Annotated in this window: 95 protein-coding genes, 2 other RNA genes and 3 pseudogenes; 33 read left to right on the top strand and 67 right to left on the bottom strand. The window is 58.8% G+C overall.

The genetic code is table 11. The annotated features are described in order from the left end of the window. The first annotated feature begins 357 nt into the window (after window positions 1–357). The gene (locus tag QDY28_RS01905; RefSeq protein WP_331380007.1) at window positions 358–1,494 is read left to right on the top strand and encodes a hypothetical protein; all 1,137 of its coding nucleotides are present in this window, start codon (window positions 358–360) and stop codon (window positions 1,492–1,494) included. Between the two features lie 134 nt (window positions 1,495–1,628). Here the strand turns inward: QDY28_RS01905 and QDY28_RS01900 are convergent, their stop codons facing one another. Beyond that, the gene (locus tag QDY28_RS01900; protein WP_331380006.1) at window positions 1,629–2,183 is read right to left on the bottom strand and encodes a hypothetical protein; all 555 of its coding nucleotides are present in this window, start codon (window positions 2,181–2,183) and stop codon (window positions 1,629–1,631) included. 202 nt (window positions 2,184–2,385) lie between these two features. Here QDY28_RS01900 and QDY28_RS01895 point away from each other — a divergent pair, with 202 nt between their 5' ends. Next, a complete protein-coding gene (locus QDY28_RS01895; protein WP_331380069.1) occupies window positions 2,386–2,910 on the top strand; it encodes a GNAT family N-acetyltransferase in 525 nt (174 codons plus the stop codon). Between the two features lie 81 nt (window positions 2,911–2,991). Here the strand turns inward: QDY28_RS01895 and QDY28_RS01890 are convergent, their stop codons facing one another. From QDY28_RS01890 to QDY28_RS01880, 3 genes are read right to left on the bottom strand one after another with little or no spacing between them, the layout of a single operon-like run. Next, window positions 2,992–6,255, bottom strand: a complete 3,264-nt coding sequence (locus tag QDY28_RS01890) for an error-prone DNA polymerase (protein ID WP_331380005.1) — start codon at window positions 6,253–6,255, stop codon at window positions 2,992–2,994. Next, window positions 6,252–7,766, bottom strand: a complete 1,515-nt coding sequence (locus QDY28_RS01885) for a Y-family DNA polymerase (RefSeq protein WP_331380004.1) — start codon at window positions 7,764–7,766, stop codon at window positions 6,252–6,254. The genes QDY28_RS01890 and QDY28_RS01885 overlap by 4 nt, the downstream gene beginning before the upstream one ends. Continuing rightward, the gene (locus tag QDY28_RS01880) at window positions 7,687–8,394 is read right to left on the bottom strand and encodes an ImuA family protein (RefSeq protein ID WP_331380068.1); all 708 of its coding nucleotides are present in this window, start codon (window positions 8,392–8,394) and stop codon (window positions 7,687–7,689) included. Before QDY28_RS01880 ends, QDY28_RS01885 begins: the two co-directional genes overlap by 80 nt. On the opposite strand from QDY28_RS01880, the gene QDY28_RS01875 reads away from it, so the two are divergent. Further along, window positions 8,284–9,009, top strand: a complete 726-nt coding sequence (locus tag QDY28_RS01875; RefSeq protein WP_331380072.1) for a hypothetical protein — start codon at window positions 8,284–8,286, stop codon at window positions 9,007–9,009. The genes QDY28_RS01880 and QDY28_RS01875 overlap by 111 nt on opposite strands. Before the next feature lie 121 nt (window positions 9,010–9,130). Continuing rightward, entirely contained in the window at window positions 9,131–9,487 is a 357-nt protein-coding gene (locus tag QDY28_RS01870; protein ID WP_331380003.1) for a hypothetical protein, read from the top strand. Window positions 9,488–9,663: 176 nt separating this feature from the next. On the opposite strand, the gene QDY28_RS01865 is transcribed toward QDY28_RS01870, so the two are convergent. After that, window positions 9,664–10,110: a hypothetical protein gene (locus QDY28_RS01865; protein WP_331380002.1), complete on the bottom strand. Its 447-nt coding sequence runs from the start codon at window positions 10,108–10,110 to the stop codon at window positions 9,664–9,666. A 91-nt stretch (window positions 10,111–10,201) separates the two neighbouring features. Between QDY28_RS01865 and QDY28_RS01860 the strand changes: the two are divergent. Both QDY28_RS01860 and QDY28_RS01855 read left to right on the top strand, forming a co-directional pair. Next, window positions 10,202–10,321, top strand: a pseudogene (locus QDY28_RS01860) (L,D-transpeptidase); the annotation flags it as partial. A 226-nt stretch (window positions 10,322–10,547) separates the two neighbouring features. Next, window positions 10,548–13,376: a TrlF family AAA-like ATPase gene (locus tag QDY28_RS01855; RefSeq protein ID WP_331380001.1), complete on the top strand. Its 2,829-nt coding sequence runs from the start codon at window positions 10,548–10,550 to the stop codon at window positions 13,374–13,376. 51 nt (window positions 13,377–13,427) lie between these two features. Here QDY28_RS01855 and QDY28_RS01850 read toward each other — a convergent pair whose 3' ends face one another. Next, window positions 13,428–14,051, bottom strand: a complete 624-nt coding sequence (locus QDY28_RS01850) for a hypothetical protein (RefSeq protein WP_331380000.1) — start codon at window positions 14,049–14,051, stop codon at window positions 13,428–13,430. Between the two features lie 541 nt (window positions 14,052–14,592). Between QDY28_RS01850 and QDY28_RS01845 the strand changes: the two genes are divergently transcribed. Beyond that, complete coding sequence (locus QDY28_RS01845) at window positions 14,593–15,864, top strand: metallo-hydrolase/oxidoreductase (protein ID WP_331379999.1); 1,272 nt, start codon at window positions 14,593–14,595, stop codon at window positions 15,862–15,864. A gap of 157 nt (window positions 15,865–16,021) precedes the next feature. Here the strand turns inward: QDY28_RS01845 and QDY28_RS01840 are convergent, their stop codons facing one another. The 3 genes from QDY28_RS01840 to QDY28_RS01830 form a co-directional block, all read right to left on the bottom strand. Beyond that, the gene (locus QDY28_RS01840) at window positions 16,022–17,515 is read right to left on the bottom strand and encodes a hypothetical protein (RefSeq protein ID WP_331379998.1); all 1,494 of its coding nucleotides are present in this window, start codon (window positions 17,513–17,515) and stop codon (window positions 16,022–16,024) included. A gap of 58 nt (window positions 17,516–17,573) precedes the next feature. Beyond that, a complete protein-coding gene (locus tag QDY28_RS01835; protein WP_331379997.1) occupies window positions 17,574–17,861 on the bottom strand; it encodes a hypothetical protein in 288 nt (95 codons plus the stop codon). A gap of 184 nt (window positions 17,862–18,045) precedes the next feature. Beyond that, window positions 18,046–18,789 carry a hypothetical protein gene (locus QDY28_RS01830; RefSeq protein WP_331379996.1) on the bottom strand — a complete coding sequence of 248 codons (744 nt, stop codon included), beginning with the start codon at window positions 18,787–18,789 and terminating at the stop codon, window positions 18,046–18,048. 217 nt (window positions 18,790–19,006) lie between these two features. Here QDY28_RS01830 and QDY28_RS01825 point away from each other — a divergent pair, with 217 nt between their 5' ends. Then, entirely contained in the window at window positions 19,007–19,195 is a 189-nt protein-coding gene (locus QDY28_RS01825) for a hypothetical protein (RefSeq protein ID WP_331379995.1), read from the top strand. Next, on the top strand, window positions 19,192–19,404 hold the full coding sequence (locus QDY28_RS01820; protein ID WP_331379994.1) for a ribbon-helix-helix protein, CopG family: 213 nt from the start codon (window positions 19,192–19,194) through the stop codon (window positions 19,402–19,404). Before QDY28_RS01825 ends, QDY28_RS01820 begins: the two co-directional genes overlap by 4 nt. A 283-nt stretch (window positions 19,405–19,687) precedes the next feature. On the opposite strand, the gene QDY28_RS01815 is transcribed toward QDY28_RS01820, so the two are convergent. The 7 genes and pseudogenes from QDY28_RS01815 to QDY28_RS01785 form a co-directional block, all read right to left on the bottom strand. Further along, the gene (locus tag QDY28_RS01815) at window positions 19,688–21,328 is read right to left on the bottom strand and encodes a tyrosine-type recombinase/integrase (protein WP_331379993.1); all 1,641 of its coding nucleotides are present in this window, start codon (window positions 21,326–21,328) and stop codon (window positions 19,688–19,690) included. A 4-nt stretch (window positions 21,329–21,332) separates the two neighbouring features. Continuing rightward, window positions 21,333–21,893, bottom strand: coding sequence for a hypothetical protein (locus QDY28_RS01810; RefSeq protein ID WP_331379992.1), 561 nt, complete (start codon window positions 21,891–21,893; stop codon window positions 21,333–21,335). A gap of 38 nt (window positions 21,894–21,931) precedes the next feature. After that, window positions 21,932–23,920 (bottom strand): hypothetical protein, encoded by a 1,989-nt coding sequence (locus QDY28_RS01805; protein ID WP_331379991.1) that lies wholly within the window; start codon window positions 23,918–23,920, stop codon window positions 21,932–21,934. Further along, window positions 23,920–25,161, bottom strand: a complete 1,242-nt coding sequence (locus QDY28_RS01800) for a hypothetical protein (protein ID WP_331379990.1) — start codon at window positions 25,159–25,161, stop codon at window positions 23,920–23,922. The genes QDY28_RS01805 and QDY28_RS01800 overlap by 1 nt, the downstream gene beginning before the upstream one ends. Window positions 25,162–25,197: 36 nt before the next feature. After that, complete coding sequence (locus tag QDY28_RS01795; RefSeq protein ID WP_331379989.1) at window positions 25,198–27,276, bottom strand: hypothetical protein; 2,079 nt, start codon at window positions 27,274–27,276, stop codon at window positions 25,198–25,200. Between the two features lie 119 nt (window positions 27,277–27,395). Then, on the bottom strand, window positions 27,396–28,328 hold the full coding sequence (thyA, locus tag QDY28_RS01790; protein ID WP_331379988.1) for a thymidylate synthase: 933 nt from the start codon (window positions 28,326–28,328) through the stop codon (window positions 27,396–27,398). A gap of 183 nt (window positions 28,329–28,511) precedes the next feature. Then, a pseudogene (locus QDY28_RS01785) lies at window positions 28,512–29,039 on the bottom strand (thymidylate synthase); the annotation flags it as partial. A gap of 147 nt (window positions 29,040–29,186) precedes the next feature. On the opposite strand from QDY28_RS01785, the gene ssrA reads away from it, so the two are divergent. From ssrA to QDY28_RS01765, 4 genes are all read left to right on the top strand, one after another. Beyond that, window positions 29,187–29,547: a transfer-messenger RNA gene (gene ssrA / locus QDY28_RS01780) on the top strand. 119 nt (window positions 29,548–29,666) lie between these two features. Further along, complete coding sequence (locus QDY28_RS01775; protein ID WP_331380067.1) at window positions 29,667–30,173, top strand: SspB family protein; 507 nt, start codon at window positions 29,667–29,669, stop codon at window positions 30,171–30,173. Window positions 30,174–30,225: 52 nt separating this feature from the next. Next, window positions 30,226–30,420, top strand: coding sequence for a DUF4169 family protein (locus tag QDY28_RS01770; protein ID WP_331379987.1), 195 nt, complete (start codon window positions 30,226–30,228; stop codon window positions 30,418–30,420). Window positions 30,421–30,529: 109 nt separating this feature from the next. Continuing rightward, a complete protein-coding gene (locus QDY28_RS01765; RefSeq protein ID WP_331379986.1) occupies window positions 30,530–30,742 on the top strand; it encodes a ribbon-helix-helix domain-containing protein in 213 nt (70 codons plus the stop codon). 91 nt (window positions 30,743–30,833) lie between these two features. On the opposite strand, the gene QDY28_RS01760 is transcribed toward QDY28_RS01765, so the two are convergent. The 4 genes from QDY28_RS01760 to QDY28_RS01745 all read right to left on the bottom strand — a co-directional run bounded on the left by QDY28_RS01760 (window position 30,834) and on the right by QDY28_RS01745 (window position 38,201). Beyond that, window positions 30,834–34,541: an AsmA family protein gene (locus QDY28_RS01760; RefSeq protein ID WP_331379985.1), complete on the bottom strand. Its 3,708-nt coding sequence runs from the start codon at window positions 34,539–34,541 to the stop codon at window positions 30,834–30,836. A 252-nt stretch (window positions 34,542–34,793) separates the two neighbouring features. Further along, window positions 34,794–36,206 carry an FAD-binding oxidoreductase gene (locus QDY28_RS01755; RefSeq protein ID WP_331379984.1) on the bottom strand — a complete coding sequence of 471 codons (1,413 nt, stop codon included), beginning with the start codon at window positions 36,204–36,206 and terminating at the stop codon, window positions 34,794–34,796. Window positions 36,207–36,350: 144 nt separating this feature from the next. Then, entirely contained in the window at window positions 36,351–37,130 is a 780-nt protein-coding gene (locus QDY28_RS01750) for a hypothetical protein (protein ID WP_331379983.1), read from the bottom strand. Between the two features lie 168 nt (window positions 37,131–37,298). Further along, window positions 37,299–38,201 carry an AraC family transcriptional regulator gene (locus tag QDY28_RS01745; protein ID WP_442967464.1) on the bottom strand — a complete coding sequence of 301 codons (903 nt, stop codon included), beginning with the start codon at window positions 38,199–38,201 and terminating at the stop codon, window positions 37,299–37,301. Window positions 38,202–38,215: 14 nt separating this feature from the next. Between QDY28_RS01745 and QDY28_RS01740 the strand changes: the two genes are divergently transcribed. Beyond that, window positions 38,216–38,623 carry a DUF2000 family protein gene (locus tag QDY28_RS01740; protein WP_331379982.1) on the top strand — a complete coding sequence of 136 codons (408 nt, stop codon included), beginning with the start codon at window positions 38,216–38,218 and terminating at the stop codon, window positions 38,621–38,623. Window positions 38,624–38,693: 70 nt separating this feature from the next. On the opposite strand, the gene QDY28_RS01735 is transcribed toward QDY28_RS01740, so the two are convergent. The 5 genes from QDY28_RS01735 to QDY28_RS01715 form a co-directional block, all read right to left on the bottom strand. Then, window positions 38,694–39,362, bottom strand: coding sequence for an OmpA family protein (locus tag QDY28_RS01735; protein WP_331379981.1), 669 nt, complete (start codon window positions 39,360–39,362; stop codon window positions 38,694–38,696). A 202-nt stretch (window positions 39,363–39,564) separates the two neighbouring features. Beyond that, window positions 39,565–40,578, bottom strand: a complete 1,014-nt coding sequence (locus QDY28_RS01730; protein ID WP_331379980.1) for a flagellin N-terminal helical domain-containing protein — start codon at window positions 40,576–40,578, stop codon at window positions 39,565–39,567. A gap of 246 nt (window positions 40,579–40,824) precedes the next feature. Beyond that, window positions 40,825–43,983 (bottom strand): efflux RND transporter permease subunit, encoded by a 3,159-nt coding sequence (locus QDY28_RS01725; protein ID WP_331379979.1) that lies wholly within the window; start codon window positions 43,981–43,983, stop codon window positions 40,825–40,827. Further along, window positions 43,980–45,146, bottom strand: coding sequence for an efflux RND transporter periplasmic adaptor subunit (locus QDY28_RS01720; protein ID WP_331379978.1), 1,167 nt, complete (start codon window positions 45,144–45,146; stop codon window positions 43,980–43,982). Before QDY28_RS01720 ends, QDY28_RS01725 begins: the two co-directional genes overlap by 4 nt. Further along, window positions 45,143–45,523: a hypothetical protein gene (locus tag QDY28_RS01715; protein ID WP_331379977.1), complete on the bottom strand. Its 381-nt coding sequence runs from the start codon at window positions 45,521–45,523 to the stop codon at window positions 45,143–45,145. Before QDY28_RS01715 ends, QDY28_RS01720 begins: the two co-directional genes overlap by 4 nt. On the opposite strand from QDY28_RS01715, the gene QDY28_RS01710 reads away from it, so the two are divergent. Next, on the top strand, window positions 45,509–47,971 hold the full coding sequence (locus tag QDY28_RS01710) for an ATP-dependent helicase (RefSeq protein ID WP_331379976.1): 2,463 nt from the start codon (window positions 45,509–45,511) through the stop codon (window positions 47,969–47,971). The two genes, QDY28_RS01715 and QDY28_RS01710, sit on opposite strands and share 15 nt — an antisense overlap. 66 nt (window positions 47,972–48,037) lie before the next feature. On the opposite strand, the gene QDY28_RS01705 is transcribed toward QDY28_RS01710, so the two are convergent. Further along, entirely contained in the window at window positions 48,038–48,907 is an 870-nt protein-coding gene (locus tag QDY28_RS01705) for an amino acid ABC transporter substrate-binding protein (protein WP_331379975.1), read from the bottom strand. Between the two features lie 334 nt (window positions 48,908–49,241). Here QDY28_RS01705 and pncA point away from each other — a divergent pair, with 334 nt between their 5' ends. Then, complete coding sequence (gene pncA / locus QDY28_RS01700) at window positions 49,242–49,865, top strand: bifunctional nicotinamidase/pyrazinamidase (protein ID WP_331379974.1); 624 nt, start codon at window positions 49,242–49,244, stop codon at window positions 49,863–49,865. An 81-nt stretch (window positions 49,866–49,946) separates the two neighbouring features. Continuing rightward, entirely contained in the window at window positions 49,947–51,032 is a 1,086-nt protein-coding gene (locus QDY28_RS01695; RefSeq protein ID WP_331379973.1) for a glycosyltransferase family 4 protein, read from the top strand. On the opposite strand, the gene QDY28_RS01690 is transcribed toward QDY28_RS01695, so the two are convergent. Beyond that, window positions 51,033–52,430 (bottom strand): hypothetical protein, encoded by a 1,398-nt coding sequence (locus tag QDY28_RS01690; protein WP_331379972.1) that lies wholly within the window; start codon window positions 52,428–52,430, stop codon window positions 51,033–51,035. It lies immediately after the preceding gene. A gap of 185 nt (window positions 52,431–52,615) precedes the next feature. Here QDY28_RS01690 and panC point away from each other — a divergent pair, with 185 nt between their 5' ends. The 3 genes from panC to QDY28_RS01675 are packed head-to-tail and all read left to right on the top strand — an operon-like array spanning window position 52,616 to window position 55,138. Beyond that, window positions 52,616–53,491: a pantoate--beta-alanine ligase gene (panC, locus tag QDY28_RS01685; RefSeq protein ID WP_331379971.1), complete on the top strand. Its 876-nt coding sequence runs from the start codon at window positions 52,616–52,618 to the stop codon at window positions 53,489–53,491. Window position 53,492: 1 nt separating this feature from the next. After that, window positions 53,493–54,314: a 3-methyl-2-oxobutanoate hydroxymethyltransferase gene (gene panB, locus QDY28_RS01680; RefSeq protein ID WP_331379970.1), complete on the top strand. Its 822-nt coding sequence runs from the start codon at window positions 53,493–53,495 to the stop codon at window positions 54,312–54,314. 56 nt (window positions 54,315–54,370) lie between these two features. Continuing rightward, the gene (locus QDY28_RS01675) at window positions 54,371–55,138 is read left to right on the top strand and encodes an aminoglycoside phosphotransferase family protein (RefSeq protein ID WP_331379969.1); all 768 of its coding nucleotides are present in this window, start codon (window positions 54,371–54,373) and stop codon (window positions 55,136–55,138) included. A gap of 138 nt (window positions 55,139–55,276) precedes the next feature. Here the strand turns inward: QDY28_RS01675 and QDY28_RS01670 are convergent, their stop codons facing one another. Both QDY28_RS01670 and QDY28_RS01665 read right to left on the bottom strand, forming a co-directional pair. Beyond that, complete coding sequence (locus QDY28_RS01670) at window positions 55,277–55,615, bottom strand: putative quinol monooxygenase (RefSeq protein WP_331379968.1); 339 nt, start codon at window positions 55,613–55,615, stop codon at window positions 55,277–55,279. A gap of 201 nt (window positions 55,616–55,816) precedes the next feature. Next, window positions 55,817–56,086 (bottom strand): DUF2164 domain-containing protein, encoded by a 270-nt coding sequence (locus tag QDY28_RS01665; protein WP_331379967.1) that lies wholly within the window; start codon window positions 56,084–56,086, stop codon window positions 55,817–55,819. A 140-nt stretch (window positions 56,087–56,226) separates the two neighbouring features. Here QDY28_RS01665 and QDY28_RS01660 point away from each other — a divergent pair, with 140 nt between their 5' ends. Continuing rightward, window positions 56,227–56,949: an AzlC family ABC transporter permease gene (locus QDY28_RS01660; protein ID WP_331379966.1), complete on the top strand. Its 723-nt coding sequence runs from the start codon at window positions 56,227–56,229 to the stop codon at window positions 56,947–56,949. Between the two features lie 2 nt (window positions 56,950–56,951). Next, window positions 56,952–57,263 (top strand): AzlD family protein, encoded by a 312-nt coding sequence (locus QDY28_RS01655; RefSeq protein ID WP_331379965.1) that lies wholly within the window; start codon window positions 56,952–56,954, stop codon window positions 57,261–57,263. 54 nt (window positions 57,264–57,317) lie between these two features. Here the strand turns inward: QDY28_RS01655 and QDY28_RS01650 are convergent, their stop codons facing one another. From QDY28_RS01650 to QDY28_RS01635, 4 genes are all read right to left on the bottom strand, one after another. Further along, window positions 57,318–59,153, bottom strand: coding sequence for an aminopeptidase P family protein (locus QDY28_RS01650; RefSeq protein WP_331379964.1), 1,836 nt, complete (start codon window positions 59,151–59,153; stop codon window positions 57,318–57,320). A 716-nt stretch (window positions 59,154–59,869) separates the two neighbouring features. Then, window positions 59,870–60,748, bottom strand: coding sequence for a 50S ribosomal protein L11 methyltransferase (locus QDY28_RS01645; protein ID WP_331379963.1), 879 nt, complete (start codon window positions 60,746–60,748; stop codon window positions 59,870–59,872). Between the two features lie 20 nt (window positions 60,749–60,768). Continuing rightward, window positions 60,769–61,917, bottom strand: a complete 1,149-nt coding sequence (locus QDY28_RS01640) for an FAD-dependent oxidoreductase (protein ID WP_331379962.1) — start codon at window positions 61,915–61,917, stop codon at window positions 60,769–60,771. A gap of 9 nt (window positions 61,918–61,926) precedes the next feature. Beyond that, complete coding sequence (locus QDY28_RS01635; RefSeq protein ID WP_331379961.1) at window positions 61,927–62,529, bottom strand: SCO family protein; 603 nt, start codon at window positions 62,527–62,529, stop codon at window positions 61,927–61,929. Window positions 62,530–62,957: 428 nt separating this feature from the next. Here QDY28_RS01635 and QDY28_RS01630 point away from each other — a divergent pair, with 428 nt between their 5' ends. Beyond that, on the top strand, window positions 62,958–63,422 hold the full coding sequence (locus QDY28_RS01630; RefSeq protein ID WP_028752375.1) for a chemotaxis protein CheW: 465 nt from the start codon (window positions 62,958–62,960) through the stop codon (window positions 63,420–63,422). 269 nt (window positions 63,423–63,691) lie between these two features. Here QDY28_RS01630 and QDY28_RS01625 read toward each other — a convergent pair whose 3' ends face one another. The 5 genes from QDY28_RS01625 to QDY28_RS01605 all read right to left on the bottom strand — a co-directional run bounded on the left by QDY28_RS01625 (window position 63,692) and on the right by QDY28_RS01605 (window position 67,452). Continuing rightward, entirely contained in the window at window positions 63,692–64,183 is a 492-nt protein-coding gene (locus tag QDY28_RS01625) for a CreA family protein (protein ID WP_331379960.1), read from the bottom strand. Window positions 64,184–64,291: 108 nt separating this feature from the next. Then, window positions 64,292–64,738: an SRPBCC family protein gene (locus QDY28_RS01620; RefSeq protein ID WP_331379959.1), complete on the bottom strand. Its 447-nt coding sequence runs from the start codon at window positions 64,736–64,738 to the stop codon at window positions 64,292–64,294. A 53-nt stretch (window positions 64,739–64,791) separates the two neighbouring features. After that, window positions 64,792–65,115 carry an ArsR/SmtB family transcription factor gene (locus QDY28_RS01615; RefSeq protein ID WP_331380065.1) on the bottom strand — a complete coding sequence of 108 codons (324 nt, stop codon included), beginning with the start codon at window positions 65,113–65,115 and terminating at the stop codon, window positions 64,792–64,794. 120 nt (window positions 65,116–65,235) lie between these two features. Further along, on the bottom strand, window positions 65,236–66,225 hold the full coding sequence (locus QDY28_RS01610; RefSeq protein ID WP_331379958.1) for an NAD-dependent epimerase/dehydratase family protein: 990 nt from the start codon (window positions 66,223–66,225) through the stop codon (window positions 65,236–65,238). A gap of 15 nt (window positions 66,226–66,240) precedes the next feature. Beyond that, on the bottom strand, window positions 66,241–67,452 hold the full coding sequence (locus QDY28_RS01605; protein ID WP_331379957.1) for a glycosyltransferase family 4 protein: 1,212 nt from the start codon (window positions 67,450–67,452) through the stop codon (window positions 66,241–66,243). A gap of 389 nt (window positions 67,453–67,841) precedes the next feature. On the opposite strand from QDY28_RS01605, the gene QDY28_RS01600 reads away from it, so the two are divergent. Next, the gene (locus QDY28_RS01600; RefSeq protein ID WP_331379956.1) at window positions 67,842–68,378 is read left to right on the top strand and encodes a GNAT family N-acetyltransferase; all 537 of its coding nucleotides are present in this window, start codon (window positions 67,842–67,844) and stop codon (window positions 68,376–68,378) included. Window positions 68,379–68,417: 39 nt separating this feature from the next. Here QDY28_RS01600 and ligA read toward each other — a convergent pair whose 3' ends face one another. The 8 genes from ligA to QDY28_RS01560 all read right to left on the bottom strand — a co-directional run bounded on the left by ligA (window position 68,418) and on the right by QDY28_RS01560 (window position 79,974). Further along, window positions 68,418–70,571, bottom strand: coding sequence for an NAD-dependent DNA ligase LigA (gene ligA, locus QDY28_RS01595; protein WP_331379955.1), 2,154 nt, complete (start codon window positions 70,569–70,571; stop codon window positions 68,418–68,420). Window positions 70,572–70,803: 232 nt separating this feature from the next. Further along, complete coding sequence (recN, locus tag QDY28_RS01590; protein WP_331379954.1) at window positions 70,804–72,477, bottom strand: DNA repair protein RecN; 1,674 nt, start codon at window positions 72,475–72,477, stop codon at window positions 70,804–70,806. A 12-nt stretch (window positions 72,478–72,489) separates the two neighbouring features. Next, window positions 72,490–73,359: an outer membrane protein assembly factor BamD gene (locus tag QDY28_RS01585; protein WP_331379953.1), complete on the bottom strand. Its 870-nt coding sequence runs from the start codon at window positions 73,357–73,359 to the stop codon at window positions 72,490–72,492. Window positions 73,360–73,647: 288 nt separating this feature from the next. After that, window positions 73,648–74,604, bottom strand: a complete 957-nt coding sequence (lpxC, locus tag QDY28_RS01580; RefSeq protein ID WP_331379952.1) for a UDP-3-O-acyl-N-acetylglucosamine deacetylase — start codon at window positions 74,602–74,604, stop codon at window positions 73,648–73,650. A 330-nt stretch (window positions 74,605–74,934) separates the two neighbouring features. Beyond that, window positions 74,935–76,689 (bottom strand): cell division protein FtsZ, encoded by a 1,755-nt coding sequence (gene ftsZ / locus QDY28_RS01575; RefSeq protein WP_331379951.1) that lies wholly within the window; start codon window positions 76,687–76,689, stop codon window positions 74,935–74,937. A 110-nt stretch (window positions 76,690–76,799) separates the two neighbouring features. Continuing rightward, complete coding sequence (ftsA, locus tag QDY28_RS01570; RefSeq protein WP_028752387.1) at window positions 76,800–78,131, bottom strand: cell division protein FtsA; 1,332 nt, start codon at window positions 78,129–78,131, stop codon at window positions 76,800–76,802. Continuing rightward, the gene (locus QDY28_RS01565; protein ID WP_442967463.1) at window positions 78,128–79,060 is read right to left on the bottom strand and encodes a cell division protein FtsQ/DivIB; all 933 of its coding nucleotides are present in this window, start codon (window positions 79,058–79,060) and stop codon (window positions 78,128–78,130) included. Before QDY28_RS01565 ends, ftsA begins: the two co-directional genes overlap by 4 nt. After that, window positions 79,048–79,974 carry a D-alanine--D-alanine ligase gene (locus QDY28_RS01560; RefSeq protein WP_331379950.1) on the bottom strand — a complete coding sequence of 309 codons (927 nt, stop codon included), beginning with the start codon at window positions 79,972–79,974 and terminating at the stop codon, window positions 79,048–79,050. Before QDY28_RS01560 ends, QDY28_RS01565 begins: the two co-directional genes overlap by 13 nt. Window positions 79,975–80,466: 492 nt before the next feature. Here QDY28_RS01560 and QDY28_RS01555 point away from each other — a divergent pair, with 492 nt between their 5' ends. Continuing rightward, on the top strand, window positions 80,467–81,798 hold the full coding sequence (locus QDY28_RS01555; RefSeq protein ID WP_331379949.1) for an MFS transporter: 1,332 nt from the start codon (window positions 80,467–80,469) through the stop codon (window positions 81,796–81,798). Between the two features lie 92 nt (window positions 81,799–81,890). On the opposite strand, the gene murB is transcribed toward QDY28_RS01555, so the two are convergent. From murB to QDY28_RS01470, 17 genes are all read right to left on the bottom strand, one after another. After that, window positions 81,891–82,865 (bottom strand): UDP-N-acetylmuramate dehydrogenase, encoded by a 975-nt coding sequence (gene murB, locus QDY28_RS01550; RefSeq protein WP_331379948.1) that lies wholly within the window; start codon window positions 82,863–82,865, stop codon window positions 81,891–81,893. After that, the gene (gene murC, locus QDY28_RS01545) at window positions 82,862–84,277 is read right to left on the bottom strand and encodes a UDP-N-acetylmuramate--L-alanine ligase (RefSeq protein ID WP_331379947.1); all 1,416 of its coding nucleotides are present in this window, start codon (window positions 84,275–84,277) and stop codon (window positions 82,862–82,864) included. The genes murB and murC overlap by 4 nt, the downstream gene beginning before the upstream one ends. After that, the gene (murG, locus tag QDY28_RS01540; protein ID WP_331379946.1) at window positions 84,274–85,395 is read right to left on the bottom strand and encodes an undecaprenyldiphospho-muramoylpentapeptide beta-N-acetylglucosaminyltransferase; all 1,122 of its coding nucleotides are present in this window, start codon (window positions 85,393–85,395) and stop codon (window positions 84,274–84,276) included. Before murG ends, murC begins: the two co-directional genes overlap by 4 nt. 177 nt (window positions 85,396–85,572) lie before the next feature. After that, entirely contained in the window at window positions 85,573–86,727 is a 1,155-nt protein-coding gene (gene ftsW, locus QDY28_RS01535; protein ID WP_331379945.1) for a putative lipid II flippase FtsW, read from the bottom strand. A 1-nt stretch (window position 86,728) separates the two neighbouring features. Then, window positions 86,729–88,141: a UDP-N-acetylmuramoyl-L-alanine--D-glutamate ligase gene (gene murD / locus QDY28_RS01530; RefSeq protein ID WP_331379944.1), complete on the bottom strand. Its 1,413-nt coding sequence runs from the start codon at window positions 88,139–88,141 to the stop codon at window positions 86,729–86,731. A 7-nt stretch (window positions 88,142–88,148) separates the two neighbouring features. Continuing rightward, window positions 88,149–89,270, bottom strand: coding sequence for a phospho-N-acetylmuramoyl-pentapeptide-transferase (gene mraY / locus QDY28_RS01525; protein ID WP_331379943.1), 1,122 nt, complete (start codon window positions 89,268–89,270; stop codon window positions 88,149–88,151). Between the two features lie 11 nt (window positions 89,271–89,281). Next, the gene (locus tag QDY28_RS01520; RefSeq protein ID WP_331379942.1) at window positions 89,282–90,742 is read right to left on the bottom strand and encodes a UDP-N-acetylmuramoylalanyl-D-glutamyl-2,6-diaminopimelate--D-alanyl-D-alanine ligase; all 1,461 of its coding nucleotides are present in this window, start codon (window positions 90,740–90,742) and stop codon (window positions 89,282–89,284) included. After that, entirely contained in the window at window positions 90,739–92,202 is a 1,464-nt protein-coding gene (locus tag QDY28_RS01515; protein WP_331379941.1) for a UDP-N-acetylmuramoyl-L-alanyl-D-glutamate--2,6-diaminopimelate ligase, read from the bottom strand. The genes QDY28_RS01520 and QDY28_RS01515 overlap by 4 nt, the downstream gene beginning before the upstream one ends. 64 nt (window positions 92,203–92,266) lie before the next feature. After that, window positions 92,267–94,015: a peptidoglycan D,D-transpeptidase FtsI family protein gene (locus QDY28_RS01510; RefSeq protein ID WP_331379940.1), complete on the bottom strand. Its 1,749-nt coding sequence runs from the start codon at window positions 94,013–94,015 to the stop codon at window positions 92,267–92,269. After that, on the bottom strand, window positions 94,015–94,551 hold the full coding sequence (gene ftsL, locus QDY28_RS01505; protein ID WP_331379939.1) for a cell division protein FtsL: 537 nt from the start codon (window positions 94,549–94,551) through the stop codon (window positions 94,015–94,017). Before ftsL ends, QDY28_RS01510 begins: the two co-directional genes overlap by 1 nt. A 1-nt stretch (window position 94,552) precedes the next feature. After that, window positions 94,553–95,578 carry a 16S rRNA (cytosine(1402)-N(4))-methyltransferase RsmH gene (gene rsmH, locus QDY28_RS01500; protein ID WP_331379938.1) on the bottom strand — a complete coding sequence of 342 codons (1,026 nt, stop codon included), beginning with the start codon at window positions 95,576–95,578 and terminating at the stop codon, window positions 94,553–94,555. 14 nt (window positions 95,579–95,592) lie between these two features. Next, a complete protein-coding gene (mraZ, locus tag QDY28_RS01495) occupies window positions 95,593–96,033 on the bottom strand; it encodes a division/cell wall cluster transcriptional repressor MraZ (RefSeq protein ID WP_331379937.1) in 441 nt (146 codons plus the stop codon). A 430-nt stretch (window positions 96,034–96,463) separates the two neighbouring features. Further along, window positions 96,464–96,863, bottom strand: an RNA gene (gene rnpB / locus QDY28_RS01490) — RNase P RNA component class A. A gap of 67 nt (window positions 96,864–96,930) precedes the next feature. Further along, a complete protein-coding gene (locus QDY28_RS01485) occupies window positions 96,931–98,124 on the bottom strand; it encodes an NAD(P)/FAD-dependent oxidoreductase (RefSeq protein WP_331379936.1) in 1,194 nt (397 codons plus the stop codon). 83 nt (window positions 98,125–98,207) lie between these two features. Beyond that, window positions 98,208–98,765, bottom strand: coding sequence for a lytic transglycosylase domain-containing protein (locus QDY28_RS01480; RefSeq protein ID WP_331379935.1), 558 nt, complete (start codon window positions 98,763–98,765; stop codon window positions 98,208–98,210). Between the two features lie 267 nt (window positions 98,766–99,032). Beyond that, a complete protein-coding gene (locus QDY28_RS01475; RefSeq protein WP_331379934.1) occupies window positions 99,033–99,794 on the bottom strand; it encodes an N-acetylmuramoyl-L-alanine amidase in 762 nt (253 codons plus the stop codon). Then, window positions 99,791–100,498: a J domain-containing protein gene (locus QDY28_RS01470; RefSeq protein WP_028752407.1), complete on the bottom strand. Its 708-nt coding sequence runs from the start codon at window positions 100,496–100,498 to the stop codon at window positions 99,791–99,793. The genes QDY28_RS01475 and QDY28_RS01470 overlap by 4 nt, the downstream gene beginning before the upstream one ends. A gap of 287 nt (window positions 100,499–100,785) precedes the next feature. Between QDY28_RS01470 and QDY28_RS01465 the strand changes: the two genes are divergently transcribed. The 3 genes from QDY28_RS01465 to QDY28_RS01455 all read left to right on the top strand — a co-directional run bounded on the left by QDY28_RS01465 (window position 100,786) and on the right by QDY28_RS01455 (window position 104,001). Then, window positions 100,786–101,991, top strand: coding sequence for a pyrophosphate--fructose-6-phosphate 1-phosphotransferase (locus QDY28_RS01465; protein WP_331379933.1), 1,206 nt, complete (start codon window positions 100,786–100,788; stop codon window positions 101,989–101,991). A 66-nt stretch (window positions 101,992–102,057) separates the two neighbouring features. Further along, the gene (locus QDY28_RS01460) at window positions 102,058–102,693 is read left to right on the top strand and encodes a LysE family translocator (RefSeq protein WP_331379932.1); all 636 of its coding nucleotides are present in this window, start codon (window positions 102,058–102,060) and stop codon (window positions 102,691–102,693) included. Window positions 102,694–103,065: 372 nt separating this feature from the next. Continuing rightward, window positions 103,066–104,001 carry a transglycosylase SLT domain-containing protein gene (locus tag QDY28_RS01455; protein WP_331379931.1) on the top strand — a complete coding sequence of 312 codons (936 nt, stop codon included), beginning with the start codon at window positions 103,066–103,068 and terminating at the stop codon, window positions 103,999–104,001. A gap of 10 nt (window positions 104,002–104,011) precedes the next feature. Here QDY28_RS01455 and QDY28_RS01450 read toward each other — a convergent pair whose 3' ends face one another. Continuing rightward, window positions 104,012–105,424 (bottom strand): serine hydrolase domain-containing protein, encoded by a 1,413-nt coding sequence (locus QDY28_RS01450; RefSeq protein ID WP_331379930.1) that lies wholly within the window; start codon window positions 105,422–105,424, stop codon window positions 104,012–104,014. 191 nt (window positions 105,425–105,615) lie between these two features. Here QDY28_RS01450 and QDY28_RS01445 point away from each other — a divergent pair, with 191 nt between their 5' ends. The 5 genes and pseudogenes from QDY28_RS01445 to QDY28_RS01425 all read left to right on the top strand — a co-directional run bounded on the left by QDY28_RS01445 (window position 105,616) and on the right by QDY28_RS01425 (window position 111,028). Next, window positions 105,616–106,863, top strand: coding sequence for a DUF3419 family protein (locus QDY28_RS01445; protein WP_331379929.1), 1,248 nt, complete (start codon window positions 105,616–105,618; stop codon window positions 106,861–106,863). Further along, window positions 106,860–107,534: a class I SAM-dependent methyltransferase gene (locus tag QDY28_RS01440; RefSeq protein ID WP_442967462.1), complete on the top strand. Its 675-nt coding sequence runs from the start codon at window positions 106,860–106,862 to the stop codon at window positions 107,532–107,534. Before QDY28_RS01445 ends, QDY28_RS01440 begins: the two co-directional genes overlap by 4 nt. Before the next feature lie 218 nt (window positions 107,535–107,752). Next, entirely contained in the window at window positions 107,753–108,544 is a 792-nt protein-coding gene (locus tag QDY28_RS01435) for a glycoside hydrolase family 25 protein (protein ID WP_331379928.1), read from the top strand. Between the two features lie 79 nt (window positions 108,545–108,623). Continuing rightward, window positions 108,624–109,868, top strand: a complete 1,245-nt coding sequence (locus QDY28_RS01430) for a lytic murein transglycosylase (protein WP_331379927.1) — start codon at window positions 108,624–108,626, stop codon at window positions 109,866–109,868. A 234-nt stretch (window positions 109,869–110,102) separates the two neighbouring features. Then, a pseudogene (locus tag QDY28_RS01425) lies at window positions 110,103–111,028 on the top strand (DMT family transporter). A gap of 429 nt (window positions 111,029–111,457) precedes the next feature. Here QDY28_RS01425 and metF read toward each other — a convergent pair. The 3 genes from metF to ettA all read right to left on the bottom strand — a co-directional run bounded on the left by metF (window position 111,458) and on the right by ettA (window position 115,230). Beyond that, entirely contained in the window at window positions 111,458–112,360 is a 903-nt protein-coding gene (gene metF, locus QDY28_RS01420) for a methylenetetrahydrofolate reductase [NAD(P)H] (protein WP_331379926.1), read from the bottom strand. 1 nt (window position 112,361) lies between these two features. Next, window positions 112,362–113,387, bottom strand: a complete 1,026-nt coding sequence (locus QDY28_RS01415) for an ArsR/SmtB family transcription factor (protein WP_331379925.1) — start codon at window positions 113,385–113,387, stop codon at window positions 112,362–112,364. A 193-nt stretch (window positions 113,388–113,580) separates the two neighbouring features. Continuing rightward, complete coding sequence (ettA, locus tag QDY28_RS01410) at window positions 113,581–115,230, bottom strand: energy-dependent translational throttle protein EttA (protein WP_331379924.1); 1,650 nt, start codon at window positions 115,228–115,230, stop codon at window positions 113,581–113,583. Window positions 115,231–115,343: the final 113 nt, after the last annotated feature.

The raw sequence follows: 115,343 nt of genomic DNA, 5'->3' as shown, positions 1-115,343 counted from the left end.
CGATCATGGTGGGACCGACCGCTTTGTGCGCAGAAGCGCATTTCGGCCGCGACATTCGACGGCGATGAGAGACTACTTCTGCTGATTGACGATGAAGATAGTGGAAGTGTATTTGGCTGACTATTGCGGGTTGCGGGGTCTATCTTGAATATCAACATGTCTTTGAAGTGTAATGAATGCTCAAATCAGACGAACTGTCGCGTCGGTCTGAGTAATCGCGACGTGCAGCCCTTAAAGTTTTCTTGCAAGAAATGCGGGACGCTTATCGGAATTTGTGTAACTGCTAAAAGCGCAGACACTCTCGACAATCGAGCTATCGCAGCAATCCGAGCAGCCAAGAATCTGCGAGATGTACATTTGAATCAAGGAGTTAACTGGACGATTACAAATGCATCTGAAGTGGCCTTAGAAGGAATGTTCGATGCGAAGCTGGACTTCGTGGACCTACATCTGGACTTTCCAGTTGTCTTTGGAACCTACATTCCGGGGAACACACCCTACATGCAGGCTGTTGGCCGTTCGAGCAGTCGAATGGCCGCCTTCCACCGTGAGAGGCTGGGCTTAATCAATGACCAGTATAAGAAGTATCCACAGGTCGTCGAGCTAATTTCCAAGTATACGAGGGGCTTTTACGGACCATTCAGTGATTACGCGAAAAAGCGTTTCAAGGTTCACGTGAGATCGCAAAAGATGGAGGACATTAATGCGGCCCTCTACACTGTCGTTAGCGGTTACGTTTTACCTTTCACCTTGCCTGACGACAGCCAGGCACTTGTCAGAAAATTTACCGGAACCGCTGTCGATCTCATGCAGAACAAGAAAGCCGCAATGGCCGCATTCCTGCAGGAGCTTTTCGATACGGATTTCCTGACGAGCCTCCAGCGTGATTGCTTGAAGGTTTATAAGCCGATCTTCGACGCAGAATTGCCGCTGCGGCCCGCCCTCTTCCTGGATGTCGACAGCACGTACGCTGCTGGAAAAACGGCAATGCGCGTCAGCTCTCAGGATTTCACCGAGTACCGCGAGGTCTACAAGGACATGGCGGAAGTCTTGAACCGCCAACTGGTGCTGGTGGCTGGTGTGGGCAACCTCATCGAACGTGGAGACCACAACACCTTCGCGGTGAGGACCAGCAAAATCGGAAAGCAGCTGTCACCTGCATCATTAGACGAATATGCCGACGTAGCCTTGGGAAATAAGCTGCAAGACCTAGACAGCAGATGGCATACCATCGACCCGCTTGCTCATGACAACGAGCTGAGGAATGCCATCGCGCACAACAAAATTGACTACGACGATGTAACACAGGTCATCACCTATTACCCGAAACTGGAGGGTATGGAGCGGGAGAAGAAGCGAGAAATTCAGCTTCTCGATTACATGCACCGCCTGCTCGCGCTTTTCCGCGAAGTGCACCGTCTCCACCACCTCGTAAAGTGTCTCAATTATGCACTGCTGATCGAACCTGGTGCGAGCATGGTGAAACGCCCATAGCCGCCACCTCCTCCTCTTCCGGCCGCGCCAAAGCGGTCACTCATCCGGCCTGGCGCAGATTTCTTCTCTAGGCGGATACCGTTGAAAAACTCGGACGCGCCAGCCGCCATGGTCGTGACGCGGGGCCCCCTCCTTCAAGGGGTGTAAAAAGCGCCTCCGAAGGTCCATGGACTCCAGTAGCGAGCGTCAAAGTTTATCTCGCAATGGATGCTGTGACCGTCGAACACTGACCACTGATAGGTGGCGAGCACTCGGGATTGCCACTTATATGCGGTGCGCTGTTTCAGGTAGAGAAATCCCGTCGTCATATCGAAACCCGGAGCAGGGTCGTTAGAAGACCCACCATCTACCAGCTTTGTCTGCACATCGCGAAACGGAGGTATGCCCGTCTTCGGGTCAAACTCCACAATCTCGATTTGCCATGCAGCAAGCACGGGGCATCCGTTATCCGGTGGAGAGGGATGCATTTCGCTGTGTGACATGAAATAGACTGTTGATGTCCTCGCCTTGCCATACGGAGGAATGACCTTGCCGACATCATCAAACTGGTTGGTATGGACGTTGAAAGGGGACCAATAGTCTCTTGGGTGAACTCGCCTGGACTGAACAGCGCCAGGTAGGAGATCAGCGGCGGAAGCCGTTAGCGGCAGGATTGTCAGCAAAGCCGTGATAAAGGCGACCTTCCGCATGAGAGTTGCCTCCGAGTTTCAATATTATCTCGGCAATGGGCTTAATTGTCACTACCGGCCCAACAGCCATTTTCATAACGGCGGGGTCGTCTGCGAAGCGGACGAAGGCGATTTCGGCCACCCGCCCTTGCGGTCATTGCCAGTGTCACTCTACGTACCTAGCTTCACAACGAACTGTGTCGGACCAACAGAGGGGAGCGAGGTGGAAACTGCGAATCAAGACATATCGGGTCAAGTCGAGATCGTGGCGACGACTGCTCATCACATTCAGGGCTTCCATAAGGCGCTAGACGCGGTCGCAAAAGAGAGAAGGTACCTGACAATGCTGGAGGCGTTTCCGCTCCCGGAAACCCGTGAGTTCGTCCTCAAAATGATCCAACAAGGCAATCCTCATGTCGTCGCCACGGCGGGAAATCTCGTAGTTGGCTGGTGCGATATCTCGCGTCACTTCTTCCCCGCGCACGCCCATCGCGGAACTTTGGCTATGGGGATCATTCCTGCCTACAGAGGCCGTGGTATCGGGAATCGCTTGATTGCAGCCGCGCTAGATCAAGCGAGGAAAGCAGCGTTTATTCGCATCGAGTTGTCGGTTCATGCAGATAACCTACCGGCAATCGGCCTTTACGAGAAAATTGGCTTCGTCAGGGAGGGCGTTCAACGACGCAGTGTCCTCATCGATGGTCGTTTCATTGATACTGTGAACATGGCGCTGATGCTTGACGAGTAACGACCGCTGATGGCGAGACGCGAAGCTGCCATTCAAAAATCGTTCTCAGCCGCGCGGCAGCCCGCAGTGTCAACCTTCCTTCTAATGAAAATTCCGGCTCTTCACCTTCAGCTGATCGATATGAAGGTCGGGAATGAAAGAGTCTCGTGACTTCATTCCTTGGTCCGATGGCTCCCGGGAATCCGGCCTGCCAGGCGTTCCATGGCCGAATTCGTCACCCCTCCCGGTCGGCAACCGGAAATCCAGATCGCGATCCGCAAGCCCGGTTAGGCTTCCCGACAGGTCAAACAGCTGCTGGGCAACCAAATGGACGACATCACCTTCCCTCTGGATGCGCCCATTGATCGCTATCATCGAGGCCCCGAGCGCGACGCGTCTCGACCGCTCGAACAGCTTCGGCCAGATGACGACATTCGCGACACCGGTCTCGTCTTCAATCGTCATGAAGATCACGCCTTTTGCGGAGCCGGGCCGCTGGCGAACCAGCACTAGTCCGGCCGCCATAAGCCACCGGCCATCGCGAACAGACATTGCTTCCGCACAGGTGACGACACGACGCTCCGCCAATTCCTTGCGAAGGAAACTGACAGGATGCGCCCGCAGGGTCAGGCCGGTATGCCCGTAATCGAGGACGACGTTGTGTCCCTGCGTCATCTGGCGGAGTTCGACCGTTGGCTCTTGCTGCTCAGTAATCGTCCTTGACTCGCGCTCGGCGGCAGCAGCAAAGAGCGGTAGCGGCTCGTCTCGGAGTGCCTTGATCGCCCACAGCGCATCACGCCGTTCCAGCCCAAGGGACGGAAGAAAGGCATCCGCTTCCGCTAGCTCCACCAATGAAGCTGCGGGCACACCAGACCGTCGCCACATGTCGTCGACACTGTCGAACGGCTGATCAGCACGGGCGGCGACGATCCGAGCCGCATCCGCCGTTGCCAGGCCTCGCACCATCCGCATGCCAAGGCGGACGGCATGACGGTCCGAGCCATCGATAGCTTCGAGCGTGCAATCCCATCGTGATTGGTTGATGCAAACCGGTCGAACTTCGACGCCGTGCTCCCGGGCATCCCGCACGATCTGTGCCGGTGCGTAGAAACCCATCGGTTGCGAGTTTAGGAGCGCCGCGCAGAAGACGTCCGGGAAATGGCATTTGATGTAGTTCGACGCATACGCGATCAGGGCGAACGACGCAGCATGGCTTTCGGGAAAGCCATAGCTGCCGAAACCTTCGAGCTGGCTGAACGTCTTTTCGGCAAAGTCTGGTGTGTAGCCGTTGCGTATCATGCCGGAGACGAGCTTGTCCTTGAAGCGCGAGACGCCACCGGTAAACTTGAAGGTCGCCATGCTTTTGCGCAATTGATCGGCCTCGCCGCCCGTAAAACCGGCACAGACCATCGCGACCTTCATCGCCGACTCCTGAAACAGTGGCACGCCAAGAGTCTTGCTGAGGACTGCTTCCAATTCTGGCGTAGGATATTCGGGCTTCTCCCTGCCCTCTCTGCGGCGCAGATAAGGATGCACCATGTCACCCTGGATCGGACCCGGACGGACAATCGCAACCTGAATGACCAAATCATAGAAGGTCCTTGGCTTCATGCGCGGCAACATCGACATCTGAGCCCGGCTCTCGATCTGAAATGTACCGAGCGTGTCCGCCTTGCGGATCATTGCGTAGGTTGCCGGGTCCTCCTGTGGGATCGTCGCGAGATCGAGATCGATACCCTTTTCCTGGTCGAGGAAGGCGAAGCTCTTGGCCATGCAGGTCAGCATCCCGAGTGCCAACACATCGACTTTCATGAATTTGAGCGCTTCGACATCGTCCTTGTCCCATTCGATGACCTGACGGTTGACCATCGATGCGGGTTCGATGGGCACCAGGTCGTCAAGACGATCATGCGTGAGAACGAAGCCGCCGGGATGCTGCCCAAGGTGACGTGGGGCTCCCATGAGCTGCTGGGCAAGCTGGAGCGTCAGCGCTAGCCGCCGGTCGTCAGGATTGAGGTTGAGGTCCCTGACCTGCTTTTCGCCAACGGCTTCTGACCACGCCCAAACGCCCGACGACAACGCTTTGATCAGATCCTCCGGCAGGCCGAGCGCCTTGCCGACATCCCGGATCGCGCCCTTTGTCCGGTAGCGCGTCACCGTCGCGCAGAGCGCCGCCTTGTGATGGCCGTAGGTTTTGTAAATCCACTGGATGACCTCTTCTCGGCGCTCGTGCTCGAAGTCGACATCGATATCGGGCGGTTCATCGCGCTCTTGGCTGACAAAGCGCTCAAACAGCAGGTCGTTGGTATCCGGATCGATGGAGGTGACGCCGAGCACAAAACAGACGGCCGAGTTCGCCGCAGAACCACGTCCTTGACAGAGAATGCCCTGGGACCGGGCAAAACGGACGATGGAAAAAACGGTCAAAAAATAGGGGGCGTAGCGCATGGTCTCGATCAGCGCCAGTTCATGGCGGATGATTTTTTCCACGTGGGAAGGCAGCCCCTCTGGATAGCGGTTGGGCACGCATTCCCAGACATAGTGCTCCAGCGATTGTTGGGCGGTCATGCCCGGGACAATAGCCTCCTCCGGATATTGATAGGTCAACTCTTCCATGCTGAAGCGACAGCGCTCGACGATCTCCGTCGTACGCGCGAGCGCCTCCGGATATCGGCCGAATAGACGCTCCATCTCTTCCGGTGGTTTCAAAAATCTGTCGGCGTGCCGCTCCCGCTCGAATCCGACGTCGTCGATTGTGGTCCCCGTACGGATGCAGGTGACGACGTCCTGCAGCTGGCGGCGACCGGGCTCGTGGAACAGGACGTCGTTGGTGACGACGGTCTTGACCCGGTGCCGGACTGCCATGTTGGAAATTTCGTGCAGCCGCATCTGGTCGTTCGGTCTTCGACGCAGGCATAGCGAAACATAGGCACGGTCACCGAAAACCTCAGCCATCTTCCGAAGCTGGATCGCACAGGTCTCGTCCGGAAGGTCCGGCACCAGGATGCCGATCAGACCTTCCGCATAGAAGGCGACGTCATCGAGGCTCAGGATGCAGTTGGCTTTACCGCCCCGCCCCTTCCCGAGCGTCAGCAACCGCGTCAGCCGCGAATAGGCCGCTCGATCCGTCGGATAGGCCAGGATCGACATGCCATCCTGCAGATCAAGCCGACAGCCGACAACTAGCCGCAGTCCGGTCGCACGAGATGCCTCCAGCGCCCGCACGATACCGGCGAGCGAATTGCGGTCGACGATGCCGAGCGCCTCGATACCCAGTGCCTTTGCCGTCGCAAACAGCTCATCAGCCGATGAGGCTCCACGGAGGAAGCTGAAATGAGTGGTGACCTGAAGCTCGGCGTATCTCATCCGAATACCCCGTGAAGGAACCAGCGATGCGAGCCGGTATCGAGATCAACGCCGTCGCCAGATCGATAAATCCAGTAGCGCTCGCCGGTATCGTCCTCGACGGTGAAATAGTCGCGAACGGCAGCCCATTCCGATGTGCGTTGCCACCATTCGCCGAAGATGCGCTCGGGTCCGTCTGCCCGCTTCACACACCGCCGTTTGCCGCGCCAGTTAAACCAGACGGGTGGATGGTCAGGCAGCAGAGCCATGACCTCGATCAGTTCGGGCCGATCCATCAATCTGACCGGGCGAGGCCAGACCATCGGCCAGGTTTGTCCAACCTTGGCGGCAACCGCTGATATGCGTTGGACTGATCGTTCCGGAACATCGCTGGCGACAGGCGCAAAGCGATAGATGCGATAGGTTCCCCGGTTGCCCAAAACATCGACGAACGCGCCAACGTCGACAGTGGCGTCCTCGACCAAGCTGGATGCGATTTGGTTGTCATCCAGTGGCTCGACCATGGTGGCGGCGAGGCTGAGTTTCTCGATGCCGAAACCGGGATCGATGCGTTCGATGCGATCACGCAGCAGCTTCGTCAACCAGGTAGCGTCGCGCACCGGTTTTGCCGTCCCCGCCCTGAGTGCCTGGATCGTGTTGTCGACACGGTGAATGATCAGGTCGGTGCGCCGGACACCCAACCCCTTTGCCTGGAGTTCCAGACAGAGCTTCGTTACGAGCCTGGAGATATATTTTCCGATGGTCTCTGCAGCTCCAATGGGCTCAGCAAAGGCGCGATGGACTTCGATGATCTCGGGACAACGGATCGGATCAATCGGCTCAGGAACCCTGCCGAACATCTGGTCGAGACGACGACCGATCTCAGGACCAAAGCGAAGGGCCAATGGCGCACGCGGTGTCGCGGCCAGCTCGCCGACGGTTTGGAAGCCAAGCGTGCGCAGGCTGATCACCGTCTCGGCACTGAGCCGCAGCGACGTAAGAGGAAGTTGCGCAACCGCCTCTGCCGTTTTCCCTGCCGGAATGATCCTCGTTTCAGTCATCATGGAGCGTGCCAGCCCGTATGCAGCTCCCCAAGTGTCGGCAACGACGGCACGAGCTTGCAGACCCCGTGCACGAAACCGGTTCACGAGACCCGACAGCATCAGCTCTTCGCCACCCTGAAGATGATCGGCTCCTTCGGTGTCCATCACGATGCCATCCGGTGGATCAGCTGCCACGACCGGCGAATATTGCGACAGTGCCCAAAGCGTCAGCCGTTCGAGCGCCGCACGATCAGCGCCGGGATCGGCATCAACCATCTGGAGACCCTGTACCAATGCCTGCGCTTTGGCAGCGGGCGTGCCGACGTGCAGACCGACCCTGGCAGCATTCACGTCGACGGCTGACAACCAGCGTTTCGAACCGCTCCGTGCAACAACGACAAGCGGCGTCTCAACCGATATGGACGGATCGGCGCGTCTGATCCGATCCGTTGCCAGCGTCGGAAAGAAGACTGATACGACCCTGGGCATCGCATGCACCTATTTCAAAATCCGCATTTTCACCTGCCTTGACCCTGATCAGCTCCGCCAACCATCGCGCCCGGCCGACACCTGGCACCGGAAGCGGTTCGGACGGCAGGACCGATATTCGCCATCGCGTTGCTGCTGCCGTTGGATGCCCGAAATCCCCCGCCTCAGTCTGGCGTCGCCATCGTCGGATTATCAGGCCGATGGTGCCGGAGCCTTCGGCGGCCAGCTGCAGACGGCGCGAAATCACCATCGGCAAACGCACCGTTTCGGCGACGACCGCGCCCAGTCCCCCGAACCGCAAGGCCTCCTCTAAGGCTTCGAGGACGTATTCTTCCTTGATCGATTCGACATAGATGACGCGATCCGGATGAAGGCCGACCTGGGCCAATGCGGGAGCGAACAGGTCTGGACGAGCCAGACACCAGACGACCATGCCCTTCGTCCGGGCAGCGATCCCTCCTACGAACATGGCTGCGGCGGCTCCGTCCATAGCTCCGGCACCGCCACCGGCAAATTCATGGATCGCGCCATATGCCAAGCCTCCGCCGGGAAGCCGCTCGTCGATCTCCCGCACGCCAAATGGCAGGACGGTTTTCGGCCGGGCGGCCGTACCTTCGAGATGCTGGATGCGATCTCGAAGCTCAGTGACAATCAGGTTCGCGCCGTACTGCGCCATTCGGAGCCTTCTTCAAAATCGGGTTTTCATCTCGTTCAAAAGCGAGTACGTTCCCTATTTGTTCCAAAGCGGGGTATGAGTCAATGTGCATGCAAAGGCGAGCTGATCATTGGACTGCAACTCGGCCGCATGCCGCTGACGTCGAGGCTTTGTAGATTCAACAGCTTAATGACCCGCCACGCCCACGCCGGTGTTAAACAACGGGAGAAACAGGTGATGGACAATGTGATCGCATTTGAAGGCGAACGGCAGAAACCAGAAGGCACGCCCTTCGGCGTCACCGCCCAGGAGCGGCGCATCACATCGATTGGGTCCAATATCGAGTTCGCAAAAAGTGAACTGCAGACAGTCCAAACCTATATTGACGTCGTCTACGCGGGAAGGATCATGGTGACGGCGGATGATGGGATCGAATTGCCGATCAACTCGCTGGCGCACCTTGGGAGCGTCCTTTCAAATTACGAGCAGATGCTGTTCGATCAGATCGCGAAGCTTGAATATGAGCAGGAGATGCTGCTCTTCCCGCCGGATGAAAATGAGATTCCGGATGATAATCAAGACGTCTGAATAATTCTGGGCGATTCAGGGCACGCGAAACTTAGACGTGCGACGATTAGCGTTAAGCCTTCAGCTACCCATGGCTGCTAGTCACAGACAGAATACGCGTCGCGACATTAATGGGGATAAAATGCAGCATCTTCCGAAAGCAAGCGCTCTTGTCGTCGCGGTCACGCTCATGGCCGCTCCCAGTCTTTCCCTGGGCGGCCAAAAGGCAGCCAGTCGCGACGACACCGCGCGATATGGACTGATATTCAACCTCGCCTTCCACAGCGCAAGAATTGACGACAAATGTCATGTGCTTTCGGTCAAAGAGCGTCGGAAAGTTGATGATACGCTCGATGACCTAACATCTTCCAATAAGCTCGGCGTTCTCAAGCAGCCGTTGCTGAGTGGGCGCAGTCTGTATAAGCCAAGCTGCGCCGATACGGATTGGGTTCGTGATTGGCGGAATTACGCAAAAACCGGCTATTTGCGCGAGAAGTAAGCCGACAAGCGAACGAGACCGTGGGCATCGATGACCCGCGTTGATCTTCCGGGTCATCCCAGAATTCCGAAACTGTGCGCCATGGCTTGCCCGAAATGCGTGTTCGCCAAATCGTCCGAGGGACGCGCCGTTCCTCATTTCGGAATGCCTTGTAGAAAACAAAACGGCGGCAATGTTCATTCGCTGAAATCGTGGCGGTCAACGAGTGCCTCAACGGCCTGCTCATACTGCGTGCGCTCGAATTCAAACGGCCCAAAGCCCGCATAATTCCGGCTTGGTCGGTGCGGTTGCCTGAACCCATGCCATATCACCTTGTCCTCATGCAGGCGAACATGGCCGATGAGCGGCCAGCATCCCACCTCGCCACATTCACACGACAAGACATAAATTTCGCCCTGTTCACCTGCCACGGGCTCCTCCTGACCAAGGAAGTAGCTTGGCAGGGGACCGAAGCGGTAGAATGAGGGTATGAGCCCGCCATAGCCACCAGCGGGATCGCGGTAGCCAGCGGCTTCTTCGAAAGCGGCCGCAAGCCGATCTAATCCCACGCCATCCACGCAGGGAAGGATGGCTACAGTGTGCTCGCCTGTATTTTCAAACGTGAAGCTGAGAAAATTCGTCATGCACCACGCATAGAGCCAGAAGCGCTCGCGGTCGAGGCGAAAGCACGACAGCCAGCGAGCAGTTCGCCTAACCAATCGCCGTCGGCCGCGCACCAACGATCCCTCCTCTATCGGTACCAACGCATCAAGCGGATGCTTTCGGATGTACCGCGAGGACGTCGAGGAGCTTTACGAGATGGCCCAGCCGGGGACGCGTGTGATTGTCCAGCGGCAAACGAATGTCGTCATTTTCCGCTTCGCTCCCCTCCCTATCCAGAAATTCAGGTTTTATTGCCGCTAGTGTCCGACAACATTACTACCGGACACTAGGGATTTTGAAGCATTTGATCCCGATTTTGTTGAAAACATCAGATAAAAGACGAACCCCGCCATACTACTGATTGTTTTTCAGACTGACATGCAATTCACTGGCCACCTTGATCTTACAGGTGGTCCAAATGCTGGCTGAAAACGGTCGTCCTCTTAAGCAATATCGTGGCGCACGCTTCTTCAAGAGCGACCTGCAGATGCAGACACCCTTTGATACTGGCCACTGGGTCGGAGAAAAGCATGGCACTGTGGAGGAAGCCGCCGAAGCTTACATCCGGCGATGTTATGAGGTTGATCTTGAGATCATTGCCTTAACAGAGCATAATTTCGTTTCGAAGCAGTACCTGCCTGTTTTCCAACAGATGGCAAAGAAACTCAGCGGTGAGTTTGGCTACGAGCTGGTGATTTTCCCAGGTTTTGAATTCACCGCAAATGTCGGCAAAGGTCTTCATGTCCTGGCCATTTTTGAACCGTGGGCCGACGTTGATCAAATCGACCACATCTTGACGGAATGCGGCGTTCCTCACCCACGACAGAATGGGGCTGGCCAACACGAGAACTCGACTAAATCACTGGATGAAATCATCCGGATCGTGCAAGCGCCGACCGAGAATGGCGGAAAACGCGGCCTCGTCATCTTACCGCACATTCAGTCCAATTCCGGCATCTTTGATGACGATAAAATCGCTGAATGGCTCCAGCAGAAGGAATTCACCAATTCAGAGCTATTGGCGGTCGAGGTTCCGAAGTCGCCCAGCAAGATGAGCAAGGCGTTCCAAAAGCTATTCGGAAACGGCGATGATTGCTTGCCTGCATGGAAACGGACACGTTCCATCTGCTGTGTCATGTCCTCGGATGCGAAAACGCTCGTGGAAAACGACCAGTCGGGCAACGCAATCGGCTCCAAATTTACCTGGATCAAGATGAGCACGCCTTCGATTGAAGCGCTACGTCAAGCTTTTCTCGATCATGAATCGCGCATCCGCAGATCAGATGAGTGGCCAACTCGTCCGGAACTCGCTCACACCCATCCACATATCGAGAGTGTTCGGGTCGGCGGCGCGAAATTTCTGGCGGACGAAGAAATCTATCTCAGCCAGAATTTGACGACACTCATTGGCGGACGTGGCACAGGCAAATCCACCCTAGTAGAATATCTTCGCATTGCCCTCCAGCAGGAAGCTGCGCTTGGAACGGACAAAAACAGTCAACTTCTCTCAGATTTCAACAACGTTCGGGACACACTTGGCTTACCTGCGTCACGCATCGACGTGACCTACAATAAGGGTGCCGATTTCAAACATCAGAAGTTAAATCTGGTCGTGGCCAACGGCGCAGCCGAACCGATAGACCCAAGCTACGGAGACATAAACACTTACCTGCCTATCAAAATTTATAGCAGAGGCCAGATCGAGGCGATTGCGAATGATCCACAGAAACAGGCCTCAATTATCGATGACCTCATTTTGGCTCCACTGGAAGCGCTAAAGAATGAAGAACGCGACGTCGTTAGACGGCTGCGCGATTTGAATGAATCCCTCCGCCAGGAACCCGAAATAGCGACCGCCCGAGCAAAGCTGGTTGCGGACATCTCAAACCTCAACGCACAGATCGAGGCGATCAAGGGAAGAAGTTCTGGCCTCGAAAAGTGGTCGAAGTGGAATGCTGAAAAACAATTTCTGCTGGGGCTGGAAAGTTCGGCGACTGAACACGTCGGGCGTTTCACCGCCGTCAGCACAGCAAACACGTTCGTCTACAAAGATGCTACCGCACCGGGCGACAATCCTGACTTCCTTAAACAATATCGGAATGACGTCCTGGCGATAATCGGCATGCTCCATGCGGATGTTGCGGAGGCTATCGAAAAGGCCAAGAATAGCCTAGCTGCGTTGGCGGTGAATGAAGCTCGGTCAAATTGGCAAGCGGGCTTTGAAAAGATCGATGCGGAAAACAAAGCCACGGTTAAAGAACTCGCAGATATGGGCATAAGTTTTCAGGCTTACGATGATCTGTTTCGCCGTCGTGAAACGGCCCAGGCACAGCTTGATATCCAGGAAAAACGCTTGGCGGAGATAGTTTCAAATCGGGAGGTGTTCAGCATCACGTACAGAGACGAACTTCTGGACGTCTGGAAACGACAATACGCTCTGCGAAGCAGCATGGCGACGCGACTGAATGAGCAAGTAACAAAAACCAAGGTTGGTACGCCGACCGTTCGGTCCGAAATCACCAAGTATGGCGATTTTAAAAGCTTTGCCGAGCTTATGGCCTCGCACCATAAGGATAAGCGGGTAGTGAGCCAGACCGACTGGGAAGCGATGCTGAAGGCCGCCTTCGATATTGCGCAGAAAGAAGATTGTTCCCCACTCGACGTGATCGAACGCTGGGTAAAATTCGGCAGCGGAACTCCACATGACTTTCCGGCTGAAGAGGTGCAACCGAAAAAACGCACGTCTCTTACCGAGTGGCTGAACGAGTACGATATCAATGACTTGCGCACCCACCGCATCGCTGACGCTGTCACCGTTAGTCTTCATCGACGAGACGACGGGAAGTGGGTGGGTGACTTGGTGGGACGGAAGCTTTCCGCTGGTCAGAAAGCGACCACCGTACTGTCGTTGCTGCTTGCCGAGGGCACATGCCCGATCATTATCGACCAGCCAGAGGATGACCTAGACAACGAATTCGTGTTCGAACAACTAGTTCCGATGCTTCGAAGCAGCAAAGAGAAGCGGCAAATTGTCGTCGTGACCCACAACGCCAACGTCCCAGTAAACGGCGATGCGGAGTTAATCGTACCGTTGGAGGTCCGCGATAGTCGCGGGACCCAGAAGCTGGTGAAAAATGAACTGGCTGTTGGCGCGTTGGACCGGCATCCTGTTCAGCGTGCTGTCGAATTAATTCTGGAGGGAAGTTCCGAGGCTTTTAGACGACGCCGCGAAAAGTATGGCGTGTAATGCAGATGGGGAGAAATTCTGCGATAACCGCACCTGTTCCCATGGATCGATCTACAGAGGCGTTACGGCTTTTACGGGGCTGACAACCGGCTGTTCGAAGAACCCGCCTAGCACACCGAGATCGCTGAAGTCGGCCCGCCGAATCTCATTCAGTGACTTAAGAATAGTTGGCTTCCGGGTGGATCGACCGACTAGCTTCCGATGCTCAGGCTCCCGATCCCTGATGAAATCGAAGAACCCTGGCTGAGGCTCCTTCGCCAAGGCTTTGGGCACCCATTGGCGGTCGCGATCATCATATGCAATCGCGAACTGCCGAGCCTGACGAACCACTTGACGGTTGTTATTTCGCATGAAGCCCCCTACCCCGTCACGGAACAATCGGGCGATAACCCCACTAGAATGGGCAGCCATGAAGATCGCCTGCGGGCCGATAGGCACTGTGAGTACGGCGTTCCGGGACTTGAAAGGATAATCTCGTCTCACCGGACGGTCGGACGTAAGCAATCGGTGTGGGTCGTCCAACTGTCTGACCTCCCAATGCATGTTCGCAATTGTCGTGGAGATTTCGTTTTGGTCGGTCATATGAGGCATAATCTTCATGCCCAGACGCTTGCCATAATCTTCTCCCATCGAAGCGATATATTCCTTCAGCGTAGGCCGTGCGTGTACGCGCATCTCTGGAAATTCTTGGAAGAGCTGTTGATATCGCACCTCCATCCTACAGCCGTTATTCGGCAAACCCGCGTATGGTGGCGAAGGCCATATTAGGCATTTTACGCATTTCCATTCGTCCGGAAGGCTCTTATAGAACGAACCGCTGCTCCAACGCTAATGGCCGCGACGATGATCACCGAAGTGATTGGGTTGTTCTTGAGCCATCGCGGCCATACATCGACGCGGGTATCTTTATCTTGCTTAACATCTGCCACTGCCTGCCCCCAGCTTAACTATGACGTAATGCGTGTATTGTAGCTGAAATTCGCAATCTTCTCGCAAATAATTTCGCGTCGAGATTCAAGGTATGGCCAGCGGCGAGTCTACGCTTGGGCTTGGGCTCGATCAGCTTGCCGACTTCGGAAGGGACTTCGATCTTCACGAAAGACGCGCTTCGACCTCAGCGCTTCAGTATACGAGAAGCAACCCCACCCAGCCTCGCAGTTGACATTCGGCCAGCGAACTGTGCAATCAATACGGGTAAAGATTAAGAGAGCTGAAGTTGTTTATTAAAACTCCGAGATCGCGACCGGGCGAGGTAGATTTTCCACGCGTCCTCTATGTGCGGCTTACGCGCCTCGATTATCTGAGTGATAGCGAGTACAAGCGTGCATCCATTGAGTTTGACGGAATCGATGCCGAAAAGGTTGATGGAATAAAAGATATTGAGGAAAGACTGTTTACTGAGTCCTCTCATCAACCATTCGCGTTGATCCGTATCATTACTACAAGAAGGCGCTTCGAAGAGGTGTTGGGCGCTCCTCCGGTCGTAGGCACATGGTTCCGGCTGAGGATCGAACCACAGGGCGCGGGTTTGATGACTTGGCAGGCCCAGATGGGACCGGACGGTTACTATGCGCAAAGCAGAATGTCGACGACCGGCGGCGGACCACTGCTCGATCCTTTGGAACCTCCTCGTGGTCCTTCGCCAAGGTCTCTTGGGGCAGCAGTAGCTAAAGAGCCGTTGCCGACAAGCATTGCCGAGCTTTCAAACCGTCTCGCGGTGGGAACGGATTGGAGCATTATTGAAAAAATCCTGCAAGCGGTGCAACCGCCCGAAGAAATCGTTATCCGTGACGTGGGTCAAGCCAGTTTCGCATCGTTCCTTAATGCTTCGGACCAATCGTATCTTCATTTCGACACCGGCTTGCCGGTTTCTTGGAATGCACATACGGCTCCCAAAACGATTGACATAACTTTCGCGAACGACCAGGTGGTTGTGCTTTCTCACTGGGATTGGGATCACCTGCACGCCGCCTTCAGCATGAAACAGCTTCTGGACGCAAAATGGATTGTGCCGAGCCAAAGGCTCGGCCCAGGGGCCGCGCGTCTTGCTATGGCAATTGCAAAAAAAGGCAATCTGTTCGTTTGGCCAGCGGGCAAAACGTTCAATGGCACGCACATGTCGATAGCGGAATGTGCTGGTTCGCTCAAGAATGCAAATAACACCGGCTTGGCGTTACGCGCAAAATTGCCAAGCGGAAGAGAGGCATTGCTATCCGGTGACGCCGACTATTCAAACATTCCTGCGAGCTTGAAAGCTCCCGTCGACTATCTGTTGGTAACACACCACGGTGCAGCAATGGCCCAGGGGAGCACGCCCATTGGCCGAGCGAGCAGAACAGGCTTTGCTGCAGTCTCCTATGGTGCAGGAAATTCCTATCGGCATCCACATGACGCGACAAAGCAGCATCACACTTTGGCCGGTTGGGGCCATTGGAGAACAACGGCACGTCGCCCTTTAAGGCCCAGAGGTAACCGTCACTTCACTTGATCGGCTTCAACGGGAATCCAACAGTTCTCAAGCAGAGGACGAAGAAATGGTCACCAGCGATGGTGACCGACCCAATCGGGGAAGCCTGCTGACGATCAGATCGCCGAGAAGAAAAAGGCGCTGCCGCCAACGCCCCATGCCGCGAGATTTACCTGTTTCATATTCCAGCGGTAAGGTGTTGCGCCCATGCCGAAACCGTTTCAGCCAGCGCTAAAATATTCGCATAGACTTTATCTGGACCAGCAAGCACCCACGCTGCTCCGACTGGGATAGCCCACTTGATCGCACTATCGATGGCTGTATCAGCCTTGCGGCCCAACCACGCTAGAATTGAACCTGCAACGACCTTCAGCTTCGAGGCCTGAGCTTCAAGCTTAATAGGGTCTGGCTGGGACTGATCAACCTGGTTCCGTAGCTCTACCGTCACTTGCGCAACCAAGCGAATCTCGATTGGCGATATCGGGTCTGGCTCGACAAGCTCCGGTGGATGGTTATGGCTCCTTGGTGGCAGATTCTCTCGATACGTTTGAAGCGAAGCTTCCAGGCTCTCAATTCTTGCCAGCAACTCCTGATGAAAATCCCTCGGTACTCCGCTTGAACCAGCGCCGCTCAGAACTGACTCGGCAAACCGAAAGTTCGAAAAGTTTGAGGCAGCTGAACGCAAGCTCGGGGCACCAACCAAAAGTCTCCGCCCTTGCTCATCGGTAAGAAAGCGGCCAGCTCCATCAGTCAGGTATGCCTCTCCTTCCGGGGAAGGGTCTGTCCGGCGAATTACTGTCCTGGTGTACTCGTCGCCGCTACCAGCCTGGTTCCAATCCTCGTCTTCACCCGACAAGTTCCAGTCTTCGTCCTGCGCATAGTCTTCTCGCCTTGCCTTGGGTGCCCAATCAAAAAGCCCCTCGCGGGTGATTTCCTCTGCAGCTTCGTCAATTGAGGCCTGATCGCTAATGTCTGAAAATTCGTCGCCTATCTGCTCGCCAGCGTCATAAGGGCCACCCCAAATCCATTGGTAGCCTCCTTCCGCACTCTCGTAGGGCATTCGAACGGCTGGGTCCTCATAGTTCTCATGAAACCATTGAACCATCGCCTGCACTTTCCGATGCTTGGAAAGCTTGCGAAATTGTGAGGGCGTAAAGCGTTCTTCATCTATAAAGTAGGCGCGTCGGCCATCGTTTGGGCGCTCGGCGGGTTCTAGGAATTCAAAGTCATCATCTACGAAATTCGATATATCTGGAAGCGGCTCGTCAATTGAGGACAAGCCGTCATCACCCTCATCCTCTTCATTCGAGGATGCTTTGTCTGCCGTCGCAAAAGCACTACCGGCAAAGGCGGAGCCGACGAAAGCTCTCCCTAAGCCGATCCCGTTTTCAAGCTTCGACGCACTTCGCTCACGAGGACGCGCGAAATCGTCTTCGTCGGGCTGATCAAAGGCATTTGTGCTGAGTTCACGATAAAACTCCCCCGCCCTTACGCGGAGCCGATCCAAAAGCTCGCGATCTGTTTCCTCGTCAAAACGGACAAAATAGCCCACGGTGAAACCGTCGTTGCTATCTATGCTCTCAATTTCCCACTCGGCTTGATCCAGCAGATCGGGATCAACGTCCCACTCTGCTGCGATAGCTTTAGCCTGCCCGTCTTCATCCAATGCCACTTGCACGCCCTACGTTTCGCCAACTTCCTATATTGAACGATGTGTCCCCATTGTCCTTTCAGTCCCGGCTCGTTTCAGACTGGCGTATCAATGTCGCCTTTTCCCGGCCGATACCTACTCGATTGCCTGCGAGCCCGCCTAAAAGGGCCATGATGCCAAGAACAATCCACCACCCAGCGAACGCTGTGCCAAAGATAGCGATGCCGAGACTCGGAATAAACGCTGTGGTGAGGATAAGCGCGACGGCTACTCCGATTGTCGTCCAGCGTCGCTGCGCGGTCCTCCACGCAAATCGGACGAACATCCGAAACATGAAGAGCGACGCGGCGCGATAATCGAATTGCATTATATTCCCCCCTACTTACGTACGATTGTGCCCGTATCTGCTAACGCAAACAAGAGAAACCCACGATGGGTCTATCAGTTTGGTTTCGGGTGTACGAGGTTGCAGAGCACGATGAGATCGGGCAGTCGGAACCCGAGCATCCTGAGATGGTGAAGAGTTAGGGCTCTCCTGGTGCGGCTAATAGCTACGACTTACCCTTGCGGGATAAGTGAAGCTGCGCTTCCTTTTGAAGCGTGCTCTCCCACGTTTTCAAACCCAGCTCCTCAACATCTGGGAGATGTCCCATCACCTTAAAGACAGCACCTTCTGCCTGTCGGCATAAAAACTTGGTGCAACGGAGCGGGTCTCCCCGTTCATCACGGAAGTCAACGCCCAATACGAGAAGAGCCAGGACAGCTTCATCATCTGTCATCTGACCTGTGGAAAACCGGTCCTCGAATTCGTTGGCGCGAGACTGCACGCGCAACCACTCGGGCATCCCTGCAATCAAGCTTTCAAAATTATCGGGATATTTGAAGTGGGTGTCTTCTTCGGTGATGCCGAAGAGCTTCGTGGAAAGGCGGTCAATGTGTTCTGCTAGCTGCGGTGAAGCTTTGCCATTCCTCGGCGGATTCAACAGAAACTTGCCCTCAAGTTCCGAAACTCCTTCGAGGCTTCTAATTAAAAGGAGCGAGGCACCGACCTGAGCAATTGCAGCGTCTATTTGCGATGTTTTGAGTTTCCATTCTGCATAACTGCTGGCCATATGCGATCTCTCTAAAGGACGGGCAATCATACACTCGAAACCGTGCGTCTCGATCCACACGCCGTTCGCATCCACAGCAAACTGCGTTTCATAACGCGTTCCACTTTCCAAGAGCAGTTCATCCCGCTGGTCGAGATCGCAGCTCAGATGGAAAGCGCCCGCTATTTCCATTTCGCTGACCACTGACGAAGTTCCGCCTTCGCCTTTTCAGGCCATGATTTTACGGAAGGGTTCACCTTGATTTTCTGCCCCGACGGCTTCCAAGCGAGATAAATCGTGCTTGAAGCAAGATCGGCTACAACGAAGGCTTCCTGACCGTCGCGCCAATTGGAGGTGGTGCACTATTAATAAAAAATTAAGCCCTTCTGTTTAGGTTATGGTCATTAATCGGAAACTGATCATGACGACCACGACTTTGATGCGAGTTGCCGGGATTTTCCTGATGATTCTATCACTTCTAAAAATCGCCCCATTCGGGCTCGACCAATATCTTCCAATTGGGGGAAGCGAGGCGACCCAACTGGCTCTGATACTGGGCTTCGCATTTGTCGCCTCGGAAGTGGTCGACCTCATGCGGGGGTCGAAATGACCGTAAAAAACCGCATCTCGGTTTCGTTTGATGACGCAGAATTCGAGATTCTAGAGCGCCTGTCTTCACACACGCAGAAGAGCAAGGCGGAACTCATCCGGACGATGGTGGAGGAATTCCTGCGCGATAACCCCAACCGGTTTCGTCTTAAAACGGGAACGTCAAGAGAGACAAATATTCTTCTCGACCACGGAACTGACGACAACTGACTACGCAAGCACATTCCGATACAGCGAGTCGGCAATTCATATTGGCGGCCTCATCAACCTGCTCCAACGCTGCGCAAGATGAAAGCTTCGCGTTTGCGCCGGTTGCTCACACCGCGCCACTTGGCGTATTCAAAACCGCCGGGGCTCTAATCGCCGCTGGATGAAAGTTCAGTGGCACGTCAGTAGGTCTCTTCACCGCGTAGAGAGAGTGTAGATTGGGAATACGGCGAACCGCCGTGGCCCAAGCCTAGAAGCCGCGAGCGGCAATCCGAAACGACTACCACTACGCCGTCTCCGCCTGCCGCAGCAAATCAATGAAGTCCGAAAGGACCTCGATGGCTTTTTCTGGCTTCTGAGCCAGGAGCAACTGGTTGGCCTCGGCAAGTTGAGCTGCGTTGAAAACTTGCGATGCGAACTGCTCGGTAAGCTCCGCAATGGATCGTTCACGATCCTCGACAGACCGCTGCTCGATGCGCCCGTCCTTGGTCATCCTTCGCTGCAGAATTTCGTTAAGGTACGGTCGCAATGACATGGGATGGGAGTGCCCCATAAGCTCGACAGCCATCACCAGGACTTGCTGCTCCCATGCTTCCGAGCGGTTGACGGTGATTCCTTGCTCTGCCAGACGGTCGAGCTGCAGCTCGATGACAGTCGTGATGTACCGAGCACGCAAACGGTGGATGTTTGCCTTCTCGATGCCCGCTGCGCGGAAGAGCTGACCAGCTATGCGGGTCACGCTATCGGCCGTGATCCCCTCACCTGCCTCGGACAGAAATACAAACTGATCGTTGGATAGCTTTTTACCAGCATTGTTCCGGATGATGTTCAGGCGCTGCGTGTCACCATAGATGAAGGCAACGAGCTTCAGCACAAGCTGTTGATTTATGCGCAATCGGCCGTTGCCCTGGTTCTTGCGGACGATTTCGACTTCGAGATAAGGCTTGGCATTCTTCCCAATGTACGGACCAAGTTCTTGCGGCGTCGGAAAGTCACTGACCTTCAGCTGCACGATCTCGCTGACGCGAGCGCCGGACTCCAGCGCCACGACCAGCATCAGCAGGTTACGAGCTGAATTCCGGCCCTCCTTTTTCGCTTCTGCGAAAAGTTGGACAACCTCATCGGGGGTTGGCGTGTGTCGAGAGCCATAGGAACTGTGGACACCGCCATCGAGCAGCCCCGAGACCCACTTGATGTACTTCTGCCCGTTCGGGAGACGAAGCTCAACTTCTTTTCCTGAGAGCGGAAAGATATAGTCCTCGGGAATTCCGGTATAGTCGTGCTTCGGTCTGGTCTGAACATGGTATTTCAGGCGGCCAAGGGATTCGGCCCATTTATAGAAGTCATGGACGACGGATATGCAGTAGTTGCAGCGGCCTACCGAAACCTTCTGGCTCTTCTTCAGATTCTGCCAAGCCAACAGAAAATCGTCATTTACCTGGCCGTGCGGGACACGGTGCGCTCGCTGAAAGCGCCGGAACATGCGCAGGATCTTGACAACCTCCTCGACACTGGAAGTCTTGTTTTTCTCCCTAACGATAAGATGTCGAGCGAAATCTGCGACCCACTCGTCGATGCCATCCCACCAAATCAGTGTTGGTACTGTGAATGATCCTTTCTCGATCTTCAAAGATACCGGCATGATGATCGAATCTATACGCCGACGGAATGACACGACATTGGGGATATCGTCCTCGACAGTCGTGCGCGGAGTGATCGTCGGTCGCTGCTGCTCTTCCCAAGTGACGAGCGTCGTTCGCAAACGCGCACTCGTGCTCAGCGTGTTGACCGCACAGCCGATCTTCTCGGCAAACCATTGCCTAGAGAAGCGACTATTATAGCTCGGAATTTCAGCAGGATTGCAGCTCTTCAGAAGGCCTTCCAGACGCTGATGATAGACTTTGCTAAGCGCGGTCGCCGAAGCCATGTAGCTACTCCACTAACTGAAGGACGCCGCTTTTCGACGTCAACATTCGCTTCAATTGCGCATTCTCAGCCTCAAGCTCTTTATTGCGGCGTTCCAGCTCTTCGTTTCGAACCTTTTGCGTCCCTAGATCGATCTCAATTCGCTCCATCTTGTGGCTCAATTGATGATATTTCTGGGTCGTCGCGTTCAGCATCCCCGTGAGGGCTTTCGATTCATCCTCGGCAGCAACACGACGAGCCTTCTGCGTGGTGTAAACCCGTGCGGTTTTTTCGCCCTTCTGTTTGGCCGTTGCGGCAACCGCCTTCTCCCGTTGAACCTCGTCGAACGGGCGAAGCTTTTTGAGAAGCTTCGCTATCCGCGTGACGACCTCCCCATGATCTTTCGACTTGGTATTCCAGTCGCGTTTCGAAGCTACCGCGAAAATTCCGAACTCGGGGCAGGACCAATTATGAGCGGCGCTCAAAGACTTCTTGAAGTCGACGCCCAAAGGAACGCCAGTTTCAACCCACTCCTCGTACCTAACCACCATCGCTTCGAGACGTTCCGCTACGCTAAGCTCAGCCACCGCCTACCCCCTTACAACCTACGCACCTACCAAAATGATCATGCAACCGTCAGCGTCTCGCGAAATTCGCTGAGGGTGACGATGTTTGCTGCTTGCAGTTCGCCGAAGATGGTCGGACCATCATCGTCAGCGCCCAGGTTCGGCCTGAGAGCCTGAAGCTCATCGTCGAAATAGCTGACATTTTCAGGACCGATCAGAGCCCATGGGCACCCCGGGCACACGGTGGGCCCAGCCGCCGCGTAATCGGGACCCACCGCCCCGTCCTCGAAACCAGTCTTCTTACGGCAAGCTGCTTTAGAGCAGCCGCTGGCAGTGCGCGGGCAGCAGCACGTCACCCAGGGTTTGGGTGTCACGACCACGCTGCCTTTTTCCATCTGACGAATGACTGCCTGAGCAAGGAATTCGGGGATGATCTGAACGTCGGAGAACTTCTCGCGAAGGCGCTTCACTAGCTTGTTCAACCGCTCGCCCATAGGTCCCGAGTAGACGCTCTCGCCCGACACGAGGTCCTTGACGATTTCGACGCGGAAGTTCCAAACCTCACGCGTCCATTCCTTGGCATTCTCCGGGTCCAGCGTCACATAGTCGTTGGTCATTTCCAGGTTGAAATGCCGGAGATGGTGCGACAGGCTTTCAAACTTACCCTTGTACCGCCAGATATAGAGCACCGCGAAAAAACGCCGAAACTGGCGTGGCTGCCAGGGCCAAGTCAGGCTATCGCCGTTGTCATTGGCGTATTCGACAGCACCTACGGCACGAGCAAAATCGTTGATCTTACCCTCGGGCGCTAAATCCACGATCTTGCCGGAAACTGGGTCAAGGTAATCGAAAATGAGCGCGTTCGGATCGCCCTCGCCGTCAGCATTGAATGAAGAGAGAACCTGAACCGCGCGAGCCACGATGTTCGGGATTGGTATCCAACTCCGGGTCCTTTGAGTTTTCTCGATGTAGCATTTCATCCACCAGCCATCGGCCTCGTTTCCTTCAAGGCAATCGCGCTCCAACATCTTGATCTCTTCGGTGCGCCGGGCCGTAAATGCCGCAATCAAGACGAAGCACGCCGCCGCGATCTGGCTGATGCGCGGCCTCAAGGCTTCCGCATCCGGGCGGAAAACTTCTCCGTTTTTGCGTACATCGAGGTTGGCTTTGTAAGCAGCCTGGACGGCATCGCTATTGTTCGCAACAAATCGAACCGACTCCTCCAGCAGTTTCATGACCAACAAGGGAGGTGCTATCGGCGTCTTCGTCGTGCGAGCGCCAAGGTTGTCGGCCCGCTTCGCGGGTCCTTCCGGGAACGGCCGAAACCTGATGGTAGGAGCCTCGATATAATGTCGAAGCGCATATAGAGCGTCGAACAAAGTCGTGACCAACTGAATGTTCTGAACAGTGATCGGGTCCTCTCTGAGATCGGCCACCGACTGCTTCAGCTCGCCATTCAATCGAGCAGTCGCAACTTCGACCTCCGAGTTGATCTCAATGGCGGCCCACTTCTTCGGTAGATTGAAGGCTAGGCGTATTGCACCGATATTGAATTGCTTGTTTTTGGCCAACGCGTGTGGGATGTCTTCCCAGGACGAGTAGGCACCAAGTTTTTCTTTTACGATGGCAGAGGCCCGCAGCAGACTGTCGAAACCCATAGCCGCTTCTTCGCACAACATGTCGATATCGAAGGACGTCAGGCTGGCAAATGAATAGAACCCGCGAACGGTCATCCCATAGCAAATCCGCAACAAAGTCTTTGCGTACTGCGCATGCCGTGCGCCGTCGTCGATGCGTGTGTAATTGCCTGCTCGGAGCCAGAATACCAGCTCCTTGAACGTGGCATAAAGATTTGTGTGTTCGATAAGGGACCGACCGTCCGCCATCGGAACGTCGAATTTGACCGTCTCGTCCTTACCCTCACCTGCCCCGTCCCTGAAGGTCCATTCGTGGATTTCATAAGGAGAACCCAGCCAGCTGCGGCGACGGCTTTCGTAATCGAAGCTATCAATAGTCTTAAAAGATGCGGTCTTGAGTGAAACAGCCATCAGAACAGCCTCATGGGCACAAAATTGGGGTTTGCCAGCATTTTGCTGGAGATTTCGGTCGCGTCAGACCAGACATCAGAAAACGACTGGCGCATCTTCACCTCAACCGCATCGCAGAAGCACAGCCATGGAAGCCATACCTTCTCCCACCGCTCGGGCTGGTCTCGGACCCAGTCTCCTTCCACGAGCCTTAGAGAGTGCTGCCAAAGTTGAAGGATCGCGATCTCTTTGGGTATCGCGATCAAAATGAGCTGCGGACAGCCCTTGACGCAGTCCAGGGACTGGCAGAGCTTCCCTTCGTTGCCAGGCTTGCCGTACCGGTCGGCACACATCGTGCCCAAGCCGGTCCGCATCACCGCTTCGACGCGACCAGCCATCTTTTCTTCATCCACACCAAGGAACGAGTGAACATCCTCGATCTTCTGGATGACGACAGTTTCCATCGAATACTGGAACAGCCGAATGTCGGTGTCTCGCAGGTATCGGATGGGATACTTATTGATGTATCCCTCGTGAACCTGCGCCCCGTGTTGCCCCATCGCTTGCGACAAGCCGGTCTTCGAGTCGGACTCAAGTGCTGCCTTCAAGAGGATGGACGGCCGCAACATATTCGGCGTCAACGGAAGACCAGCTAGCTCTGGAACCGACTGCGTCAGCCGCTTGAATTCGGCCCGGAAGGTCCACTCCTCGATCAACTTCAGGGTTTCGTTATTGCCCTTGCATAGAAAAAGCTGATTACGGTCTTCGACAGCAATTCTGGAGTTGCCTGCGAAGGCCTCCCGCAGCCAGTTCATTCCCTTGATAGCGTCACAGCGATCTGGGAGGGTAACGAAGATTGGCTTTCCGCCTGCCCTCGCCTTGTAACCCGTTACCTTGCTATGATTGGGCTCCTCCGACGGCTCGATGCTGTCACAATACAGCGTTCGTCCGACCGATACATTGCTGCCAGATTCTAGCATGTAGAGTGTTATGGTAGCGGCCACCGCCTCTTGCATCGGCAAGAGGTAAGATTGGAGCAGCGTCCCGCCACCGTAGTCGAGCGCCCGCTTCTGAAAGAATTGACCTTCTTCGCGGCCCGCTGCCTTACTGCTGGGGTAGATGGAATTGTACCGCTCGGCCACAACTCGCAGCAGGTTCGCAATGCCTTGCTCTCGGTTAGCTTCATCGCCCGGAAAATGCTCGCGGAGCAGTTGGACGCGCTGATATTCGTTAATCCGCCCCTTTCTAAAAAGGTCTTGCAAAACGCCGCCGGGGTCACGGCCAATACGAAGAAGCTCTCAACCGCGATCCCAAAGTGCTCGACCTTTATCCAATAACTTGATCGCGGCGGTCTTGATCAGATCAAGACGACGGGTCAATACGTGGAGGATAACCTTCGCGGGGTTTTCCGCTGCCTTGAATTCGTGGTTCTCCAGCTCTGCTCTCAAGACGCGATTGAAGTCGCCCTGGTCCAGCCCGGTGATCTCGATCTGACGAACCTCAGCGGCCTGCTTTAGCATTGACGTAGCAAAGTGAAGATAATCGTCTACGTGGGGGTTTTTCGGTTTCCCTCGCGTCGTCTCCGTCACTTCCGCAACTGAGCGCAAATGGTTCGGATTATCTTCACGAAATGCTATGAGCCCTAATTCGTGCGGCGGGAAGATGCCGTCGTTGCTGAAAATCTTGATGACGCTGTTCGTCATCGTCAGCTTTCCATTCCGGCTAGGAATGTGATCGTACCGCTCAACAAGGCTGTCACGATACGCTTGGGTGGTGAGGGTAAACTCCTTCGCCAGGTTTCGTGCGTTCACTCCGTTTGAAAGGCCCTCCAAGAGCGCCACGCACGCCGCCGACTTGTTGGTTGCTATAAAACTTAGAAGTTCGGTCGCGGCGGAAAATGCGACCTTAGCATTGTCTTTTGTCGATTTGCGATAACGCCGTTCGAAGCTCTCCTTAAACCGAGTTGCGAAGGAAGCAGACCATCCTAGCTCGATGAGCGGATGGCATTTGAAGACACGCCCGCCGACAGAAGCAAGAAATGGATCGCTTTTCAGTCTTTCCTTGAACTTCAACTCCTCGCTTGCGACAACCTCGACAAAAGGCGGCCGCAACAGCGTGTCTCTTGGTAAATCCAGTAAGTTGGACAGCTCCGTCCTATCAAACGTCTGCCCATCTTTGCCGACGGGTGGTTCCTCCAACAGTTCACGAAGCCTACGCAGTTTTTCGACAATTTCCTTGGGTTGATAGCTCGTCTCGGCGACACGCTTGTCGAATTCCTCGATAAGCTCTGCCAGGCGAGGATATCGGATTAGAAGCGTGTTGGTTTTCGCAAAACCAAACTCACTAAACATTTGGATGCGGCTGACCTTGCCGTCGCGAATGAGAAGCGTGCCCTGATCAATCTGTTGCTCCAACCATTGACGTATGGCGGGAATTTTAGCTTCGGTGACGGACTCTTTGCCACCGACTTCGTTTTCGTAGTCTTCCAGTATTTGTGCGTACATCGTTAGTGCAGTTTGGCTGAGACCAAGCCGCCCCGTGATCAGCTTTCGACTGATCTTGCCTCCTCTACTTCTTTCCAGGCCGCTAGAGACAATCTGCGCATTCAGAATTTGCACAATCTCATTTGCCGTGCTCTTCTCAGGGTAGTGCTGATGTTTCGATAGGTTCGGATACCGCGTGACTACCTGTCGGCTCGCTTCGTCAAGAGGACGAATTTGATCAGGCATCGCCCCGAATCTTGGAAGCTCTGGCAGCGTTGCGACAGGCTGAATGATCTCAAGTACAATTTCGTAATCGATGAGGATGTCCTTGAGGGTGGACGAGAAAAGGGTATGATTTACACACAGTCGGCTCGCCATTTCGCGTCGACTAATCAACCTTCGGTCAGTTGTGGACCGTGGGGTCGTATTGGTTTCCAGACATTCGTTCAGCATCTCTACCAATCGGGCTTTGGTCGATCCCGGTTTGTAAGACTGATGACCCGTAAGCGTTGGGAAACGGTCGATAAGGCCCGCGCAGAAGGCGTTCACGCTATTAATGTCATTATGCGGATGGCCGAAGGCGTCGTTTGGCGCTAGCGGAGGCGAGGCAACCGGGAGCCGATGCGTTTCAGCGCTATCTTCAGTCAGGCACTTTTTTTTCGCCTCGTCAGGCTTGACGAATGCGGTCACGGGATCGGAAACGACATATTCGAGATGGTCGGATAGCTCTTCGAGGCTCGCATCAGCCATTTCGAAGAGCGACAGCTGCCCGTCATCGACTAGCATCGTACCGCGTCCTGATTTCGAACCTTTTTTAGGCATGGGATCGCCCTTCCCCGTGATTTGCGTGCCACGGGTAGTGTTGAGTTGTTTATTTTCGGTATCGGAGAACACGCGGTTTCAACCACTAGACGCTGCTATCCAGCCGCCGCCTACTCCGTCAGGGGTTGCTAAATTGTCAGCATCTTTACTGGCTGGTTAACGCAGCAACAAATATTAGAGGACAGAGCCGATCAAACGGCTACCGGCGCATCAATAGCAGGATGCGGATCGTACCCAGTCACCTCGAAGTCGTTGATGGTGTACCCATCGATGGAATCCGGCCGCCTCAACAGGCGCAGCTTCGGGAACGGACGAGGCTCGCGGCTTAGCAAAGTGTGAGCCATATCCATGTGGTTCAGGTACAGGTGCGTATCGCCGCCTACCCAGATCAACTCTCCAGGCGTCATGTCCACCTGCTGCGCAATCATGTGAAGAAGCGCTGCCTCTTGGGCGATGTTGAATGGAGCGCCCAAACCAAGGTCGCAAGAGCGTTGGCCAACCATAAGCTGCAGCTTCGGCTTTTCAGCTCCGGTCGCCACTCGCTCGTCCCCAAGCCCAGTCACATGAAACTGATACGTCATATGGCATGGGGGAAGAGTCATCTGGCCCAGCTCGGGGACGTTCCACGCGTGGAAAAGCATCCGACGGCTCGACGGGTTCGTCTTGAGCGTTTCAATGACCGTCCCAATTTGGTCGTGCTCTTTGCCATCAGCGTCCAACCACCGACGCCACTGCTTGCCGTAAATCGGGCCGAGATCGCCCCATCGCTGCGAGAAGTCGTCATCTGAAAGAATGCGAGCCTCGAACTCCTCTTGGGAGATATCCTCCCCCGTAGCTTGGAGGTACTTGTCCAGTGGCCAGTCCGTCCAAATGCGAACCTTTTCCTTTAATAGGGACCGAAGGTCAGTCTGGCCTGTGAGGAACCAAAGCATCTCCTTCACAGCCGTTTTCCAAAATACGCGCTTTGTCGTGAAGACCGGGATGGTTCCATCAGACAAGTCGAAGCGCATCATCGCACCGAAAACTGACAACGTTCCCTCACGAGTGCGATCCATTCGACGATCACCGTGTTGAAGAACGTGTTCGATCAGGTCGAGGTACTGGTATTCCGGGTGGCGGGCCATTTTCAAGTTCCTGTGGTTATACCAACGAGTCTGACAACGGCCGAATTCGGAAGCAATAGGCCATCTGCGATCAATGGAGGACCAGCCTCAGGCTACCAATGGTACCGGTACCGTTCCGAAATTCCGGAAAACCTTTTTACACCAATTACTTAAGACCAATGGTACAAGTTTGATGCCGGAAAAGAATGCCACGCCGAGGAAGGTATCGCCGGAGCGCTGATAAAGCTGGCAGGAAAGCTTGCCGTCGGCGACGTAGAACTGGAAGAGGCAATGACACGGCGGCAGCGCCATTTCGTCCACCTCGGCCGGGTTCCAGGCCGAAACGATATGGCGGCGAGAGTTCGGGTTGGTCTTCAGCCCTTCGATCAGATTGGCGATCTGGTCGATATGGCGGCCGTCCGGTGCCGGCCAGGAACGCCATTGATGGCCGTAGACCGGCCCAAGATCGCCGTTTTCGTCGGCCCACTCATCCCAGATCGAAACGCCGTTCTCCTTGAGATAACGGATGTTCGTCTCGCCCTTCAGGAACCACAGCAGCTCATGGATGATCGAGCGCAGATGCAGCTTCTTGGTGGTGAGCACCGGAAAACCCTCGGAAAGGTCAAAGCGCATCTGGTAACCGAAGACCGAGCGCGTGCCTTTGCCGGTGCGGTCGCCGCGGTCGACGCCGGTGTCCATCACATGCTTTAAAAGATCGAGATATTGCTTCATCGCACCCGCCGCCGATTCCATTCCTTCCGAATTTAATGGCAAGTTGGCGGGAAACCAACTGCGGGCTAGCATAAATCCTTGCATTTCTCGCGCCCGCCGTCTGATAACGCGGCAAACCTGTGTTTCCGCGACGCATTTATGACAAATCCCCTTCCATTTGCCGAGGGAAAACACTATATCAGCCATGCCGGTCTTCGGGCCGGCTATGGCGATAAATGAGCGGTGTAATAAACCTATTGGACCCGGGGGCGGTACCCGGCGCCTCCACCAAAAACCGGCCGAGCAAGACCGGCTTTTGATGGGGGCGAAACAGGATCGACAAGGGTGTAAAGATCGACTTTTCGCTCGGCATTGTACCACCGTTATCGGGCTAAAATTGTAGTTGCAAACGACAACTATGCGGAAGCTCGTCTCGCTGCTTAATCGCAGTGTGGCACTTCAAATAAAGTCCTAAGGGGTCGCACTCTTAGGCGGGGTTCGAAGGCACCTGGCAACAGAAGCCTTCACCTTCTCCCTCTCTTCGATATTATGTATGATCAGGCGATGACTCGCGCGCGGGGGTTTCCCGTCGGCGCAGGGCGTGGCATAAGCCTTAGAAAAAACATGGCCAACGAAAGACAGGAAAGCATGGGGCAGGATCATATCCGCTACGACATTTTGGCACAGGACGCCCTGCGTGGGGTCATCCGCAAGGTGTTGACCGAGGTCGGCACCACCGGCCGTCTGCCCGGTGACCATCATTTCTTCATTACCTTTCTGACCGGTGCGGCCGGCGTGCGCATTTCGCAGCACCTGAAGTCGAAATATCCGGAGCAGATGACCATCGTCATCCAGCATCAATTCTGGGATCTGAAGGTCACCGAGAGCCAGTTCGAAATCGGGCTCTCCTTCTCCGACGTCCCGGAAAAGCTGGTCATCCCATTCAACGCGATCCGCGGCTTCTACGATCCATCCGTGAATTTCGAACTGGAATTCGACGTGCCGCTCGCCGAGGACGAGGAAGGCCCCTCCGGCGAGATCACCGCCTATCCAGTATCGGCCGAGGGCAGCGAGGAGCCTGCGCCCGCCAAGGACGGCGAGGAGAAGAAGCCGGGATCGGTCGTCTCTCTCGACGCATTCCGCAAGAAGCAATAGCATTGGGGGAGCACACGCTTCCCCTTTTCACAGCGAGAGCGGAGGGACATCGATGAGTGCCGAAATCGTCAATCTGCGCCAGTTCCGCAAGAAGCAGACACGCTTGGAGAAAGAAAAGCAGGCGGAGCAGAATCGCGTTGCTTTCGGCCGCACCAAGGCGGAGAAGCGCTTGACCAAAGCGCTCAACGATAAAGCGGCGAAAACGCATGAGGCCGGCCATATCGAGCCGCCCAAGACAGACGACTGACGTGCCGAGCTAAAGTGGAAGTCCCCACGAAATCATTCGCTTACCCCAGCATTTTGAATCATTTTTAGAATTATCTCTTCCGTTTCCAAACTTTTTGATCGATCCGCCGATGATCCGCAAACATTCCGCTACGCTGCATGGCCATCGCACCAGCTTTTCCCTTGAAGACGCCTTCTGGAGCGAACTGAAGGCGATCGCCAATGCGCGCGGTACTTCGCTTGCAGCGCTGATCTCCGAAGTCGACGACGGGCGTGATCCGGAGAGCAATCTTTCTTCGGCGCTGCGGCTCTATGTTCTGAAGTGGCTGAAGGATCGCAAATGAAGCGCCGTTAAAGGCGCTTAATCGTCGCTCGACAGCTTCCCAGCTCCCGGCGACGAGGTGGCGGATTTCGTGAAGACCGATGGCGAGGATGCTATCGGGCGATGCCGGGAAGGCTGTTAAAATTCAGCGGCGCACCTGTCTGTGGCACCTGTCCATTGAGAACCGGCAATTGCTGGGCCTCCGCCTTTGCTCGGGCCTCCGCATTGGCCCTCGCCTTGGCTGCAGCTTCCGCCTCCTTTTCCGCGGCGGCCTGGCGCGCCAATTCCCTCAAGCGCTGCTCCTCAGCGCTACGCTGCTGCTCGATTGCCGCATCGCGCTGACGCTGGGCTTCGCGAGCGGCGGCGGTATATTTGTAAAGCGCCACCTCACGCCGCAGCCGCTGCTTCTCCAACACGCTTGCCTGAAGCCGCTCGACACGCTGGCGCTCGCGTTCGAAGGCGCGCAGCGAGAGGAAGCTGGTGATATCGGTCACGTCCATGGTCCGCCCCGGCGTCGCCAACGGGCCGGCGAAATCAAGGCGCAGCGCCGGTTCGGCGCCGGTCAGCGCCTCGTTGCCGGCATTGAAATCGATGCCGAGTGAGCCACGGAAGCGCTCGTCCGGCAGGCTGATTTCGGCATTGCCCGAAAGCTTTGCCAGATCGTTGCCGGTTGCGATATTGGCAGCACGAATGACACCGGTCGAAATATTGAAGGGTATGCTCATTGCCGGCAGCGCCGCCTCGCCATTGTTGAGCAATGTCTGCACGATCGGCAACACTTTGTCAGCCGTGATATCACCCTGGATCTGGTCCGTAGCCGACAACAGCGGCGGCAGGACGGAGAGATTGAGCCCCCGCACATGCGTATCGCCAAGCTTGATCTCGCCCGAGCCGCTGGCATTGGCGGCCAGTTCCCCAAGGCTCTTGCCGCTGGCTTCCATGCTCAGCGCCAAGCCGAAGCGGCCATTGGCGAGCGGCGCGCCGTCGCGTTGCCAGGCAACGGCAGCAAGGTCACCATTGGCGAGATTGAGCTTCGTCTGCATCAGCCCGGTACCGTCTGAATTCGCAAACATCAAATTGCCGCTGAGCGCGCCGCCATTCCAGGCGCCGGCAATGTCGTTCAGCCGCAGCTCCTCGCCCTTATAGGCAGCATTCGTGCTGAAATCTGCGATCGGGTCGAAAATACCCGGCCACAACTGCTTGGCCGAAAGCTTGACGTTGAGATCAAGCCCGCTGAACATCGGCAGCCCCAGCTTGGCCTTGGTGAGATTGCCTGTGGTTGCGTCGGTGATCGGTCCGTAGATCGCTTCGCCCAGCCAGCCGAGATCGGCCTTGTCGAGCGCGAGCTCGCCGCTCGCCTTGATATTCTGAGCCTTGCGGTCGAAGGTGAGCGTGCCGGAAACGTTGTTGTCGGCAAGCTGGCCCTTAATATCGGACAATACGATCTTGCCGGCATCGAGTGCGGCATTCGCCTGGAATTTGACCGGCAAGCCCGGGCCCATCTGCGGTACGCCGATGCCGTTCATGACGAAATAGGGATCAATATCCGCACTTTCGAGCGAGAGCGCGATCTTGCCGTTGAGGAAGGCAGCGGGGCGCACGTCGACCTTGCCATTGGCGGTGAATGAGGTCTTGTCGGTGGCAAAGGTCAGAGCCGCATCCGCCGGATCGGTGCCGTTTGCCGTCACCTTCAGCGTCAGACGGCCATTGGCATCCGCTTCGACGGGCAGCGGATCGAGGCCCGCCTGCCCGAATAGGATCGAGGTCACCGAATTCTCGAGTGTTGCCTCCAAGGTCGTGGTGCCTTTGCCGGTCAGCGCCAACAGGTCGGACATGCGGTAATCGAGATTGACGCGGCTGCCGTTCGAAACACCGGCAAGCGTTACCGCCAGCCCATCGCCCTGATCGCCGCCAAGTGTCAAAGCGCCGCGCAGCGCCGTATTTCCATACCAGGCGGCGTTTCGCACCAGCCGGTCCATCGCCGGATGATGCGGCAAATGCTGGCTCAGCATTTCGAAAAAGGGACCTGGATCGGCCGCCTTGAAGGTGATTTCGCCCGAACCCTTGTAATCCAGCAGCGAACCGTTGGCGCGGCCGGTTGCGGTAATCTCGGCACCGGCGACATTGCGCACGGCAAGCTTATCGAGCGTCAGCGCACCATCGGCGATCGAAAACGACGTCTCGACATTGTCCGCCTGCACGCCGAAAGCGGCGAATTTATCCGCTTTCAGATGCGCCGTAATCCGGTGATCGAGCAAGGTCTCGCCGGCATCCTGACCGGTAAACAGGCCCGTCAGCGCTCTCAGCGCGTCGAGATCGAGCGCATCGCCACTGAGATCGACGGCAAGCCTCGGCGCCTTGTTGTCGGCCGGCGCCTGCCGGTCGAGCTGCCCCTTGAGCGTTGCCGAGCCGACGGCGATTTCAAGATTCTCGAACCGCTGCTCCTCATGGCGCAGGCTGACATCGGCGGAAAAGCCGGCCTGGCGCAACTGCCGGATGGCCGGATCCACCGAACCCACCAGCCAGGATGCCAGGCCGGATGGCTGGTTGGAGGCAACGACGAGATTGCCGATGAAATTCGGATCGCCCTGCAGCATCAAATTGCCCTTGGCCTCGACCTGCGTGCGGCCCGGCAGCGTGCCGATCGCATGGTCGATCTTCCAACCGGCGCCGGCCGGCTCCAGATCGAGCTGTACGTCGCGGATGGTCGTATCGCCGGCAACGATCGCCGGCAGGCGGACAGTCGCCTTGCCAGGCACCTGCGGAATCGGGATTTCGGCGGCGATCGCAATAAGGCTGTTCAGCCGCTGGCGCGCCGAAATGGAGGGGTTGCGGTTCGTCTTGCCGCTGGTTCCCTGCGTGTTGCCGAGGCGGTTGACATCGATCTGCTGGCCGTCAGCCGTCAGCAGAAATTCCGGCTTGGTGCCGGTGTCGAGCGTCGCCTCGCCTGTTACGACATAAGGGTCGTCCGCGGCTCCCACCTCCAAGCGATATTCCGGAATCCGTATGCGCTCGTTGGTAAGCTCGAAGCGACCCTTGACCCGCGGCTGAACCTGTTCGTCGGCGGGTTTATGTGTCTGCTTGTCCTCAATTCCCGCCGTGAACATGCCGATATAGTCCGGCTTGCTGTTGATCAGCTTCAATTCGCCGTCGAGATCGACGTTGAGTGGATGGCGGTCCGGCTGCAATCGGGTACGGACGCGCAAGACGCCGTACTCGTCAGGCTGGCTGCTCGCGATAGTGAAATTGCCATGCTCGCCGTCGAGCGCCGCATCGCCGTCGATCCGCCAAGGCCCCGCCAGCGACCGGGCGGACATCTCCGCGTTTAGGCCGGTAATGTGCCGGGTGCGGCCGGATTGCTCGTCGATGAACTGGATATCACCGCCGTCGACATGCACGCCTTCGAGCACCACCGACTTGGCGGGAATTTCCGGCTGACTACCACGCATCCAGTCGAGTGTCCCGTCCTTCAACAGCCGCAGACGCACCTTCGGCTCGGAAACGCGCATGTCGAAAATGAGAGCTTCGCCGGACAGGAACGGCGCGAGCTCGGCATCCATGGAGAATTGAGCGATCTGCACCAGCGGCGTCCCGTCGGGTTCCTGCCCGACGCGCACATCATGCAATGTCACGGAAGGAAAAGGCAGGAGGCGAGCGTCAACGGTGCCATGAACGGTCACCTTCTTGCCGATGATTCGACTCGCCTGATCCTCGAAATTCTTGCGAAAATCGGTCCAGTCTATGAAGAGCGGAGCAAGCAGCGCTATGAACAGCACTACTACGAGCACTCCCCCCAGGAAAACCAGGACCCTACCTAACAATGCACACCGTCTCCATTCTGCATTCCAATTACGATATCAAGGCGCCCGTTAGCCAAGCGGACATGAAAAAGACGCTCCAGATCTTCAGCCTATAAGCCTGCTTCCTATCCAAAACCGCATCGCAGTTTTTGGACCATGCTGCAAATCTAGAGCATCTTCACCGCTTTCCATGACGCCATATGAAAACGGGATGTTCTAGCCTAACGCCATTCACGCCGGGGGCAAGCCAAGATCTTGGCAATATTCCATTTTTCATTGAGTCTGGAATATCTTGCCGGGGTTGAAAATCGCGTCGGGATCAAGCGCCTGTTTGACCTCGCGCATCAGATCGACAGCGCCGCCAAGCTCCTGTTCCAGAAACGACATCTTGCCCTGGCCAATACCATGCTCGCCTGTGCAGGTACCGTCCATTGCGAGCGCGCGTCTGTTCAGCCGGGCGACAAAGGCCTCGACGACAGCGATACCTTCCGGCGTCTTGTCGTCGAAGAGCACCAGGACGTGGAAATTGCCGTCGCCAGCGTGACCAACGATCGGCGCCAGCAATCCGTGCTCCTCGATATCGGCCTGGGTCGCGGCAACACATTCAGCGAGCCTCGATATCGGCACGCAGACATCCGTCGATAAGGCTGCAAGTTCCGGCGCCAAAGCGCGCGACGCCCAATAGGCATCGTGACGCGCCTTCCAGAGTTTGTTGCGCTCTTCGAGATTGCTGGTCCAGATGAATTCTCCGCCGCCGCATTCGGCCGCGATCTCTGCGAATTGCTCCGATTGCAGCGCGACCGTCTCGTCGGTACCGTGAAACTCCAGGAACAGCGTCGGCTGCTCGTCGTAGGTCAGGCCGGAATAGCGGTTGCACGCTCTCATTTGCACGGCGTCCAGCAGTTCAATGCGAGCGACGGGAACGCCCATCTGGATCGTCATGATAACCGCATCGCACGCTGCCTTAACGCTCGGAAAGGCGCAGGCGCCGCCGGCGATTTTCTGCGGAATGCCTTGCAAGCGCAGCGTCACCGACGTCAGCACGCCGAGCGTACCCTCGGCACCGACAAAAAGGCGGGTCAAGTCATAACCGGCGGAGGATTTTTTGGCGCGGCGTGCGGTGCGGATCTCCTCGCCATTGGCGGTGACGGCGGTGACGGCAAGCACATTGTCCTTCATCGTCCCGTAGCGCACGGCATTGGTGCCGGAGGCGCGCGTCGAGGCCATGCCGCCGATCGAGGCATTGGCACCGGGGTCGATCGGGAAGAACAGGCCGGTGTCGCGCAGATAGTTGTTGAGCTGCTCGCGGGTGACGCCAGGCTCGACCGTGCAGTCGAGATCCTCGGCATTCACTTCAAGTATGCGATTCATCCGGCTGAAATCGATCGAAATTCCGCCCTGCGGCGCGTTGACCTGCCCTTCGAGCGAAGAGCCCGTGCCGAACGCGATGACCGGCACTTTATGCTCGGCGCAGGCTCTGACGATCGCCTGCACGTCCTCACTCGTCTCTACGAAAACCACGCCATCGGGTAGCTGGGCCGGGATATAGGTGGTCGTGTGGGCGTGCTGGGCCCGAAAGCTTTCGCCGGTCTGAAACCGCTCGCCGAAGGCCTGCTTCAGGATGCCGAGAACGGCGGCAATGCCCGCCTCGTTGCGTATCCCCGCCTTCACGTCAGCCAGAGCCATGTTTCCGATCTCCCATCGCAAGTACAAAAAGGAATGTTAACCCTTTTCGCGGTTCTATGAGACATCAGAACGACACTGTCCAGTCACCAAAATAGCCTGCGGTCTCCATGCAAAGGCTGTATGGCCACTTCAAATCGATCCGCTTCAATTGCTCCCGGCAAGCGGACGCATCTGCAGATCGAAACTCGACTTCACCACATTGCTGGAAATGATCGCGAGCGTGCTTTTCCCCGCCGGGCAAAGGTCGCTCGCAAGACGATATTCGTAGCCGTTGTTGAGAAAGGAAAATTGTCCGGCCGTAACACCCGCCTTGCAGAGATCGGCACCTGCCGCCGACGCCGCAGCCAGGGGCGTGTAGTGCCCGCCGATCTGGATCGCGTTCGACGTCTTCTTGTCGACGCCGATATAGTTCAGATCGCAAGAACTCGTGATGCCGGCGATGCTGGTCGCTCCGTCCGCATTGCAGGTGCTATAGATATAGACGTAGTTTTTGTCCGACTCGAACGCGACGCCATTGTTGAATTTCACCTCGGTCGCCTTGCCGTTAAGCTGCGACGGCGTGCCGTCCTGAGATATGCTGAGATTGCCGCCGTTGTATTTGAACGCATAGCCGGAAACATGGCTCGGCGTACCATCAGCCTCATGGCCGTTGACCTCATTGCCGCTATAGATATCCGCCTCGTCGTGCCTGTCGTTGAGCACCACCAGCTTCACATCCTTGCAATCAAAATCGCCGCCGCAGCGATCGACGATGAAGGCTTCATGCCCTTCGACCTGCAGGGAAAAGGCGGGGCTGCTTGCAAGAAGGGCGGCTGACGACGCGATGGCGGCGAGGAGACGGCGTGACCTCGAACCGGAGCGAAAATGCATCCGCGCGATACCGGCCTCGCGACCCATGCCCGCCATCATACCCATCAAAGCCATAGCACCGATCTCCCTCGCCTCTATGGGTTGTATGGGGCAAGAGAGCCAGCCTGTCCAGCCAGGGGATAACGAAGGAAACAAACACAGTTGGGCGAGGTGTTCACCCATCCGCAGATGCCGGAGCTCAAACAGTTCCTCGGCTTGCATTGAGACCGGCGAAGGCTCCGGTCAATCTCGCATCGGCGCGCGCGCGGTCTCCAGCAGGCCAACCCAAGCGCCGGGCGCCATGCCGAATGCCTTCTTGAAATGCCGAGTCAGATGGCTTTGATCCGCAAATCCGGTGGCGGCTGCGACTTCGGCGATCGGCTCGCCATCGGCGATCATCGCCTTGGCGCGCTGCAGCCGCCGCATCAGCAGGAAGCGATGCGGGCTGGTGGCGAAGGCGGCGCGGAAATGACGAGAGAGCGCAAAGCGGTCGAGGCCGGTGATGCGCTCCAGCTCCTCCGAGCGGACGCCGCGCATGGCATGCGCTTCCAGATAATCGCGCGCCGTCTTTGCCTGGCTCCAGGCGATGCTCCCCAGCGGCTTTTGCGGCAGACGCGCATGTGAGGCGAGCCCTGCAGCGACCCGTGAGACGAAATCGTCGACGAAGAGCTCATCCAGCTCACGGTCGAGTTCGCCGAGGGCTGCCAGCAGCAGGCCGGCAAGACGGTCGTCCTCGACCACGGGATCATCGACAAAGGGCAGTCCGATGCGTGCGGCTTCCAGGCACTGCATCAGCATCGACGGTTCGAGATAGAGCATGCGGTAGAGCAATCCGTCGTCGGTCGCGGCGCCGCCATCATGCAGCTCGTCCGGATGCAGAACGATCACCCGGCCCGGCAGGCTGTAGCGCCGCTCGCCGCGGTAGCTGAAGGCCTGCACGCCGCGGATGGTGACGCCGAGCGCATAGGTATCGTGCCGATGCGGCTCGAAGGCGTCGCCGCGAAACTCAGCCTGAATGCGCTCGATACCGGGATAAGCGGGTGCGGATACGATGCGGTTTGCTTCCGGCATCGTGCACGAACGTTCAAGACCTTCGAAGATATGGCCGGCAACATCCTCGCGCAAAGGCTCATTCCCCGACTGCATGAGAGAGATCATCAATGTTCAATACCAAAATCGCGATCGTTCTGCGAAGCAATCTTGCATCCTGGCAAAAACTGAACGTCACCGCCTTCCTGTCGAGCGGCATTGTCGGCCAGTTTCCCGATGTCATTGGCGAGCCCTATCGTGACCGCGCCGGCAATCTCTACAACGCCCTATCGATCCAGCCGATGATCGTATTGTCCGCCGACGAAGAAACGATGAGCACGATCCATCGCCGGTCGCTGGAGCGAAACGTGACGTCCTCGATCTTCATCGAGGAAATGTTTGCGACCGGTCACGATGTCGCCAATCGTGCCGTCTTCTCCGAATTTGCGCCCGAGGACGCCAAGGTGGTCGGCATTGCCTTGCGTGCGGACAAGAAGATCGTCGACAAGATCACCAAGGGCGCGACGATGCATTCCTGAATGGCTTGAGGTTCAAAACAAAAGGGCCGGATCGAAAACCCGGCCGTCCTTGTTTGATATCGATGTCAAATCAGCCGTTCTGAGTGATCGGCGCGATCTGGATTTCGACGCGGCGGTTCTGCGCACGGCCGGCTTCCGTGGCATTGGTCGCGACCGGCTGGGTCGGGCCGAAGCCGACGGCAGACATGCGGCGCTGGTCGATGCCCTGGCTGCCGAGATAGCTCGCGACCGAATCGGCGCGGCGTTCGGACAGATCCTGGTTATGCTGCAGGCTGCCGGTCGAATCCGTATGTCCGTTGACGTCGATCAGCGTGCGGTTGAACTTGCGCAGCACGATCGCGACCGAATTCAGCGTCGGATAGAACTCCGGCTTGATCGCATCCTGGTCGATGTCGAAGGTAATGGCCGACGGCATGTTGAGAATGATGCGATCGCCGACGCGCGTCACCGAGACGCCGGTACCCTGCAACTGCGCACGCAATTCGGATTCCTGCTGGTCCATGTAATTGCCGATGCCGGCACCGGCGAGCGCACCGACGCCAGCGCCGATCAGCGCTGCATTGCGGCGCGATGCCGGCGAGTGCCCGATGAGAAGACCGGCAACCGCGCCGACGCCGGCGCCGATCGCGGCACCTCCTGCCGTGTTGGATACCTTCTGTTCGCCCGTATAGGGATCGGTTGTCGTACATGCATTGAGAAAGGCTGCCGAGACGGCAAGGATGGCAAATTTCTTGATCATAGAATCGTCGCTCTCCGGTTCGATGGCCGCAGGAGATATGAAGCATTGCGGCAATATGATGAAGCGGAATCTTCACCCACCCGCTGCCCACCTGCCCGGCCCTTGTTCCGGAGCGTTTTCCACCAAAATGACGGGTTGGAGGAAATAGGATCGTCTCTGCTGATTTCTGCTCATTTCGCTTGGAATCCAGTGATTTACGCGCTTAGAGATTTTGGAAAAGCTGCCTCACCGTATCGTAGCTCGCATTGGCAATCGACAGCGATTGCAATCCCAGTTGCTGCTGCGTCTGCAGCGCCAATACCCTGCTGGACTGCTTCTCCATGTTGGCATCGACCAGCTTGCCGACACCGCTCGTGAGCGAATCACTGAGATTGCTGGCGAATTGGTTTTGCAGACTGACGCGCGATTCCAAGGAGCCGAAGGCCGAACCTATCGTGTTCAGTTGATGCAGCATGGCGGTGACGGTGTTGACCATGTCGGTCACGGCGCCTTGTGTGGTATTGGCGTCGAGTGCGATTTCCACCTGCCCGCTGGTGTCGCCGTTTTTGCTGCCGATCAGCACATAGTTTTGGGCAGCTCCCGCTTCCGTTGCAAAAGCGGTGGAGGTCAGCACACCGTAGCCGCCGGTACCGCTTGACTGATCGTCGATCAGGTATCGTGCATCCGTCGATGCGATGGTGCCGCTGGTCGCACTGACACCCTCATAATTCAGCATGCCGATGGAAACCGTGCCATCCGTATGTCGGATGAGGGAGCCCGGTATCTCATGCGGCTCGGTCGGATCCTCGCCGTCCTGAAGCATGACCCAGTTGACGCCGTTGAAGCTTGCCGATTCGCCGACGCTGCGAAGCTGGTCCTTGAGTTCGCTGATCTCGTCGTTGAGCTTGCTCTTGTCGACGCTGCCCTCATAGGCGGTCACCAATTTCGACCTGATCTGAGTTACGATGTCGATGGCACTGGTGATACCCGTGGAGGCGGTGCTGACCGTGGCGGCTGCAAGCCCCAGCGCATCCTGCACGGCCGAGACGGCGCCGATATCGGTGCGCGTCAATGTCGAGATCGTCCAGTAGGTGGCGTCGTCCTTGGCAGTCTGCACGCGCAGACCGGACGACATCTGACGCTGTGCGACATTCAGATTCGCCTGGGTGTTTCGAAGGACTTCAAGGGCTGTATTGACAGGGGAACTCACCCTTATGAAGGTCGAAAAAATACTCACGGCACACGGACTCCGGACACAACGATACACAACAAGTACAAGGAGACATGGAACCATGCCGCGGGCACTCATGCGCGCGGGCCGACTAGGTCGGCGAAGGTGAGCCCGGCAAAAACAGCGCCGGAAACTCGAGCGGTTACAGGCATCTATGATTAGCAATCATGCTTAATAAAGCGATAATCGAAACTGCCGATTTACCATAAATCGCCCTTCGATCCGAAAATGATTATCGCGCTGAGGTTGTGGTCACTCTGCCGCCCTGAGCTCAGACCCCTTCGCGCGCAATGCCGCTTCCGCCATCTCGTCGTGCAGCCGCCGCTCCTCATGTGCTTGCGGCTTGGCGAAGCGGGCAATCAGGATATAGGCGACCGGGGTGATGTAAAGCGTCACCAAAGTCGCAAAACTAAGGCCGCCGACGATCACCCAACCGAGCGCGATGCGCGCTTCCGCGCCTGCGCCATGGGCGAACACCAGCGGCACACCGCCGAGGATCGTAGCGATCATCGTCATCATGACCGGGCGCAGACGCAGGGCGCAGGCTCTTTCGATCGCCTCGCGCACCCCCTCGCCCTTGTCGCGGAGCTGATTGGCGAACTCCACGATCAGGATGCCGTTCTTCGCCATGACACCGACAAGCAGCACCAAGCCGATCTGGCTGTAGATGTTGAGGCTGGAACCAGTGATGACGAGCGCGAAAACCGCGCAGGCGAGGCCGAGCGGGACCGTCGACATGATGATCAGCGACGACAGCACGCTTTCGAATTGCGCCGCAAGCACCAGGAAAATGATGACGATGGCAAAGCCGAAAGTCAGCGCCATGCCGCTGGAATTCTCCTCAAGCGTCGCGGCCTCCGCGAGAGGAATCAAGCGCGCGCCGGGCGGCAAAAGCGGCGCCGCAATCGCCGTCACCTGTTCGACCGCCTGGCCGAGGGACATGCCGGGCTTCAGGCCCGCTGTGATGGCGACGGAGGCAAGCTGCTGCTCGCGTGTCAGCTGCGGTGCAACCGCCCCCTCCTTCAGGCTTGCGATAACAGACATCGGCACGATCTTGCCGTCGCCGGTCTTCAGGAACACGTTTTCGAGATCGGTCGGATCGTCGATCGGCCGCATGGTCGACGTCAGCAGCACCGGATAGGCCTCGCCCGCGACAAAGACATCGACGACCGAACGTCCTTCGAGCAGCGATTGCAGCGCCGTCGACATGCCGGTGATATCGATGCCGAGATCGGAGGCGCGCTCGCGATCGATCGCGACCGAGACCTGCGCCTGCGTCGGTTCGTTGTTCAGGCGCGGCGTATCGAACTGGCCCGTGGCGTCCAGAGCGTGCACCAGCTTCAGCGCCGCCTGCGTCAACGCCTCGTGGTCATTGCCGGTCAGTGCCATCTGCACGCCGCTGCCAGCACCACGGATACGCAGGCTGTTCGACTGGATGACGTTGCCGCGCAGCGCCGGCACGCGAGCCATCGCCCGGTTGATATCGCCGACGATTTCAGTCTGCGTGCGATGGCGGTCGCTCCACGGCGCGAGCGTCAATACCATGAAGCCGCTGTTGGCTGCGCCGTTCTGGCCGGAAATCGCATAGATATTGCGGATATCACCGCTATTCATCAATGGCTGCAGGTTCTCTTCGACGCGCTGCAACTGGTCCCTGGTATAGTCAAGGCTGGCACCCTGCGGGGTGGTCAGCCGGAGCATGACCATGGCGCGATCCTCGCTCGGCGTCAGCTCGCTCTTGACGCCCGTGAAGGCAAGAACAGCGGCGGCGGAAAAAATCGCGCAGAAGACCATGACCACCAGCGGCGCATTCAGGCAGGCCCGGAGCGTGCGACGATAGACACCGGAAAACAGCTCTCCGAACCGGCCGAGCAAGCCGTGATCCTCGCGCATCTCCTTGGTCAGCATGCGCGAGGCCAGCATTGGACACAACGTCAGCGCGACGATGGACGATAGACCGACGGAAAAGGCGAGCACGAAGCCGAATTCGCGAAACAGCCCACCCACCTGGCCCGGCAGGAAGGATAGCGGAATGAAGACGGTGGCGAGGGTCGCGGTTGTTGCAATGACCGCAAAGAAGACCTCGCGCGTGCCGAGAACGGCGGCCGCCCGCGGCCCCATTTTTTCCGATCTGCGCCGTACGATATTTTCGAGAACAACGATGGCGTCGTCGACCACAAGGCCGGTCGCAAGCACGATCGCCAGCAGCGTCAGGATGTTGACGGAGAAACCGACCATATAAAGCGCCGCCAGAGTGCCCGTCAGCGCCACCGGCATGGTGACGGCGGGGATCAGCGTCGCGCGCCAATCGCGAAGGAAGAGGTAGATCACAACCGTGACGATCAGAGCCGACAGCACCAGCGCCAGCACCACCTCATGAATCGCACCCTGGATGAACATGGCGTCATCACTAGCGATCGCGATACGGGTTCCTTCCGGCAGCGACTTCGACAATTGCGCCACCACGGCCTTCACACCATTGGAAATGTTCAGCGTGTTCGACTGCGCTTGGCGAATGATGCCGAGGCCGACGCCCTGCACGCCGTTGGAGCGCAGTGCCGTCGTCCCGTCGCGCGGCCCGAGCGTTACGGTTGCGACGTCGGAAAGGCGGATGCGGTCCTTGATGATCAGCCGCGAGAAATCCTCAGGCGTCTGCAGCGCCGCCGTGGCCCGCACGACAATATCCTGCCGCGTGCTCTTCAGCGATCCCGCCGGCACATCGAGCGCGGCCGTGGCGAGCGCCGTCGTCAGATCGCCGATCGTCAGGCCGCGGCCCGCAAGCGCCGCCTGGTCGACATCGATGCGGAAGACCTTCTCCTGGTCGCCATAAAGCTCGACATCGGCCACGCCCTCGACGGCTGCCAACCGGTCGGTGATCTCGTTGTCGACCAGTTGCGTCAGGTCGTCCATGGTCAGCGCATTGGAAGTGACGGCAAGGCGCATGATCGGCTGCGAATCCGAATCCGCCTTGACGATCTGCGGCGCATCCGCCTCATCCGGCAATTGCTCGGTGATGCGGCCTATGGCGTCGCGCACATCGTTTGCGGCAACGGAGAGGTCGGTGGCGTCGGAAAATTCAAGTGTCACGCGGCTCTGGCCGAAAGAGGAGTTCGAAGACACCGATTTCAGGCCGCTGACACGGGCGACAGCGCCTTCGATGACCTTGGTCAGTTCCTGGTCCACCGTCTGCGGCGCAGCGCCGTCGAACATCGTCCGCACGGTCACCACCGGGCGGTCGACGTCCGGCAATTCGCGCACCTCGACGCCGAAATAGGCAGCAAGGCCGGCAACCACCATCAATGTGTTGAAAACCAGCGCCAGGATCGGCCGGCGCACGAAGAGCGCGGTGAAACCCTGTTTGCCACCGCCGCCCTCGGCAATGTCGCCGACGTCGCTCTGATGTCCGGTCATTGCGTGACGACCTCCGCCGCCTCGGCGACATCACGGGCAAAGCGCACCGCGCCGCCCTCAGTCACGCGCTGCAATCCCTCGGTGACGATCAGGTCGCCATTCCTGAGATCGGCCCGAACAAGTACGGCGTCCGGATTGCGCTGCACGACGTTGACGCGGACCTTGGAGGACTTGCCGTCGACGACGCGCCAGACATAGGAGCCCTCCCCGTCCCATTGCACCGACAGCGGATCGACAGAGGGATAGGTCTCGCCGGCAAACCGCATGCCGACGTTGAAGGACATGCCGGCACGCAGTTCGTCGGACGCATTGTCGATACGGGCGCGGATACGCAGTGTCCGGCTGGTGCCGTCGACGCGATTGTCGACCGCCTCCACCACGCCTGAGAAAAGCCGGCCCGGCCGCGCCACCGATGTCGCCTCCACCGGCTGGTTGACCTTGACGGTATTGGCGAAACGCTCCGGTACCCAATAATCGACCAGGATTTCCGAACGGTCGTCGAGCGTGACGATGCTGGTCGTCGTGGTGACGTTGTCGCCGATGACGACGGGCACGATGCCGACGATGCCATCGATCGGCGCGACGATGTCCCGACGCTTCAACGCCAGCTCGGCCGACTGCAACGCCAGTCTCGCGCCCTGTTCGGCGATCTCGGCGTCGAACACATCCATGCGCGACACACTGGATTTGATGGTGTGATAGAGCTGCGATTTCTCGACCGCGCTTTTCAGCGTCACTTCGGCCTGACCACGGGCAATGATCTGCTCGTCATTGTCGAGGCGGGCCAAAACCTGCCCCTGCTTCACCCTGTCGCCGGACTTGATCAGGATTTCGCGGATCATGCCCGTTGCCTGGGGTGTGACCACGACGGAACGGATGGCATCGCCTGTGCCGATGGCGCTCAGACGATCGTTGACCACGCCACTCACCACAGCCTTGGTCACCACCAGCGGTGTATTGGAGCTGCGCCGCTTGTTGCCGCCCGCAGCGTTACCCTCTTCCGCACTACCTCCGCCATCGGCCGGTGCAACCGCCGTCACCCATGACGGGGGAACGCCAATTTTCGTCAGCAACCCGGCCGTGCCCGGCAGGAAGACCAGCGCCGCGGCGCAGCCGGCCACAAGCAGGATGAGGGATAGGAAAAGCTGCTTCCAGGCGGTCATGCACGTCTCCGGCTCGGTTTGTCAGAGGCGACGAAATCGCGTCGTAAATTCAGCGTGGTTTCTCCAAAATCCTTCAGGTTTATTGAGACCAGGCCGCAGGCGAAGTGGCGATATGCCGCAAGATTCCGCCCTATTTTCAGCAATATCGGTCTTTTGCCATTCAGCGGCAAGATTTGCGCTGCATTATGACGAAGTTGTAATGTTGTCGCGAACAACGGTACGTTTTGGCGCTCGTTGGTAGAGGTCAGCAAAGCTGTGAAATGGGTTGCCGAAAAGCTTGAACACGCAGAAATGTGCACTTTTTGTTCTATTTTCCGGCCGTTTCTTTTGCCTTTCAGGGCAGAATCATTACATTGAGCCGCATGACCATCGGACATGACGACATTCCCTTCTTTGACGACGAGCCGGAGCACGTGGCCCCGCGTCGGCCCGGCCCTGCCCCGAGCATCGGTGGCGGTATTGCCGCCCGCGCCATGGCGGCGCGCGACAGTGGCCGCCGGCCCGACTATCTCGCCGGTCTAAACCCGGAGCAGGCGCAAGCAGTCGAGACGCTGGATGGGCCTGTCCTGGTGCTCGCCGGCGCCGGCACCGGCAAGACGCGGGTGCTGACGACCCGCATCGCTCATATCCTGTCCAGCAATCGCGCTTTTCCTTCGCAGATCCTCGCCGTCACCTTCACCAACAAGGCCGCACGCGAGATGAAGGAGCGCATTGCACTGCTCGTTGGCGGTGCCGTAGAGGGCATGCCCTGGCTCGGCACTTTCCATTCGATCGGCGTCAAGCTGCTGCGCCGTCACTCCGAACTGGTCGGCCTCTCCTCGAGCTTCACCATTCTCGACACCGACGATGTCGTGCGCCTGCTCAAGCAATTGATCCAGGCCGAGGGCCTGGACGACAAGCGTTGGCCTGCCAAGCAATTCGCGGGGATGATCGACACCTGGAAGAACAAGGGTCTCGGCCCGGCCGATATCCCGGAAGGCGATGCACGCGCCTTTGCCAACGGCAAGGGCCGCGAGCTCTATGCTGCCTACCAAAACCGCTTGAAGACGTTGAACGCCTGCGACTTCGGCGATCTTTTGCTGCATCCGATCAATATGTTCCGGCAGAATCCTGATATATTGAAGGATTATCACAAGCGTTTCCGCTACATCCTGGTCGACGAATATCAGGACACCAACACCGCTCAATATATGTGGCTGCGCCTGCTGGCGCAGCGGCCGAAGGGCGAACTGCAGAATGTCTGCTGCGTCGGCGACGACGATCAGTCGATCTACGGCTGGCGCGGCGCTGAGGTGGACAATATCCTGCGTTTCGAAAAGGATTTTCCCGGCGCCAAGGTGATCAAACTGGAGCGCAACTATCGCTCGACCGAACACATTCTCGGCGCCGCCGCGCATCTGATCGCCCATAACGAGGGACGGCTCGGCAAGACGCTGTTCACCGATCGCTCCGATCCCGATGACATCAAGGTGCAGGTGCATGCCTCCTGGGATTCGGAGGAGGAAGCGCGTGCGATCGGTGAAGAGATCGAGCAGCTTCAGCGCAACAAGCACAATCTCAATGACATGGCCATCCTCGTGCGCGCCTCCTTCCAGATGCGCGAATTCGAAGATCGCTTCGTCACGCTCGGCCTGAACTATCGCGTCATCGGCGGCCCGCGCTTCTACGAGCGCCTCGAAATCCGCGATGCCATGGCCTATTTCCGCCTCGTCTGCCAACCGGCCGACGATCTCGCCTTCGAGCGCATCATCAATACGCCGAAGCGCGGCCTCGGCGACACGACAGTGCGCGCATTGCACGACTATGCTCGCGTCCGCGACATTCCGATGCTGGCGGCGGCGGCTGATATCATCGAGACGGACGAGATGAAGCCGAAGGCGCGCAAGGCGCTGTTCGACGTCGTGCAATCCTTCCGCCGCTGGCAGGGATTGCTTGAAAACACGCCGCATACCGAGCTTGCCGAGCAGATTCTCGAAGAGTCCGGCTATACCGACATGTGGAAGAACGACAAATCGGCGGAAGCGCCCGGACGGCTGGAAAACCTGAAGGAACTCATCCGCTCGATAGAAAGCTTCGAATCCATGCGCGGCTTCCTCGAACACGTCGCCCTCGTCATGGATGCCGAGCAGAATGAGGATCTGGACGCCGTCTCGATCATGACGCTGCACTCCGCCAAGGGTCTGGAATTCGACACCGTCTTCCTACCCGGCTGGGAGGAAGGCCTGTTTCCGCACCAGCGCTCGCTCGACGAAAGCGGCCGCGCCGGCCTGGAGGAAGAACGCCGCCTCGCCTATGTCGGCCTTACCCGCGCCAAGCGCCGCTGCCACATCTGGTTCGTTTCCAACCGCCGCATCCACGGCCTCTGGCAATCGACCATTCCGTCGCGCTTCCTCGACGAACTGCCGGAAACCCATGTCGAAGTCGCCGAAATGGAACAGTCCTACGGCGGTTACGGCCGCGGCGGCTACGGCCAGTCTCGTTTCGACAAGGCCGACCCCTTCGCCAACTCCTACTCCACCCCCGGCTGGAAACGCGCCCAGGCCAACAAGACCGACGCCACCCGCGACAACTGGGGTTCCCGCTCCGGCCACGCCGTCGAACGCATCGGCTACGGCGAAAGCGGCCCCAAAACCCGCACCATCGAAGGCGAACTCGTCGCCAAATCCACCTCCACCGAACCGTCCCGCTTCTCGATCGGCGACCGCGTCTTCCACATCAAATTCGGCAACGGCAATATTTCCGAGATCGAGGGCAACAAGCTGACCATCGAATTCGATCGGGCCGGCCAAAAGAGAGTGCTGGATGGGTTTGTGGAGCGGGTGTGAGGGTTGCCCAGGGTGTCGGCCGCCTCGATCATCTGCTTGTCAACGCATGCACTTTGTTCCCGGCCCTTAGGGCACATGCTCCATCATGATTTGCGTGTGCAGCATCGGCGCTTCGCTTCCGAAGTAAGTCTTCAGTAGCGGCAGAAAATCGTCCGACAGATAAAAATCTGTGAGCGCGCGGTCGACCACCAGGCGAAAATCGGCATCGTCGCGCCTCAGGGCGATTGCATATGGTTCATGCGTGAACAGGCGATCTCCGACTTCGAGCAAGGACGGATCGTGCGCACGTTGAGCCAGGCTCATGAGCAACACCCGATCGGCGAAATAGGCGTCGATCTTGTGTTCCTCCAGCGCCTTTAGTCCGTCCTCGTGCGTGTCGAAATCGGCGATCCGTGTTTTCGAGGTCTCGATGCTGCGCGCCTCGCGCAATATTGCGTCCGTCGTGGTATTTGCGCGCACGCCGATGACGCTGGTGGATGCAGCACGCTGGCTAACGGAACGAACAGCGGGCGTGTCGAGAAAAAGAGCGTGCAAATAATCCGGCGAGTCCTTGCGCAACAGGGCGCTCGCTCCGGTCAGGAAGATTGGCTGTGAGAAGTCGACGAGTTTGCGCCTCTCCAGATTGACGGTGATGGCCCCGCAAAGCACGTCGATCTGACCATTCTTGATGGCATCGAAACCATTGGCCAGCGTCATTTCTACATATTCGCGCTTCAACTGCGGAACCGTGTGCTCGATTTCATCTGCGACCTTGCCGCAGAGGTCGATGGCATATCCCATCGGTTTTTCATTCGGCTTGCTGGAGGAAAAGGGCGCTTCGTCGGCGATGTAGCCGATGCGAAGGGTTGCATGCTGGAAAAGCGCATCGAGCGTCCCGGCGCTCGCTCCGCAGACCGAAAGGAAAACGGCAAGGCCCGTCAGCAGCAACCGTCTCATGCGCTTGGCCAGACTTGTATGCGGGGCAACGGCACCAGCATTATCCTCGTCTCCGAAAAACGGATGATCGCAAGAGCTGAAAGCAGATTATGGCTTCGCGGCCATTTGTCAATTGCGGGCACTCCGCGAAGCTGGGTGCAGAACACCGCTAGTTTCTCGCTTGCCCGTCCGCCTATGAGGCGAGACAATCTGATGGTTGCTGGCGAGCTTCAGGCCAGCATAGTCCCTCGAAAATCATCGCGCCCATCTTATCTTCGCTTCGAGCATAAAAGGCTTGATCCCCAGCGTAACGCTTGGCATCGTTGCGGTGCAACAAAGATGGAAAGGACGGGCCATGAAAGCGCTGCTGCTGATCGATATCCAGAACGGCTTCTGCCCCGGCGGCAATCTGCCGGTGCCCGATGGGGATCGAGTGGTGCCTGTCGCCAATAAGCTCATCGACAGCGGCAAATATGATATGATCCTTGCATCGCAGGATTGGCATCCTGCCGGCCATGGCAGCTTTGCCTCCACCCATCCCGGCAAGAAGCCTTTCGAAATGGGCATGCTTTCCGGCAAACCGCAGATGCTGTGGCCGGATCATTGCGTCCAAAATACAGAAGACGCCATGCTTCATCCCGAACTGAATGCCGACGGCATCGACTTCATTCAGCAGAAGGGCCAGAACTCAACCGTCGACAGCTATTCCGCGTTCCGCGACAATGATCAGGCAGCGCTTACCGGCCTTGCCGCGCATCTGCGGGACGCGGGTGTGACCCAGCTCGACATCTGCGGACTGGCGACGGATTACTGCGTGAAATTCTCGGCGCTGGACGCCGTTGAAATGCTGCCGGGTGTAAAGGTCCGCTTCATCGAGGACGCTAGCCGCGGCATCGACCCTACCGGCGTTAAGGCCGCGGTCGACGAAATGCGCATGCGTGGTGTCGCCATCATCGACAGCAAAGAGGCGCTTGCCTAAAATTCCTCCTATCAGGCTAAACCTTCCCTAAAGAAAATAGCGCAAGCTTGCTCCCGGTATTTGAATATTGGGACATTTCTCGTGCAGTCGATCACCATCAACGGCCGCTTTCTCAGCCAGCCCCTGTCGGGCGTGCAGCGCTTCGCCCGCGAGCTGACACTGGCGCTCGACCGCAAGATCGCCGCCGGTGCTGTGCCCGCGACGCTGAAGGGCATCAACTGGCGGCTGGCCGTGCCGCGCGACACGCCGGTCGATATCGGGCTCTCAGCCATATCCGTTGATGCCTTCAGCTCCGGTCCCGGCCATGTGTGGGAACAGACGGCCCTGCTCGCCCATTCCCGTGGCGGCCGGCTGATCGGTTTTGGCGGCAGCGGTCCGCTATTCCATCGCCGCCAGGCCGTGGTCATCCATGACGTGACGATCTTCCGCCATCCGCAATCCTTCAAGCGCAGCTATCGCCTGCTGCACGGAGCGCTCGGCTCGGTGCTGACGCGCACGGCGAAGATCGGCACCGTATCGGAATTTTCGCGCAAGGAATTGGCCTCCGTCTTCCATGTACCCACGGACGGCATCGATGTCGTCTACAACGCCGTCGATCATTTCGCCGCCATCGAGCCGGATGAAACGATCATCCAGCGCTTGGGCCTGAAAACGAGCGGCTTCTTCCTGCTGGTTGGCACGATGAAGCCGAACAAGAATCTCGATTTCGCCATCCGCGCCTTCGAAGCGCTCGGCGATCCCGAGCAAAAGCTGGTGGTTGTCGGGGGCACCGCGCCGACCGTGTTCAAATCGGACGGCCCCGAGTCGAACGACCACATGCTCTTTCCCGGCCGGCTGAGCGACGCGGAGGTCGCCGCTCTCGAGCGCCATGCCACCGCATTCGTCTTTCCAAGCCTCTATGAAGGTTTCGGCATTCCGCCGCTGGAGGCGATGACACAGGGGTGCCCGGTGCTCGCCGCCGATATCCCTGCGGTACGCGAAGCCTCCGGCTCCGCCGCGCTCTATTTCGATCCGACGCGGCAGGATGAACTGGTTGCGGCCATGCGCCGGATTGCCGGCGACGAAGCCTTGCGTGCGGACCTGCGGCAAAGGGGACGCGAGAATGTCGCGCGTTTCTCCTGGGATCGCAGCGCCGACCGCGTGCTGACCATGCTGGAAGATCTCTGATTAGGACACGGCCTTTCGGCCGAACATCTTGACGAAATAGCTGTAAAGACCCAGCAGGCAGAAAGCCGCGCCGCCCGCCATTCCCGCACTGACCGAAGTCCACAGCGAATAGTCGAACCCAGCGGTTGCCAGCACCGGCACCGCAAGCCCGGCAGCGGAAAGCACGACCGGCTGCCAGACAAAATCGAAGGGAAGCGCCAACAGCACTTTCCCGCCGATCGCCATCGCGATCAGTGCTCCGAGCATGGCTCCGGCCATCAGCGCGCCATCGCTGAAGGAAACGAGATAGCCGCCCGCCAAAGCTCCGACATTCAGCAGCGCGCAATCCACCACGGCCAGCAGGAAGATCGCCAGCAGGCGATGGCGCAGATGCGCCGGGGTCGGCAGCATGTTGAGCGTCAAGGCCCGGCAGACCGACAGGCCGGTGACGAACGGCGCCGCACTTAGAAAACCATCGCGCAAGCCCTGTGCAATAACGAAATGACCGACGGGCTGCAGCAGTGCAAAGATTCCTGCGGCCGTCATCAAGGTGAAACCCGCAAGCAGCGAATAATAGCCGCCAAGCTGTCGCCGGAACGCTGCTGTCGCGCCCTCGCGGTCGTAAGTTGCGACCACATCCGGATACTGGATGGCCTGAAGAGCCGAGACAATGAGCACGAAAGGCCGTTGCAGCAGGTCGAGCGCCAGCAGCGCGCCCGCAGCACCCCCTGCACCCAAGACGGCCGTCAGGATCGATTTCAACCCAAGCGGCGCCAGCAGCCCAATGACCGACGCGCCGGCCGCGACGCTGCCGTAGATGAAATGCTTGCGCACCAGCGGCAGTTGGAGACCGGCCGCTTCGCGCAAACTGTTGCGGGTCAGGAACATAGCTAACGCGCTATAGGCGACGTAACCGGCAAGCAGGCCCGCCACCGTATACGCGAAACTCGGCATGATCGCCGCGCCGCCCAGCGTGCCGAGCGCCAGAATGGTGGCCCGTGAGCCCTGCAAGCGCGAGAAGGCGCGAAACTCCTGTCGGAAACGCAGCATGGTCAGATGCAGATCGCTGCCGCCCTGAAAGATCGCCACCAGACCGCCAAGTACCGCGATCTCCTTCGGCACGGCAAAGAACGTCGATGCGAGGGCAGCCAGAATGCAGATCACCGAGCAAGCGGCAAATTCGACACTCAATGCCGTGCGCTCTGCTGCCTCGCTGCCCGGCGCTTGCCCCGGATAGAAGCGGCTGCAAGCGAAACGCACCCATTCGAAACAGAAGATCGCCGCGAACTGGCTGATGGAGATGAACAGCGAATAGGCAGCATAATCCGCCGGCGACAGCAAATGCGCGACCGCGATCAGCAGCCCGAAGGCCACCGCCGCCTGATAAAAATATGCCGCCAGCGCTATGATCTTTGCCATGCCGGCAGCTAACAGCAAAAAGCTGAGAAAAGCGCTAAGCTATATGCGCAACATATAATGGACAAAGGCGGCGAGTGTCCTCTTTGAATTGCCTTTTTGCACCGCACACGTTAGAAGAACCCGCGAAATCAGAGGGGAGAGACGGAGGGGCGTTGGGCGGCGCCGGTCCGTGGAGGAGCGTCAGCATGGAAACCATCAGCACAATAGCCGCATTGCGCGAGCGCCTTGCCGCTTATCGCAAGGCAGGGAAACGCATCGGCCTGGTGCCGACCATGGGCTATCTGCACGCCGGCCATATGGAACTGGTTGCCCGCGCCAGGGCCGAAAACGACATTGTCGTCGTCTCGATCTTCGTCAATCCCCTGCAATTCGGCGCCAACGAGGATCTCGCAAAATATCCGCGCGATCTGGAGCGCGACAGCACCATGTTGAGCGATGCCAAGGTCGATCTCCTCTTCGCGCCAACCGTGACCGACATGTATCCGCAGCCGATGGAAACGGTGGTCGACGTGCCGAAGCTCGGCGTAGAGCTGGAAGGCGCGGTTCGCCCCGGCCATTTCGCCGGCGTCGCCACGGTCGTCACCAAGCTCTTCAACATCGTGCAGCCTGACAGCGCCTATTTCGGCGAGAAAGATTATCAGCAGGTGGCGATCATCCGCCGTATGGTGGATGATCTGGCTCAGCCGGTCCGCGTGGTGCCGGTTCCCACCGTGCGCGATGCCGATGGCTTGGCGCTGTCGTCGCGCAACATCTATCTCTCGAAAGAAGAACGCACCGCTGCTGTCATCGTGCCGAGAGCCCTGGCCGAGGCCGAACGGCTCTACGCAGAAGGTGCCGACGATCCGGTGGCTTTCGAGGCAGTGCTGCGGGCATTCATCGCCAACGAGCCGCTGGCAACGCCCGAAGTCGCCGCCGTTCGCCATCCCGACACGCTGGAGCCGCTGACGAGACTGCAGGGACAGCCTATTCTCGTCGCTCTCTTCGTCCGCATCGGCACCACCCGCCTACTCGACAACCGCGTCATTGGCCTGAAGCAGGCCGCCAGCGACAAGGCCGCCTGAGATGAGCACGATCGGACAGACCAAACGCACCACACCCACTCAGATCGAGGCGATGAAGGGCACGCGCCCGATCGTCAGCCTGACGGCTTATACAACGCCGATCGCCCGCGTTCTCGACCCGCATTGCGACCTCCTGCTGGTCGGCGACTCGCTCGGCATGGTCCTCTATGGCATGGAAACGACAGTCGGAGTCACGCTGGAGATGATGATCGCCCACGGCCAAGGCGTCATGCGCGGCGCCCAAAAGGCCTGCGTCATCGTCGACCTCCCCTTCGGCTCCTATCAGGAATCGAAGGAACAGGCGTTTCGCAACGCGGCGCGCATTCTGCAAGAAACCGGCTGCAATGGCGTCAAGCTGGAGGGCGGTGAAGAAATGGCCGAGACCGTTGCCTTCCTCACTAACCGTGGCGTGCCAGTCTTCGGTCATGTGGGCCTAATGCCGCAACTGATCAACACGACCGGCGGCTATCGCTCGCTCGGTCGCTCGGAAAAGGAAGCCGAGAAGATCCGGCAGGATGCAAAAGCAATCGCCGACGCCGGAGCCTTCGCCATCGTCGTCGAAGGTACGGTGGAGCCGCTTGCCCGCGAGATCACCCAATCGATTGCCGTCCCCACCATCGGCATCGGCGCGTCAGCGGCCTGCGACGGGCAGATTCTCGTCTCCGACGATATGCTCGGCCTCTTCAATGATTTCAAACCCCGCTTCGTGAAGCATTTTGCCGAGCTGGCGCCCACCATTTCCAAGGCGGCGGAAGCCTATGCGGAGGAAGTAAAGGCACGGACATTCCCGGGCCTGGAACATACGTTTCGGGTGAAAAAGTAGCAGCATACGCTGCCAGTCGCCCTATCCTCTTTGCTTTTCCCGACGAGGTCAGTTCGATGATTGGGATGGAACGTGGAAATCTCCTTGGTACCGGCAAAGAGGCAGAAGTTTACGAAAGTGGTGAGCTGGTTCTAAAGCTATATAAGACCTCCTCATCCAAGGCTTCAGCATTTCGGGAAGCGGCAATTCTCGCAATTCTCGAGGATCTGGGTGTAAACGCCCCGAGAGTACACGAAGTTGGCGAAATTGAAGGCCGCTGGGGTTTGACCATGACGCGAGCCGAAGGCGGGACATTCGGCGAAGCAATTGCCATGCAGCCGCTGAACACATCAGCCTATTTGAATGCTTTGGCTGCTATGCATAGAAGATTTCACGAGCATAGCGGAGTCAGACTTCCTAGCCTGAAATCGCGCTTGTCCCACAACATTGGGCGCGCGGCGCAACTGCAGGAGATACAACGGCAGCATCTCTTGTCCGGACTTCGTTCCCTGCCGGATGGCGACAGGCTTTGTCACGGGGACTTTCATCCCTGGAATGTGCTTGGATCACTTGAGCAGTCGGTCACCGTCGATTGGCTTGATGCCTGTAGCGGAGATCCCACTGCCGATGTCTGCCGAACTTACGTTCTTATGCACCACTACGACTACGATCTTGCGGCAGCCTATGTAGATGCCTACGCGAGGATGAACGGCGGCAACCGCGCGGCGGTTCTCGCCTGGCTTCCCTATGTTGCGGCGGCCCGATTGTCCGAGGGCGTTCCAGATGAGGTCGAGAGCTTAATGAGAATGGCTGAAGGCAAGGCGCTTGATTGCGCAGTTAGGTAGCAAACGCCACCGATGACAGGGCGCCCAAGGCGACTTGTTCGCCGTAAAAGCTCTTTGGGACTTGGACAGACGCGGAGCTGATCGCCGTGAGCTCCCCATATTTTCGGTTGCTGCCAAGCCATCTTGCCGCCCAATTGATCAAGGATGATAAGGGTCCGGCGGATTTGCAATGAAATCGAGGTCATAACGTGCGATTTCATCAGAGCAAGTCTCAATGATACTCAACTTTGCGAGGAGCCGCCGAACGTCGGACTGCATAGCGATCATGTGCGGCGTGCGCCGATGGAACTCATGTGCCTCAGCGTCACGAAAGCCTTCGATCAGAACCACCACGTCCTCGTCATCCTTATGCCGATGATACTCGAAGAATACGCAGCCAAGCTCATCGCGTGTGGACGCGACATGAGGTTCCATGGCGGCGAGGAACTCCTCTCGCCTCCCCTGTCTGCAGGTCAGCCAACCGGTTATGAATTTCATTAGATACCCCGAACTTCTGTTCACTCGTCTTAAAGCCGAGCCTCAGAGCTTCTCGGCATTGGCGCTAACCACAGGTCCCCAAATTTGTGCCGATATGCAACTTATAGCGCAAAGGCTCCTCCTGGCGCAAAGCCGTTATCGCAATCAGTTTACTGTCGGTGGCATCTGCTACCTAATTGCGCTGAATTCGACCGCTATTCCTCACCGCTTTGCCTGTTGTGATTGGCTTCCCGCTTCCCTTTCCAGCAAATAGATTGCCTCGCCAAAATCCTCCATCTTCGTCAGCAGCGCCGCATGGGCGTCGCGCAGACCCTGATTGTAGAAATGCGGCCCGATTTCAGTGGCGAAGAAATCGAGCAGGAATTCTGCCGGCAGCGCGCCGATCGTCTGATCGAGTTCATCGGAGAAATATTGCTGAAGGCGGGCCACGATCGCGGCTTTTTCCTCCTTCGGGAAGGTAATCTTCTTCATTTATGATACCTCGGTGTTTTACGAGCAAATCCAATCGGCTAGATCAATGAAATCAATTGTCCTATCAAGGAAATTGAATTGCCGACACTCCGCCCGCAGCTTACAGGTCCAAAAGTTTTCCATAAAGGACAGAGCGGGCCATGAGTCGCGCGGATTTCTTTGAGGGCTTGAAAGGTGGCATCCCGATCGGCCTTGCGGCGGCGCCCTTCGGCGCATTGTTCGGAGCCCTGGCGCGCGACCAGGGCATGTCGCTTGGCGAACTCACCCTGATGAGCGGCACGGTCTATGCCGGCGCCAGCCAGATGGTGGGCCTCGATCTATTTGGGCATCACGTCGAGGCCTGGCTGATCGTCCTCTCGATCCTGGCGGTCAATTTCCGCCATGTGCTCTATTCGGCCGCGATCGCTCGCTACATCAGGCGCTTCTCGCCGATCGAAAAATTCTTCACTTTCTTCCTGCTGGTCGATCCGCAATTTGCTGAAACGGTCAAGCGCGCCGAGAGCGGCAAGCTGGTCACCTTCGCCTGGTATTTCGGTTTCGCGGCGATGATCTACATCCCCTGGGTGGCGGTGAGCCTCATCGGTGGCCTGCTGGGTAGTCTGGTTGGCGATCCCAGAACGATCGGCCTCGATATCTTGCTGCCGATCTATTTCCTCGGCATCGTCATCGGTTTCCGCAAACGCGACAATTTCCTGCCCGTGGTCATCGCCAGCGCTGCCGCTTCCGCCATTGCCTATCGCTATGTCGGTTCGCCCTGGCATGTCAGCATCGGCGCCTTTGCCGGCGTTGCCCTCGCTGCCCTGCTGCCACCGGTCAAGTCGAACCGCAAGCCCGACCTCGCCACTGAAAATCACGAGGTCTGACCATGACCGATTTCGATCCGCATATGGTCCTGCTGATCTTCGCCGCCGCCGTCGTGACCTACCTCACGCGCATCGGCGGTTATATCCTCATTACCAAGATGACCCGCATTCCTCCACGCGTCGAGGCCGCGCTGAACGCAGTGCCAGCGGCCGTCCTCACCACACTCGTCGCACCGGCCTTTTTCATCGGCGGCTGGGATACGAAGGTGGCGATGACCGTTGCGTTACTGGTGGGCTTGCGCTTCTCGCCGACCTTCATGCTGCTCGCCGGCTGGGTAGTCGTGATGGTGTGGAGACATTTCCTCTGCGTTTAGCCGAAGCGAAGGCGATGCCTACTCTGCCTCCAGCGGGCAGAATAGGCCCACCCCTCAGTGACTTAGTTCTAATGTCGCATTCTCCAGCCAGGTGCGGATATCCTGGTCGTGGATCAGAGGCATCAGCGCGTCACGGGTTTTAGCGTGATAGTCGTTCAGCCATTGCAATTCATCGTGAGTGAGCAGTTCCGGAAGAACCAGACTGCGGTCGATGGGGCAGAAAGTGAGCGTCTCGAAGCCGAGCATCGGCATGTCGCCGCCTTCGATCTCCTCCGGATCGCGAATATAGATCAGATTCTCGATGCGGATGCCGAAATGGCCGGGGCGATAGTAGCCTGGTTCGTTCGACAGAATCATGCCGGGCAGCAGCTCCTGCGTCGATAGCCGCGAGATGCGCTGCGGCCCCTCATGCACGGAAAGATACGAGCCGACGCCGTGGCCGGTGCCGTGAGCAAAATCCACGCCGGCTTTCCAAAGGGCGATACGCGCCAGCGGATCGAGATCGCAGCCGCGCGAGCCCTTCGGGAAACGCGCCGTGCTGATGGCGATCATGCCTTTCAATACCAGCGTGAACAGGCGCTTCTGCTCCTCGGAAACCGTGCCGATGCCCACCGTGCGTGTAATGTCGGTGGTACCATTAATATACTGAGCACCGGAATCGATCAGAAACAGCTCGCCGGCCTGGATCAGCCGGTCGCTCGCCGTCGTGACGCGATAGTGCATGATGGCCGCGTGTTCGCCTGCACCGGCGATGGTGTCGAAGGAGATATCCTTTAGCGGGTTTTGCATGCTCTGGCCGACACGCGCACGGCTCGCCTCCAGCCGCTCGGCGGCGGCGATTTCCGTAACCGTGCCCGGCTTGCTGTTTTCCAGCCAATACAAGAATTCGACCATAGCGGCGCCGTCCTGCAGATGGGCGGCGGCCGAGCCATTGATTTCGGCGGCATTCTTGCGCGCCCGCGGCAGCCGGGCCGGATCGGTGCCTTCCACCACTTCCCCGCCCTCACGGCGGATAAGGTCCGTCAGCGCATAAGAAGCAAGCTCGGGATCGACGAGAATGCGCCCGCCATTCGCGGAGGCGGCGCCGAGCTGCTTTGCGAGATCGGAGGGCGGCAATTGTCTGCATATCTGCGCCAGATAGGCCTCCGCCTCGACCTTGGTCTTGCGCTTGTCCAGGAAGAGTTCCGCTTCGCCCCCGGCATAGAGGATGGCGCGGGCCAGAGGATGCGGCGTATGCGGCACGTCGTTGCCGCGAATATTGAAGATCCAGGCAACCGAAGACGGATCGGTGATCAGCGCCGCCTTGAGGTTTTTGCCCTTCAGATCGGCCGCGATGGCCTTCAGCTTGTCCTTGGCGAGGACGCCAGCCTGCGCAATATCCTGAATAATGACGGCCCCAAGCGGCTCGGCAGGCCGGTCGCTCCAGAGCTTGTCGAGCGGGTTATGCGGCAGGAAGACAAGCTTGCCTCCGATTTCCGCCAGCGCCTTTTCTAGCCTCCGGACTTCGGCGCCGGTATGCAGCCACGGATCGACGCCGAGTCTGAAGCCCTTGGGCGCATGCCGCGGCAGCCAGACATGCGGCGGCTCGTCGACGAGATCGCCGCCTGTGAAGACCGATCCGTCCACTTGCTCGGCAAGCTGGGTCACATAGCGGCCATCGACGAAAACCACAGCCTGCGACTGTGTCACAAGCGCAACACCAGCAGAGCCTGTAAATCCGGTCAGCCAGGCCAGACGCTCCGAGCACTTGGGCACATACTCGCCCTGATACTCATCGGCACGGGGCACAAGGAAGCCGTCAATGCCGAGATCGCTGAAGGCGGCCCGCAGACCGGTGACGCGCTCGCGGCCGAATTGCGGGGTGGAAGTGACGTCGAAAGACTGGAACATGGCTTGATCCGAATATAACCCAAGAATCCGCGAAACTGAGCGGTGACAGCATGTTAGAGCAAGAGCCCGTGAAGTGTGAAACGATTTTCGAGCTAGATTGCGCACTATTGATCCGAGATGAGTTCAGCCCCACGAACCCGCAAGCAAGAGAATCGAGCGTTAACGAATTCGCCCATTTCGTGTGCAGGCAGGATGAATTGTGACATCATCACGACGAGCCATATGCATCAACTGCATAGCTCCCATGAAGCATGCCCCCTGCCACGCTAAAAAGCGAGTCGCTATATGGAGCGCATCAAACGGGGTTCACGACGAACCCACTCGAAAAGGACTATGAAAATGCCAATCTCTCGCTCCGTATATGTTAGCCCGGCGCTGGCAGGCGAGCGTCGCACCGTACGTCACTCCATCGGCGCGCTTCGTCAGCTCGAAGTCGAAACGTCGAAGGCAATCGGCGCAAACCGTGGCGGTCGCCACTAACAGTTACAAGACTACGCGTTCGTATTGGATCGCGGTCCGGAACTCCTCCTCCCTCTCCGGATCGAGACCTGAACGGTAGAGCCTGCTTGAGCACTCCTCCACACGCTCGCGGGCAGGATCGGTCAAATACCGATCTGCAAGGCGGTGCCTCGGCACCGCCTTTTGCATTTTAAGCCCCACGATAAAGTTCCTCTCCCCGCGTGCGGGGAGAGGGATAAGGTGAAGGGCGCAGGATTCTAAGGCCGATCGAGATGGATGGTGACCCAGCCGTTGCGCCAGATGGTGCGCACGTGGCGCATCCTCGCGCCATTGTAAGCGGCGAGCACCTTCCAACGTTGCTGGGCGAGAATGCCTGAGAGAATCACCGAACCGCCGGGAGCAAGATGAGCCACCAGTTGCGGCGCCATTTTGATCAGCGGCCTGGCAAGAATATTGGCGATGATCAGATCAAACGGCCCGTGGCGGGAAAAGGCCGTGGAATGAAAACCAGGGGCCGTTTCCAGCGTAATGCCGGAGGCGATACCGTTGCAGCGAACGTTTTCGCGGGCAACGCGAACCGCAACCGGATCGATATCAGTGGCGAGAACCGGAATATTGCGCAGCTTGCGTACGCCGATCGCCAATACGCCGCTGCCCGTGCCGAGATCGAGCGCATTGCGCACCCGCCGGCTGGCGAGCACCTTTTCAATCGTCTCCAGGCAACCCGCCGTCGTGCCGTGATGGCCCGTGCCGAAGGCTTGACCGGCATCGATTTCAATCGCGATATCGCTGAGCTTCACCTTGTCGCGATCATGCGAGCCGTGCACCAGGAAGCGCCCTGCCCGAACCGGCTTGAGCCCCTCCAGCGACTTTGCGATCCAATCGACATCGGGAATGACTTCCCTTTCGATGACGAGTTCAGGAAAAGCCGGCTTCAGCACGTTTGCAAAACGGGCGCGCACATCATCTTCGTCGTTTGCGTAGAGATAAATCGAAGCTTCCCAGATATCCTTCTTTTCATCGATCTCGGTGGTGGCGATCGGCAGTTCTTCGTCTTCGAACACCGGCGTCATCAGATCGAGAATCTGCTCGGCGTTTTTCTCGGTCGTCGTTACGTACAGGCGGATTTCACTCAAGTCTTCGCTCTTTCTTACTCTTATTCGGCCCAGTCGATCCACGACGGCTTCGGCGTGTCATAGCCGGCGATATTATGAAGCAGCGCGCGCCGCACAGGTCCGAAACGCAAAAGCAATGGCGCGAACAGATTGCGGGCGGCAATCGCCAGCGGATTTTTCATGGTGACCAGGCGGGTCAGGCCATAGGTCTGCTTCAGCACCTGTTTCACGGCTGGAATTCTGAGCGCCGAATACTCCTGTTCGCGGCCTTCCGCAATGAGCCAGGCGAGCCAGCAGGCATCCTCTATGCCGAGATTCATGCCGCGCGCGCCAGCCGGGGAATGAATATGGGCCGCATCGCCCGCCAGGAAGACGTTACCCCTGGCCATCGGCTCGACATGGCGGAAATTGATACGGAATTGCGAGACCCAGGTCTTTTCGGCAACCGCTTCGGGATGAACAATACGGCTTTCGAAATCCTCCAAAGTCGAGATATAGCGCAGCACATCGGTAGATACGGGCAAACGCCCGATCATGCCGGGATCGCAAAGCGTGATCTCGGCAAAATGCGTGTCGACAGGTTTCGCGTAGCGAAAATCGGCGAGATAGAAATAGGCCTCCAGCACCTCGCCGGGAAAACCCGCGCCGAGTGCTTTTCGAACGGCGGAATGGGCGCCGTCGGCGCCGATCAGGATATCGGGGCGAACCGTCTCCGTAGCTCCGTCCGGCCGTCTGAGCATCACCTCCGGCTTGTTAACATCGGCGATGGTTTCCGCCACGACTGCGGTCTGCCACTCCGGTGTGATACCGTAGGCCGCAAGCGTATCGATCAGCAATCGCTCGGTTACTCCCTGCGCCAGGCCACGAACAGCACTGAAGCGGCCAGGCGTCTGTCGTGTGTCGACATCGGCAAGGACCCTGGTTCCAGAGCGGACGCGGAAATGGACGATCGGCTGAGCGGCTGCAAGGATCCGCTCGGTAACGCCGGAAGGCGTAAGCAGCGTCAAGGTGCGGGCGTTGATGCCGAGAGCCCGGCTTTCTTCCAAGGGTGCGGGCCCCTGGCCGTCATCGACGATGCGCGGAACGAAGCCACGCCGGGCAAGCTCCAGGGCCGCAGTCAGGCCGGCCGGACCTGCGCCCGCAATCAGGACGGGCCTGGATTTCCTCTCTCTCCCGCTTCCGTCCGCCATCGGCGCTCCCTAACCCTTCTTGATCAGGTTTTGCAGCTTCTTGACCGCTATGTCCGGATCTTCCTGATAGGCGATCGTACCGGCGAAGCGGCCGGCGGAATCGAGCAGGAAGACCGAGGCCGTATGATCCATGCTGTAATCGCCGTTCGGATCCTTCTCATCGAGCGGCACCTTCTTGGCATAGACCCTGAACCCCTTGACCATGTCCATCACCTTGTCGGGGTCGCCCGAAATGCCGGTGATGCGGCTGGAGACGTTGGACACATATTCCTTCATGATCGCCGGGGTATCGCGCTGCGGGTCGACGGTCACGAAATAGGCGTTGAGCTTCGTCCCGTCGGGATCGACCTTCTGCATCCAGCCGTTCAGCTCAAACAAGGTCGTGGGGCAGACATCGGGACAATGCGTATAGCCGAAGAAAAGCGCCGTCGGCTTTCCGCGAAACACCTGATTGCTGATCGGCTGGCCATTCTGCGCAACCAGCGTGAACGGCACGCCATATGGCCCCTCACCCGCAGCTTCCGGCGACTTGGTGACGCCAAAGCTCAACCAACCCAACAGCCCGGCCACGATCACCACGGCTATCCAGACAACAATCCGCACGCTCTTCATTGCTGCTTTCCTCACCACGCCAGCCGCGGCTCGATATGTGGGACGCGCAGGCGATCATTTCGAGGGTTTAGCGGGTTGACGTGGGGGACGCAATTCAAGAAGATGTTTTTGAGGTCCGGCAATCAAGGTCCACGATCAGTTCTGCATCGGAGATTGCCAACCAGGCGCAAAGATGCGGAATCCATCTCCGCGTTAAACCAATCCTAACCACTCCGCGCCAACATCAAAACACAGAGGCGAAGTCCGACTCGCCAGCCGCCGGACACGCGGCAAACAGATCTTCTTCCAGAAGGGCATGACGCCCGCCGGAGCGAAGCGTTTCAAGCGCGAAAGCCACCGGATGCTGTCGCAGCCTCAGCCGCTCCAGCCGATCCCTTTTCAATCGCTACCGCCGCCTGCCGCCGGCGCCAAACGGGAAGTCCTTGACCATGACGAATGCCATCAAACAATCGGGCGCCTATCTGGAGATCGTCTCCTTCCATCTCGGCGATCAGGAATTCTGCATTGACATCATGGCCATCCGCGAAATTCGCGGCTGGGCGCCGGTGACGCCGATGCCGCACACGCCGCCCTATGTGCTTGGCCTCATCAATCTGCGCGGCGCGGTGATCCCGGTCATCGATATGGCCTGCCGCCTCGGCATGAAGATGACCGAACCGTCCGAACGCTCCGCCATCATCGTCACCGATATCGCCGGCAAGCTCGTTGGCCTGCTGGTCGAACAGGTCTCCGATATGATGAGCATCAAGAGCGAAGATCTGCAGCCGCCGCCGGAAATCATCCCGGAAGCGCAGCGTGCCTTCTGCCGCGGCATCGTCGCGCTGGAAAAGACCATGGTTTGTTTCCTGAACCTTGATACGGTAATTGCGGACGAGCTGGCGCAGGCCGCTTGATTTCAAGAGAATACCGCAAACGAAAATCGCCCTGGAGTACGAGCTCCAGGGCGATTGTGTTTATAGGACCGTCGTCGGCAGGGGTGTTGCCGGTGCGCCGGTCGCGCAGGCCGTGAACAGATGGAAGTGGCACTTCCACGTTCGTCCCTAGAACTGCACCAAAACGACGCAATTCGAAAGCGACCGAGGGGTCTTGAGCAACCAAAGAGCAGGACTTTTTTTGGTACAAACCCCTTGACGGCTATCAATGCGGTATCCCGGTAATCTTTTTAAGGCTTGCCGTTCTTCCAGGTGACATTTTGGCCGAACAGCGGAATGGTCGAGATCGCCATTTTCGCCGAGCCATTGGTCAGTTCGCGCGAATGGACGAGATAGATCAGCGTGTCATTCTTCTTGTCGTAGATTCGGTCGACCACCAGCTTCTTCCAGATCAGCGACAACCCAGCGCGAAATACCTCCTCGCCACCCTCCGACAGGCTGATGTTGCCGATCTCGATCGGCCCCGTCTGGCGGCAGGCAATGGAGTTGTTGGAAGGATCCTCGAACCAGTTGCCTTTTCTCAGGCGGTCGATGACGCTGCGGTCGAAATAGGTGACGTGACAGGTAACGCCGGACACTTCCGGATCCGGCACGGCATCGACCAGAATGTCGTTGCCGGTCCAATCCACACCAACCTTGCCGACGATCTCGGCCGAAGCGGAAGCAGGCACCAGCGCCAGGAACGACGCAGCAATAGCGGCATGCAATTTCAGTGACGTCATCGAACATCCTCCAACATCGCCGCCGATGGAGCTGCGGCACCGCTAAGGTAAGATGGCGGTCCCAGGATGCAAGGAGGTCGGGGCGCCGCAGGGGCGCCCCGCTATCGCTCATCTGCTTTCTTTCAACACGACCTCGCCGGTCTCCAGAAGCGATTTGAGGTTGGACAGGATTTTCGGCCAGCCGCCGGAAACGGCGCCGATGAACTTTGCGTTCTCCAGCTCGATCGTATGGGTAACGGTGAGTTTTACCGCATCGTCCAACGGCTCGATATCAATCACGCAACGCGACCAGCCTTCGGCCTTCAACTCAGGCATGAATTCGTTGCGCCATTTGATGGCCAGCCGCTTCGGAGGATCGAATTCCGCGATCTCGCCCGTGTCGGTGACGCGCCCGTCCGGGTAAATCATCCTCCATGGAGAGCCGACCTTCCAATCGGTCTCATGCAGGATATTGAACCAATATTTCTTGATGAACTCCGGCGTCGTCAGCGCCGACCAGAGCTTGTCCGGTGTGGTGCGGATATAGGTGACATAAACGAAGCTGCTTCCGGCCATGACATTTCTCCTCCTGTTGGGTTGGTTTGCTGCTCACCGTGATCCGGCAACCGCTATTGGCCGCTATCGTCCTCCAGAGCTTTCTTGAGAGCGGAAAGAGCGCTCAATTGTCGACGCTCGAATTTGTTGATCCAGCGTTCGGCAATGTGGTTGATCGGAACCGGATTGATGAAATGCAGCTTTTCCCTGCCCTGCCGCTGCGCGGATACCAGGTTCGCCTCTTGCAGAATGGCAAGATGTTTCGCCACCGCCTGGCGTGTCATCTCCAGCCCCTGGCAGAGTTCACCGAGCGTCTGGCCGTTCTGCTCGTACAACCGGTCCAGCAATTGCCGCCGGCTTGCATCTGCCAGAGCGCGAAAAACCGCATCGTCATTCATGCCAAACATGGAACCATTTAGTTGCCTGTTAATGATCTTATAGGCAACTATTTGGTTGCATGTCAAGGGATATGAGCTGATATCGCGGCAGAAAATCCGCAGGGTGAAAAACGTCGCGCGTCAAATAGCGATGGCGTACTGCTCCTGCTCTCTGCGCAAATGATTGAGCATCCGCGCAATTCCCTCCTCCAGGCTGACACGCGGCGCAAGTCCATAGGAGCGCTGCAGGGCGGTATCGCCGCAGCGATAGAAGACGCCTTCAGGGCGGTCGCAGAGCCCGTTCACGACAGGGTTCCAGCCGATCTGCCGAGCGATGGTTCCGGCCAATTCCATGAAGGAGGTAGCCCGACCGGTCGAAAGGTTGAGGCTGGCGCCATCCGGCAAGAGTTCCTTGGTCTGCCAAATGAAATCAATGCAATCATCAATATGGATGAAGTCCCTGCATTGCCGTCCGGAACCCCAGACGGAGACTTCCGCAGCGCCTCTTTCTTCAAGCAGGCGACGACAAATGGCCGGGAAGGGATAGGCAAGATCCTGATCCTCGCCATAGCCGCTGAACGGCCGATAAGCGACCGCCCGGTTGCCGTAACGCTCGACATAGAGCTTCATCAGATATTCGCCGGTCAGTTTCGCCCAACCGTAGCTGAGGTCGGGCACACCGATGGCGGCCTCGAAAGAAATCATATCTTCCGAAAGTAGCCGATGATTGGCGACCGTCTGCAGCGAGACAGGATAAGCGGCGCTGGAGCTGAAAAACACGACACAGGTGGGTTTGGCGCGTGCCGCCCATTTCCACAATTCCGTGTCCACCGCCAGATCTTCGGCAACGTCAAGCGTACGTGCCTCCAGCGTCACCCGGCCGCCGACCAGTGCAGCGAGATGGAAAACATAGTCGAAATGTTCCAAAGGGCGGAGAAAGAAAGAGCGACAATCCTCCTCGAAAAACGCAAAACGCGATCCGGGAAAGTGCTGCCAGAGAGCGGGATGCCGTGCCCCCGTCCCTTCCACCAGGTGATCGACGCAGACGACGTCCAATCCCTCGGCCAAAAGCCGCCTGATCAGATGCCTCCCGACAAAGCCACAGCCCCCCGTTACCAATGCCCGCGCCATGTGATTATCCCCCTTTTATTGAGCGAAGAAGCCACTCCTGCCTGTATAGATATCGACCATGCGCCGACCCCATTCAGCTTTGCTGGGTGCAATCCGCTGGCCAAGCGCTAACGCGCCTTCACAAAGTCTCTGCATCAAACTGTCGTCATCGGTGCTCGCCAGCCGCTCCGCCAATGAAAGGGCATCACCGCTTTTAAAGACCAGCCCAGCGCCGTTCCGCTCTACTTCGGCGGCAATCAGCGCATTGCTGCTGACGATGACGGGAATGCCGGACATCAGCGCCTCGGCGGCCACAAGGCCGTAAGGTTCCGGCATGCGGGACGGCATGATGAAGACGCGCGCCTCCCTCGCCAGCGCCGTCACTTCCTCGTCGGCCAGCCAGCCAGGCACCCAGCAATGCGGCAACGCCCGCTGCATCTCATCGAGCAGCGGTCCGCGGCCGATCAGCGTCGCCGTTCGCCCGGTCTTATTCAATGCGTCTGCGAGCGTGCGGACGCCCTTTTCCCAGCACATGCGTCCCAAGAAGACGGTGCGGTGATTGCGCCAGGCCTCCACGGGCGCCGGCGTCAACGGCTCGGTCGGTGTCCGCAAAGTCACAAAATGGCGCAGCGGGCCCGAGTGCAGATAGGCCTCCATGCTCTCATGCGCCAGCACGATGCCGACGCGGCTCCAGAACTCTTCGCCGACGCCTCGTTGGGTCAGAGTCCGGCGAAAGCGCCAGAGCTTGTGGAAATAGTTGCGCTTGTCGCAATTGGTCGTCAGACATGCTGCCGATAGCGGGCGGACATCGCACACCATTCCGCTCTGGAAATTGATCAACCCTCCGTTCGGACAACTAAGAAAAAAATCATGCGCCGTGACGATGACCTTGGCCTTGTGTTTGGCGAGTGCGTAGAAGATCGACGGCGAGAGAATCTGTGACCAGCCGTGCACGTGTACGACGGTCTCTTCGTCCGTCTCTTTCAACAATTCGTCCAGCGCTTCGTAGGCGCGCTTGTTATAATTTTTCTCGAAGACGTCGGTGAAGCTAGGACCATCGCGAAGGGGACGTTCTCCAAGGGCGACCGTACGGACGCCCGCAAAGCGCGACTTCAGTCCTTCGCCGTCATCACCGACCAGAATCGCGCAATTCAACCCTGCCTGCCTGCTCGCATCGATGCATTGCAACGCCACCTTTGTCGCACCACCGCGAATGATTGAAACATCGTTGACAAGTATTAGACGCATGGAACCTCGACACTCACCAACTGTATTTTGCGTAGGGCCAGAGAAAAGGGATTCGCCTTTTACATCATGCTCCTGCGCGATATTGAGCGGCCTGTTCCGGTCAGAATTCAATTCATCCTTTCGCATTAAGGCGAGTGGTCGCACGGCATGCGCGAGTAGGTTTGCAATCGGATTGCTGCCGCTGGGAGAGTTGACTTCTCGAAAAAGATTCTAAAAGCTCCGCGCATGATCGCAAACCCTACCACCGTGATGCATATTCTCACGACCTCACCCCTAGCAGGGCGAGTGGGAGCGGCATTGCTTTGAGCTGACTGCGATCCCCTTCAACCCTGCCGAGGCGAGCAGGGTGTGAAGGCTCTGCTCTCCTCCTGAACCTTAAGGAGAGCAACGTGAATTCCGAATCACAATATCAAGACGAAAGACGATCCCGAAAACAAGGCGGCGTGGAAATCCGCGCCGCGCGGCTGTCAGACGCCGAAGCGATAGCCCTGATTGCCAATCTGCCCGGCTATCGCGCCGGCACGCTGCGCCTACCCTTTCAAAGCGTCGAAGAAACCCGGCAGTGGATGGAGAAGCCCGCACTCGGCTCGATCAATCTGGTCGCCGTGCTCGATGGGCAAATCGTCGGCAATGCCGGAATGCGGCGCCATGCCGGCCGGCAGATTCACACCGGCCACCTCGGCATGGGCGTTCATGACGATTTTACCGGCCGGGGCATTGGCTCGGCGTTGCTCGCCGCCGTCGTCGACACCGCCGACAATTGGCTGGCGATCAAACGCCTGGAACTGACCGTTTATGTCGACAACGAACCGGCGATCCGGCTTTACGAGAGATTCGGTTTCGAGACCGAGGGCAGGCTCAGAGCCTTTGCATTTCGCGACGGCGAATATGTGGATGCTTTCGCGATGGCGCGTGTGAGGATGTAAGTCGCGACGTGCGGCGGTCCTTCGGTCCGCCGCCGTCGATCACCCACTGATCAACACCAGCCACTCATCTTCCGTCATCACCTGCACATTGAATTCCCGCGCCTTGTCCAGCTTCGAGCCCGCGCCGGGTCCCGCGACGACAATGTCGGTCTTTTTTGAAACTGAGCCGGAAACCTTGGCACCGAGGCTCTCGGCCTTGGCCTTGGCTTCGTCGCGGGTGAACTTCTCGAGAGAGCCGGTGAAAACCACCGTCTTGCCGACGACGGGACTGCCCGATGTGGTCGGCCGTTCTGCCTCCTGTGGCCGCACCTCTTCAAGCAGCTTCGAGATTACCGCGATGTTGCGCGGTTCCTTGTAGAATTCGACGATGGCGCGAGCCACCACCTCGCCGATGCCCTCGATATTGTTGAGGTCGTTCCATGCGTCTCCCGCAAGCGGAGCCGCCTCCTTCATCGCCGCCTCGAAGGCTTCATAGGTGCCGTAGGAGCGCGCCAGGAGCTTCGCCGTCGTCTCGCCGACATGGCGGATACCGAGCGCAAAGATGAAGCGGTGCAGAGCGATATCGCGCCGCTCGTTGATCGCCGCATAGAGCTTGGAAACGCTGACCTTACCGAAGCCATCGATATTCTCCAGCTTGGCAAGAGAAGACTGCTGGCGCCTTTCCAAGGTAAAAATATCGGGCGCAGTGCGCACCTGCAGCGCCGGATCCTCGTTCTCGAAGAAAAAGTCGATCTGCTTCGAGCCGAGACCCTCGATGTCGAAGGCATTGCGCGACACGAAATGCTTCAAATGCTCCGTGGCCTGCGCCCGGCAGATAAAGCCGCCGGTGCAGCGCGTTACTGCGTCGACCTTGCCGCTCTTCTCGTTGATGTCGCGCACCGCATGGCTGCCACAGACCGGGCATACCTTGGGAAATTCGTAAGAAACGCTTGATGATTCCCGCTTCTCCAGCACGACATCGACGATCTGCGGAATGACGTCACCCGCGCGCTGCACGATCACCATGTCGCCGACCCGGATGTCGCGGCCCTCGCGGATCGGCTCGCCCTTATTGCCTATGCCTTTGATGTAATCGGCATTGTGCAGCGTCGCGTTTGTCACCACCACGCCGCCGACCGTGATCGGCTCCAGCCGTGCAACCGGCGTCAGAGCGCCCGTACGGCCAACCTGAATATCGATGCCCGTCAGCCGGGTGAAGGCCTGTTCCGCCGGGAATTTATGCGCCGTCGCCCAGCGCGGGGAGCGCGACCGGAAACCAAGGCGAGCCTGCAACTCCAGGCTGTCGACCTTATAAACGACGCCGTCAATATCATAATCGAGATCCGGACGCTGAAGACCGATCTCATCATAATGCGCAAGAATGTCGGCGACCGAATTCAGCCGCTTCATCAGCGGATTGACCGGAAAACCCCATTTCGCGAATGTCTGTACCATGTCGAACTGGGTGTCGGCCGGCATCTCGGACATCTCTCCCCAGGCATAGGCGAAAAATTTCAGTTTGCGGCTGGCCGTGATCTTCGCATCGAGCTGGCGCAATGAGCCGGCCGCGGTGTTGCGCGGATTGACATAGGTCTGCTTGCCTTCCGCTTCCATCTGCGCGTTGAGCGCCAGGAAATCGCTTTTGGCCATATAGACCTCGCCACGGACTTCGACGATCGCAGGCGCGCCGGCAGGCAAGGTTTGCGGGATTTCCTTAATGGTACGGATATTGGCGGTGACGTTTTCGCCGGTCGTGCCGTCGCCGCGCGTTGCTGCATTCACCATCCGCCCATTTTCATAGCGGATCGACATGGAAAGGCCATCGATCTTTGGCTCCGCGGTAAAGGCGATCGACTGATCGGGTAGCCGGCCGAGGAAGCGATAGACGCCGGCGACGAAATCCTGGACGTCCTCTTGAGAGAAGGTGTTGTCGAGCGACAGCATCGGCCTTGCATGCACGACAGGCGCAAAGGTTTCCGATGGCGCGGCACCCACTCGCCGGGACGGGCTGTCGGCGCGAATCAAGGCTGGGAAACGTACTTCGATGGCATCGTTGCGCCGCTTCAGCGCATCATATTCCGCATCCGAAATCTCCGGCGCATCTTGACCATGATAAAGCGCGTCATTGCGCGCAATCTCGGCGGCCAGATAGGCTAGCGCCGCGGCCGCCTCTTCTTCGGTCAAATCTTCGACAGGCTTCTGTTCGCTGCTCATGGATTCGCACTCCCCGATTTCCGAGATGTTTTAGAGAAAAATCGGGGAATGGGAAGAGCGTTGGCACCTCCGCCTGAGCGGGCAGAAGGCCAAACGTAGTGCCCGTTGAGGGCCGCTGCAGCGCATTGCGATGGTCTGAAACGACAAAAGAACTATGGCTTGAGATTTGGCTTGTAACGCGCCTCATCCGCCCCTTTGGGGCACCTTCTCCCCGCTGGGGAGAAGGTGGGTATCAGCCATTGCCTGCCAATAGCCGCTTGGCGGCCGCCCTCGCCTCTTCGGTCACCGAAGCGCCGGCGAGCATACGGGCGATTTCCTCGGTGCGGTCCTTGTGAGCCATGGTGGCGACGCGGGTAGAGATCTTTTCGGAGCCGTCCGAGACCGGACCCTTGGAGATCAGCAGATGCGTTGCGGCGCGGGCCGCGACCTGCGGCGCATGGGTGACGGAGAGCACCTGTACGCGCTCGGAAAGGCGCTTCAGCCGCTGACCAATGGCGTCGGCTACTGCGCCGCCGACACCGGTATCGATTTCATCGAACACCAAGGTCGGCGCCGAACCGCGATCGGCAAGTGCCACCTTGAGCGCCAGCAGAAAACGGGAAAGCTCGCCGCCCGAGGCCACCTTCATGATCGGTCCCGGCCGCGTCCCCGGATTGGTCTGCACATGGAATTCGATGACATCGATACCTTCGGCCGTAGCCTCGTCGGCATTGGTGGTGATCTCCACCATGAAGCGCGCCCGCTCCAGTTTGAGTGCCGGCAGCTCGCCCATGACAGCGGCAGCAAGTGCTTCGCCGGCGTGATGACGCTTGCCGGAAAGGCTGCGAGCCGCAGCATCATAATCCGCCTTGGCAACCGCCAGCTCGGCGTCCAGCCGCGCCAGCCTCTCTTCCCCGGCATCGAGATCGGCGAGCTCGGCGACCATCTTCTCGGCGAGCGCCGGCAGGCCGGTCACCGGCACCGAGTATTTGCGCGAGGCAGCGCGCAGCGCAAACAGCCGTTCCTCGACACGCTCCAGCTCCCTCGGATCATACTCGGTCTTGCGAAGTGCTGCTTCCACTTCCATCTGCGCATTGGAGAGCTGATCCAACGCCGCGTCGAGCAGCGCCACGGTGTCTTCCAGCAAGCCCGGCGCCTCATGGCTCTTGCGCTCCAACCGCCGCACCAGCGAGGCGATGTGCGGTACGGGCGAGGCATTGCCATTCAGGAACTCGGAGGCCTCGGAGATATCCCCGGCAATGCGCTCCGCCTTCATCATCCGCGAGCGACGGTCCGCCAGCTCGTCCTCTTCGCCATCCTGCGGCGACAGCTTCTCCAGCTCCTCGACCGAAGCTCGGAGATAATCGGCTTCGCGCGCAGCCTTCTCCACCTGCTCCCGCTGCTTCTTCAGCGTCCGCTCGGTATCGCGCCAGATCTTATAGAGCCGTCCGACAGACTGAGTTTCCTCGGCGATGCCTGCGAAGGCGTCGAGCAGCATGCGGTGCGCATCGGTATCGACCAGGGCGCGATCGTCATGCTGTCCATGAATTTCGACGAGAAGCTGCCCCGCCTGGCGCATCAACTGAACGCTGAGCGGTTGGTCGTTGACGAAAGCCTTGGTGCGCCCGTCGGCGGACTGGATGCGGCGGAAAATCAGGTCGCCGTCGTCGTCAATACCATTTTCGCGCAGAAGCTTGCGGGCGGCATGCTGCATACCAACGTCGAAGACCGCCGTTACCTGACCGCGATCCTCTCCGTGACGCACGAGATCGCCATCGCCGCGCCCGCCAAGGGCAAGCGAGAGACTGTCAAGCAGAATGGATTTGCCCGCGCCCGTCTCGCCGGTTAGCACCGAAAGCCCGGTCTCGAAGGCAAGATCCAGCCGCTCGATCAGAACGATATCGCGGATCGAAAGCTGGACCAGCATGTGCGCTCAATCTCACGTCCCAAGAAGAAGTTTCTTGCCCGCTCTCGAAATCCAGGAGCCTTCGTTTTCACGCGGCTCGACACCACTGGTCTTCAGAAGCTTATAGGAATCTGCGTACCAGCGGCTGTCCGGATAGTTGTGGCCGAGAACGGCGGCTGCCGTCTGCGCCTCCGGAACGATGCCCATGGCGTAGTAGGCTTCGACCAGGCGTGCCAGCGCCTCTTCGATCTGATTCGTGGTCGGATATTTCTCGACGACGATACGGAAGCGGGCGATGGCCGCAAGGTAATCCTTGCGCTCGAGATAGTAGCGGCCGACCTGCATCTCCTTGCCGGCGAGCTGGTCGCGGGCAAAACGGATCTTGGCCTGTGCGTCGCTGACATATTGCGAGTTCGGATAGGTGCTGACGAGCTTGGTCATCGCCTCGATCGTCTGCTGCGCGGCGCGCTGATCCTGCGTTACGTCGACGATCTGCTTGGCATAGGACGCACCGACGAGATACTGAACGTAATCGGCATCTTCGGAGCCGGGATACTGCTTGAGGTAGCTGTTGCCCGCCTGGACCGCATCATCATATTGACCGGTGCGATATTTGACAAAAGTGCTCATCACAAGTGCCTTGCGCGCCCATTCGGAGAAGGGCTGCTGCTTGTTGATGGCATCGAACTTCTTGCCGGCTTCCGTCATATTGCCGGCCTTGATGTTGGCCAGGCCCTGATTGTAGAGGGTTTCCGGTGGATCGGTCTCGACACCTAGCTTGGTGATGTCGATATCCTTGTCCGTATTACAACCCGTTACCACCGCACCGGTACCGGCCAGGAGAAGCGATACGAGCAAAGCCCGTGCTGTAATCTTCATGCTTTCAGACCCTGCAAAACCCATCGGATGACTTGTCCCACTAGCCGTTATTGCGGAAACGGCGTTCTCTCGCTGGCGTTTCTAGCCGCAAAAGCACCATCAGGGCAACGCAATGATGATGCATTAACGCATTTTTGTGGCAAAGACTGCACGATGACAGGCTTTAACCGCTGTATTGACAAGGGATTTCCTTTCCAACCCGCTCGAACGCGACGCTCCGACCAGCTTTGAAAGCACCACCGACGAATCTCCGTCAAAAAAAGAGCCGCCCCCTTTCGGGAGCGGCGACTTGGCCACCTGGGTTTCTGGAGGTCACGCAGACCAGGGGGCGAATTCGGGAGCATTGACGGCGACGAACTCGCGGCTATGCGCGCGCTGGCGCGGTGCGGAAGTCTCGACGACATCGTAGGCCGAGGGGTCGCTCAGCAATGCCTTCAGCGCATTCGCATTCATGCGGTGACCGCCGCGATAGGAGCGGTAGCAGCCGATGAACTGGGCGCCGGCCAGCGCCAGATCGCCAACGGCATCCAAAGCCTTGTGACGGACGAATTCGTCCTTGGCGTAGCGCAAGCCTTCGACGTTGATCACCGTGTTGTCGTCCGAGATGACAACGGAATTATCGAGAGAGGAGCCAAGCGCATGGCCCGAAGCCCACAGACGCTCGACATCGCGCATGAAGCCGAAGGTGCGCGCGCGCGACAGCTCGGTCTTGAAGGTCTTGGCGGTCAGATCGCCTTCCCACTTCTGGCGGCCGATCAGCGGGCATTCGAAGTCGATCTCGACTTCGAAACGCGTGCCGTCATAGGGCCGGAACTCGCACCAGGAACCGCCGGCTTCGATCCGCACCGGCTTGGTCACGCGAATATAGCGGCGCTTGACGCCGAGGGAGACGGTACCGACCTGCTCGATCGCTTCGATAAACGGATAGGCACTGCCGTCCATGATCGGCATTTCCGCACCGGAAACTTCAACGATGACGTTGTCCAGGCCAATCGCGTAGATCGCCGCCATGACATGCTCGACCGTCGCGACGGAACGCGCCGGCGAGAAGCCGAGAACTGTGCAAAGATCGGTGTTGCCAACCTGCGAAGAAACGGCGCGCAGCTCCGTCACGTCGCCATTGTCATGCATGCGCTGGAAGATGACACCCGTGCCGGCCTCGGCTGGATAGAGCGTAATCGACACATTGGCGCCGGAATGAACGCCGATACCCGAAAGTGTCACAGGGCTTGCAATGGTGGTCTGAAAACCTAGCAATCCGATTGCCATATAAATTCTGCCTTCGTCTATCTGTCCCAGACCGGGCGGTCATCTTTGGATCCTGCCCTCATTGCTGGTTCAGTCTGTTACCCACGCCGCGAAATCCACATGCAAGGATTGCCGAATGCGATTCCGCTAGCTCGCTTGCTACCTAAATACGCGCGAGGGCACCGCATTCCAAATCACTGTTTCTTTCGCTTTGTTACGAAACCAGATCATTGAATTTGTTGGGTAATCTTTGAATTAAAGCAAGCCCGAAAATAAGGAAATCCGGGACCGCTAAGTCCCGGATTCGATAAACATGGTTAGTATCCTATTAAAAGGATGCTTTATACCGGATCAGTTCGATTGCCGGCGCAGGAAGGCCGGGATTTCGAGCTGGTCGTCTTCCTGGCTTGCCATGCGCGCCTGCGGAACCTGACGGCCCTGATCATCGAGCTGGCCACGACGCGGTGCGTAGAGGCTTGCTTCCGGCGACAGCGGACGGCGCTGCTGCGAAGCGGCACTCGGAGCGGAAGCCGTCATGTCGTTGAAAGCCGGGTCCTCGTCGCGGCGGCCGAGCGAATTGGTGATTCGCTTCAGCAAGCCCATCGGACCACGCTCTTCCGTTGCCTGAGTAGCGACCGGCTGGGCACGATGTTCCATCTCGGCCTTAACGACCGGAGGGAAATCCTCGACTTTCGGCATACGGACCTGCTCCGGAGCCTGTCGGATGATCGGCTCCTGGCGCACCGGCTGCTGCATCTGCATGGGCGCCGGCTGATGCTGCATCGCGGGCTGCTGATGCATAACCGGGGCCGGCTGCGGCTGAAGCGGAGCCTGGCGTACCGGCTGTGCCTCAGGCGCTGCGAAGATGCGGCTCTGCGGACGGAAGCTCTCCTCCTGAGCAACCGGCTGCTGCTGCATGACCGGCTGCTGCTGGCGGGTCATCTGGATTTCCAGTTCACGCTCCATTTCGGCTTCCGCCATGCGAATGGTCTGCGCGACAGGATCGACGGCGGCCTTCGGTGCCTGCGCGACATGGGCAGGCTGAGCTGCGGCCGCTGCCGGAGCAACGGCCGCGGAGGGACGGACAGCCGGCTTTGCGACCGGACGGAATTCCATAGCCTTGTCGGCCGCTTCGTTGATCGCGCGATCGATGCCGGTCGCGACAACAGAAACGCGGATGATGCCTTCGAGCGATTCGTCGAACGTGGCGCCGAGAATGATGTTGGCGTCCGGATCGACTTCTTCGCGGATGCGGGTCGCAGCTTCGTCGACTTCGAAGAGGGTGAGGTCACGACCGCCGGTGATCGAGATCAGCAGGCCCTGCGCGCCCTTCATCGAGGTTTCGTCGAGCAGCGGGTTGGCGATGGCAGCCTCAGCAGCCTGCATTGCGCGGCCCTGACCGGAAGCCTCGCCCGTGCCCATCATGGCGCGGCCCATTTCGCGCATGACCGAACGGACGTCGGCGAAGTCGAGGTTGATGAGACCTTCCTTCACCATCAGGTCGGTGATGCAGGCAACGCCCGAATAGAGAACCTGGTCGGCCATCGAGAAGGCGTCCGCGAACGTCGTCTTGTCGTTGGCGATGCGGAACAGGTTCTGATTCGGAATGACGATCAGCGTGTCGACCGACTTCTGCAGTTCCTGGATGCCCATTTCGGCAAGCCGCATGCGGCGGCCGCCTTCGAAATGGAACGGCTTTGTGACGACGCCGACGGTCAGGATGCCCTTGTTACGGGCGGCCTGTGCGACAACCGGCGCAGCACCCGTGCCCGTGCCGCCGCCCATGCCGGCGGTGACGAAGCACATATGGGTACCGTTCAGGTGATCGATGATTTCGTCGATGCACTCTTCGGCAGCCGCGCGGCCGACTTCCGGCTGCGAACCGGCGCCGAGGCCTTCGGTGACATTGACGCCGAGCTGGATGATCCGCTCCGCCTTTGTCATCGTCAAAGCCTGTGCGTCCGTATTGGCGACGACGAAATCGACGCCCTGCAAGCCCGCCGTGATCATGTTGTTGACGGCATTGCCGCCACCACCACCGACACCGAACACGGTGATCCGCGGCTTCAGCTCGGTGATATCTGGCTTATGCAGCTTGATAGTCATGGTACCCGTTCCTTCTCTCTATGGCCGCATCGCCACGCCGGCCAATTCACTATATTTCACTTGCCTGACCCCTGCCCGGAAAGCGCTTGCCGCGATCCGGGATCAGGCACTCAAAAACTCTCCTTCAGCCATTGGCCGACGCGGCCGATACGGCTGTTGTTACCCCCAAGCGACGAGAGCAGCCCGCTGCCCGCCGCATGTGTCTCCATGTCCGCGACCTGCGGATAGATCATCAGTCCCACCGCCGTCGAAAAGGCAGGCCCCTTGGCCGCAGTCGGCAGGCCGGATACGCCCATCGGACGGCCGATGCGGACGTTGCGGGCAAGAATACGCCGCGCTACCTCCGGCAGACCGGTCAACTGGCTGGCTCCGCCCGTGAGCACGACACGCTTGCCGACGATCGGGCTGAAACCGGAACGCTGAATGCGATCCCTGATCAGCTCCAGCGTTTCCTCGATGCGCGCCTTGACGATGCGCGACACCAGGGCCTTTGGCACCTGCGTCGGCTGGTCGCGTTCATCCTCGCCGATCGGCGGGATGGAAATCAGTTCGCGCTCTTCCGAAGAATTCGCCAGCGCCGAGGCGTGGACCACCTTCAGCCGTTCGGCATCCTCGATGCGGGTCGAAAGGCCGCGTGCAAGGTCGGTGGTGACATGATGGCCGCCGAGGCTGACGGCATCCGTGTGCACCAGCTTGCCTTCGGCAAAGACCGAGATCGTCGTCGTGCCGCCGCCCATGTCGATTGCGGCGCAACCGAGTTCGACTTCATCATCGACGAGAGCGGCAAGACCGCTGGCATAGGGCGTTGCCACCATGCCCTCGACCGAAAGATGCGCCCGGTTGATGCAGAGTTCGAGGTTGCGAAGGGCCGCACGCTCCGCCGTAACCACATGCATATCGACGCCCAGCGCATCGCCGAACATCGCCAGGGGATCGCGGATGCCGCGTTCGCCATCGAGCGAGTAGCCGGTTGCCAGCGAGTGCAGTACGGCGCGCTCCTGACGGAGCGACTGCTGGCAGGCGGCCGCAAGCACCTTCTTCAGATCGTTTGCCTCGACTTCCTGACCGCCCAGATCGATGGTGGCGGTGTAGATGTCGCTGCCGAGACGACCGGCGGAAACATTGACGATCAGACTGTCGACGGTAAGGCCTGCCATGCGCTCGGCGGCATCGACGGAGAGACGGACGACATTTTCCAGCGCATCGAGATCGGCAATGACACCGGTCTTGATGCCGCGCGAACGTTGATGGCCGATGCCGATGATCTCGATATTATGCGTCCGGTTCGGCAGAACCTGGCTTTCCTCGCGCGGCGTCAGCCGTCCGATCATGCAAACGACTTTGGTCGAGCCAATGTCGAGGACGGATACGATATGCGACCGCTTGGAGGACAGCGGCTTCAGGCGCGGCAGACCGAAATGGGACGAACTGAATAAGCTCATGTATCCTGCCCTGCTTTCTTCAAAGCCTTGGTTCTTGCATCCAACGCGGCCTGGCGGCGAAGCGCTGCGTCCGGGGTCAATTCAATGGCGGTGCGATCGTCGAGACGAAGATCGACGGCAGCAATATCGCGCTGCAGAAGGTTCTCGTCCTTGTCGAGCTTGGTCAGCCGGGCGAGCGCGCCGTCGATATTATCTTCCGGCAATTTGATGATCACACCATTGTCGAGATAGAGATCCCAACGGCGGCCGGCGACGCGCACGAATGCCTTCACATGGCTGCGAACATCGGGCCAGTTGGCAAACTCGTCGTCGATGGACGCCGCAGCCGTTTCGGCATCGCGGCCGACAAAAAGCGGCAGCTTGGCGAATTTGTTGTCGCGGAGCGGCGCGATCACGCTGCCATCCTTCTGGATCAGCGACAGCTCGGAGCCGTGCTGCCAGATGGCATAAGCCTTGCGCTCCGAGAGCTTCACTTCGACCGTCTTCGGATAGACCTTGCGGACTTCAACGTTCTGAACCCAGGGCAGGCTCGCAATCTTCTGGCGCGCCGCATCGGCGTCGAGCGCTACCAGCGACGTCGTGCCGTCGAGACCGAGAAGCTGCAGGATTTCGATTTCCGACGTCTGATCGTTGCCGGAAACCTTCACGTCTTCGATGGCAAAGCCGGCAGCCGACGTCGTCGCCTGGGCGACATCCTGCGTATGACCGCCGATCGACATGCCGTAAAGGCCCGTCGCAGCAAAAAGAGCCAGCGCCGAAACCGTACCCGTATGGGCCGGGATGTTGACGCGTCCAGAGCCGAGGCTCACAAGGAAACGCACGGCACGACGCAGCGGCCGCGGCAATACGAACGCATCTTCGACATCGTCGATCGCGAGCGGGACACGGTGGCGGGACCGCCTGATATTTTTGACCGTCAGCGCAAACAAGACGCGTCCTCCACCATCCACCGGAGAAATTCGCCAAAGGAGTAGCCGGCGTGAGCGGCCATTTCGGGCACCAGCGAGGTAGGCGTCATGCCTGGTTGGGTATTGATTTCCAACCAGATAAGCTCGCCCTCTTCGGAAAAGCGATCGTCATAACGGAAGTCAGATCGACTGACGCCACGGCAACCGATAGCTTGATGCGCCCTTAACGCCAATGTTTGTATCTTTTGGTAAAGATTCGGTGAAATTCTGGCCGGGATGACGTGTTTTGATCCACCCTCCGCATATTTGGAATCATAGTCATAGAAGCTATGTCCCTGCGGCACGATCTCGGTTACGCCAAGCGCCGTATCGCCCATGACACCGCAGGTCAGCTCGCGTCCGTAGATGTAGCGCTCGATCAAAACCTCGTCACCGTAACGCCATTCGGAAGAGGTAATAATCTGCGGCGGATGCGTTTGATCTTCGTTGACGATCACGACACCGAAGCTCGAACCTTCACGCACCGGCTTTACGACATAAGGCGGCCGCATCGGATGCTCGCCGGTAATGGCGAAGCGGTTCATCACCCGCGAATCGGCCACAGGAATGCCAGCGCCGTCAGCCACCCTCTTGGCCCGAGCCTTGTCCATGGCGAGCGCCGAGGCCAATACGCCGGAATGAGTGTAAGGGATCTGCAGATATTCAAGTATGCCCTGGATTGTGCCGTCTTCGCCGAACGGGCCATGCAGAGCATTGAAAACGACATCGGGCTTCAGATCGGCAAGACGGGCAGAGACATCGCGCTCCACATCGATACGCGTGACTTGAAAGCCTTCGGCCTCGAGGGCATCAGCGCATGCTTTTCCCGAAGAAAGGCTAACCGGCCTCTCCGAGGAAAATCCGCCCATAAGGACAGCCACATGCTTGCCACCCATCAATACCCCCAATTCACTATCCTAATCGACGTCTGCTCGATGTGCTGGGCAGCGATTCTCGCGACGTCTTGTTGGCTCCATTAGAACAACATTAAGGTTAATGAAGCGTTTACTTTCGTTAACTTCTGACCGGTCTCGCAGAGATCAATTTTCTCGAATCAAATCGACTTGAAGAATTCTGCCATTAGAATCATGGAGTTGCTATGTTTGAATATCCACTTTTAGAAATTTTTAAACAAATAGCCTTGCGCCGGGGTCTCCTTTGCAGGGCTTCGTAAGCCTTATTACGCCGCTAAATCAGCGCGATCGCCGACGACGCCTGCCAGAATGGCGAACGATGATCCTTCCGCTCCTGAATCAATGATTGAGCCAAAGGATTGGCCCACCCCGTGTCGGTTTCTTGCTTCTTAGACGTTTGCGCCGAACAAAAATTGCGCTAAGGACACCCCTTGCCGCTAAGGCAACCTTAGCATCATCTAAATTGGTGGGACCATGACTGACGCGATATCTCCTTTATCGCCGACACCCTCGTCATCGAACAGCGTTGTTGCGAATTCCCCGGCACGCGTTCTGATCGCGAGCCTTATCGGTACGACAATCGAATTTTTCGACTTCTACGTTTACGCAACGGCGGCTGTTATCGTCTTCCCGAAGCTGTTTTTTCCTGCCAGCGATCCGACCTCAGCGACGCTGCAGTCCTTTGCAACATTCTCGATCGCCTTCTTCGCGCGCCCGATCGGCGCGATGATCTTCGGTCACTTCGGCGACCGAATCGGCCGCAAGGCGACGCTTGTCGCGGCTCTGATGACCATGGGTCTTTCAACCGTCGTGATCGGCATGTTGCCGACCTATGAGTCGATCGGCGTTCTCGCACCGGTATTGTTGGCGCTTTGCCGCCTCGGTCAGGGTCTTGGTCTCGGCGGCGAATGGGGTGGCGCAGTACTGCTTGCGACGGAAAACGCCCCGGAAGGCAAGCGAAGCTGGTACGCGATGTTCCCGCAGCTCGGCGCCCCCATCGGCTTCATCCTGTCGGCCGGCCTCTTTCTGATTCTGCGCGAAAGCATGGCTGATGCGGACTTCCTCAACTATGGTTGGCGCGTCCCCTTCCTGATCAGCATCGTGCTCGTTGCCGTCGGCCTCTATGTCCGTCTGAAAATCACGGAAACCCCAGAATTCCAGCGCGCAATCGAGAAAGAGGAACGCGTTTCGGTTCCGATCGCAGTCATCCTCCGCTCGCACCTTCGCAGCCTGATTCTCGGCACCATTATCGCTGTAGCGACTTTCGTGCTGTTCTACCTGATGACGGCGTTCACCCTGAGCTGGGGCACCAGGCCGCCCGGCAACGGACCGCTGCCAGCAGGTCTCGGCTACTCGCAGGGCCAGTTCCTTGTCGTCCAGCTTGTCGGCGTCGTGTTCTTTGGCCTGATGATCCCGCTTTCCGGCCTGTTGTCGGATCGTTATTCGCGCCGGCTGGTTCTGATCCTGACGACGATCGGCATCCTGATCTTCGGCTTGTTCTATTCGTCACTGCTGACGGCCGGCCTTGCCGGTGCCTTCGCCTGCTCGATCATTGGCCTGGCCCTGATGGGCTTTACCTACGGCCCGATCGGCGCGGCACTCGCCGCGCCCTTCCCCACTACCGTGCGCTACACCGGTGCGTCGATGACCTTCAATCTTGGCGGCATCGTCGGGGCCTCGCTGGCTCCCTACATCGCCACATGGCTCGCGACGACCTACGGCCTGGTTTATGTAGGCTACTATCTGGCGGGCGCCGCACTGCTCTCGCTGATCGGCATCCTGCTCTCAGGCAATGACGAAGTCTGAAGATTTCGCGATAACCGATTGAAAAGGCCGGGTGAAAACCCGGCCTTTTTGTTGAATCATTTTATGAAGTTTGAGCCGATTGCAGCGCAAACCTACTCCGTGGTGACCCCCTGGAAGGGGCGAACTTCCCGGCCGGGCATGAAGCAGCCGAGGCGCTTGATTTCCCATTCCAGCTTGATGCCGGACTTCTCGAAAACCTCGCGGCGCACCTGCTCGCCAAGATATTCGAGATCGTAGCCGGTCGCCTGCCCCATATTGATCATGAAGTTACAGTGCAGCGACGACATCTGCGCGCCGCCGATGACGAGGCCGCGGCAACCAGCTTCATCGATCAGCTTCCAGGCGGAATGCCCCTCGGGGTTCTTGAATGTCGAACCGCCGGTCTTTTCGCGAATGGGCTGCACCGTCTCGCGATGCGCTCGCACGGCATCCATCTCGGCCCGAATCTTGGCCCGGTCCTCGGGATATCCCTCGAAAAGAACATGGGTAAAGATCAGATCGTCCGATGCCGTCGAATGCCGATAGGTGTAACCCATCTCGGCGTTGGTCAGCACATGCTTCTTGCCCTTGCGGTCGACGGCATGCACCTCGACGACACGATCACGCGTCTCGGAGCCGTTGGCGCCGGCATTCATACGTGCTGCCCCACCGATGCCGCCCGGAATGCCGTAATAGAAATGAAAGCCGCCGATGCTGTTATCCATGGCCATGGCGGCAACATGCTTATCCGGGCAGATCGCGCCGGCCATGATGCGGTTCTCGCCGGCAAGCTCGACCGAACCGAAGCCCTTCGCCGAAAGACGCAGGACAACGCCGGGAATGCCGCCGTCGCGCACCAGGATGTTCGAGCCGACACCCACCACCGTTAACGGCACTTCGGCGGGCAGAACCTTCAGGAAAGCAATCAGATCGTCCGTATCATGCGGCTGGAACATCAGTTCCGCCAGCCCGCCGGCGCGAAACCATGTGACGCGATCCATCGGCGCGTCCGGCGTCAACCGGCCCCTGATGTCCTTGACGCTGTCGCCGAGCGACGCCAGAAGCTTTTCCCCATTCACCTGTTTCATGCGGACTTACCCGAGAGGCCTTCCAATTCCTTTGGCAATGAAGCTGCCCAATATGTGATGCTGCCAGCCCCCAAGAGAACCACAAAATCACCCGGCCGCGCAATCTCCGCGATCAAGCGGGCAAGATCCTCCTGCGACGGCAGATAACGCGCATCGCGATGGCCGCCTGCCTTGATGCGCGATACCAGAGCCTGCGAATCCGCGCCTTCGATCGGGTCCTCGCCGGCGGCATAGACCGGCGCCAGGAAAATACTGTCGGCGTCGTTGAAGCAGGCGGCGAACTCCTCGAAGAGGCTCGACAGGCGCGTGTAACGATGCGGCTGGTGAACGGCGATGATACGGCCCTGGCAGGCCTCGCGCGCCGCCCTAAGCACGGCCTTGATCTCCACCGGATGATGGCCATAGTCGTCGAAGACCTTCACGCCATTCCATTCGCCTGTGAGCGTGAAGCGACGCTTGACGCCGCCGAAGGAGGCGAGCCCCCTGGCGATCGCCGCATTGGAGATGCCGAGCCGGTTGGCGACAGCGATCGCCGCCGTCGCATTGGAAATATTGTGCCGACCGGGCATCGGCATGACGAGATCCTTGATCTCGAAGACCTTTCCCGTCCGGCGCCTGCGAATTTCGATATCAAACAGCGAGCGCGTGCCATCGATCCGGACATTTTTGAAGCGCACATCTGCCTGCGGATTCTCACCATAGGTGATGACCTTGCGGTCCTCGATGCGCCCGACCAGCGACTGCACTTCCGGATGATCGAGGCACATGACACCGAAACCGTAGAACGGCACATTCTCGACGAACTGCCGGAAGGCGGCACGCACGGCGTCGAAATTGCCATAGTGATCCAGATGCTCCGGATCGATATTGGTAACGACGGCGACGTCGGCGGGCAGCTTCAGGAAGGTGCCGTCCGATTCATCGGCCTCAACCACCATCCACTCGCCCTCGCCCATGCGGGCATTGGTGCCATAGGCGTTGATGATGCCGCCATTGATGACGGTCGGGTCAAGTCCGCCGGCTTCGAGCAGGGTCGCGACCAGCGAGGTGGTGGTCGTCTTGCCATGCGTGCCGCCAATGGCGATGGCGTTGCGGAAGCGCATCAGCTCGGCCAGCATCTCGGCGCGGCGCACCACTGGCAGCAGCTTTTCGCGCGCGGCGACGAGTTCCGGATTGTTCTTTTTGATGGCGGTGGACACGACCACGACTTCCGCGTCGCCGAGATTCTCCGCCTTGTGACCGATATGGACTGCGATGCCCTTGTCGCGCAGCCGCTGCACGTTGGCGCTCTCCGACTGGTCCGACCCCTGCACGCGATGGCCGAGATTGTGCAGCACTTCGGCAATGCCGCTCATCCCGATACCGCCGATACCGATAAAATGCACAAGGCCGATAGCCTTCGGCAGCTTCATACGCCCGCCCCCTTGAATTCCTGAATTGAACGTTTCGCGGCAATAGCCTCAACCATGTCGGCGAGCAAGCTTGCCGCATCCGGTTTGCCGGCCTGTTTGGCCGCAGCCGCCATCTTTGCCAGTTTCTCCGGCATCGTCATCGCGCCGCGCAGGATCGTCGAGAGCTTCTCCGGCGTGAGTTCGGCCTGCGCAATGACCTTGACGCCACCCGTTGCCGCAAGTGCGGCCGCGTTGGCTGCCTGGTCGTGGTCCAGGGCGTAGGGATAGGGCACCAGGATTGCCGGGCGACCGATGACGGCAAGCTCCGATACCGTCGAAGCGCCGGACCGGCAGAGGACGAGATGGGCAGCACCGATGCGCTCGGCCATGTCGGTGAAGAACGGCGCGACATCGGCGCCCATCTCCAATCTCCTGGCGCAGCTATTGACCGTCTCCATATCCTCGGGGCGCACTTGCTGCGTGATCCGCAGGCGCTTGCGCAGCGGCTCCTCCAACAGGCTGATCGCCGTCGGCACCGCTTTGGAGAAATATTGAGCACCCTGGCTGCCGCCGAAGACCACCAGATTGAACGGATCGTCCGGACCGGACGGCACATAGGGCCGCTTCGCTGCTTCGATCACGGCCGGACGCACGGGATTGCCGGTCGTCACCGTCTTTTCCGGAAACGCGCCGCCCTTTTCCAGGAAACCGCCGGCGATCGCCTGGACCCGCGCGGCCAGCGCCTTGTTCGCGCGGCCCATCACAGCGTTCTGCTCATGAATCATCGCCGGCACGCCCATGCGGGTAGCAGCAAGCAGCGGCGGCACGGTCGGATAACCGCCAAAGCCAACGACGCAGTGCGGCTTGATATTGCGGATCAGCTTGCGGGCGGCGCGCATGCCCGTCCACAGCGTCCAAAGCGCCTTTGCGACCTTGATCGGATTCTTCGAACCGATCGTTGCCGACGGCACCACGTGAATTTCATCGGCCGGAAACTTGCCGGCATAGCGTTCCGCGCGGCTGTCGGTGACGAGGTGCACGGAATAACCGCGTTCTCTCAGCTTGTAGGCCAATGCTTCAGCCGGAAATACGTGGCCGCCGGTTCCGCCGGCAGCAAGCAGGATAATACCTTTACTCATGATCTTCGCTCCCGCGAATAACCCCTGCATAGGGCATCTCCCTAATATAGGAAGCCGCCACTTCCGCGTCACTGGAGCGCGTCAAGCTTCCTTCATAGACCCCCATCTTTGCGAAAGCGAACGAAGAATGAGAGTAGTCCGGAAGATGGGAACGAAGCGCAGATAGGTCCAACACGATCACTCCGCCGGCAATCCATGCGTCACGCGAAAGAGGCTGCGGTCCTGCGCCCTCTTTTCCGGCCGATGACGCGTCAGAGCGAGGATGAAGCCCGCCGTCACGCAAATCGCTGTCATCGACGAGCCGCCATAGGAAATCAACGGCAGCGTCATGCCCTTTGCCGGCAGCAATTGCAGGTTCACGCCGACATTGATGATCGACTGAATACCGATCTGCAACACCAGGCCTGCGACGGCAAAGCGGTTGAAATCGTTTTTTTCCTTATAGGCATGCGACAGGCCGCGCAGCACCAGGAAGGCGAAGATGCAGACGAGCACCATGCAGAAGACCACACCGAATTCCTCGGCAGCAACCGAGAAGATGAAGTCGGTATGGGCGTCCGGAATGATGCGCTTGACGATGCCTTCGCCCGGTCCGACGCCGAACCAGTTGCCGTGGATGATCGCTTCCTTGGCGGTATCGACCTGAAACGTATCGCCCTCGCCGGTCAAGAACTTGTCAACGCGAAGCGCCACGTGGGGAAAGACATAATAGGCCGTGACGAAGCCGCCGACGCCGAGGCCGCCGAGCACCCCAATCCAAAGCCAGGGCATACCGGCCATGAAGAACATCCCGCCCCAAACAGCGGTGGTAAGGATCGTCTGCCCCAGGTCAGGCTGGGCCACGAGGAGCGCCGCAACGATGCCGAAGAGGATGATGGCGAAGAGATTGCCCGGAATTTCCGGCTGGCGCGCATGCTCGGCAAACAGCCAGGCGCAGACGACGACGAAGGCCGGTTTCATGAATTCCGACGGCTGGATGGAAAGCGCCGCGATGTTGACCCAGCGCCGCGATCCCTTGACCTCGACGCCGAAGAACAACGCGAACAGCATCATCGCCAGCGAAACAATCAGCAGAATGACCGCTGTGCGGCGCACCTGCCGGGGCGTCATGAAAGAGATGGCGATCATTGTCGCGACGGCCGGAACCAGGAACAGGGCGTGGCGCTTGACGAAGTGGAAGGGTTCGAGGCCGATGCGTTCGGCCACCGCCGGCGATGCCGCGAAGGAGAGCATGAAGCCGATACCGATCAGCAGGACGAATAGTGCCAGGAACACACGGTCGATGGTCCAGAACCATTCGGCCAAGGCCCCACGCTCAACGCGGCTTACCATATCAATTGCCTCCTGTTGCTGAACCGATCAGCATGGTGACGCCTTCGACCGCAGCCACGTGGCTGACGAAGGCATCGCCCCTGACCTCGAAATTCTTGTATTGATCGAAGCTTGCGCAAGCCGGTGACAGCATCACCGCCGCCGTCTCATGTTCGTCCTTGTCCGCATCGGCTGCGGCATGCGCGACCGCGCGCTCCAAAGTGCCCGATATTTCGTAGGGCACCTGCTCTCCGAGCGTCGCTGCGAAGGCCGGTGCCGCTTCGCCGATAAGATAGGCCTTGGCGATGCGCGGAAAGAGCGGCGCCAGCATCGTGATGCCACCCTCTTTCGGCAAACCGCCGGCGATCCAGTAGATGTGATCGTAGCTCGAAAGCGCCGGTGCGGCGGCATCCGCATTGGTCGCCTTGGAATCATTGACGAACACAACGCGGCCGCGCCGGCCGACCGGCTGCATGCGATGCTTGAGGCCGGGGAAAGACTTGAGCCCGGCGCGGATATCGTCAGGCGAAACACCGACCGCCAGACATGCGGCAATCGCTGCCGCGGCGTTCTGCGCGTTGTGACCGCCTCGCAGCGTCTGGATGCCGTTGAGATCGGCAATCTCTGAAGTCGCGCCGGTCGACGCCTGAATGATGCGGCCGCCTTCGGCATAAAGTCCATCGGCCAGCACATGCCGGCGCGAGATGCGGGTCACCTTGCCGCCCGCCCGTTCGACGCGGTCGGCAATCAGCAAAGAATAGCTGTCGTCGACGCCGATGACGGCAACGCCGCTGCCGGCCACCAGCCGTTCCTTGATTTCGGCATAGTGCTGCATCGTGCCGTGCCGATCGAGATGATCGGGTGTCAGATTGAGCAGAATGCCTGCGGAAGGATTGAGGGTCGGCGCGAGATCGATCTGATAGGACGAGCATTCGACGACGTAGTAGCGCTCCGCCTTCGGAGGCTCCAGTGTCAGGATGGCCGTCCCGATATTGCCGCCAAGCTGCGTATCCCTGCCGCTCGATTGCAGGATATGGGCAATTAGTGCCGTCGTCGTCGATTTGCCATTGGTGCCGGTGATGGCGATGAACGGGCAATCCGGCGCATGTGCCCGCCGCTCGCGGACGAAGAGCTCGACGTCGCCGATGACTTCGACACCGGCTGCGTGAGCGAGATCGACAGTCCAGTGCGGCCTCGGATGCGTCAGCGGTACGCCCGGCGACAGCACGAAAGCCGAAAGCCCGTTCCAATCGATCGTTCTGAGATCGGCGACCGGGATCTCTTCGGCCGCCGCCTTCGCCACGCTGTCGGGATTGTCGTCCCAGGCGGTCACCTCGGCGCCACCGGCAACAAGCGCCCGCGCAGTGGCAAAACCCGAGCCGCCGAGGCCGAACAGCGCGACCTTTTTCCCCTTGAGCGTGGTGACAGGGATCATCGCCGCCTCACCGGAGCTTGAGAGTGGAGAGGCCGATCATCGCCAGGATGACCGCAACGATCCAGAAGCGCACCACCACTTGGCTCTCCGTCCAGCCCTTCTTCTCGAAGTGATGGTGGATCGGCGCCATCAGGAAGACGCGGCGGCCGGTCATCTTGAAGAAGCCGACCTGGATGATCACCGAAAGCGCCTCCAGCACGAACAGGCCACCGATAATCGCCATGACGATCTCATGCTTGGTGGCGACCGCCACCGAACCGATCATGCCGCCGAGCGCCAGAGAACCGGTGTCGCCCATGAAAATGGCGGCCGGCGGCGCGTTGAACCAGAGGAAGCCGAGGCCGGCGCCGATGACAGCGCCAAGCACCACGGCCAGTTCGCCCGTACCGGGCACGAAATTGATCGCGAGATAATCGGCAAAGACGAAGTTGCCGGCGAGATAGGAAATGACGCCGAAGGAGGCGGCCGCGATCATGACCGGCACGATGGCAAGCCCGTCAAGGCCGTCGGTCAGGTTCACGGCATTGCCCGCGGCAACGATGACGAAAGCACCGAACAGCACGAAGAACATGCCGAGATTGAGCATGAAATTCTTGAAGAAGGGGAAGGCGATCGATGAACCGAATGTCGAACCGGCAGTACCTGAGGACAGCGCCGTGCTCATCATGAAATAGACGGCAATGGCGGCGATGACGAATTCGATGCCGAGACGGGCGCGACCGGAAAAGCCCTTGTCGCTCTGCTTCGTGACCTTGAGATAATCGTCATAGAAGCCGATGGCGCCGAAGCCCAAGGTAACCAGCAGCGTCGCAACCACGTAGACGCTGGCAAGATCGGCCCACAGCAACGACGACACCACGATCCCGGCCAAAATCATCAGCCCGCCCATGGTCGGCGTACCGGCTTTCTTGAAATGGGTCTGTGGACCATCGGCGCGAATCGGCTGGCCCTTGCCCTGGCGTACACGCAAAGAGGAAATGATTCGTGGCCCGAAAAGGAAGACGATCAATGCCGAAGTGAACAAAGCGCCGCCGGTGCGGAACGTGATGTATCTGAACAGATTGAGAAATCTGAAATGAGTACTGAAAAAATGAACGTGGTCCGACAGTTCGGCAAGCCAAATCAGCATAAGAGCCCTTTCTAAAGCCCCTGATGGGAGTGGGGCTCCGTGTCGGAAAATGCTGGAAACTTGTCAAGCAAAGCTGCCACGATCTTCCCGAATCCTATCCCCAGCGACGATTTCACCATCAAAACGTCGCCAGGGGCGACCGAGTTGAGCACGAATTCCGAGAGCTCCTCCGTATTCTCACGGTATTCGACATGAACACTTTCCGGCAGCGCATCCCTCAACGCCACCATCTCCGGACCTGCCAGCCAGACATGCTCGATGCCGGCCGCCAGCAGCGGACCGGCAAGATTGGCATGCACCCTCTGGGCGTAATCCCCCATTTCCAACATGTCGCCGAGGACGGCGATGCGCCTGCCCGCTCTGACGCCGACACTAGCATCCGGCGAAGATGTCGCCAGCAGCGCAATGGCCGCGCGCATGGATGCCGGGTTGGCGTTGTAACTTTCATCGATCAACGTGAAGTAGCCATTGGCGATCGCGCGCTTGTGGCGCTGACCCCTGCCCTTTTCCGCCTGCAGCGTCGCCAGCGCATCGACTGCCTTGTCGAGATCGGCCTCAACGAGCATCACCGCACCGAGAACGGCCAGCGCGTTTTCCGCGATATGCCGCCCGGGCGCGCCGATCGCAACTTCCATCGTCTCGCCGCCGATCGTCAGCCAGAGCGTCGAATTCTCTTCCGACGCGTTGAATTCCGCGAGCCGCACGTCTGCCTTGGCATGCTGGCCGAAACTGTGCACGTGCTCGACACCGGCGGCCAACGCGGCACGCTCCAGGAACTCGAACTGATCGTTGTCGCGGTTGAGGATGACGTGGCCCCCCGGCACGACGCCGTCGAAAATCTCTGCCTTGGCGGCAGCAATCTCGGTGATGTTCTTGAAGTTGCCGAGATGAGCCGGCGCAATCGTGGTGATGATCGCCACATGCGGCTGCACCATCCTGGTTAGCGGGCGGATCTCCTCCGGATGGTTCATGCCGATTTCGAAAACGCCGAAATCCGTGTCCTGAGGCATGCGTGCCAAACTCAGCGGCACGCCCCAATGATTGTTGAAGGAGGCAACAGAAGCATGCACCTTGCCGGACGGCGAAAGCGTCCGGCGCAGCATTTCTTTCGTAGTGGTTTTGCCGACAGAGCCGGTGACGGCGATAATGCGGGCATGCGTGCGCTGGCGGGCGGCAACGCCGAGCCTGGCGAGCCCGGCCAACACGTCGTCGACGACGATCTTCGGCACGGTCAGCCGGCCCATCGCAGGCAGCCGCGCCTCGCTGATTACGATCAATGCCGCACCGTTCGCCATCGCCAGGTTGGCATAGTCATGACCATCGACGCGATCGCCCTTGATGGCGAAGAATGCCTCGCCCGGCTTGATCGAACGGCTGTCGATGGAAATCCCGGTAACGCCCTCAGGCATCGCTCCAAAGGAGCGGCCCGCAATGGCGGCGATCATGTCTTCAGTTGTCCACAGCCAGCTCAAGACTTTACCTCCTCCAGTGCTTTGCGCAGTTCGGCATGGTCGGAGAAAGGCAGCGTGACGCTGCCAATCGTCTGACCTTCCTCATGCCCCTTGCCCGCGACGATCAGCGTATCGCCGGATTTCAGCATGCCGACCGCCTCGCGGATCGCCTTGGCGCGATCGCCGATCTCGGTGGCGCAGGATGCTGCGGCCATGATCTCGGCGCGGATCGCCGCCGGCTCTTCCGAGCGCGGGTTATCGTCGGTGATCACCACCACATCCGCCAGACGGCAGGCGATTTCGCCCATGATCGGCCGCTTGCCGCGATCGCGGTCGCCGCCGCAACCGAAAACGACGATAACGCGGCCAGTGGTGAACGGCCGCACCGAATTCAGCACATTTTCCAATGCATCCGGCTTGTGCGCATAATCGACATAGGCAAGCGCGCCATCATGGGTATGACCGACAAGCTCCAATCGCCCGGAAGCACCAGTGAGCTTTTCGAGCGCCGCCATCGCAACAGGAGCGGCAACGCCGGTGGACATGGCAAGGCCCGCAGCAACGAGCGCATTAGCGACCTGGAAATCGCCGGCAAGCGGAATATGAATCTCGAAAATATCGTCGCCCACATGCACTTCCGCGATCTGTTTATGACGGAAATGCTCGACGCGCTTCAACGCCAGGAAATCGCCCTTGCGCCCGACGGTGCGTATGTCCTGCCCGGCGTCGCGCGCAGCAGCGATCGCCTGCTGTGACCATGCATCGTCGGCAAAGATCACCGCCGGCGAGCCTTTCGGCAGCAAATCCCTGAACAGCCGCATTTTGGCGGCCATGTAGTCCTCGACCGTCGGATGATAGTCCATATGGTCGCGGCTAAGATTGGTGAAGGCGGCGGCGGCAAGCCTGACGCCATCGAGGCGGAATTGGTCGAGGCCGTGACTGGAGGCTTCCATCGCCGCATGGGTGACGCCCTCCTCCGCAAGCTCGGCGAGCAACTGGTGCAGCGACACCGGATCGGGCGTCGTCAGCGAACCGTAGTCGTTGCGTGTCGGGGATATGACGCCGGTCGTTCCGATCATCGCCGCCGGATGGCCCGCATGCGCCCAAATCTGACGGGTAAAGGACGCGACCGAGGTTTTGCCGGCGGTGCCTGTGACGGCGACCATGGTCTGAGGCTGCCTGCCATAAAAGCGCGAAGCAGCGACGGCGAGGAACCGGCGCGGCTCCGCAACGGTCAACAACGGTACGCCGGAGGCGACAGCGCCCTGGCCGGCGACAACCACAGACGCACCACGCGCAACAGCATCGGCAATGAAACTTGCGCCGTCAGCCTTCGTGCCGGCGACAGCTACGAAAGCCATGCCGGGTGCCACCTTACGGCTATCGGCGGAAAGGCCTGTTATCTCAAGATCACCAAATGCCCCGCCGATTTGTTCGTTGAGTTCCGGAAACGCATTTCCGGCAATATCCCGCAAGTTCATCGAATATACTTTTCGTTCTTGATCAGTCCGCCCCTCGCGAATCGACCCGTGTATTCTTTCACGCTTAATAAGACACCAGCAAGGCGGAGTTATCGTTTCCGAAACTGGGCTGTATTCCAAGGATGGGCGCTGCCCGGGCGATGATGTCGCGAGCGATCGGCGCGGCCGTGTATGCCGAAATCGTACCGCCATGTTCACCGGTCTTCGGCTCGTCGCAGAAGGTCATGATGACATATTGCGGATTGTCGATCGGGAAGGCAGCCAGGAAGGTGTTGAAATTCAGCGTGTGCGAGTAGCGGCCGTTGACGACCTTGTCGGCCGTGCCGGTTTTACTGCCGACGTCGTAGCCGGGCACGCGGGCGGCGCGGCCGGATCCCTTGGAGCCGTTGAAATCGAGCAGGAAGCGGATGTCGTCGCTGGTGCTCTTCTTGACGACGGTCTTGGCGATCGCATCGGCCTGCTCGCGGGTGCGCGGCAAGAAAGTCGGCTCGATCAGCTTACCGCCATTGACGAGGGCCGCACCGGCGACAGCCGTCTGTAGCGGCGTTGTGGAGACACCATGGCCGAAGGAGATAGTGATCGAGTTAATCTTCTTCCATACATGCGGCTGCGTCGGCATCTTCACTTCCGGCAGCTCGGTGCTCAATTTGGTGAGCAGCCCCATCCGCGTCAGAAATTCCTTGTGCGCGTCGATACCGACCAGGTCGGCAATCTTTGCCGTGCCGATGTTGGACGAATATTGGAAGATTTCCGGAACGGTCAGCACACGATGCTGGCCGTGGAAGTCATGAATGGTAAAGCCGCCGATACGGATCGGATTGGTGGCGTCGAAGGCGTCGCGCAGCGTCACTTTGCCGGAATCGAGCGCCATTGCCATCGTGAAGGTCTTGAAGGTCGATCCCATTTCGAACGTGCCGTTCGTCATTCGGTTGAGCCAGCCTTCGGCAGCCCCTTCGTTCGGATAGTTCGGATCGAAGTCGGGCGCCGACGCCATGGCGAGCACTTCGCCGGTATGGGCGTCGAGCACCGCCGCACCCGCACCCTTTGCCTGAAAATTATTGACCGCGTTCACGACTGCGTCGTGGACGATGTCCTGCACACGCAAATCGATCGACAGCTTCACCGGCTGCAGCGGCTGGTCATTGGTCATGCCGGCAGCCGCGAGATCGGCAAGCCCCTGGTCGTCGATGTATTTCTCCATGCCGGCAACGCCGCGGTTGTCGATATTGACGTAGCCGAGAATATGGGCGGCGGTCGAACCGCCGGGGTAGAAGCGGCGCTTTTCCGGGCGGAAACCGATGCCGGGAATGCCGAGCGCCAGAATCTGGCTCTGCTGCTTCGGCGTCAACTGGCGGCGAAGCCAGGCGAAATGCGAGGTTTTGACGGCAAGCTTCTTATAGGTGCCCTTGGTATCGAGATCGGGCAGGACCGTGCGCAATTCCTCGACCGCCTCGTCGGGATCGATGACTTTGTTCGGTTCAGCAAACAGCGACACCGTGCGGATATCGGTCGCAAGCAGGGCGCCATTGCGGTCAACGATATCGGGGCGGGATGCCATCAGCCGGTCCGGCGGCAGAATGCTCGACGTCGTATCCGGCGGCGTCATGGCGAATTGGGCAAGACGGCCACCGATAATGCAGTAGACGACGGTAAAGCTTGCGACCAACAAAACGACACGGCTCTTGGCCTGATTGGACTTGCGTTTGCGGGCACCTTCGAATGTCGAACTGCCGCCGTCGTTCGGGCGGTTATTGCCGTCGGTGGAGAAATGCGCCTTGCTTTTCAAGACCATGATGCGCGAAAGAAAAGACATCACTCGTCCACCGATCCCGTTGCGATATTGTCGACTTCTTGTTTTTTGCGCTTCAGCAGCGATGGCGCTTTGGCGACCGGACGCGGCGCGGGAGCGGCGGCGACATCGGCAATCGCCTTCCTGATTTCCGCATCCGTCGTGTCGCCGTTCTTTGATGCTGCAGCGGCCTTCACCTTGCCGCTAGCCGTTTTGGCGCCGCCATCCTTCGAGACATCCTTTGCATCGGCAACCGTTTCCGGCGGAAGCTGCGATCGGAGCATCGGCAATTCGCTTGGCTGCACGATCGCCGTCGACAGCGTCGGCTGCAACTTGAGTTCGTTGCTGTAATTGTTGACCAATCGTTCCAAGCGGTTCGGCTGCACCACCAGCGCCCAATCCGCCTTCAGAAGCTCGATCGTGTCCTTCTCCAGCTTGATCTCCGATTCGAGGCGATGAACCTCCTCGAGTTTCACCTCGGCACGATGCTTGATGGTGTAGGTAACGGTGGCCATCGCTGTCATGACGCCAATCAGAACGATGTCAAAAGTCTTCAGCATATCAACCTCCGAGCTTTTCGAGACTGGCGAGATTGGGCAGATCGAAGATCGAGAGATCGGCGGCTTCAGCCGGCGCCGTGGTGCGAAGACCGGCGCGCAACTTGGCCGAACGCGCCCGCGGATTGGCCTCCGCTTCCGCATCGCTAGCGGAAATCATCGGCTTACCAATCGGATCGAAGGTCGCCAGCCGCTCGTGCATCATGGGCATATGGCGGGAGCCGGCAGCGCGGCCGGAGCGATCGGCGAAGAACTTCTTGACGATCCGGTCTTCCAGGGAATGGAAGGTGACGACAACCAGGCGCCCGCCCGGCTTCAGCACCCGCTCGGCGGCAAACAGCGCTTGAGCCAACTCGCCAAGCTCGTCGTTGACGAAGATGCGCAGCGCCTGGAAGACACGGGTCGCGGGATGAATCTTGTCCTTGGCCTTTCGCGGCGTAACGACTTCGATCAGCCCGGCGAGATCGCGGGTCGTGACGAACAGTGATTCTGCGCGGCGCTTTTCGATTGCATGCGCAATGCGCGGCGCCTGCTTCTCCTCACCGAGGAAGGCGAAGATGCGAATGAGATCGGCGAGTTTGGCGCGATTGACGACATCGGCCGCCGATACGCCGCTTGCCGACATACGCATGTCGAGCGGACCGTTCTTGTTGAACGAGAAGCCGCGCTCGGCTTCATCGAGCTGCATGGATGAGACGCCGATATCGAGCACGACACCATCGAGCCCGCCCTGCGGCGCATGGTCGGCAAGCTTGGAAAACTGCGAATGAACGAGAGAAAGGTGGCCAGCATGCGCCGCAACCATTGCCTGTCCCGCCGCGATCGCCGTCGGATCACGGTCTAGCGCGATCACGTCCGCACCGTCAGCCAGAATAGCAGAGGTATAACCACCCGCACCGAACGTGCCGTCTAGAATGAGCCTGCCGGGAGCTGGCGCTAACGCGTCAAGCACCTCCGCAAGAAGAACCGGAATGTGACGAACCGGTCCGCCACCGGCATCAGTCGAGCCTCCGCCAGGATTCGCCGCCATTCCGTTTCCCCGTTCTACTCCGAGCGCCGGCCCGCCAGCTTGCGCCCCTCTCGTGCCTGCGCCTGCAAGGCCTGAAAGGCCTCCGGCTGCCATAATTGAAAATGATCTGCCCGCCCGACGAAGGTCACCTCGTTGGCGATACCGGTGAAGCCGCGGATAAAATCCGTGACCATCAGTCGCCCTTCCGCATCGAGCTTCATAAAGACCCCGCCCCCGTGAATGAGGAGCGACATCTCGTTCGCCGCCGGCGAAAAAGGATCGTCCGCCGCAATCTGCCGCTCGAACCGATCGAGCAGATCGAGACCACCGACGCTGATCGCCGGAAACACAAAATCCTGGAAACAATATAGCTCCTGGATATTGCGCTCCGCCAGCACGGACCGAAATGCCGCCGGCACGGATACCCGGCCCTTGGCATCGATCCTGTTGGTTGCATTCGATAGGAAGCGGTTCATGACGCGAAACACCCGTTTCCCATGACATACGGGCGATCATTCGCCCGCAGGCATAGCCAAAATCGGACACAGCTTCGCAAGCCGAAAGAGAGAATACCCTTCCGACACCCCCAACAATGGAGGGATCATGGCTTTGCGATGAATGGGCGCTGATTTGCCCTTGTGCAGTGTGCTTTTGGGATACCATGGGACCATTTGGGCGTCAATGGGATGAAGCCACAGAGACGTGGCCACAGCCTGAATATTCATAACCCGTTAAGTTTAACGAAAGGTTAGGATCGCCCTGAACCGAGGAGGCAAAGCGGATTGTTTTCACAGACGAAAACGCTCCCTCCGACACGCTTGGGAGGTTGAAAAACTAAGCTTTTGGCGGTCTAGGAAATTGTTTGCACAGGGGCGAACGATGGCCGCCGGGATCAGCGAAGGAAAATTTGCCAGTTGGCCTGTAAGCCGGGTTCTGTATGGCTCCGGCCGAGACCGGAACGTGGCAGCCATTCATCTGGGACGACGCTTGCGCGCCGCCTCGTGCAACCCACCCGGATGACCGGCCCGGAAACGGGCTGGACCGCTTTCGCGATCCGCGTCATCCCTATTCGGTTTTGCTCCCGGTGGGGTTTACCGTGCCGCCGCTGTTGCCAGAGACGCGGTGGGCTCTTACCCCACCCTTTCACCCTTACCCGATCCGAGGACCAGGCGGTTTGCTTTCTGTGGCACTTTCCCTGAGGTTGCCCCCGCCGGACGTTATCCGGCACCGTGTTTCCGTGGAGCCCGGACTTTCCTCACCCCACCGCCTTTCGGCATTGGTGAGGCGCGGCTGCCCGGCCAACTAGCAGCGCTCCATTAGCCGAGAGCGCCGGCAATTGCCATCGAAATATGCGGCTTTATCCCGCTTCGGACCTAAGCGCGGAAATGTGCAGAGAAATCCGTGTGGTAGCCGTCGTCGTTGATTCGACCTTGGAGCAGGAGTTCTGCACCGAGCCTGCCGATCTCGTCCGAACTCTTTCCCGCCGTGCCGCAGCCGCCGGTCAGCACCGCAATGCGCGGCGACGAAGTGTAGCCGATCATGGGATACTTTGTCGGAGAATAGGAAACGGCACAGGAATTGGTGAAGGCCGACGGCCCCGTCAGGCTGGGAACCAACTCATGGATGATCCGCGTCAGGTGATCGCGGGCCTTATCGCGGCCAGCAGTTCGAAACCACTTGCGCAGATCCGCCTCGTTTTCGAATTGCAGATCGTCCGGATCGCCGCCGATCTTGATGTAGTATTTTCCATCGGGATAGCGGATTGGTGGCAGCAGATAGACACTGTCAATATCGTCAGGCTTCGAGCATATCAGCGACGGCATGGCCGAAAGCGCCTCGGCCTCCGCGTTGCTCACCTCGAAGAAAGCGACCGTGCGACCATAAACCTTCATCTCAACCGGCTGGGATAACAGACTCTCGGCAATGGAGAAACCGCCGGCGGCGAGCAGGACTTTCTCCGCGCGGAACGTCTCGCCTTCCGCCGTCGTGACGACCGCCAAGCCACCTTCGTCTCGGATCGAGACAGCAGTCTGCTTGATGATGCGAGCCCCGGCTTTCTCGGCCAGCAACGACTGCGCCTTCACCAGCCGCCGCGGGCTGATATGTCCGGCCCCGTCCGGCTCGTAGACGCCCTCGCTACTATCAGCAAAGGAGAAGAAGGGGAATTTCGCCTTCAGCCCTGCATCGTCCAGAAGTTCAGTCCGGACGCCGAGCCGAGCCGCAGCATCGACAACATTACCGACATAGGCATCTCTGCCGCCCCGTTTCGGACCCACCACAAGGCAACCGACTGGAGCATAGAACTGGATACCGCTATCGCGCTCGATCTCGGCATAGCGGGCGATCGAGCGATTAGCGAGCCGAGCCCAATCGGCGTCGGGATCGATGGTGCGGGTGATCCGGCCTTCGTCGTAATGACTGCCGAAAACGCCCTGATGGTTCGCGCGATCCTCCGGCTCATCCGGGCCGATAACGGCGACACCGTCCGCCTGTTTGGCCAAGTGGCGGGCGGCAGCCGCCCCCATCATTCCCCGACCGATGACGATGAACCTGAAATCCGCTGCCATGTCATATCCCTCGCAAATGATCGCAAATTCGATAACATGGAAAGCGGCTTCGCCCTACCCCGCAGTCCTCTCAAAAGCTCCGGTTAATCAAGGAGCGCCAGCACCTTGCCGCAATATTGCTGCGAGACAGGATTCATGCGCGTCGCCGCGTGGCCGGCATTGTATTTGAGGATGGTATTGCAAGTCGGCCCGCCGCCAAGTTCCTGCGCCGCGGCAAGGTATTTCATGCCGAACTTGATGTTCGTCTCGGGGTCGTAGAGCCCCTTGGCTGTGCCCGAATAACCCATAAGCCTCGCGGTCGCAGGTTTGATCTGCATCAGGCCGATCTCGCCGGCGCTGCCGCGCCGTTTTGGATTGAAATTGCTTTCGATCTGCACGACCGCGGTCGCCAATTCGACCGGCACGCCGTTCTGCTTGGCGTATTTTGCAATCAACGCCGAATAAGGATTTTGGGTCGTAGAGGAATTTTCCGCATCACGCAATTCGGGTGGGACACCCGGCATCGGATAGCCGGTCGTACGCGTGATGATCTGCAAAGGAAGGGTCTTGGTTTTTTCGCCGTGCGGGTCGGCAAAGGCGCAATCATATCCTGTCAGCAGCACGCTCAGGCATGCCGCCGCCGCAACGATCAGATTTTTCATGTAGTCTTTTGTCTCCGAGCGCGGGACCGTGGACAGCACTAAGCCATCAGTCCGGCGGGAGGCAAAAAGAGCCGCCGGAGTGCACGATCCCCGTTAGTCTTTACGGCCGCGCGACACACAAACGAGATTTGCGCGACCGCCGTTCAGCGGGCGTGGTTAGACCAGCGCAATGCGGAGATAATAGGGAAATGATGTGGCGCTGCAGCACGTTACGCATTTTGAGCGTTACGGCACCGCTATCATCCAAAAATGGCGGCCCGCCTTCCCTTAGGAAAAGCGAGGCAGCGCAGACAGCAAACGATGCAATGTATCGATCGTGGAAAAATCGGCGATTCCGTCCACCCGCTCCTGGCGGAAATGCCGCTGGAAAGCTTCGACGTCACCCTCCAGTTTCGTGGAGAATTCACCCGTAATTTCCGTGTCATAACCGTAGAGCGAGAGCATGGATTGCAAAGCCTCGATGGGCTGGCCGATATCGCCCCTCTGAAAGAACCGCCCGCCGGTGATCGGCGCCGGTTCGACCCAGTGGCCGACGCCTGCTGCGGCCAGTCGTGCCCATGGGAATTTCTCGCCCGGATCGACCTTGCGAACAGGCGCGACATCTGAGTGTCCAAGCACACGCTCAGGTGCAATTGCCCAGCGATAGCCGCAATCACGACACAGTTCGATGACCGCTTCGATCTGCGCATCGGGAAAGTCCGGCAGTCCGCCGGGATGGCCGGCATTGGCGATTTCGATGCCGATCGACAGCGAGTTGATATCGGCCTCGTTGTGCCAGACGCTCTTGCCGGCATGCCAGGCACGACGCTCTTCCGGCACGAGCTGGACCACGCGCCCGTCCTCGAAGACGAAGTAGTGGCTCGACACCTGGCTTTCGGCTCGACAGAGCCAGTCGAGCGCGCCTTCGGCCGTGCCCATGCCTGTATAATGGAGCAGGATCATGTCCGGCTTGCGCCCGTCCCGCCGCTCGCCATGGTTTGGCGACGGCTGCACGCTGGCGCCGGAAAAATCTGCCGCAAAGGAATTCATGCGGCGCGGCGTTCTTTCTCGATTTCGGCATAGGCCGCGTTGAGCGCCGCCATGCGCTCATTGGCAATCAGATGGAATTCTTCCGGCACCCCGCGCGAGACGAGGCGGTCGGGGTGATTCTCATAGACGAGGCCATGATAGCGGCGACGGATGGTCGTGAAATCGTCCTGCGGCGAAACGCCGAGCACCTTGTAGGGATCCCGGCCGGCGCTGACATGGCGCGCCATGATCTGCTCGAACCGCTGCTCGCTCATATGGAAAATCTGCGCAATGTGCTGCAGAAAAGCCATTTCCTTCTCGTGGATCAGGCCGTCTGCCTTGGCGATATGGAAGAGGCCGTCAAGCACGTCTTCCAGCACCGGGCAATTCTTCGCACAGGTGACGCAAAGCGACGACAGCTTCTCCGCATAGGCTTCGTAGCCGGCGACGTCCTGGCGCGCGAGGTTGTAAAGACGTGCAACATTCTTTGCCTGATCCTGCGGAAATTCGAAGATCTCGCGGAAGGCATTGACCTCGTTTTCCGTCACCACGCCATCGGCCTTCGCCATCTTGGCGGAAAGCGCAATGATCGCGACGGAAAAAGCCACCTTGCGGCGGGTCTCCGGATCGCCTTCGAACAGCGTGCGGATCGCTTCAACCACCGCCGACAGGGCATTGCCAGCGGTGCCGCCAACAGCATTCAGCAATTTTTCCCAAAACGACATGATGGTTTCGACTACCCCTTCTGAATAGGAAACACGTTGATCAAATAATGGTTGCGATTGCAAGGAGTCCATTGGTCGCATAATCGAAAACACTTTTCACAATTCGGTAATGATGGCGTCTGTTGAAGCCGCGATTTGCGATGTGGCACGATCGGGCAGCGCGCCACCCGAATGAAAAAACAAGCGCACGTTTCTTAAATTCTTTACTTTACAGCCATGCCCGCCTGTCGCATCCATTCGGGCGGCAATCACCGAAATGAAGCAGCCCCGCTGCAAGGAGGATCCCAATGGCCAAACAGAAAGTCGCAATGCTCACCGCCGGCGGATTGGCGCCCTGTCTCTCTTCTGCTGTCGGCGGTCTGATCCAGCGCTACAGCGACGTGGCGCCCGATCTCGACATTATAGCTTATCGCTCCGGCTACCAGGGCGTTCTGTTGACCGATCGCATCGAGGTGACGCCTGGCATGCGCGAGAGCGCGCACCTGTTGCACCGCTACGGCGGCTCACCGATCGGCAACAGCCGCGTCAAGCTCACCAACGCCGCCGATTGCGTCAAGCGCGGCCTCGTCAAGGAAGGCGAAAATCCGCTGCGCGTTGCCGCCGAGCGCCTCGCCTCCGATGGCGTCACCATTCTCCACACGATCGGCGGCGACGACACCAACACGACAGCCGCCGATCTTGCCGCCTATCTCGGCGCCAACGGCTACAACCTGACCGTGGTCGGCCTGCCGAAGACCGTCGACAACGATGTCGTGCCGATCCGCCAGTCTCTCGGCGCCTGGACGGCGGCCGAAGTCGGCGCGCACTTCTTCGACAATGTTAGCAACGAACAGACCGCCGCGCCGCGCACCCTCGTCATCCATGAAGTCATGGGTCGTAGCTGCGGCTGGCTGACGGCAGCAACGGCCCGCGCCTATATTCAGAAGACCAGCGCCAACGAATATGTGGATGGCTTCATGATGAATGCCGCCATGAAGAGCATCGATGGCCTCTACCTGCCGGAAATGGCGTTCGATATTGAATCAGAAGCCGACCGCCTGAAGTCCATCATGGACAAGACCGGCCAGGTGACGCTGTTCGTTTCGGAAGGCGCCGCCCTCGAGGCCATCGTCGCCGAGCGCGAAGCTGCCGGTGAAACCATCAAGCGCGATGCCTTCGGTCATGTGAAGATCGACACCATCAACGTCGGTAACTGGTTCCAGAAACAATTCGCCACCCTCCTCGGCGCGGAGCGCTCTCTGGTGCAGAAGTCGGGCTACTTTGCGCGCTCGGCGCCCGCCAATGGCGAAGACCTGCGCCTGATCCAGGGTATGGTCGATCTCGCGGTTGAAAGCGCATTGAATAAGGTCTCCGGTGTCACCGGCCACGACGAAGGCCAGGGCGGCAAGCTGCGCACCATCGAATTCCCGCGCATCAAGGGCGGCAAGCCCTTCGATCTGTCCTTGCCGTGGTTCGCCGAGGTCATGGATCATATCGGGCAAAAATACGCATAGTCCTAATTGACGGATTACAAATCCAATGTCTTTGCTGGCGGCGAATAGGAATAGAGGGAGGATTCCATGTCCATCGAAACCTGGCTCGCTTTCGCCGCCGCATCCTGCATCATGCTGGCAATCCCCGGTCCGACCATTCTCCTTGTGATTTCATATGCACTCGGCCACGGTCGCAAGACGGCGCTGGCAACGGTAACGGGCGTAACGCTTGGCGATTTCACGGCGATGACTGCCTCGCTTGCTGGTCTTGGCGCTCTTCTCGCCACCTCGGCAACTCTGTTTACGATTCTCAAGCTGATCGGCGCAGCCTACCTCATGTTTCTGGGAATCAAGCTCTGGCGCGCCCCGATCGTGACTGGTCCGATGGGCGATAACGACAATCTTCCCGAGGAAAAACCGCTGAAGATTCTGTTGCACGCTTACGTTGTGACCGCCTTGAACCCGAAAAGCATCGTCTTTTTCATCGCCTTCGTGCCGCAGTTTCTCGACCTCTCTAAGCCCTTCCTTCAACAAACCGTTATTTTGGAGGCTACTTTCCTCACCCTGGCCGCGCTGAATTCACTCGTCTACGTTTTCGTCGCCGACATGGCGCGCGGTTTTATTCGCAAGGCAAGCGTGCAACGCGCCGTCAACCGCACGGGTGGAACCCTGTTGATAGCGGCCGGCGCGGTAACCGCCGGATACCGCCGGATGGCCGCTTGATGCCGTCCAGGGTTGCGAGGCGATCACGGATAGGTTAATGGGGGATTCATAAATTTATCAACCCTGTGGCTGATTTGCACCGCAGGGCGGTTTGGTTTTTTCGAAAGTGACAGAATGGTAACGATCGGATTTCCCAGCCTAAAGCGTAGCGTTGCCTTTTCGGCAATGATGTGCGGCGTCCTGGCAGGGTGTGCAAGCACTCAGCAGCAAACGTCCCAGGCAGAACTCCCGTCGGCACAAACCAACGTGCCGCATCCGAATACAAACCCGGCTACGGTCGGTGCTGCGTCGTCCACCGGCGGCGTAGCGGTAGCTTCCACCACACCGGCAACGGGCCAGCAGACTCAGCCTCTGCAGCAGCAGGCAGTATTGATGAAATCCGACCGAGTTGGCGCCAGCCCGGTCGACCAGAATCAGATCCAAGCAGCCCAGAACCGCATGGGTGCTCCGGCGGCAACTGCGACGAATGGGGCCAACCAGGGTACCGTCGCCATAGCGGCTGTCACCGGTACGCCCGCGGCGAATGCGTCGGCAACGACCGGCACGCCGGCAGCAAACACATCCACCGCCGCAGCTTATGCGGCCTCCGACGAGCCCGTGGTCCCCTCTGTCGTCGCCATCCCGATCCCGAATCCGGCCCGCCCGGGCGATACCGCGCTTCTGCCGGCGTCAGGTTCCATGGCCCCAGGCCAAGCAACCATTCCGATGACGTCGGACGTGGCAGCCATTCAGTCCGTCGTTCCGACGCCCCGCCCCGGCGAAGATGCGCCGATCATGGCGCCGGCCGAGGTCGCTTATGCCGCGCCCATGCAGATTGCCGGCATGGGTTATGCGGACACGCGTATGCATTACGATTTTAATTTCGATGCCAGCGGCCCGACGGTCGTTTCAGCGGTGCTGACTCCTCAGAATTACGATTCCGATGTGCCGCCGGAGGAAAAGAGCTACGTTTCGAGGCTCATCCAGAAATATGCCAAGCTTTACGAAATTCCGGAATCCTTGATCCATCGCGTCGTTCATCGCGAAAGCCGCTACAACCCAAAGGCCTATAACCGGGGCGGATATTTCGGCTTGATGCAGATCAGATACAACACCGCCAAGGCCATGGGTTACGAAGGCCCGCCTGCAGGCCTGCTCGATGCAGAGACCAACATCAAATATGCCGCGAAATATCTACGCGGCGCCTGGATGGTCGCTGACAACAAGGCCGAGAACAAGGAAGCCAATGCTGTTCAGCTCTATGCGCGCGGCTATTATTATGATGCCAAGCGGAAGGGACTTTCGGACGTCACGCAGGGCAACTACTGATCCAGGGCGATCATTCCGCCAGCTCCGGTTGGGCTATCTCCTGACCGGCGCTGGTTATATCCAAAATCTTCTTCAGCAGAATTTGCGGCTTGTAGTCCAGCCAACCCGGCGTCAGGCCCATGCGCACCAGCACGAGATTGGCTGACGGCACGATGGCGACGCTTTGGCCATCATGTCCGAGCATCCAGAACGTGTCCGCCGGCAGGCTGAACTGCGCGTTCGATCCACCAGGGCCGGCAAGCCAGGCTTGAACCTGCGTATAGATACCTTCCGATGCCGTCGTCGGGGTGCGCATCGCGCCGACAAAACCTTCCGGCAACAGGCGCTGTCCCTTCCAGACACCATCCTGCAGCAGGAATTGGCCGAAGCGCGCCCAGTCGCGCGGCGTCGCATAAAGATAGGAGCTGCCGACGAACGTGCCGCGTTCATCGGCTTCCAACACAGCGCTGGACATGCCGAGCGGCGCAAACAGCGCTTCACGCGGATAGGCGATCGCAGCACTCTCATTCGGAAGCTTGTTCATCCAAAGCCTTGAGAGCAGCGTCGCCGTGCCGCTGGAATAGTTGAAGCGTTCGCCAGCAGCCGATTCTTGAGGCGCATTCGCCGCAACCCGCGTCGAGTCGGGATCGAGATAAAGCATGCGCGTCACGTCTGAGACGGCACCATAGCCCTCGTTGAAGGCCAGGCCGCTCTCCATGCTGAGGAGATCGCTGAGCTTGATGTTCTTGCGGACATCGTTGCTCCATTGCGGCAAAAGGTTCTGGTCGTCGAAGGACATGCGGCCGGAAAGCATCAAACGGCCGATGATGGTGGCATTGACCGTCTTGGTCATCGACCAGCCGATCAACGGCGTGCTTTTGTCAAAGCCGTCGCCATAGGCCTCCGCGACGATATGGCCGTTCTTGACGACGACGATCGCGCGCATGGCGGGACCGGCAAAGTCCTGATTGGCAAGAAGGTTCGAGAGCGCGCGCCCGGTTTCATTCTGGCCCAGCACAACCTTGTCGCCATCCGGCCAAAGAGAATCGCTCTTGGCCGCTTTCACCTTGTTGAGGAACACCGCGCTGCGCGCCGCCGGCAGATCACCGTCCGGAACCGTCGCGCAGCCGAGCGCGCCGCGGTAAAGCGCATAGTTTGGTGCGAACATGCCGAGGAAACGCGCGGTGACCACACCTTCTTCCCGGTTGACCGAAACCCGGACAAGCTTCAGCGCCGGATTGCCCGGTGCCTGCACGTCATCGGCCATTATCCGCTCGGGATCGCGCTTGGCGACAAAGGTGTTCGAGCAGACGATCTTTGCGGCGTAGCCGTCGCCGACTCTCAGCAATTCCGGTGGCCAGACCCAAAGCCAGACGGCACCGCCCGCGACAATGATCAGCAACAAAAGAACAAGAGCCCCGATCACTCTCGATATCAAACGCATATCACACACCCTCCGAAGGTTTGCGGAGACAATCAGGAAATGCTGCAATATGAAAGACCTATCCTCGTCGCAGCTTTGCAAATGTCGGCGAGACCATCCTTTGGGCCGGCTCTGCCAACAGCCCACGTCATCAGACTGTAGCATTGCCGGGTTACACGCGCTGAACCTGACAAATCGGTGACAAGACTCAGATGACGGAATTTGCCCCGGATGCCGGTCTCCACAAGAATCGGAAACTCAAGGACGCTCTGCTGCAACACAAGGCTCTGTCGAAAGCCGGCTTTTCCGAGCGCTTGTTCGGCATGCTGTTTTCCGGCCTCGTCTATCCGCAGATCTGGGAGGATCCGGATATCGACATGGAGGCGATGGAGCTTCAGCCGCACCACCGCATCGTCACCATCGGCTCCGGCGGCTGCAACATGCTCGCCTATCTCTCGCAAAACCCGGCTTCCATCGATGTCGTTGACCTCAATCGTCACCACATCGCGCTGAACAAGCTCAAGCTCGCCGCCTTCCGGCTGCTGCCAGGCCATGCCGATCTGGTGCGCTTCTTCGGCACGCCTGACGTCAGCGCCAACAGCCAGGCATACGACCAGTTCATCGCACCGCGTCTCGATCCGGCAACCGCCGCATACTGGGATGGCCGCGACATGTATGGTCGCCGCCGCGTAACCGTATTCAACCGCAACATTTACAAGACCGGCCTGCTCGGCCGCTTCATCGGCGCCGCTCACGTGCTCGCCCGCCTGCACGGCGTCAGCCTTGCCAAGATGACGGAAGCCCGAACGCTGCGCGAACAACGGCAGTTCTTTGACGACGAGATTGCGCCGATCTTCGACAAGCCGATGGTTCGCTGGCTGCTCGGCCGCAAGAGCTCGCTGTTCGGCCTCGGCATTCCGCCGCAACAATATGACGAACTTGCAAGCCTTGCCGGTGACGACTCCATTTCGGGCGTTCTGAAGCACCGTCTGGAAAAACTGGCATGCCATTTCCCGATGCGCGAAAATTATTTCGCCTGGCAGGCCTTCGCGCGCCGCTATGCTGCCCAGCACCAGGGGCCGCTGCCTACCTATCTGCGGCCGGAGCATTACGCTGCCATTCGCGCCAATGCCGACCGCGTCGACGTTCATCACGCCAACTTCACGGAACTTCTGGCCTCCAAGCCCGCCGCTTCGCGTGACCGCTACATCCTGCTCGATGCGCAGGATTGGATGAACGACGAACAGCTCAACAAGCTTTGGGCAGAAATTACCCGCACGGCCCGTGAAGGCGCTCGCGTCATCTTCCGCACCGCTGCCGAAAAGAGCATCATCGAAGGCCGCCTGTCTCCCGCTATTCGCGATCAGTGGGTCTATTTCGAAGAGCGCTCGCAAGAACTTAACGCCCGCGACCGCTCGGCGATCTACGGCGGCTTCCACATCTACGGGAAAAAAGCGTGAGCCAGGCGGATACAGGTCTTCAGGCGAGCTCGAAGAATCATGCCGGACTGATGGACGGCATGTACCGCTACCAACGGCACATCTACGACCTGACCCGCAAATATTACCTCTTCGGCCGCGACCGCACCATTGCGCACCTCAACGTGCCCCATGGCGGTTCGCTGCTGGAAGTGGGCTGCGGTACCGGCCGCAACATGTTGCTCGCCCATCGCCGCTTCCCGTCGGCCAGGCTTTACGGCCTCGACATCTCCCAGGAGATGCTAATTTCGGCCCGCAACAATTTTCGGGGCCTGAAACAGGGACCGGACTTCCGCGTCGCCGACGCCACCGCCTTCTCGGCAGCGGATTTCGGTGCCGAGGGTTTCGACCGTGTGATGATTTCCTACGCGCTGTCGATGATCCCCGACTGGAAGGCCGCGATCGATGCCTCGCTGGACGCGGTCATTCCCGGCGGCGAACTGCATATCGTGGATTTCGGCCAGCAGGAGCGCTTGCCCGGTTGGTTCCGCACCACGCTGAAAGGCTGGCTGAAAAAGTTTCACGTCACGCCGCGGGCCGACCTTCGCGAGGTACTGGAAGAGCGGGTTCAGGCGCGCGGCGCGAAGCTCGCATTCGAGCAGATCGGGCGGGGTTACGCCTGGAGAGCGGTCATCACCAAGCCGAGCGCCTAGCCAAAAGAGCGGAATTCGGCATGAAATCAGGTGATACGCCGTTTCAAGTATAAGAATTTACTTGAAGATAACGCATTTTTTACGTTGATATGGTTAAAAAGTGGCAAGGGCGGCTGACAACAGCTCTGTCCTTTGCCTCTTTTGGATTTTTGGGGACCACACATCACGGAAGCCAAGTCTTGGGGCAGCAAGATTACTCGCGCCATAACGGGATATCCATGCGCAGGCTTCTGTCATGCTTACTGCCGCTCGCCCTTCTTCTGAATAGCTGCACCATGGGGTATGACAGCTTTCAGACCGCGTCGGTACCAAAGCCGCGTTTCAAGGATACGAAGCCGCAGGACTTCGGTCGCGACCATCCCGAACGCCACCCAGTTCACGGCATCGACATCTCGAAATGGCAAGGCGATATCAATTGGCAGTCGGTGAAGAGCTCCGGTGTCGCCTTCGTCTTTATCAAGGCGACTGAAGGCAAGGATAGGGTCGATGACCGCTTCAGCGAATATTGGCGCGAAGCGAACGTAGCCGGTATCCCGTACGCGCCCTATCACTTCTACTATTTCTGTTCGACGGCCGACGACCAGGCCGACTGGTTCATTCACAATGTGCCGAAGAACGCGAGGATGCTTCCGCCAGTTGTCGACGTCGAATGGAACCCTGACTCACCGACTTGCCGTACCAGACCGGCTCCTGAAACGGTACGCGCCGAGATCAAGCGCTTCATGGATCGCCTGGAAGCCTATTATGGCAAGCGCCCGATCATTTATACGTCGGTCGATTTCCACCGCGACAACCTCGTCGGATACTTCAAGGACTATAAGTTCTGGGTGCGCTCGGTTGCAAAGCATCCCAAGGAGATCTACGCGGATCGCCCCTGGGCCTTTTGGCAATACACCTCGACAGGTTTGATTCCGGGCATCAAGGGACCGACGGACATCAATGTTTTTGCCGGTTCCGAACAGAATTGGCACAACTGGGTGGCGGCAGTAGAGAAGCAAGGAAATTCTTGAGACTGCCTGAACTTCTCTCTTGCTTCTGTCACAATCTTCTGTGAAAGCGACCCTATTCTATCAGCAAAGAGGATCGCTCATGGCCCCCTATACCATCAGACGCAGCGCACTCGCGTTGGTCTTCGCTTCAGCCATGGCAAGCGTGGCAATGGCTGAGAACGCGACTCCAGCCACGGCGCCAAATGCAGGTGGAACCAGTGCTCCACAGGCGCCTTGCGGCGGTGATCTCTCGTCCTTCCTAGCCGGCGTCAAAGCCGAAGCGATTGCCGCTGGCGCCGATGCCGCGGCCGCGGACAAGACGCTAGCCGGCGCGCAGATCGACCCCAAAGTTCTCTCCATGGACCGCAGTCAGGGCGTTTTCCGCCAGACTTTCCTCGAGTTCTCACAGCGCACGGTCAGCCAGGCCCGCCTCGACATCGGCCGCCAGAAGATCAAGCAATATGCCGACGTCTTTGCCAAGGCCGAGCAGGACTACGGCGTACCGCCGGGCGTCATCACCGCCTATTGGGCGATGGAAACCGATTTTGGCGCTGTTCAAGGCAATTTCAATACCCGCAATGCGCTTGTCACGCTCTCACACGACTGCCGTCGTCCCGAATTTTTCCGCCCGCGCCTGATCTCATACATTGAGATGGTGCAGCGCGGCGATGCCGATCCGGAAACCACCACCGGTGCATGGGCCGGCGAAGTCGGCCAGACGCAGATGCTGCCGCCCTCCATCATTGCTTTCGGTGTTGATGGTGATGGCAACGGCCATGTCAATTTGAAGACAAGCGCGCCAGACGTCATTCTCACGACGGCACGATACATCCAAAGCCTCGGCTTCCAGCGCGGCCAGCCGTGGCTGCAGGAAGTTACCTTGCCCGATAACCTGCCCTGGGAGAAATCCGGCCTTGGCGGCCCCCTCACCGCCGCCGATTGGTTCCAGCTCGGCGTCAAGCCCCGCGACGGCAATACAAGCTTCGGTTCGCTGCCGGCCGCTCTCATCCTGCCGCAGGGCCGTAAGGGCCCGGCTTTCCTCACCTATCCCAACTACAACGCCTATCTCGAATGGAACCAGTCGTTCATCTACACGACATCCGCAGCCTATTTCGCCACCCGCTTTGCCGGCGCTCCGACCTACAATAAGGGCACGCCTGAGCCTGGCCTGAACGATGGCGATATGAAAGCGCTTCAGACCAAGCTCACCGCGCGCGGCTATGATGTCGGCAAGATCGACGGCATTCTCGGCTCGGGCACGCGCGTCGCCGTTCAAAAGGAACAGGCTCGCCTTGGCCTCCCTGCGGACGGCTGGGCGACGCAATCATTGCTGAACGCGCTTTAAGCGCTACTATTCTGCTAGGAAGGCGGCCTTTGGCCGCACGGCCCGAAGGCCGCCTTAATCTCTGCAATCCGAGGGGAAAGCTTATTCTGCTGCCGATTCAGCGGCGGCTGCAGCGGCCTCGGCTGCTGCCTTTGCTTCGGCGGCTTCTGCTGCTGCCTTTTCGGCTGCGAGAGCCTGAGCCGTGGCAAGCGCCTCTCCTTTCGCCAAGATAACTGACAATGGCGGAGATACCCGATGAACACCACCAATCGTATGAGCGCACTGACCTGGAGCCTGCTGCTGGTGCTCGGTTTGATCTGGGGCGGCTCCTTCTTCTTCGCCCGCATCGCCGTTCACTATGTGCCACCGTTTACGCTGGTCTTCCTCCGCTTGTCGCTGGCGGCAATTGCGCTGCACATCTACATCGCCGGTCGTTTCGGGATGTATGACTTGCTGCGAACGCATTGGCGGCAGTTCCTGTTGCTGGGTCTGATCAATAACGCCATACCCCACGCGCTGATCTTCGTCGGCCAAACCCAAATGGGCGCCGGGCTCGCATCCATTCTGAACGCAACGACGCCGATCTGGACCGTATTGATCGGTAACCATTTCACGACAGACGAGCGGCTGACATCCGCCAAGCTCGCCGGCTGCCTGACAGGGCTCGTCGGTACGATCGTGCTGCTCGGCCCAAGCGTGACAAGTGGTGCCGAGGTTCCGCTCTGGGCGCTGCTGCTGCCGATCCTTGCAGCAATCCCCTATGGCTTCGCCGCGATCTATCCCAAGCGGTTCAAAGGCTTGGCGCCGCCCGTTATTGCAGCAGGTCAATTGACCTGCTCCGCGGCTCTCATGCTGCCGGTGGCGCTCTTGCTCGATCATCCCTGGACCATGGCAGTGCCGCCGGTCACCGCGCTTGCCGCCATTCTCGGCATGGCGCTGTTGTCGACTGCCTTCGCCTATATCCTCTATTTCCGGATTATGGCACTCGCCGGCGCCACCAACGCCTCGCTCGTCACCCTGCTCGTGCCGCCAAGTGCAATCATGCTCGGCCTTCTCTTCCTCGGCGAGCGGTGGGAACTGCGGAAATCGGCGGCATGCTGCTGATCGGCACGGGCTTGCTCATTCTCGACGGGCGTCTCTACGCGCGCATGCGACCGAACCCGGGAACGCATGGCCTATAACGACCCGATTCATGGTTCAGCAAAGACATCAGCCTTAACCTTATTCACAGCTAAATTAACGATGCATTAAATTTCGTGAACGCCACATCTTCTAAATTTCATCAATAAAACCAATTGCTTGAAACGAGATCAAGAATCAAAGCTTGCACAATCTACCGCGCCGCAGCATCGAATTCGCTTTTCAAGCGACACATTTCTGACATAGGCTCTAACAGTTGACTAAGGAGGAAGACATGGGATTGACGCGATCCATCAACGTCCTAGTGGTCAGTGCAGCGTTCCTATTCGTTGTGACGATGCTTTTCATCTGACGAAATAGCGGACAGGGCAGGAAACCGAACTCCTGAAAGCTAACAAAACACCTATTCCGTTTAAAAAGCGCATGCCGAAATCGACATGCGCTTTTTCATGCTCACATCTCAGATCTCGTCAGGCAGCCGCGCCGGCGCGCGCGTCTGTCTTGCGCCGCATGCCCAATCGGTCGAGAACGGCACTGACGAGCGGCGAGCGGTTCATCGTATAGAGATGAAACTCGTGGATGCCGCGGCGAACCAGGTCTTCGATCTGCTCCGCGGCAACATCCGCAGCGACATCCGCACGCTTATCGGCATCCTCGTCGAGGCCGTCGAAACGTTCGTCCAGCCAGGAAGGAATGTGAGTGCCGCAGGCGCCGGCAAACCGCTTCAATTGCGTCAGGTTCTGGATCGGCATGATACCCGGCACGACGGGGATCTTAACGCCGGCAGCACGCACGCGGTCGTGATAACGCTCAAAGGCGTCATTGTCGAAGAAGAATTGGGTGAGTGCCCTGTCGGCACCATTATCCGCCTTGCGCTTCAGCATATCTATATCGGCTGCCGTATCACGGCTCTCCGGATGTTTTTCCGGATAGGCGGACACGGAAATATCGAAATCGCCGCGCTCGCGCAGTGCTGATACCAGTTCGGCGGCATTGGCATAGCCGCCGGGATGCGGCTGGTAGGCGGAGCCGACGCCGCCCGGCGGATCACCGCGCAGCGCTACGAAACGGCGGACGCCGGCGGCGAGCAAATCGTCGATGACCCGATGCGTGTCCTCACGCGTTGCGCCGACGCATGTCAGATGCGAAGCGGTCGTGAACGGCGTCTCGTGGATCATCCGGCGCACGGCAGATAATGTCGGAGCTTTTGTCGAACCGCCAGCACCATAGGTGACAGAGACGAAATCCGGCTCCCACTCGGTCAGATCAGCCACCGTGTTCCACAACTGCGTCTCGGCTTCCTCCGATTTCGGCGGGAAGAATTCGAAGGAAATACGAATGCCATGCTGGCCGTTTTCAGTCTTTGAAGACATTTCAAGCTCTCCCGGCAAGAATGGGGGACGATTGACGATCCTGCCCAGCGGCAATCAGCAGCCGCGGGTCGCGCGCCAGCCAGATCGTGACCGTCAGCGCTTGACCGCCTTCCCTCCCCGAATGAAGATCCAGCACCTGCTCGACGTCGAGGCCCGCCAATTTCAACCACTCCGATATGGTCTGATGCGAGAAACCGAGTCTCAGATGCGCATGTTCGTCGCGTAGATATTCCAGCCCGTGCGGCGCAAGATCGATGATCACCAGCCGGCCGCCGGGCCTGAGCATTCGTGCCGCCTCGTTGATGGCAATCTCCGGCTGGTCAAGAAAATGCAGCACCTGGTGGATGGTGATCAGGTCGAAATCCTGCGCCTCGAGCGGCAGATTGAAAATATCGCCATGCCGCACGGAAGCGGCGGTGATGTTCGATCGGTCGAGATTGGCACGCGCGACAGCCAACATGTCACGGCTGGCATCGATACCAACAGCGCGGCGATAATGACCTGCCAGCAATTGCAGCATCCGGCCGGTACCGGTACCGAGATCCAGGAAAGAGTCGATCTGCTGCGGACCGATCAATTCGATCAGGGCCTTGTCGACATCCTCGTCAGCCACATGCAGGCGGCGCAGTTCATCCCACTCGGCGGCATTGCGGCTGAAATAGGCCTGCGCGCGTTCCGCACGGACGCGCTTGACGGCAGAAAGCCGTTCGCCATCACGCAGCAACACCGGATCGTTCTCTGCCGCGTGCCGGAGAAGCGTGCGCACGAGGACGACCGCCTTGCCCTCCTGCTTCAGACGGAAATAGGCCCAGGCACCTTCCTGATAACGGTCAATCAGTCCGGCCTCGCCAAGCAGCTTCAGATGGCGCGAAATACGCGGCTGCGATTGGCCGAGAATTTCGGTAAGATCCGTGACGGTGAGATCGCCGGCCGCAAGAAGCGCCAGCAGGCGCAACCGCGTCGGCTCACCTGCCGCCTTCAGCACATCCACCAGATCATCCAAACCGAATTTCACGAGATCCGTCATCCGACACCCAATCAAGATATAAAGATATCTTTATGTGATTTGGGCGCCATCCGCAAGACCCAATTGCGGATTAAGAGAATTCGACGTCGGAAATCTGTTAGTTTTTGTCGGCTGGGGAATATGTGCTTCCCGCCCTACGACAAAGAAAAACCCCGGACATGCCGGGGTTCTCCATAACGGAAAGACAGCAAACTTATCGTGTCAGCCGCTTGTGCGCCTGGCTGCCCGGATTGAGAGCATCGGGGCCAAGGCGGCGAATCTTGTCCTGCTCGTAATCTTCGAAATTGCCTTCGAACCATTCGACATGACCTTCGCCTTCAAAGGCCAGGATATGCGTGGCCAGGCGGTCGAGGAACATGCGATCATGGCTGATGATGATGGCGCAGCCGGCGAAGTTTTCGAGCGCGCTTTCCAGCGCCCCCAGCGTTTCCGTATCGAGGTCGTTAGTCGGTTCGTCGAGCAGAAGCACGTTGCCGCCAGCCTTCAACATCTTGGCCAGGTGAACGCGGTTGCGCTGACCGCCGGAGAGATTGCCGACCTTCTGCTGCTGGTCGCCGCCCTTGAAGTTGAAGGCGCCGCAATAGGCGCGCGAGTTCATGTCGAACTTGCCGAGCTTGATGATTTCGGCGCCGCCGGAGATTTCCTCCCATACGGTCTTATTGCCGTCAAGCGCGTCGCGACTCTGGTCGACATAGCTGAGATGCACCGTGTCGCCGATGCGGATCGAGCCGGAATCCGGCTTTTCCTGCCCGGTGATCATCTTGAACAGGGTCGTCTTGCCGGCGCCGTTCGGGCCAATGATGCCGACGATGCCGCCCGGCGGTAGCTTGATCGACAGATCGCTGACCAGCGTCCGGCCTTCGAAGCCCTTGGTGATGCCCTCCATCTCGATCACCACCTGGCCGAGACGCTCGCTGACCGGAATGATGATCTGCGCATCACCGGGACGCTGATTTTCGGCGGCATCGACTAGCTGTTCGTAAGCGTTGATACGCGCCTTGGACTTGGCCTGACGGGCCTTGGGGCTGGATGCGATCCATTCCCGTTCGCGGCTGATTGCCTTCTGACGGCCAGCTTCTTCGCGGGCTTCCTGCAGCATGCGCTTGGCCTTGGCCTGCAGATAGGCGGAATAGTTGCCTTCATAGGGAATGCCACGGCCGCGGTCGAGTTCGAGAATCCAGCCGGTAACATTGTCGAGGAAATAGCGGTCGTGGGTGATCATCATCACGGCACCCGGATAGTCGCGCAGGTGCTTTTCCAGCCAGGCGATGGTCTCGGCGTCGAGATGGTTGGTCGGTTCGTCGAGCAGCAGCAGGTCCGGCTGCGAGAGAAGCAGGCGGCAAAGCGCGATACGGCGGCGCTCACCGCCGGAAAGGCTGGTGACTTCGGCATCGCGCGGCGGGCAGCACAATGCTTCCATCGCCATCTCGACCTGGCTTTCCAGATCCCAAAGATTCTGGCTGTCGATGATGTCCTGGAGCTTGGCGCCCTCTTCCGCAGTCTCGTCGGAATAGTTCATCATCAATTCGTTGTAGCGATTGAGGATTTCGGTTTTCTTGGCAACGCCTTCCATGACGTTTTCGAAGACCGTCTTATTGGGATCGAGCTGAGGCTCCTGCGCCAGGTAACCGATGGTGGCGCCTTCGGCCAACCAGGCTTCGCCGGTATATTCCTTGTCGAGGCCGGCCATGATGCGCAGCACGGTCGACTTACCGGCACCGTTCGGGCCGAGAATACCGATCTTTGCGTCGGGGTAAAAAGAGAGATGAATATTTTCCAGAATCTTCTTGGCGCCATAGGCCTTATTCAGACCGGCCATATGATAGATGAACTGACGTGCCATAGCTTGGGTTACTCCACGGGCGGATAACATTGCGAATTGTGCCGCTATGTAGGCGAAACCCCGCCCTCGGGCAACGGCGAAACCTTGTCCGAGGGCATTTATCCGCGCCGAGC

Origin of the sequence: Rhizobium sp. BR 362 (assembly GCF_036528765.1) — a bacterium.
Classification (GTDB): Bacteria; Pseudomonadota; Alphaproteobacteria; order Rhizobiales; family Rhizobiaceae; genus Rhizobium.
This window is presented reverse-complemented; position numbering and strand designations above follow the sequence as displayed.

Excerpts from the sequence above, each read along its gene's own strand:
- QDY28_RS01415 (WP_331379925.1), bottom strand. The coding sequence starts at position 113,387 with ATGACGGATCTCGTGAAATTCGGTTTGGATGATCTGGTGGATGTGCTG.
- QDY28_RS01755 (WP_331379984.1), bottom strand. The coding sequence starts at position 36,206 with ATGGCTCTGGCTGACGTGAAGGCGGGGATACGCAACGAGGCGGGCATT.
- mraY (WP_331379943.1), bottom strand. The coding sequence starts at position 89,270 with ATGCTGATTTGGCTTGCCGAACTGTCGGACCACGTTCATTTTTTCAGT.
- QDY28_RS01850 (WP_331380000.1), bottom strand. The coding sequence starts at position 14,051 with ATGCGCGTACACGCACGGCCTACGCTGAAGGAATATATCGCTTCGATG.
- QDY28_RS01465 (WP_331379933.1), top strand. The coding sequence starts at position 100,786 with ATGGCCAAACAGAAAGTCGCAATGCTCACCGCCGGCGGATTGGCGCCC.
- ftsA (WP_028752387.1), bottom strand. The coding sequence starts at position 78,131 with ATGAGCTTATTCAGTTCGTCCCATTTCGGTCTGCCGCGCCTGAAGCCG.
- QDY28_RS01675 (WP_331379969.1), top strand. The coding sequence starts at position 54,371 with ATGATTGGGATGGAACGTGGAAATCTCCTTGGTACCGGCAAAGAGGCA.
- QDY28_RS01815 (WP_331379993.1), bottom strand. The coding sequence starts at position 21,328 with ATGGCTTCGGCGACCGCGCTTAGCAAAGTCTATCATCAGCGTCTGGAA.
- ftsL (WP_331379939.1), bottom strand. The coding sequence starts at position 94,551 with ATGCTGAAGACTTTTGACATCGTTCTGATTGGCGTCATGACAGCGATG.
- QDY28_RS01660 (WP_331379966.1), top strand. The coding sequence starts at position 56,227 with ATGAGTCGCGCGGATTTCTTTGAGGGCTTGAAAGGTGGCATCCCGATC.
- QDY28_RS01650 (WP_331379964.1), bottom strand. The coding sequence starts at position 59,153 with ATGTTCCAGTCTTTCGACGTCACTTCCACCCCGCAATTCGGCCGCGAG.
- QDY28_RS01865 (WP_331380002.1), bottom strand. The coding sequence starts at position 10,110 with ATGACGAATTTTCTCAGCTTCACGTTTGAAAATACAGGCGAGCACACT.
- QDY28_RS01875 (WP_331380072.1), top strand. The coding sequence starts at position 8,284 with ATGGATCGCGCCATATGCCAAGCCTCCGCCGGGAAGCCGCTCGTCGAT.
- ftsZ (WP_331379951.1), bottom strand. The coding sequence starts at position 76,689 with ATGACTATCAAGCTGCATAAGCCAGATATCACCGAGCTGAAGCCGCGG.
- QDY28_RS01510 (WP_331379940.1), bottom strand. The coding sequence starts at position 94,015 with ATGTCTTTTCTTTCGCGCATCATGGTCTTGAAAAGCAAGGCGCATTTC.
- QDY28_RS01745 (WP_442967464.1), bottom strand. The coding sequence starts at position 38,201 with ATGCAGTCGGGGAATGAGCCTTTGCGCGAGGATGTTGCCGGCCATATC.
- QDY28_RS01625 (WP_331379960.1), bottom strand. The coding sequence starts at position 64,183 with ATGACGTCACTGAAATTGCATGCCGCTATTGCTGCGTCGTTCCTGGCG.
- QDY28_RS01455 (WP_331379931.1), top strand. The coding sequence starts at position 103,066 with ATGAAATCCGACCGAGTTGGCGCCAGCCCGGTCGACCAGAATCAGATC.
- QDY28_RS01470 (WP_028752407.1), bottom strand. The coding sequence starts at position 100,498 with ATGTCGTTTTGGGAAAAATTGCTGAATGCTGTTGGCGGCACCGCTGGC.
- murC (WP_331379947.1), bottom strand. The coding sequence starts at position 84,277 with ATGAAGCTGCCGAAGGCTATCGGCCTTGTGCATTTTATCGGTATCGGC.
- QDY28_RS01775 (WP_331380067.1), top strand. The coding sequence starts at position 29,667 with ATGGGGCAGGATCATATCCGCTACGACATTTTGGCACAGGACGCCCTG.
- QDY28_RS01855 (WP_331380001.1), top strand. The coding sequence starts at position 10,548 with ATGCTGGCTGAAAACGGTCGTCCTCTTAAGCAATATCGTGGCGCACGC.
- QDY28_RS01430 (WP_331379927.1), top strand. The coding sequence starts at position 108,624 with ATGGCCCCCTATACCATCAGACGCAGCGCACTCGCGTTGGTCTTCGCT.
- QDY28_RS01705 (WP_331379975.1), bottom strand. The coding sequence starts at position 48,907 with ATGAGACGGTTGCTGCTGACGGGCCTTGCCGTTTTCCTTTCGGTCTGC.
- QDY28_RS01885 (WP_331380004.1), bottom strand. The coding sequence starts at position 7,766 with ATGCCCAGGGTCGTATCAGTCTTCTTTCCGACGCTGGCAACGGATCGG.
- QDY28_RS01825 (WP_331379995.1), top strand. The coding sequence starts at position 19,007 with ATGACGACCACGACTTTGATGCGAGTTGCCGGGATTTTCCTGATGATT.
- lpxC (WP_331379952.1), bottom strand. The coding sequence starts at position 74,604 with ATGGCAATCGGATTGCTAGGTTTTCAGACCACCATTGCAAGCCCTGTG.
- QDY28_RS01635 (WP_331379961.1), bottom strand. The coding sequence starts at position 62,529 with ATGAAGAGCGTGCGGATTGTTGTCTGGATAGCCGTGGTGATCGTGGCC.
- QDY28_RS01450 (WP_331379930.1), bottom strand. The coding sequence starts at position 105,424 with ATGCGTTTGATATCGAGAGTGATCGGGGCTCTTGTTCTTTTGTTGCTG.
- QDY28_RS01515 (WP_331379941.1), bottom strand. The coding sequence starts at position 92,202 with ATGAACTTGCGGGATATTGCCGGAAATGCGTTTCCGGAACTCAACGAA.
- recN (WP_331379954.1), bottom strand. The coding sequence starts at position 72,477 with ATGCTGGTCCAGCTTTCGATCCGCGATATCGTTCTGATCGAGCGGCTG.
- ftsW (WP_331379945.1), bottom strand. The coding sequence starts at position 86,727 with ATGGTAAGCCGCGTTGAGCGTGGGGCCTTGGCCGAATGGTTCTGGACC.
- QDY28_RS01765 (WP_331379986.1), top strand. The coding sequence starts at position 30,530 with ATGATCCGCAAACATTCCGCTACGCTGCATGGCCATCGCACCAGCTTT.
- ligA (WP_331379955.1), bottom strand. The coding sequence starts at position 70,571 with ATGAGCAGCGAACAGAAGCCTGTCGAAGATTTGACCGAAGAAGAGGCG.
- QDY28_RS01690 (WP_331379972.1), bottom strand. The coding sequence starts at position 52,430 with ATGGCAAAGATCATAGCGCTGGCGGCATATTTTTATCAGGCGGCGGTG.
- rsmH (WP_331379938.1), bottom strand. The coding sequence starts at position 95,578 with ATGGCGGCGAATCCTGGCGGAGGCTCGACTGATGCCGGTGGCGGACCG.
- QDY28_RS01805 (WP_331379991.1), bottom strand. The coding sequence starts at position 23,920 with ATGGCTGTTTCACTCAAGACCGCATCTTTTAAGACTATTGATAGCTTC.
- QDY28_RS01435 (WP_331379928.1), top strand. The coding sequence starts at position 107,753 with ATGCGCAGGCTTCTGTCATGCTTACTGCCGCTCGCCCTTCTTCTGAAT.
- QDY28_RS01710 (WP_331379976.1), top strand. The coding sequence starts at position 45,509 with ATGACCATCGGACATGACGACATTCCCTTCTTTGACGACGAGCCGGAG.
- pncA (WP_331379974.1), top strand. The coding sequence starts at position 49,242 with ATGAAAGCGCTGCTGCTGATCGATATCCAGAACGGCTTCTGCCCCGGC.
- QDY28_RS01820 (WP_331379994.1), top strand. The coding sequence starts at position 19,192 with ATGACCGTAAAAAACCGCATCTCGGTTTCGTTTGATGACGCAGAATTC.
- QDY28_RS01715 (WP_331379977.1), bottom strand. The coding sequence starts at position 45,523 with ATGTCCGATGGTCATGCGGCTCAATGTAATGATTCTGCCCTGAAAGGC.
- QDY28_RS01670 (WP_331379968.1), bottom strand. The coding sequence starts at position 55,615 with ATGAAATTCATAACCGGTTGGCTGACCTGCAGACAGGGGAGGCGAGAG.
- QDY28_RS01555 (WP_331379949.1), top strand. The coding sequence starts at position 80,467 with ATGACTGACGCGATATCTCCTTTATCGCCGACACCCTCGTCATCGAAC.
- QDY28_RS01445 (WP_331379929.1), top strand. The coding sequence starts at position 105,616 with ATGACGGAATTTGCCCCGGATGCCGGTCTCCACAAGAATCGGAAACTC.
- QDY28_RS01460 (WP_331379932.1), top strand. The coding sequence starts at position 102,058 with ATGTCCATCGAAACCTGGCTCGCTTTCGCCGCCGCATCCTGCATCATG.
- ettA (WP_331379924.1), bottom strand. The coding sequence starts at position 115,230 with ATGGCACGTCAGTTCATCTATCATATGGCCGGTCTGAATAAGGCCTAT.
- murG (WP_331379946.1), bottom strand. The coding sequence starts at position 85,395 with ATGAGTAAAGGTATTATCCTGCTTGCTGCCGGCGGAACCGGCGGCCAC.
- QDY28_RS01725 (WP_331379979.1), bottom strand. The coding sequence starts at position 43,983 with ATGACCGGACATCAGAGCGACGTCGGCGACATTGCCGAGGGCGGCGGT.
- QDY28_RS01630 (WP_028752375.1), top strand. The coding sequence starts at position 62,958 with ATGACGAATGCCATCAAACAATCGGGCGCCTATCTGGAGATCGTCTCC.
- thyA (WP_331379988.1), bottom strand. The coding sequence starts at position 28,328 with ATGGCCCGCCACCCGGAATACCAGTACCTCGACCTGATCGAACACGTT.
- QDY28_RS01750 (WP_331379983.1), bottom strand. The coding sequence starts at position 37,130 with ATGGCTTTGATGGGTATGATGGCGGGCATGGGTCGCGAGGCCGGTATC.
- QDY28_RS01480 (WP_331379935.1), bottom strand. The coding sequence starts at position 98,765 with ATGAAAAATCTGATCGTTGCGGCGGCGGCATGCCTGAGCGTGCTGCTG.
- metF (WP_331379926.1), bottom strand. The coding sequence starts at position 112,360 with ATGTCTTCAAAGACTGAAAACGGCCAGCATGGCATTCGTATTTCCTTC.
- QDY28_RS01585 (WP_331379953.1), bottom strand. The coding sequence starts at position 73,359 with ATGGGTTTTGCAGGGTCTGAAAGCATGAAGATTACAGCACGGGCTTTG.
- QDY28_RS01770 (WP_331379987.1), top strand. The coding sequence starts at position 30,226 with ATGAGTGCCGAAATCGTCAATCTGCGCCAGTTCCGCAAGAAGCAGACA.
- mraZ (WP_331379937.1), bottom strand. The coding sequence starts at position 96,033 with ATGAACCGCTTCCTATCGAATGCAACCAACAGGATCGATGCCAAGGGC.
- QDY28_RS01475 (WP_331379934.1), bottom strand. The coding sequence starts at position 99,794 with ATGAATTCCTTTGCGGCAGATTTTTCCGGCGCCAGCGTGCAGCCGTCG.
- QDY28_RS01610 (WP_331379958.1), bottom strand. The coding sequence starts at position 66,225 with ATGGCGCGGGCATTGGTAACGGGGGGCTGTGGCTTTGTCGGGAGGCAT.
- panB (WP_331379970.1), top strand. The coding sequence starts at position 53,493 with ATGAGCACGATCGGACAGACCAAACGCACCACACCCACTCAGATCGAG.
- murD (WP_331379944.1), bottom strand. The coding sequence starts at position 88,141 with ATGATCCCTGTCACCACGCTCAAGGGGAAAAAGGTCGCGCTGTTCGGC.
- panC (WP_331379971.1), top strand. The coding sequence starts at position 52,616 with ATGGAAACCATCAGCACAATAGCCGCATTGCGCGAGCGCCTTGCCGCT.
- QDY28_RS01890 (WP_331380005.1), bottom strand. The coding sequence starts at position 6,255 with ATGAGATACGCCGAGCTTCAGGTCACCACTCATTTCAGCTTCCTCCGT.
- QDY28_RS01735 (WP_331379981.1), bottom strand. The coding sequence starts at position 39,362 with ATGATCAAGAAATTTGCCATCCTTGCCGTCTCGGCAGCCTTTCTCAAT.
- QDY28_RS01900 (WP_331380006.1), bottom strand. The coding sequence starts at position 2,183 with ATGCGGAAGGTCGCCTTTATCACGGCTTTGCTGACAATCCTGCCGCTA.
- QDY28_RS01560 (WP_331379950.1), bottom strand. The coding sequence starts at position 79,974 with ATGGGTGGCAAGCATGTGGCTGTCCTTATGGGCGGATTTTCCTCGGAG.
- QDY28_RS01655 (WP_331379965.1), top strand. The coding sequence starts at position 56,952 with ATGACCGATTTCGATCCGCATATGGTCCTGCTGATCTTCGCCGCCGCC.
- QDY28_RS01720 (WP_331379978.1), bottom strand. The coding sequence starts at position 45,146 with ATGACCGCCTGGAAGCAGCTTTTCCTATCCCTCATCCTGCTTGTGGCC.
- QDY28_RS01485 (WP_331379936.1), bottom strand. The coding sequence starts at position 98,124 with ATGGCAGCGGATTTCAGGTTCATCGTCATCGGTCGGGGAATGATGGGG.
- QDY28_RS01870 (WP_331380003.1), top strand. The coding sequence starts at position 9,131 with ATGCAGCATCTTCCGAAAGCAAGCGCTCTTGTCGTCGCGGTCACGCTC.
- QDY28_RS01605 (WP_331379957.1), bottom strand. The coding sequence starts at position 67,452 with ATGCGTCTAATACTTGTCAACGATGTTTCAATCATTCGCGGTGGTGCG.
- QDY28_RS01740 (WP_331379982.1), top strand. The coding sequence starts at position 38,216 with ATGTTCAATACCAAAATCGCGATCGTTCTGCGAAGCAATCTTGCATCC.
- murB (WP_331379948.1), bottom strand. The coding sequence starts at position 82,865 with ATGAAACAGGTGAATGGGGAAAAGCTTCTGGCGTCGCTCGGCGACAGC.
- QDY28_RS01835 (WP_331379997.1), bottom strand. The coding sequence starts at position 17,861 with ATGCAATTCGATTATCGCGCCGCGTCGCTCTTCATGTTTCGGATGTTC.
- QDY28_RS01620 (WP_331379959.1), bottom strand. The coding sequence starts at position 64,738 with ATGGCCGGAAGCAGCTTCGTTTATGTCACCTATATCCGCACCACACCG.
- QDY28_RS01640 (WP_331379962.1), bottom strand. The coding sequence starts at position 61,917 with ATGGCGGACGGAAGCGGGAGAGAGAGGAAATCCAGGCCCGTCCTGATT.
- QDY28_RS01665 (WP_331379967.1), bottom strand. The coding sequence starts at position 56,086 with ATGAAGAAGATTACCTTCCCGAAGGAGGAAAAAGCCGCGATCGTGGCC.
- QDY28_RS01615 (WP_331380065.1), bottom strand. The coding sequence starts at position 65,115 with ATGAATGACGATGCGGTTTTTCGCGCTCTGGCAGATGCAAGCCGGCGG.